Annotated in this window: 78 protein-coding genes (1 of these 78 cut by a window edge); 53 read left to right on the forward strand and 25 right to left on the reverse strand. The window is 45.6% G+C overall.

Annotation, left to right across the window (positions count from 1 at the left end; all coding sequences use genetic code 11):
* A protein-coding gene (locus GC096_RS24115; protein WP_171633832.1) for an AraC family transcriptional regulator crosses the window boundary here: on the reverse strand, nucleotides 1-245 show its 5' portion. The gene continues 646 nt to the left of window position 1, outside the view; only the first 245 of its 891 coding nucleotides appear in the window; its start codon is at nucleotides 243-245; its stop codon lies beyond the left edge, outside the window.
* Between the two features lie 118 nt (nucleotides 246-363).
* Between GC096_RS24115 and GC096_RS24120 the strand changes: the two genes are divergently transcribed.
* The 12 genes from GC096_RS24120 to GC096_RS24175 all read left to right on the forward strand — a co-directional run bounded on the left by GC096_RS24120 (nucleotide 364) and on the right by GC096_RS24175 (nucleotide 23,912).
* Nucleotides 364-2,229, forward strand: a complete 1,866-nt coding sequence (locus GC096_RS24120; RefSeq protein WP_171633834.1) for an ADP-ribosylglycohydrolase family protein — start codon at nucleotides 364-366, stop codon at nucleotides 2,227-2,229.
* 281 nt (nucleotides 2,230-2,510) lie between these two features.
* On the forward strand, nucleotides 2,511-6,983 hold the full coding sequence (locus tag GC096_RS24125) for an S-layer homology domain-containing protein (RefSeq protein ID WP_171633835.1): 4,473 nt from the start codon (nucleotides 2,511-2,513) through the stop codon (nucleotides 6,981-6,983).
* A 203-nt stretch (nucleotides 6,984-7,186) separates the two neighbouring features.
* A complete protein-coding gene (locus GC096_RS24130; RefSeq protein ID WP_171633837.1) occupies nucleotides 7,187-8,197 on the forward strand; it encodes a zinc-dependent alcohol dehydrogenase in 1,011 nt (336 codons plus the stop codon).
* Nucleotides 8,194-9,327, forward strand: coding sequence for a Gfo/Idh/MocA family protein (locus GC096_RS24135; RefSeq protein ID WP_171633838.1), 1,134 nt, complete (start codon nucleotides 8,194-8,196; stop codon nucleotides 9,325-9,327). The genes GC096_RS24130 and GC096_RS24135 overlap by 4 nt, the downstream gene beginning before the upstream one ends.
* A gap of 35 nt (nucleotides 9,328-9,362) precedes the next feature.
* The gene (locus GC096_RS24140; RefSeq protein WP_171633840.1) at nucleotides 9,363-10,241 is read left to right on the forward strand and encodes an AraC family transcriptional regulator; all 879 of its coding nucleotides are present in this window, start codon (nucleotides 9,363-9,365) and stop codon (nucleotides 10,239-10,241) included.
* A 147-nt stretch (nucleotides 10,242-10,388) separates the two neighbouring features.
* Nucleotides 10,389-15,407 carry a golvesin C-terminal-like domain-containing protein gene (locus GC096_RS24145; RefSeq protein WP_171633842.1) on the forward strand — a complete coding sequence of 1,673 codons (5,019 nt, stop codon included), beginning with the start codon at nucleotides 10,389-10,391 and terminating at the stop codon, nucleotides 15,405-15,407.
* A 76-nt stretch (nucleotides 15,408-15,483) separates the two neighbouring features.
* Nucleotides 15,484-17,304 (forward strand): S-layer homology domain-containing protein, encoded by a 1,821-nt coding sequence (locus GC096_RS24150; protein ID WP_171633844.1) that lies wholly within the window; start codon nucleotides 15,484-15,486, stop codon nucleotides 17,302-17,304.
* A 119-nt stretch (nucleotides 17,305-17,423) separates the two neighbouring features.
* Entirely contained in the window at nucleotides 17,424-18,518 is a 1,095-nt protein-coding gene (locus GC096_RS24155; RefSeq protein WP_171633845.1) for a response regulator transcription factor, read from the forward strand.
* A complete protein-coding gene (locus GC096_RS24160; RefSeq protein WP_171633847.1) occupies nucleotides 18,515-20,293 on the forward strand; it encodes a sensor histidine kinase in 1,779 nt (592 codons plus the stop codon). Before GC096_RS24155 ends, GC096_RS24160 begins: the two co-directional genes overlap by 4 nt.
* Before the next feature lie 99 nt (nucleotides 20,294-20,392).
* Complete coding sequence (locus GC096_RS24165; protein WP_171633849.1) at nucleotides 20,393-21,361, forward strand: ABC transporter permease; 969 nt, start codon at nucleotides 20,393-20,395, stop codon at nucleotides 21,359-21,361.
* A 27-nt stretch (nucleotides 21,362-21,388) separates the two neighbouring features.
* On the forward strand, nucleotides 21,389-22,264 hold the full coding sequence (locus tag GC096_RS24170) for a carbohydrate ABC transporter permease (protein ID WP_171633851.1): 876 nt from the start codon (nucleotides 21,389-21,391) through the stop codon (nucleotides 22,262-22,264).
* Nucleotides 22,265-22,289: 25 nt separating this feature from the next.
* On the forward strand, nucleotides 22,290-23,912 hold the full coding sequence (locus GC096_RS24175; RefSeq protein WP_171633852.1) for an extracellular solute-binding protein: 1,623 nt from the start codon (nucleotides 22,290-22,292) through the stop codon (nucleotides 23,910-23,912).
* Between the two features lie 228 nt (nucleotides 23,913-24,140).
* Here GC096_RS24175 and GC096_RS24180 read toward each other — a convergent pair whose 3' ends face one another.
* Together GC096_RS24180 and GC096_RS24185 are read right to left on the reverse strand one after the other, a co-directional pair.
* Nucleotides 24,141-25,214: an amidohydrolase family protein gene (locus tag GC096_RS24180; protein ID WP_171633854.1), complete on the reverse strand. Its 1,074-nt coding sequence runs from the start codon at nucleotides 25,212-25,214 to the stop codon at nucleotides 24,141-24,143.
* A 17-nt stretch (nucleotides 25,215-25,231) separates the two neighbouring features.
* Nucleotides 25,232-25,588 (reverse strand): Rieske (2Fe-2S) protein, encoded by a 357-nt coding sequence (locus tag GC096_RS24185; RefSeq protein ID WP_312886334.1) that lies wholly within the window; start codon nucleotides 25,586-25,588, stop codon nucleotides 25,232-25,234.
* A 118-nt stretch (nucleotides 25,589-25,706) separates the two neighbouring features.
* Between GC096_RS24185 and GC096_RS24190 the strand changes: the two genes are divergently transcribed.
* The 19 genes from GC096_RS24190 (at nucleotide 25,707) to GC096_RS24280 (ending at nucleotide 52,640) form a co-directional block, all read left to right on the forward strand.
* Nucleotides 25,707-26,489: an AraC family transcriptional regulator gene (locus tag GC096_RS24190; protein WP_171633855.1), complete on the forward strand. Its 783-nt coding sequence runs from the start codon at nucleotides 25,707-25,709 to the stop codon at nucleotides 26,487-26,489.
* Nucleotides 26,486-28,222, forward strand: coding sequence for a sensor histidine kinase (locus GC096_RS24195; RefSeq protein ID WP_171633857.1), 1,737 nt, complete (start codon nucleotides 26,486-26,488; stop codon nucleotides 28,220-28,222). Before GC096_RS24190 ends, GC096_RS24195 begins: the two co-directional genes overlap by 4 nt.
* Entirely contained in the window at nucleotides 28,219-29,820 is a 1,602-nt protein-coding gene (locus tag GC096_RS24200; protein ID WP_171633858.1) for a response regulator, read from the forward strand. Before GC096_RS24195 ends, GC096_RS24200 begins: the two co-directional genes overlap by 4 nt.
* Nucleotides 29,821-30,305: 485 nt before the next feature.
* Nucleotides 30,306-31,256 carry an ABC transporter permease gene (locus GC096_RS24205; RefSeq protein ID WP_171633860.1) on the forward strand — a complete coding sequence of 317 codons (951 nt, stop codon included), beginning with the start codon at nucleotides 30,306-30,308 and terminating at the stop codon, nucleotides 31,254-31,256.
* A gap of 20 nt (nucleotides 31,257-31,276) precedes the next feature.
* On the forward strand, nucleotides 31,277-32,143 hold the full coding sequence (locus tag GC096_RS39385; protein ID WP_312886335.1) for a carbohydrate ABC transporter permease: 867 nt from the start codon (nucleotides 31,277-31,279) through the stop codon (nucleotides 32,141-32,143).
* A gap of 62 nt (nucleotides 32,144-32,205) precedes the next feature.
* Nucleotides 32,206-33,711 (forward strand): extracellular solute-binding protein, encoded by a 1,506-nt coding sequence (locus GC096_RS24215; protein ID WP_171633862.1) that lies wholly within the window; start codon nucleotides 32,206-32,208, stop codon nucleotides 33,709-33,711.
* A 21-nt stretch (nucleotides 33,712-33,732) separates the two neighbouring features.
* Nucleotides 33,733-34,482, forward strand: coding sequence for a LamG domain-containing protein (locus GC096_RS24220; RefSeq protein WP_171633863.1), 750 nt, complete (start codon nucleotides 33,733-33,735; stop codon nucleotides 34,480-34,482).
* A 172-nt stretch (nucleotides 34,483-34,654) separates the two neighbouring features.
* On the forward strand, nucleotides 34,655-36,928 hold the full coding sequence (locus tag GC096_RS24225; RefSeq protein WP_171633865.1) for a helix-turn-helix transcriptional regulator: 2,274 nt from the start codon (nucleotides 34,655-34,657) through the stop codon (nucleotides 36,926-36,928).
* 143 nt (nucleotides 36,929-37,071) lie between these two features.
* Nucleotides 37,072-39,837 (forward strand): glycoside hydrolase family 3 protein, encoded by a 2,766-nt coding sequence (locus tag GC096_RS24230; RefSeq protein ID WP_171633867.1) that lies wholly within the window; start codon nucleotides 37,072-37,074, stop codon nucleotides 39,835-39,837.
* Between the two features lie 24 nt (nucleotides 39,838-39,861).
* Nucleotides 39,862-42,201 carry a glycoside hydrolase family 3 C-terminal domain-containing protein gene (locus GC096_RS24235; RefSeq protein ID WP_171633869.1) on the forward strand — a complete coding sequence of 780 codons (2,340 nt, stop codon included), beginning with the start codon at nucleotides 39,862-39,864 and terminating at the stop codon, nucleotides 42,199-42,201.
* On the forward strand, nucleotides 42,198-42,791 hold the full coding sequence (locus tag GC096_RS24240) for a hypothetical protein (protein ID WP_246302926.1): 594 nt from the start codon (nucleotides 42,198-42,200) through the stop codon (nucleotides 42,789-42,791). Before GC096_RS24235 ends, GC096_RS24240 begins: the two co-directional genes overlap by 4 nt.
* Before the next feature lie 108 nt (nucleotides 42,792-42,899).
* Nucleotides 42,900-44,255 carry a 4-aminobutyrate--2-oxoglutarate transaminase gene (gene gabT / locus GC096_RS24245; RefSeq protein ID WP_171633872.1) on the forward strand — a complete coding sequence of 452 codons (1,356 nt, stop codon included), beginning with the start codon at nucleotides 42,900-42,902 and terminating at the stop codon, nucleotides 44,253-44,255.
* Nucleotides 44,256-44,264: 9 nt separating this feature from the next.
* On the forward strand, nucleotides 44,265-45,689 hold the full coding sequence (locus tag GC096_RS24250) for an aldehyde dehydrogenase family protein (protein ID WP_171633874.1): 1,425 nt from the start codon (nucleotides 44,265-44,267) through the stop codon (nucleotides 45,687-45,689).
* A 584-nt stretch (nucleotides 45,690-46,273) separates the two neighbouring features.
* Nucleotides 46,274-48,700, forward strand: a complete 2,427-nt coding sequence (gene helD / locus GC096_RS24255; protein WP_171634307.1) for an RNA polymerase recycling motor HelD — start codon at nucleotides 46,274-46,276, stop codon at nucleotides 48,698-48,700.
* A 208-nt stretch (nucleotides 48,701-48,908) separates the two neighbouring features.
* Nucleotides 48,909-49,547 (forward strand): FHA domain-containing protein, encoded by a 639-nt coding sequence (locus tag GC096_RS24260; RefSeq protein WP_312886336.1) that lies wholly within the window; start codon nucleotides 48,909-48,911, stop codon nucleotides 49,545-49,547.
* 19 nt (nucleotides 49,548-49,566) lie between these two features.
* The gene (murA, locus tag GC096_RS24265; RefSeq protein ID WP_171633875.1) at nucleotides 49,567-50,859 is read left to right on the forward strand and encodes a UDP-N-acetylglucosamine 1-carboxyvinyltransferase; all 1,293 of its coding nucleotides are present in this window, start codon (nucleotides 49,567-49,569) and stop codon (nucleotides 50,857-50,859) included.
* Between the two features lie 53 nt (nucleotides 50,860-50,912).
* Complete coding sequence (locus GC096_RS24270) at nucleotides 50,913-51,686, forward strand: arylamine N-acetyltransferase family protein (RefSeq protein WP_246302927.1); 774 nt, start codon at nucleotides 50,913-50,915, stop codon at nucleotides 51,684-51,686.
* A 167-nt stretch (nucleotides 51,687-51,853) separates the two neighbouring features.
* Nucleotides 51,854-52,156 (forward strand): hypothetical protein, encoded by a 303-nt coding sequence (locus GC096_RS24275; RefSeq protein ID WP_171633877.1) that lies wholly within the window; start codon nucleotides 51,854-51,856, stop codon nucleotides 52,154-52,156.
* A gap of 13 nt (nucleotides 52,157-52,169) precedes the next feature.
* On the forward strand, nucleotides 52,170-52,640 hold the full coding sequence (locus GC096_RS24280) for a hypothetical protein (RefSeq protein ID WP_171633878.1): 471 nt from the start codon (nucleotides 52,170-52,172) through the stop codon (nucleotides 52,638-52,640).
* Here the strand turns inward: GC096_RS24280 and GC096_RS24285 are convergent.
* Nucleotides 52,637-54,271 (reverse strand): glycoside hydrolase family 26 protein, encoded by a 1,635-nt coding sequence (locus GC096_RS24285; protein WP_171633879.1) that lies wholly within the window; start codon nucleotides 54,269-54,271, stop codon nucleotides 52,637-52,639. The genes GC096_RS24280 and GC096_RS24285 overlap by 4 nt on opposite strands.
* Nucleotides 54,272-54,418: 147 nt before the next feature.
* Entirely contained in the window at nucleotides 54,419-55,930 is a 1,512-nt protein-coding gene (gene arfA / locus GC096_RS24290) for an arabinosylfuranosidase ArfA (RefSeq protein ID WP_171633880.1), read from the reverse strand.
* Between the two features lie 147 nt (nucleotides 55,931-56,077).
* On the opposite strand from arfA, the gene GC096_RS24295 reads away from it, so the two are divergent.
* The 6 genes from GC096_RS24295 (at nucleotide 56,078) to GC096_RS24320 (ending at nucleotide 62,562) form a co-directional block, all read left to right on the forward strand.
* Nucleotides 56,078-56,980, forward strand: a complete 903-nt coding sequence (locus tag GC096_RS24295) for an ArsR/SmtB family transcription factor (RefSeq protein WP_171633881.1) — start codon at nucleotides 56,078-56,080, stop codon at nucleotides 56,978-56,980.
* A 143-nt stretch (nucleotides 56,981-57,123) separates the two neighbouring features.
* Entirely contained in the window at nucleotides 57,124-57,879 is a 756-nt protein-coding gene (locus GC096_RS24300; protein ID WP_171633882.1) for a DUF975 family protein, read from the forward strand.
* A 13-nt stretch (nucleotides 57,880-57,892) separates the two neighbouring features.
* Nucleotides 57,893-58,912 (forward strand): hypothetical protein, encoded by a 1,020-nt coding sequence (locus GC096_RS24305; protein WP_171633883.1) that lies wholly within the window; start codon nucleotides 57,893-57,895, stop codon nucleotides 58,910-58,912.
* Nucleotides 58,909-59,751 (forward strand): DUF8832 domain-containing protein, encoded by an 843-nt coding sequence (locus GC096_RS24310; RefSeq protein WP_171633884.1) that lies wholly within the window; start codon nucleotides 58,909-58,911, stop codon nucleotides 59,749-59,751. The genes GC096_RS24305 and GC096_RS24310 overlap by 4 nt, the downstream gene beginning before the upstream one ends.
* A 167-nt stretch (nucleotides 59,752-59,918) precedes the next feature.
* Nucleotides 59,919-60,197, forward strand: a complete 279-nt coding sequence (locus GC096_RS24315) for a hypothetical protein (protein ID WP_171633885.1) — start codon at nucleotides 59,919-59,921, stop codon at nucleotides 60,195-60,197.
* A 601-nt stretch (nucleotides 60,198-60,798) separates the two neighbouring features.
* On the forward strand, nucleotides 60,799-62,562 hold the full coding sequence (locus GC096_RS24320) for a glycoside hydrolase family 2 protein (RefSeq protein WP_171633886.1): 1,764 nt from the start codon (nucleotides 60,799-60,801) through the stop codon (nucleotides 62,560-62,562).
* A 141-nt stretch (nucleotides 62,563-62,703) separates the two neighbouring features.
* On the opposite strand, the gene GC096_RS24325 is transcribed toward GC096_RS24320, so the two are convergent.
* From GC096_RS24325 to GC096_RS24360, 8 genes are all read right to left on the reverse strand, one after another.
* Nucleotides 62,704-64,389, reverse strand: coding sequence for a DUF11 domain-containing protein (locus tag GC096_RS24325; protein WP_171633887.1), 1,686 nt, complete (start codon nucleotides 64,387-64,389; stop codon nucleotides 62,704-62,706).
* The gene (locus GC096_RS24330; RefSeq protein WP_171633888.1) at nucleotides 64,386-71,105 is read right to left on the reverse strand and encodes a CLIPPER-2 domain-containing protein; all 6,720 of its coding nucleotides are present in this window, start codon (nucleotides 71,103-71,105) and stop codon (nucleotides 64,386-64,388) included. The genes GC096_RS24325 and GC096_RS24330 overlap by 4 nt, the downstream gene beginning before the upstream one ends.
* A gap of 126 nt (nucleotides 71,106-71,231) precedes the next feature.
* Entirely contained in the window at nucleotides 71,232-72,002 is a 771-nt protein-coding gene (locus GC096_RS24335; RefSeq protein WP_171633889.1) for a methyltransferase domain-containing protein, read from the reverse strand.
* 165 nt (nucleotides 72,003-72,167) lie between these two features.
* Nucleotides 72,168-73,043: a carbohydrate ABC transporter permease gene (locus GC096_RS24340; protein WP_171633890.1), complete on the reverse strand. Its 876-nt coding sequence runs from the start codon at nucleotides 73,041-73,043 to the stop codon at nucleotides 72,168-72,170.
* A 15-nt stretch (nucleotides 73,044-73,058) separates the two neighbouring features.
* On the reverse strand, nucleotides 73,059-73,988 hold the full coding sequence (locus tag GC096_RS24345) for an ABC transporter permease (protein ID WP_171633891.1): 930 nt from the start codon (nucleotides 73,986-73,988) through the stop codon (nucleotides 73,059-73,061).
* A 75-nt stretch (nucleotides 73,989-74,063) separates the two neighbouring features.
* Nucleotides 74,064-75,725 carry a type 2 periplasmic-binding domain-containing protein gene (locus GC096_RS24350; protein WP_171633892.1) on the reverse strand — a complete coding sequence of 554 codons (1,662 nt, stop codon included), beginning with the start codon at nucleotides 75,723-75,725 and terminating at the stop codon, nucleotides 74,064-74,066.
* A 350-nt stretch (nucleotides 75,726-76,075) separates the two neighbouring features.
* Nucleotides 76,076-78,445 carry a helix-turn-helix domain-containing protein gene (locus GC096_RS24355; RefSeq protein ID WP_171633893.1) on the reverse strand — a complete coding sequence of 790 codons (2,370 nt, stop codon included), beginning with the start codon at nucleotides 78,443-78,445 and terminating at the stop codon, nucleotides 76,076-76,078.
* A 129-nt stretch (nucleotides 78,446-78,574) separates the two neighbouring features.
* Nucleotides 78,575-79,840, reverse strand: a complete 1,266-nt coding sequence (locus GC096_RS24360) for an MFS transporter (protein ID WP_171633894.1) — start codon at nucleotides 79,838-79,840, stop codon at nucleotides 78,575-78,577.
* A 157-nt stretch (nucleotides 79,841-79,997) separates the two neighbouring features.
* On the opposite strand from GC096_RS24360, the gene GC096_RS24365 reads away from it, so the two are divergent.
* The 3 genes from GC096_RS24365 (at nucleotide 79,998) to GC096_RS24375 (ending at nucleotide 81,459) form a co-directional block, all read left to right on the forward strand.
* Entirely contained in the window at nucleotides 79,998-80,231 is a 234-nt protein-coding gene (locus tag GC096_RS24365) for a cold-inducible protein YdjO-related protein (protein WP_056616791.1), read from the forward strand.
* Nucleotides 80,232-80,376: 145 nt separating this feature from the next.
* Complete coding sequence (locus GC096_RS24370) at nucleotides 80,377-80,820, forward strand: DUF2663 family protein (protein WP_171633895.1); 444 nt, start codon at nucleotides 80,377-80,379, stop codon at nucleotides 80,818-80,820.
* 30 nt (nucleotides 80,821-80,850) lie between these two features.
* Nucleotides 80,851-81,459 carry a carbohydrate-binding family 9-like protein gene (locus tag GC096_RS24375; protein ID WP_171633896.1) on the forward strand — a complete coding sequence of 203 codons (609 nt, stop codon included), beginning with the start codon at nucleotides 80,851-80,853 and terminating at the stop codon, nucleotides 81,457-81,459.
* A 706-nt stretch (nucleotides 81,460-82,165) separates the two neighbouring features.
* Here GC096_RS24375 and GC096_RS24380 read toward each other — a convergent pair.
* On the reverse strand, nucleotides 82,166-83,365 hold the full coding sequence (locus tag GC096_RS24380; protein WP_171633897.1) for an ornithine--oxo-acid transaminase: 1,200 nt from the start codon (nucleotides 83,363-83,365) through the stop codon (nucleotides 82,166-82,168).
* 235 nt (nucleotides 83,366-83,600) lie between these two features.
* Here GC096_RS24380 and GC096_RS24385 point away from each other — a divergent pair, with 235 nt between their 5' ends.
* Nucleotides 83,601-85,019: an aspartate ammonia-lyase gene (locus GC096_RS24385; protein WP_171633898.1), complete on the forward strand. Its 1,419-nt coding sequence runs from the start codon at nucleotides 83,601-83,603 to the stop codon at nucleotides 85,017-85,019.
* 65 nt (nucleotides 85,020-85,084) lie between these two features.
* Here GC096_RS24385 and GC096_RS24390 read toward each other — a convergent pair whose 3' ends face one another.
* From GC096_RS24390 to GC096_RS24405, 4 genes are all read right to left on the reverse strand, one after another.
* Nucleotides 85,085-85,480, reverse strand: coding sequence for a glyoxalase superfamily protein (locus tag GC096_RS24390; RefSeq protein ID WP_171633899.1), 396 nt, complete (start codon nucleotides 85,478-85,480; stop codon nucleotides 85,085-85,087).
* Nucleotides 85,477-86,388, reverse strand: a complete 912-nt coding sequence (gene rocF / locus GC096_RS24395) for an arginase (protein WP_376769522.1) — start codon at nucleotides 86,386-86,388, stop codon at nucleotides 85,477-85,479. The genes GC096_RS24390 and rocF overlap by 4 nt, the downstream gene beginning before the upstream one ends.
* A gap of 220 nt (nucleotides 86,389-86,608) precedes the next feature.
* Complete coding sequence (locus tag GC096_RS24400) at nucleotides 86,609-88,354, reverse strand: SulP family inorganic anion transporter (RefSeq protein WP_171633901.1); 1,746 nt, start codon at nucleotides 88,352-88,354, stop codon at nucleotides 86,609-86,611.
* Nucleotides 88,355-88,522: 168 nt separating this feature from the next.
* The gene (locus tag GC096_RS24405) at nucleotides 88,523-88,849 is read right to left on the reverse strand and encodes an ArsR/SmtB family transcription factor (RefSeq protein WP_056616766.1); all 327 of its coding nucleotides are present in this window, start codon (nucleotides 88,847-88,849) and stop codon (nucleotides 88,523-88,525) included.
* A gap of 182 nt (nucleotides 88,850-89,031) precedes the next feature.
* Here GC096_RS24405 and GC096_RS24410 point away from each other — a divergent pair, with 182 nt between their 5' ends.
* Together GC096_RS24410 and GC096_RS24415 are read left to right on the forward strand one after the other, a co-directional pair.
* Nucleotides 89,032-89,604, forward strand: a complete 573-nt coding sequence (locus GC096_RS24410; protein WP_171633902.1) for a hypothetical protein — start codon at nucleotides 89,032-89,034, stop codon at nucleotides 89,602-89,604.
* Between the two features lie 317 nt (nucleotides 89,605-89,921).
* Complete coding sequence (locus GC096_RS24415) at nucleotides 89,922-91,217, forward strand: hemolysin family protein (protein ID WP_171633903.1); 1,296 nt, start codon at nucleotides 89,922-89,924, stop codon at nucleotides 91,215-91,217.
* A 54-nt stretch (nucleotides 91,218-91,271) separates the two neighbouring features.
* Here GC096_RS24415 and GC096_RS24420 read toward each other — a convergent pair whose 3' ends face one another.
* A complete protein-coding gene (locus tag GC096_RS24420; RefSeq protein ID WP_171633904.1) occupies nucleotides 91,272-92,504 on the reverse strand; it encodes an aminopeptidase in 1,233 nt (410 codons plus the stop codon).
* A gap of 339 nt (nucleotides 92,505-92,843) precedes the next feature.
* Here GC096_RS24420 and GC096_RS24425 point away from each other — a divergent pair, with 339 nt between their 5' ends.
* Together GC096_RS24425 and uxaC are read left to right on the forward strand one after the other, a co-directional pair.
* Entirely contained in the window at nucleotides 92,844-93,776 is a 933-nt protein-coding gene (locus GC096_RS24425) for a VanW family protein (RefSeq protein ID WP_171633905.1), read from the forward strand.
* 135 nt (nucleotides 93,777-93,911) lie between these two features.
* Nucleotides 93,912-95,312: a glucuronate isomerase gene (gene uxaC, locus GC096_RS24430; RefSeq protein ID WP_171633906.1), complete on the forward strand. Its 1,401-nt coding sequence runs from the start codon at nucleotides 93,912-93,914 to the stop codon at nucleotides 95,310-95,312.
* Nucleotides 95,313-95,725: 413 nt separating this feature from the next.
* Here the strand turns inward: uxaC and yicI are convergent, their stop codons facing one another.
* Complete coding sequence (gene yicI, locus GC096_RS24435) at nucleotides 95,726-98,047, reverse strand: alpha-xylosidase (protein ID WP_171633907.1); 2,322 nt, start codon at nucleotides 98,045-98,047, stop codon at nucleotides 95,726-95,728.
* Nucleotides 98,048-98,194: 147 nt separating this feature from the next.
* On the opposite strand from yicI, the gene GC096_RS24440 reads away from it, so the two are divergent.
* On the forward strand, nucleotides 98,195-99,115 hold the full coding sequence (locus GC096_RS24440; protein ID WP_171633908.1) for an AraC family transcriptional regulator: 921 nt from the start codon (nucleotides 98,195-98,197) through the stop codon (nucleotides 99,113-99,115).
* Here the strand turns inward: GC096_RS24440 and GC096_RS24445 are convergent.
* On the reverse strand, nucleotides 99,063-99,887 hold the full coding sequence (locus GC096_RS24445) for a helix-turn-helix transcriptional regulator (RefSeq protein WP_171633909.1): 825 nt from the start codon (nucleotides 99,885-99,887) through the stop codon (nucleotides 99,063-99,065). The genes GC096_RS24440 and GC096_RS24445 overlap by 53 nt on opposite strands.
* Before the next feature lie 154 nt (nucleotides 99,888-100,041).
* Between GC096_RS24445 and GC096_RS24450 the strand changes: the two genes are divergently transcribed.
* A complete protein-coding gene (locus GC096_RS24450; RefSeq protein WP_171634309.1) occupies nucleotides 100,042-101,328 on the forward strand; it encodes a Gfo/Idh/MocA family oxidoreductase in 1,287 nt (428 codons plus the stop codon).
* A 22-nt stretch (nucleotides 101,329-101,350) separates the two neighbouring features.
* Entirely contained in the window at nucleotides 101,351-102,367 is a 1,017-nt protein-coding gene (locus GC096_RS24455; protein ID WP_171633910.1) for a dienelactone hydrolase family protein, read from the forward strand.
* Nucleotides 102,368-102,416: 49 nt separating this feature from the next.
* Here GC096_RS24455 and GC096_RS24460 read toward each other — a convergent pair whose 3' ends face one another.
* Both GC096_RS24460 and GC096_RS24465 read right to left on the reverse strand, forming a co-directional pair.
* Nucleotides 102,417-102,794, reverse strand: coding sequence for a YmaF family protein (locus tag GC096_RS24460; RefSeq protein ID WP_171633911.1), 378 nt, complete (start codon nucleotides 102,792-102,794; stop codon nucleotides 102,417-102,419).
* 141 nt (nucleotides 102,795-102,935) lie between these two features.
* Nucleotides 102,936-103,370, reverse strand: coding sequence for a methylglyoxal synthase (locus tag GC096_RS24465; RefSeq protein ID WP_171633912.1), 435 nt, complete (start codon nucleotides 103,368-103,370; stop codon nucleotides 102,936-102,938).
* Between the two features lie 249 nt (nucleotides 103,371-103,619).
* Between GC096_RS24465 and GC096_RS24470 the strand changes: the two genes are divergently transcribed.
* The 5 genes from GC096_RS24470 to GC096_RS24490 all read left to right on the forward strand — a co-directional run bounded on the left by GC096_RS24470 (nucleotide 103,620) and on the right by GC096_RS24490 (nucleotide 110,605).
* Nucleotides 103,620-104,246 carry an SLOG family protein gene (locus GC096_RS24470; protein WP_171633913.1) on the forward strand — a complete coding sequence of 209 codons (627 nt, stop codon included), beginning with the start codon at nucleotides 103,620-103,622 and terminating at the stop codon, nucleotides 104,244-104,246.
* A 773-nt stretch (nucleotides 104,247-105,019) separates the two neighbouring features.
* Nucleotides 105,020-107,089 (forward strand): bifunctional aldolase/short-chain dehydrogenase, encoded by a 2,070-nt coding sequence (locus GC096_RS24475; RefSeq protein ID WP_171633914.1) that lies wholly within the window; start codon nucleotides 105,020-105,022, stop codon nucleotides 107,087-107,089.
* Between the two features lie 27 nt (nucleotides 107,090-107,116).
* On the forward strand, nucleotides 107,117-108,337 hold the full coding sequence (gene rhaI, locus GC096_RS24480; protein ID WP_171633915.1) for an L-rhamnose isomerase: 1,221 nt from the start codon (nucleotides 107,117-107,119) through the stop codon (nucleotides 108,335-108,337).
* Nucleotides 108,331-109,833, forward strand: a complete 1,503-nt coding sequence (rhaB, locus tag GC096_RS24485; protein ID WP_171634311.1) for a rhamnulokinase — start codon at nucleotides 108,331-108,333, stop codon at nucleotides 109,831-109,833. The genes rhaI and rhaB overlap by 7 nt, the downstream gene beginning before the upstream one ends.
* Before the next feature lie 10 nt (nucleotides 109,834-109,843).
* A complete protein-coding gene (locus tag GC096_RS24490) occupies nucleotides 109,844-110,605 on the forward strand; it encodes a DeoR/GlpR family DNA-binding transcription regulator (protein WP_171633916.1) in 762 nt (253 codons plus the stop codon).
* A 73-nt stretch (nucleotides 110,606-110,678) separates the two neighbouring features.
* Here the strand turns inward: GC096_RS24490 and GC096_RS24495 are convergent, their stop codons facing one another.
* Nucleotides 110,679-113,567: a sensor histidine kinase gene (locus GC096_RS24495; protein WP_171633917.1), complete on the reverse strand. Its 2,889-nt coding sequence runs from the start codon at nucleotides 113,565-113,567 to the stop codon at nucleotides 110,679-110,681.
* A 13-nt stretch (nucleotides 113,568-113,580) separates the two neighbouring features.
* On the reverse strand, nucleotides 113,581-115,212 hold the full coding sequence (locus GC096_RS24500) for a response regulator (RefSeq protein WP_171633918.1): 1,632 nt from the start codon (nucleotides 115,210-115,212) through the stop codon (nucleotides 113,581-113,583).
* Nucleotides 115,213-115,343: the final 131 nt, after the last annotated feature.

The following is a 115,343-nucleotide window of genomic DNA, read 5'->3' on the forward strand; positions in this document are numbered from 1 at the left end:
AATTGACCTTGTCGTTCTTGGGAATTCCAACCAGTGTGCGTTTCCCAAGGCTTCAAAAGAAGCGACTCCCCAGCATGTAAGGTCATACGTTCATCAGCAGTCTGCAAATGCACCGTTCCGTCAGCAATGACGATAAGCTCATAATAGGGATTATGATGCTGACCGAAGAAATGGGGGTTATTTGCATCGAAAAGATCCGCCCATTTGACATCCAATGTGGATAATCGCGAAAGAGAGTAGTGCATGGCATGACATCCCCCGATGTTTTTTCTTTTTAGAACAAAACTATGTACATGGCACTATATTGGAACCGCTTTTATACTAAATTCAATGTCCATTATATCAAACAACGGAGGTTTTCACATGTCTATCAGCATTTTAAATGAACAAGATTACTATCGTATCGTATTTGGGGGATGGCTGGGGAAAAATATCGGAGGAACGCTGGGTGCACCGGTCGAGGGCAAGAAGGAGCTGCTTGAATTGAGCTTTTATCCGGAACTGCCAGACGGCCCACTAGAGAATGACGATTTGGACCTGCAATTGGTGTGGCTGCACGCTTTGGAGCAGTATGGTCCGGGATTGACCGCAACTGAACTTGGACAGGAATGGTTAGAGCATGTCTTTTTCCCATTTGATGAATATGGCTATGCATTGACGAATTTAAGAAGAGGTTTACTTCCACCAGTTGCGGGTTGGTTCAACAATCCATTCAATGACTGTATGGGCTCACCTATTCGTTCCGAAATATGGGCAATGGCAGCTCCAGGTGCCCCGGAAATTGCAGCTCACTATGCGTATCAGGATGCGATCGTAGATCATGCTGGCGGTGAAGGGGTCTATGGTGAAATGTTTTTCGCTGCTTTGGAAAGCGCCATTTTCTTCGAGAAAGACAGGGATCGGTTGATTGCGATTGGAATGAAGTATATCCCTGAGGAGAGTCGCACTTCCAAGGCCTTGAAAGATCTGCTTCGGTGGCATCAGGAAGGAAAGAGCTGGATTGAAACGCGTTTGCTCATTCTAGAGCACCATGGCAGTGACAATTTTACCGATGCCCCTCAAAATATTGCCTTTACCATCCTTGGATGGTTGTATGGGGAAGACTTCGAAGACGCGATATTGAAAGCCGTCAATTGTGGTTACGATACAGATTGTACCGCAGCAACGCTGGGTGCCATATTGGGAATGCTGCTAGGACCGGAAGGCCTGCCTGCTAAGTGGGTAAAGCCGGTAGGTGACCGTATCGTCGTCAGTCCCCCAATTAAAGGATTCCCAGCGCCCCGAAATTTGGATGAGTTAACGCGCCGTACAATCCGTATGGGCAAACAGATCCTCGCTGCTTGGGATACCGAGATTATGGTGCATCCAGAGCTTCCTACTTCGTGGAACAAATCATTGGTTGAGGGAGAAGCAGAAGAAGCAATAAGGACGCTCTGGGAAAGTAAAATAACGTCCAATCGTTACTTGCTGCCGCAAGGAACGAAAAGAAACCCGGATGCAGAATTAATCATCGATTTCGGAGCGGATGGTCCAGCTATCGGACCAGGTCAAAGCAAGGTACTGCAGTTCACGCTGACGAATCGCTCATTAACCCAGATCGATGGGAATATAGCATTAGAGCTGCCTTCAGGTTGGCATGGACCAACAACGGTTGAGATTAGCCTGCAACCAGATGAATCCTTCCAATGGGATACGGAAATCCAGGCTGGATCGATTGCAGCTGCAAGTCATGAGCTAACGTTTAGTTGGACACGAATTCATGATCAAGCGATATGGTCGATTCAAAAAGTACCGTTTGCCATGGTCAACTCCTCCAGATGGATCGTCAGGGGTCCCGAAGATGGCGAAGGAGAAGTGGTCTATTTCCCGGGGAATAGGGTACAGTGGAAGAAAGTTGAAGTAGAAGGCGTGTATAAGGCGGAAACAAAGCTTACCAATCCGATTGAGCGCAAGCTGAGACTTATTGCAGCAGCGAATAGTCCCGTAACGCTGAAGCTGAACGGTCAGACGGTGATTTCATGCAAAGAAACGTTGGAGTTCATGCCAGCGTATCACCGTGCCCCTGATCAACAGTATGTGGAGTTGACTCTAACAGCTGGAAGTCATCTTGTGGAAGTAGAGGCCATTAGCGATGGCTCACCGCTTGAGGTGTATATCATGCCGGTGGCACTTCTCGATACAACATCACCGGGGCCTCACTATTATTATACGGATATATTATTGGGATAAACGATCTGAATTTGCCAAAGCAGCAGTGACCAAAAAGATTGCCAATCACCTAGCCAGTAAGGCCGGGATGAGTGGCAATCTTTTTTATTGAGTTAAATGAGCTTTAGATGCGTTCGATATTTTCATTAGCGTTGTAGCTGAGCGTCAATATCAATAAATATCTGCCCTCGAAATGGAGATTACCGCATTATAACCAATGGCCCCAGTTGTTATAATGAAAGAGTGGAAGCGCTAACATCCTTGCAAAAGTCAGCGAAGTTATACAGGGGGGGAATTAACAGATGATAACAATGAAACGATTTTTCAGTATGATCATGGCGGTTGTTTTTACGGCAGGGTTTCTTTTTAACCCGCTAACAACAAGTGTAGAGGCAGCAGTGCCTCCAGAAAATAATGCAGCAGCTCCGAAAGCAGTAATCTATCCCTATAATCAACCAGCGAAGTATGCGGCTTCCGTTAACTACACGCTGAAGGCGAACGGCGTGGAGATTCCGGTAGTCAAAGCTTTTGACGATTATGATTATGCGAACTTTTCCATGTCTAATGGACCTGTGACCTTCGAAGTTACGATATTAAATACGGACAAAGTTCATGATTACGCAATTAGCCCCAAGAAACTGGGAATTCAACCGGACAGCGTTGTGGGTCGAACCTTGACGTTCACCACGCAGAAAGACGAATATTTGATTGTTACGATGAACAGCAGGAAGACTCGCCTCGTCATTGCGGCTGATCCAGCAGAGAACGATGCGCCTGCAACTACAGGGACAGGTATTTTCAATGTAGGACAAGCCCCTTATCTAGTTAACTCAACCGGGGACAAAACGGGCGTGGCAGCTAGAACAGCAGCCATTCAGCAAGCCATTGACGATGCTAGCAGTTACGGTACCCAGGCAGGAAACGGCGTCCAAGGAATCGTGTACATTCCTGCGGGACAATACTATATAGGCAATCTCGTGCTGAAAAGCAATACTGCGCTTTATATGCAGCCGGGGGCAGTGTTCATAGGAACTGGAAAAACAGCCGATTATAAAGAGCACTGGTACAAGGATTCTATGGGCAGGCCGGCAACCTGGTGGATTTCCACCGCATTTGATTCGACGAACATCAAGCTGTATGGACGTGGAACAATAGATGGGAATGGCGCTGCGCTACATGACGATAAATCGACGAATGGCAAAGGTATGATTAACAATCTGGTTGTGCCCATCGCGACATCCAATTTCATCATGGATGGGATTATCATACGCGAATCCGCGTCTTGGGCGGTTACGCCAGTTCGATCACATGACCTTAGTTTTACGAATGTGAAGTTTTTTAACAGTTTGGGCATGGGTGAAAATGACGGGATTGATGTGTGCGAGTCGCAAAATGTCGTAGTGAGAAATGCGATCGGGATTGCCCTGGATGATCCCTTCTCGACGAAAGCTTGGAAAGAAACGACGGATATTGCATCGGGCAAAGTACCTTGGCCCGGCAGTCCACAGCCTGTAAGTAATGTGCTCTTTGAGGATGCCATCTCATGGACATTGTGCTACGGGTTCAAAATTGGCCAAGGGGTTATGCAGGATCAGAATAATGTAGTCTTTCGAGATGGCGTCGTGTACAAGGCTGCTGTCGGGTTTGCCATTCATCACAAATATGGCACTGGTGCTGTGAGCAATGTCACCTTTGAGAATATGGATGTCGAGGATATTAGCGGCTTCAACGAAGATAACAGTGCTTGGATGACGCTTTTTACGGTAAATGGGAGCAATTCGGGTGTAGGTCCGATCTCAGGAATTACGGTTAAAAATATTACAGTACGCGATGCTGGCGAGGGTGTTGCCAAAATAAAAGGACTGCCCGATGCGCCTATTAGCGGAATCACATTTGAAAATGTCTATATGCCGGGAAAAGCCCAGCCTGCGACAAGCTTATATGAGATGAATTTCGCGAATAAGGACAATTTCAGCGATATTACCATCAAACCGGTGCAGAATCCTGAACCTCGGCCGCAGACGAACTTGGCCCTGAATCAGCCGGCGGTTGCTTCCTCTAATGACAGTACGGTGGATACGGCGCCTTGGGCTTTTGACGGAGATATGTCGACCCGATTCGGTTCCAAAAGAGCCGTCGATCCAGGCTGGATTTATGTTGACTTGGGAACCATCAAATCTATTAATGAAGTGAGGCTTTACTGGGAGGCTGCCTACGCAAAAAGCTATCAAATTCAGGTGTCGAATGATCTGCAAACCTGGAATAACGTGTATAGCACGACCACTGGCAAAGGTTTGATGGAGAAAATTACGTTTAATCAGATCAATGCTCGATATGTAAGGATGTACGGTACAGTAAGGGCTACGCAGTATGGCTATTCCTTGTGGGAGTTTGAAGTCTATGGTCCAGAAGTTTTTCCTGAAACCATCTCTTTGAACAAAACAGCATTTACCTTGCTTCCAGGCGAAACGGAGACCTTGACAGCAACGGTGCTGCCAGCAAATACAACGAACAATATAGCATTATGGTCGTCGAGCAACAAAAATGTAGCAACGGTAGATAAAAATGGACTAGTTACTGCGATTGGCTTAGGAACAGCTTTCATAGAAGCCAAAACCTCGAATGGTGAATTCAAAAAAGTGGCAACGGTTACGGTAGCTGAACTGAACAAGCCTCAATTGTTATCTGTCATAAGCGGAGATGGTTACGTGAATTTGAGCTGGAGTAACGTAGACAGGGCCACGAATTACCGCATCTATGCTAGCGCAACAGCGGGTTCATATGGATCCCCGCTAGCAACGGTTAGCAATGAAGTTTACAATTACAAGGCTGAAGGGCTGAATAACGGCGATACCTATTACTTCGTCATTAAGGCAGTTCGTGGTGAAAGAGAGAGCGTCGTTTCCAATGAACTGTTAGCAGTGCCACAAATAGCAATGCCGGGAGTACCTCAAGTAACCTCTGCGTTGCCGGGCGATGCCCAAGTGCGTCTCACTTGGGATGCACTGGATTCAGCCACGGATTATCATATTTATGTCAGTGATCAGTCAGGCTTATACGGAGATGAACTTGCAACCGTTAGCGGCTCTGTTTATACGTATGATGTTGTGAATTTAACGAATGGAACGCCTTACTACTTTGTTTTAAAGGGCAGCAATCTAGGAGGATTAAGTGGAGCATCCCAAGAAGTTAGTGCAACACCACAAATATCGCCGCCTGGAGCACCAACCGTTAAAGCCCCAGTTGTTAGCAATAGACAAGTAAGTCTCAGCTGGGACCCGATGGATCATGTAACGAATTATCAGATTTTTGTCAGCATGAATTCAGGTGAATATGGAAACGAACTTGCAACAGTTAGCGGCGCTGTTTATACGTATGATGTCGTGAATTTGATCAATGGTACGAAGTACTATTTTACCGTTAAAGCTGTAAATCCGGGTGGAGTCAGCGAAGCATCGCAAGAAGTAAGTGCGGTTCCGTATACGGAAGAACAGTCCAATAGTGGTGATGGCGATCAATTTAGTACACCATCGGGACAAGCTCCTGTTACCTCACCAATAGGTGAGTTGGGCTCCACAGTCAAGGATGAACTAGGAGGCAAATCCACAACCACTTATACGGTGGATGCCCAAAAGCTGGAGCAGCGTTTATCCACAGGTGGAGGGGGTAGCCATATTATTCTGTCGACTTCGGGTACAACGGACGCGTTCATAGGTAAACTGACCGGACAAATGATTAAAAGCATGGAGCAAAAGAATGCTGTGCTAGAACTACAAACCGATGCAGCTAGGTATACTTTACCAGCAAAGCAGATTCAAGTTGAAAGTTTACAGAGTCAGTTTGGCGAAAATGTGGAGTTTCAAGATATTACAATCCAGATTGAAATTGTGAAACCAAATGAGGATATGATGCAGCTTGTAAAGAATACCATTTCCACTAACGAGCTGGTACTGAAATCTTCGCCAGTTGACTTCAAAGTGACTGCAAGCTATAAGGGCCAAACTATAGAGATTTCACAGTTCAGCAATTATGTAGTAAGAATGCTGCCGATCGAAGATCAAGCCGATGTGGGGCAAATCACGACAGCAGTCGTGATCGATCAAGACGGAACTTTACGGCACGTACCGACCAAGATAGTGAAAGTAGACGGAAAATATTGGGCCCAAATAAGTAGTTTGACGAATAGCGTCTACTTTTTGGTCTCACACCGCATCGAGTTTGGAGACGTTCAAAATCACTGGGCGAAAAAAGAAGTGAATAATTTGGCAGCCAGAATGGTTATTCAAGGGCAAGACGATAATCACTTTAACCCGGATCATGACATTACAAGAGCGGAGTTTACTGCTATTATCGTTCGGGCGCTAGGACTGAAGCCGCAAAATGGAAGTAGTTTATTCGCTGATGTTGCTCCTACTGCGTGGTACCATGATGCGATTCAAACTGCCTCTGCCTACCAGCTTATTGGGGGTTATGAGGATGGCACTTTCCGGCCGATGAGTACCATCGACAGGGAACAGGCGATGATGATCATGGCTAATGCGATGAAATTAACAAGCATGAAGGAGAACGTATCAGACGCAGCACTTCTTACCAAGTATCAGGATGCCGATCAGGTATCGGAATGGGCGCAAAGAAGCATAGCCATCTGTTTACAGGGAGGCATAGTTGCTGGCCGAACGGACAGCACGTTAGCACCGAAAGGGCAATTGACAAGAGCAGAAGTTGCTGTCATGTCGCAACGTCTTCTGCAGCAGGCAGGGTTGATCAATCCGTAAGAGGAAAGGCGTGTTTCATCGAAATTGATGCTCTTTCGCATTTTTGACCAATAAGACGGAAGAACAATAGCAACAACAAGAACACGGAACCCAATTTTGGGTTTCGTGTTTTTTGATAAAAAATCATTTTTTACGTCAAAGACGCTCCAAGTAAAAACATTTATATTGAAAATGAGATCAATATAAAGGAGTGTATCAATGCGATGATCAATAAAAAAGTGATTTTTCTAAGTCCATGGCAGGTAGAAACGGTAGAAGAGAACTTCGCCGGGCTAATTGGCGTAGAGGAGGTACTGGTTAAGAAGCTGTACACCTTAATCAGTCCAGGAACTGAACTGGCCATGTTGTCGGGGAACGAAGCTTGGTTCCAAATGCCTGGTATTCCAGGTTATGCAGCTGTAAGTGAGATTGTGGAAGTGGGGGCAGGCGTAACGGGGTTTACATCCGGCGATATTGTTTTTCATTATGGCACCCATTCCAAGTATGAGGTCGTTTCAATAAGGGGGACTTTCCTTAAAGTTCCGGAGAACTTGGATTTGAAATGGGTACCTTTTACTCGCATGGCAACCGTCGCAACGACGGCGATTCGTGTGTCGAATATTGAATTTGGGGATTATGTTAGCGTAACGGGGCTTGGACTAATTGGGAATATGGCCGCACAGTTGGCGCAGGCGCAAGGTGCTACTGTGATTGGTATCGATTTATCTGTGGAACGACTTCGAATCGCAGAACAATGTGGTGTGATCTACGGAGTGAATGGTGGACAAGTCAACGTGAAGGAACAGATAGCCAAAATTACCGATGGAAAAGGAGTTTCTACGCATATTGAAGCAACCGGTGTCCCGCAAGTGGCGATCCAGAGTCTCCCCTACATCGCCAAATTAGGCGAAATTATTTTCTTAGGCAGTCCTCGCGGTGAATATAACACGGATGTGACGGATGTACTAAATTATTGCCATTTGTATGGCAGGGGCTGCATTACGTTTAAGGGAGCGCACGAATGGCGTTATCCAATTGAGGCTAACGAGTTTGTCAAACATTCGTTGGTCAGAAACTCGAGCATCATATTCGAGATGATGAAGCAGAAACGGTTGCAGATTGACCCTCTAATCAGCCATGTGCTGAAGCCGGAAGAAGCCAAGCAAGCGTATGAGGGTCTGCGATTGCATAAGGATCAATACAGTGGTGTATTATTTGATTGGAGCGAGACATGAGTCTTCCAAGAAAAGTTCGTGTTGGCATGATCGGTTACAAGTTTATGGGCAAAGCGCATAGCCATGCGTATCGGGATCTCCCTTTCTATTTTGATACAGATATCGAACCTGTCCTGCAAACGATCGTTGGTCGTGATGAAGCCAATGTTAAACGTGCTGCAGATAAATTTGGATGGTTATCTTATGAAACTGATTGGCGTCGTCTGATAGAGAGGGGTGATATTGATGTCATTGATATCGGTACTCCAAATCATTTGCATGCGGAAATCGCCATAGCTGCGGCTCAAGCGGGAAAGCATATCATCTGTGAGAAGCCTCTCGCTATGCATAAAGAGCAAGCTTTGACGATGTGGAAAGCTGCTCAGAAAGCCAATGTGATCCATATGATCTCTCATAACTATCGATTCGCACCCGCTATACAATATGCCAAAAAGCTAATTGATGATGGGGTAATAGGGGACATCTATCATGTCAGAGCGCAATACTTGCAAGATTGGCTCATGGATGCGGATTTCCCTCTAGTTTGGCGTCTGAAGAAAGATATATGCGGCTCAGGTACCCTAGGTGACCTTATGGCGCATTCTATTGATTTGGCTCGATTTCTGGTAGGTGAAATTAAGGAAGTTACTGGGATGATGGAAACATTTATCAAGAAGAGACCTGTAGAAGGTGAGCAATCTATGGCAGACGTAGATGTAGATGATGCTGTTGCGGCTTTGGCCAAGTTTGAGAATGGCGCCTTTGGTGTATTCGAAGCATCACGATTTGGTAAGGGAAACCGCAACGGGAATCGTCTCGAAATCAATGGCTCCAAAGGTTCTTTACGTTGGGATATGGAAAATATGAATACGCTTCAGTTATACTTGGACAATGATGTATTCGGTATGCAAGGCTTTAGAACGATTCATTGTACGGAAAGCGTACACCCGTATGCCGGGGCTTATTGGCCTGCTGGCCATGGGATTGGCTATGAACATACGTTTATTAATCTGATACATGCGTTTACGAAAGGAATTTCAACACATGTGAATCCGTCCCCAAGTTTCGAGGATGGGTATCGAAATCAAGTGGTGCTGGATGCGATTTCCAAGTCGGCGTCTAAGGGAGCACGGATTAAAGTTACTTATTGAGGGCAACCATCAATCATTCCGCAGGAGGGAAGTACATGGAGTCTTGGATGAACAGCATGACACCTTTCGTTAGAGTGGTCAAAATTCATAAATCCTTCTCTCTGGCGGGTGAATGGATGGATTATGACCATGTGTTTACCTATATCGAGCAAGGAGAAGCGGAATTTTTTTTGGACGGAGTCAAGTATCAGGTGAAGGAAGGGGATATTCTCCTTATGCCTCCCTTCGTGGCGCATATTATTCGCTCTACGTCAGAGGTGCCATTGATCCAATATATCGTTCATTTTGACTTGTATTATGATGAAAAACGAAGTGCTTGGGAGGACCAAGCGATTACGGAAGAGCGAAAAGCGATGACAGAAAAAGAGATGCAATTCGCATCGACAAGCCCCATTTCCCGCCTGCAGTTGCCGGACCAGATCGAGTTAAAGAAAAGATTCCTGATCATGCAGAAGGCGTTTCTGGACAGGAGATCGGGTTATTCGTTGATCCTAAAGGGGATTTGTTTGGAATTGTTAGTCCTTTTTATGAAGGGACAAGTGGGCCATAACGATCGAGAAGGGAAGATGACGAAGGGGTGGATGTTTATTGAAAACACCATCACATTCATTAATGAACGATATTGGGACCCTGAATTGGATAATCATACGATAAGTAAACATGTCGGAATATCGACCAATCATTTGTCGTTTTTATTTAAAGATCAACTTGGCATTACGATTCATAAATATTTGACGCATATTCGAATCGAGCAATCGAAAATAAGAATGATCGAGGGGACTCATACCATAACCGCTATTGCTGAGCTTGTGGGCTTTTCAAGCATTTATTTATTCAGTCGATCTTTCAAAGCGACGGTTGGCGTGATGCCCAGTCAGTTTATGGCGATGAATTCCAATATTAGCAAGCATTGAAATAGTCCGTGTTTTTGTCAGAGATATCTTACTTCTGTCCTGTTGTGGACGTATCCTACCATTTCTTAGAATAAGATCATACCCATAAGAGCTGAGGTGAATGAAGTCTTTTGCTGGTGTGATCATATTAATGGAGGTGTGTCACGAATGTTGAAGAGGATGACAAGGGTACGGGGAAGTCGTGTTGTCAAAAGGGTAATGGCGCTGATCATGATTGCGATGATGCTTATCAGCATTGTCCCGATTGGAATGACAGCTGTGTATGCAGCTACAGGTGATGAGCTTGGCGCGCAGGAGATTGGCGTGATCATAGACGATCAAGATCCGAGTGTCACATACACCGGGCTTGCAGCTCCGCCAAGCGGAGCGAACTTTATTCAAGGAGCAAGTGGAACGTATCAAAGCAGATTTACTTATGCGAATTTAAACAAGGCTACACCTCAAAGCATGACGTTTACACCTCAGTTTCCACAGGATGGGATGTATGCCTTCTATGTAAGGAAGCCAGCTACGACGCGCTGGTATGCGGGCAACGTTCCTTATAAGATAACGCATGCGGCAGGCGAACATGTCGTTAATAACCCGAGTTCAGGCAACGGAACAGATGCATGGGTGCCATACGGTGTATACCCTTTCCGAAGCGGGCAGACTTATCCCATTATTGCGGGCGGAGCCGGGTACCAATATTTCCCTCCAGTAGCGCCTGCAGCTAATGGTACGATTCCGATAGCAATCGACGGCATCAAGTTTGTCAAAGTTGGAGAGCTGCCAGACCAAGCGGGATTGGATGCCATCCAAATTGAGCGCAATGCCGAAATGACAGTATCCATGAACCAATGGGCCGTTGATCTGGAAAAAGCAAAATACGAATTGACAGGGACGATTGCTGGAAGCACGACTGTCGGTGCCAACGTGTATGAACAAGTACTTCGCTTGAAGACGGGGAGTACAAGTAATCCGAATGTCCAAATTACCGCAATAGCTCCTGTGGACGGTACTTATTTGAAGGTTGTAGACGGAAATCTCATTCTCAAAGCAAAAAATACGACAACTTCGGACGTAAATGAAAACGCTATCATAAAACTGGGTTTGGGGAATGCATCGGCAACGATCAACCTCACGGTAACGATTGCTCCGAGTCCAGTCGTCGTCGGGGGCGATGATGGAAATTTCACCGATACACCAACCTGGTACCGCGATTACGCGCCGGGCATATTCAATCCGAACGAAGGGACGATAGAGCTTCGGGTGCGTCTGGATAAACCCTATGAGGAATTCGGTAACACCTGGGATTTCTTGTTCAAATTAATACCAGAACAGAGTGGTCCTGGTAATACATTAATTCAGGCTCATATTCCGCCGCCGAGTAAGAAGCCTACCGGTGCGAATGCGGTGTATGAACAACCGCTAACCTTCTTTGTGAGAAACGGGGAAGGAACTAATGGTGCATATGCGTATGCGCAGCCGAACCAGCTCAGCTATCAAGTTGGTCAGTCGTTTAATCTCGCATTTTCTTGGAAAATGGGAACTGGCGGTTATGCCGCTATTTATAAAGATGGTGTTGAAATTACACCTCCTACGCCTGTAACTGCAGCAGCGGTATTGGAGAAGTTCATGCCCTACGAATTCATGGTAGAACGAAGCAGTCCGTTCAATGTTAGTCAAGTTAAGGTTTCTACCAAAGCCCTAAGTGCAAGTGAACTGGAACACACGGCACAGACTTTCAGCCGAGGAACGGATACAGCACTACTTGCTGACATTACATTTGGCCAAGACATTCAATCCCAAAAGTTTATTACGCCTTGGCATAATTCATCCAAATATAGCGTAGTAAAGCCTGCATTTCGCAATGAGAAACAAGTTTATTATTCAGGCGAAGACGCTGTCTATCCAGTTATGACGGTGAATTATGGGGATAGCGCCAAGACCTTCGACGTGAGTATTAAAGCTACTGATCCTTACGGGAAGGTGGAATTTACCGAGTCCTACCCTAATGTGCAAGTTGCTGCTGGAGGTACGTATCACATCGAAAATCTGGAACTTCCCAAATTGAAGAATAAGGTAGGCTTCTGGTATTTGGAAACAACGGTGAGTTCAAGCGGCTCAGCACCTATCATCTATAAGAGTGGCATATCCAAAGTACCCGTAGATGAAGCGGGCGTAGCTGATGGTAAATATGCCAATTATTATGGACAGCATGCGAATTATGACTATGATATGTCTGCATGGACCAAAATTCATACGAGCGCCACGCGCGGTTGGGAGGGTGCGTTACAGTTCTTATGGTATGCTGTTGAGCCAACCAAAGGCAATTTCGATTGGATCAAAAGCGATGCATACGTCGAGAAAGCACAAGAAGCAGGAATGGATGTGCTTGCCGTGCTTGGTTATCCTTCCGATTGGGCATCTAGCAGACCAGCCGAACAGGATATTCCAGCAGGCATGAACGATCTTATGTATCGAGCAGAGCGTTGGGTACCTAAGGATATCATGTATACGAATGGGACGCCAGGAACTGGCGAGGACTGGTCCAACTATGTCTATCAGACGATGAAGCGCTATGCCGGTAAGGTAAAGTATTGGGAGGTCCTCAACGAGGTGAATTTTCACCCAACTTCGAATCCCAAGGCGGTCACAGCGGCTTTCTCAGGTACGAACGAAGAGTATATCCTGATGCAAAAAATAGCTTATGAACAAGCGCAACGGGTGAAATCCGAATATAAGCTGGCAACGGGTCAAGACCTTGAGCTCTTCGTAACTACAAGCGGTTTTGCAACCCCTGACCCGGCGGCAGATCGTCAAATGGCGGTTGATATGCTCAAAGGAGATAACGTTAACTATTACGATATTTACAATGTGCATGGATATAGTGGAACGGAAAAAATAGCGGATATACTTACTGCGTATGCACAAGCCAAAACGACTCACCCGAATCTGCAGTTGTGGCAGTCGGAGGTGTATCCACTTAATAGCACCTATACACCATGGCGCATATTTGACACCGTGTGGAATTACATGGATTTCTTGCGTGTAGGTACAAGCAAATATTTCAATATGGGCACGCCGGGCGAGGATACATTCGTTACAAGGCATTCCCAGTCGCCTACAGAAATGTATCAAACACTGGCGACGCTTCAGCATCATATTCGTAAGGCTGATGCTTATATAGGCTCATATAGCGGCTTTGAAGGTGCTAATTTCCTGAAAGCTAATCATTATCTGAAGCGTACGGATGGCAAATATCTAAGCGTACTCTCAGCGGATGACCTATTACTCTATGTGACTGTCGCCAACGCTGAGCAAATCGTTAGCGCGCAAGATGCCTACGGAAATGTCGTTCCGGTTACGGATTTTGATGGAACGAAACGATTGATGAAAAAGAATAGCTTGTTTATCGTCAGTCAAGCTCCATTACAAATCACGAAAGTTACGGGAGATGTTCCGCTTGCGATAGTGAAGAATGGGGACTTCGAACGCGTAAGCGGAGACCCTGCAGGCGGCCCGTCCGCTGTGTTATTACCAGATTGGACGATGGGCTGGAACAGAGGTGTTTATGGAACGAACGCTTATGTGAATAAGACCTCTCCGTTTGCAGGACAGAACGCGGCTGAATTCAATTCGGCGGGAGCGCCGAACAATCGAACGTTCATATACCAGTCCGTATCCATCAACCAACCTGGTACGTACGTACTCTCTGCGCAAATTAAAAAGTTGGAAGGCAGCGATGTACAACCGGAGTTAAACATTTGGGATGGAGCAAACGATCATCAGCTTGCACCTGTTACGTTAACGAATCAGTATGTTAATTACAGTCAAACTTTTGAAGTCACCGGGCCCATAAATCTTGTCCTTAATGTAGGTATCCTTTCAGGTATCGGCAAAGTTGTGTTTGATAATATTAGCTTTGAGCTGGTACGAGAGAACGTTACAATCTCCATGGATAATTCAGATCCGACTGGCGTAACCCTCTTGGGCCAATGGGAAAGCAGAACGAATGCAGATGCGAACAAGGGTAATTTTGCTTTGAATACTACGAAAAACGGAGCATCCAGCGTGAGCTACAAGCCAGTCATTCCAATGGAGGGCATGTATGATGTATATGTATGGCATCATTATACGACTGGAACGCAGAATGCGCCATTTACCATTAATTATGCAAACGGATCCGAAACGGTCGCGGTGAATCAATACCAAAACGGTAAGAGTTGGATTAAAATAGGCAGCTACCCTTTCCATAAAGGGGAATCAGGCAGCGTTGTGGTTACCAATTCTTATACACAAGGCAACTTTATTCTAGCTGATGGCGTTCGCTTTACACGTACAGGACCAATACCGATTCCAAATCAGGACTTGAACAATAAGCTGACAGGTCCGGCAACAGTAGATGGTGGGCAAAACTTCAAAGTCAAATACAGTCTTGATAGTGTGACCGACAGCGTATATGCGCTGGATGCGACCATAACTTATGACGCGACCAAGCTGGATTTCATTTCAGCGGCATCCTTGAAGGAAGGTTTTGATATTGTTTCGACGAAAACGTCTGTCCCGAATCAGGTCCGCATCATTGCATCAAGTCTAGGTGTAACTAAAGCCATTAAGGCAAACAGTGATGTATTGGAGCTGACCTTTACAGCAAAGCCAGCTGGAACGAACGGTACCGTTGATCTACAAGCAGCATCAATAGCCGTTATCAGTACTGGACTTGAAAGCACACTGGCATCCTTTAAGCTCACGGTCAACGTTCAGTATGCGAACAAAACGAACTTAGCTGCAGCAATTGTTGCCGCAGAAGCGCTTTACAATGCTTCGGTAGAGGGAACGCTGATCGGACAGTATCCGGCAGGTTCCAAAGCGACTCTCCAATCTGCGATTAACGCTGGGAAAGCGGTTGAGACTGACACTGCTGCGACCCAGGCACAGATCGACGCGGCAACGAGCTTACTTGTAGGAGCTGTAGACGCCTTTAAACTGACTGTGAATAAGCAGAAGCCTGAGGACTTGAATGGTGACAATCGCATTAGCGTCAGCGACCTGTACCCAATTTTAATCCATTATGGCAAAACTTCGGCAAGCTCAGATTGGTCGGCGGTTCGTCAATACGATGTTAATCAGGATCTGAAGATCGATTATCTCGATATGGCCGCAGTTGCTATGAAAATCGAATAACTATCCAACTTCGGGAGATTGGTTCTATCACGCCAAATCTCCCGAATCTTTTATTTTGTGCAAAGGAGCAATGAATATGTTATCCCTACCTAAACCTAAACGTAAGCAAAGCGTGTTTTTCGTATTTATTGTAATGGTACTATGTTTTCTTATAAACCCTTTCCCAGCTTATGCCAATTCGTTGCTAGCATCATCCGCTTACACACTCTCAGCAAGTACAAGTACACCGCAGGTAGGGGGTAGCTTCACGGTAACAGCGACAGCTAACGTTTCGGAGCTATTCGCATTCGAGACGATATTTACCTACGATCCGCAGAAGGTTAAACTGATCCGTGCGGATGCAGCTGCAAACGGTAATCTGATAAAACCTGCTGGTGATGAGGGGGAAATCATACTTGCATGGTCAAAAGAGGGCAATGAACAGCCGACCAACGGTACGATGAGAATGGCTGAGCTGACTTTTAACGTGCTGAAATCAGGGGAAACGGAGATCATCTGGCAATCACTGAGGATTGCAAATCGCAGTTTACAGGAAGTGGCCGTATCGCCAGGTAGTTCACTTCGGGCAACTGTTCGAACGGAATCTGGTCTTAGTGACGTAGGAGGTGTGGGCGGTGTAAACGTGCCTAATACGAATGGGAGTGGGAAAGCGCAAGCGCCTTTGACGCCAGAGGTGGCCATTATTGCGGGCAACGCCCGAGCCATGACATTATCTGAAAATGCGGTTAGCCTCACATCGGAATCAGGAAATCGTATACACGTCGTCTTGCATATGGCGCAAGCTTTGAAAGAGATCCATGAATCCTCTAAGGAAAAATCAACTTTCATTGTCATGATTCCAGCTCAGGAGTCGGCATCTATTACGGTGGATGTACCATCCGAGATTCTGCAAGCGATCCAATCTAAAAGTGGGGGAACTGGCTCTCTTGTTATTTCAAGTTCCGTCGGCATGTATAAGCTGCCAATTGATCAATTGAAACTTGATGCGAATGCGAAGGTCACAGTAACGATAGCGACCGTATCGGAAGAACAAACGCACGCGATAGATAAGCTTGTTACGGCAGAAGGCTTTACGCTAACTGGTGTACCCGTCGACTTCACCGTTTCGATCCTAGATGCCTCCGGTCAAGTAACGGAGATGCATGACTATGAGAGCGCGTTTGCTGCTCGAACGATACCAGCAGGGCCTATGGATCCAGATAGAACAGCAGCAGTTCTATTCCGTACAGATGGTACGATGGCCCCGGTTCCAACCTTGTTCGTCAAGCAACCAGATGGCTCTTATATGGCACTTATCCACCGAATGGGCAATAGTATGTATGGGCTTATTACGGGGAGCCGAACATTTGCGGACTTGAACGGTCACTGGTCCCAAAAGGATGTTGAAACGATGGCGGGCCGTTTGCTCGTGAACGGGGATACGGAGGGAAGATTCCGTCCGGATGATGCGATAACTAGAGTTGAATTTGCCAAGTTAGTAACGGATGCGCTTGCTTTGCCGGAGAAAGGTGACAGCATGGCCTTCCGTGATATTGACCCATCCGCGTGGTATTCCCGTTCTCTCTTAACTGCGGTGTCCTTCGGCATAATTGAAGGCTATGACGGAGGGATATTTCGTCCTGATGCATTCGTCACGCGGGAGGAAATTGCCGTCATGCTGGATCGTGCACTGCACGTAACGGGATTTAAATACGATCCACCTGCCCATTTCGTTCAACTGTTAGGTATGGAGCATCTAAACGACTGGTCGAAGGACTCTGTTCACATGATGGTAGGACTCGGCATCCTAACTGGGGATGATCGAAATATGATTCACCCCTCACAATCAGCGACACGTGCGGAAGCCGTTGTTATGCTGAAACGCTTGTTGATTAAGCTTTCATTCATGAATGAGTAAGCGGTATTTTCACCAGGAGTCTCTTAACATGATCTTATCCTACATTGTGATTGAGTAAATCGATCAGAGTAAGATACAATTAAGAGAACGCTCTCAAATTGCCAAGGAGGTCCCAACCCATGTATACAATGATGCTGGTCGACGACGATTATATTTCAAGGGAAGGCCTGCGAGATCTCATCGACTGGGATCGTCTAGGTATCGAGATTACTGGTGAAGCAGAAGATGGAGCGGAAGCGATGCTCGTTGCCCGTGACCTCAAACCGGATATCGTAATTACCGATGTCGTGATGCCTGTGATGGACGGCATTCAATTTATAGACAAGTTGAAACATGAGCAGCCTGCGGTCATGGTAATCATGATTAGCGCTCATCAAGACATTCAGTATGTGAAGGCTTCGATTAAATTGGATGCGATCGATTACATATTAAAGCCCTTCAATCGGGAGGAATTCATACAGGTTGTAGGCAAAGTTGTCGCTAAGTTGGATAAAGAAAGAGCGGAGAAGCGATTAAAGGATGACGTTAGCCAATATTATTCAGGCAGTATTTCATCGACGGGGTTGCCGGTGATTGTGGAGTCTGTGGAGAAGATCATAGGATTATGCAGCACAGGGCAAACAGATGTACTAACAGTGGAGGTCCAGCAGCTCTTTATTACGATTAGGCAATTGAAGATGGAAAGCATGCTGTTTCTTACAACCATCTGCAGTGAGCTTCTTATTAAAGCGATTCGAAGCGCATCCACGCATATCGAGCCTGCCATTGCGCAAGAGGTGAAAGAATCGTTGCACCAATTCAGAACGATGCAGAGCCCTCAGCAAATCGAGATATTTGTCATGGAGAAACTAGTCTATTTGGAGATGGCTTCGAATGAGTTGCGAAACAACAAGTCCCGCAGAATTATCCGAGATGTTGAGGGTATTATTCATAAAATTTACTATCAGAATCTGACCATTGGGCAGCTGGCTGCGGAAGTATTCATGTCTCCTGGACATCTCCAGACGTTATTCAAAAAAGAAACGGGTCACACGATTAACGATTATATCACGCATGTACGAATAAAGAAGGCGCAGGAGCTGCTCAAGGACGCCTCCATCAAAATATATGAAGTAGCCAATCAGGTTGGCTATCAGGACACGCACTATTTCACCAAAATATTCAAAAAAACAGTGGGCGTCAACCCTATGGAATATCGGGAGAAAATGCTATGAGAACAGTGATGAACAAGCTCAGTGGCATTTACTATAACATCAACTTGCGGACCAAACTGGTTATTTCCTATTTAATTTTGATCATTATTCCAGTCATGGTATTGGTCTATTTCTCCTATATTACGATTCATAAGTCTGTGGTTGAACAGACGGGTAAGGCTTACTTGGAAACCTTGAAGCAGGCGGAGAAAAACATTTCATTCGGTATTGAAACTGCCTATAACATTGCCGATCTGACGCAAAGCAATTATGATATTCAGCTCATTCTAAGAACGGTATCAGAACGCGCTTTGACTTCGGGGGAAGTGATTGATTTTTTTAATCTGCTGAACAAAAACGTAAGCAATTACGTGGGCAAGAGCAATGTGCTCAAGGTTAGCTATTTCATGAAAGGGAACCCAACCTTCGTCTCGGCTAGCCCGAATTTCTTTGGCATAGATCAGCTTCAACTTGAGGCAGGTCTACAGCCACTTTTGGAAGGGAAAATCAGAGAAAAGTGGTTCTATGCAAGTGAAGTGGAACATCTCAGCATCGTTCAGAAGGATGAAGTTATCTTTATTAAAGAAATCAAGGATATTAACCGGTTTCAGCATGTGCTCGGCTATGTGATGGTGGAGCTGGATGCCAAATTTATATGGTCTATTCTGAATGATATTCGGCTCCCAGATGGAGCGGAAACACTCGTTAGGTCCCCTAACAAGCGAATAGGCTTCGAGCAATTAAAGGCAGGTGGCAGTGGTGTAAGTGACATGTACTTGAAGTCTTTGCCGGAAGAGGAAGAGGGAATTATCAGTTTCGGACCTGCGGAGAGGGCCAATTATGCTGTTTTCAGCACAACGAAAGGTCTGGAATGGCAAATTGCACTGCTAATGACGGAGAAGCATCTTGGCATGAACAGTAGGTGGATTCAGAACTTCATGCTCGCCTTGGCGGGGGTGGTCTCAATTATTGCTATCATTACTGCCTTCATTATTTCAGGGAGCATTACCAAAAGATTGAAAAAGTTGGTGAAGCTCATCAAGCATGCCGAAAAAGGGAACTTTGAGACAGAGGATAATATTCGAGGAAATGATGAATATGCTCGGCTGCAGCGCTCTTTTAACAAAATGAGCACGCGAATTAAAGCCCTTATTGAAGAAGTGTATCAAGCACAAATCAGCAAGCAAGAGTCGGAAATGAAACTGTTGTATGCGCAAATAAACCCACACTTTTTGTATAACACGTTAGACATTATTCAATGGAGCGCTTTACGAATCGACGCGAAAGAAATCGCGGAATTAACCGAATCACTTGCCAAGTTTCTGAGGTTGAGTTTGAACGAAGGCAAGGAGCATATCTCCGTGGCCGAAGAGGTTATGGAGGTCAGCAAGTATATGCAGATCATCAATTATCGCTATCGGGGAGCCATCCAGTTTAAGACGGACGTCGAAGAGGGTCTGGAAGAGAAGATTATGATCAAAATGATTTTGCAGCCACTCGTTGAAAATGCAGTTATTCATGGGATCAGGCCTAAAAAAGGGAAAGCTGGAACCGTTGTCGTCCGTGCTTATCGGGAAGACGCCTATATGGTTTTGGAGGTCATCGATGATGGCGTAGGGATAACGGCAGAAAGGCTTCAGGAAATGTTTGAGACGGAGAGCAGAGGGTACGGGGTGAAGAACGTACATCAGCGTATACAAGTCTATTATGGTGAGGAATGTGGCTTGCAGTTTTACAGCGAACCAGGCAATGGCTGCCGTGCCGTTGCGAAGCTAAAGATTTCGGGAAGCGTATAATCCGTATTTTTGTCAGAGATATCTTACTTCTGTCCTGTTGTGGCTGATGGGTATATTTACGTAAAATAAAGCTATACAACAAGGAGCTGAGGTGATGAAATGGCAAAGATTACACCCTCCCACGCGATCAACTCTCTAGAAGCAGGTGTGATCCCCAAGAAAAAAAATCGCCTGAAGGCAAGAATCGTACATAATCTTGATTTATATCTGATTATTTCGATCCCCTTACTGGTGCTTTTGATTTACAGTTATGTCCCGATGCTGGGGATCGTCATCGCATTTAAGAACTATCGGGTATTCGACGGCATACTGGATAGCAAGTGGGTAGGGCTGGCACATTTTCGAACATTGTTGACCGATCCTAAATTTTTTAGTGTGTTAAGCAATACGATGCTGATCAATCTGTTCAAATTTATTTTTCAGTTTCCTTTGCCTATTATCTTGGCGCTGCTGTTGAATGAAGTCAGATCGGGCGTTGTTAAACGCATGACGCAAACGCTTACCTATCTGCCACATTTTCTATCGTGGGTCGTTATTGCAGGGATTTTTGTGGATATCCTGTCCCCAAGCACAGGCATTATCAACGGCATCCTGAAGGCATTCGACATCTCACCAATTACGTTTCTTGGCGACGATAGTTACTTCCGCAGTGTGCTCGTCGCATCGACGGCTTGGAAAGAAACCGGTTGGAGCGCCATTATTTACTTGGCCGCATTAACGTCAATTGATCCCGATCTGTACGCCGCGTCCAGCGTTGACGGTGCAGGTAAACTCAGACAAACGTGGCATATTACGCTCCCAGGCATATCCAGTACGATTGTATTCATCATTATTCTAAGGGTGTCTACCTTATTGGGCAGCGATACGGAACAGGTACTACTGTTGTACAATCCCCTTGTATACGGTGTTGGGGATGTCATCGGCACCTATGTGTACCGCGAAGGGATTCAGAACGGTAGTTATAGCTATACAACCGCGGTCGGTTTGTTTGTATCTGTAATTGGATTTACCTTAATGATTCTGGCCAATAAAATTAGCCGTAAGTATTCGAACCGAGGGATATGGTAAATCGGCAGCAGAGAGGAGCAAATAGCTTTGTTCGACAAGAGGATGAAGACCGGGGAAAAGGTATTTACGGTTGTTAATTACACATTGTTGATTACAGTAGGTCTCATTTGCGTCCTACCGTTTATCACACTGTTAGCGAAATCGGTTAGTGAAGAAGCTTACGTCGTCAGCGGTCAGGTCAGCTTATGGCCGATGGGTTTTCAGTTAAAAGCTTACGAAGTGTTGTTATCAGGTATTGATTTTCGCACTGCGTTTACGAACAGCCTGTTTGTAGCCGTTCTAGGTACAGCCATTCAAGTGTTTTTTACAGCTTGTGTGGGGTATGCCATTGCGAAGAGGGATTTAGTAGGTCGTAAAGCCATCAATATTCTTTATGTGTTCACGATGCTGTTCAACGGGGGAATGATCCCTACTTATATGGTCATTAAAAATACCGGATTAATTAACCATCTGTGGGTGCTTGTCATTCCAGGGATGGTGAGCGCTTTCAATCTGATTCTGGTGCGAAATTACTTCGAGTCTCTGCCCTATAGCCTAGAGGAATCTGCGAGAATTGATGGAGCTGGCAATCTCACGATCCTATTCCGCATCATGCTTCCGATCTCCAAGCCGTTGCTTGCGACAATCGCTATTTTCAGCGCGGTAGGGATTTGGAACAACTACATGGACCCTTTAATGTATTTGACGAAAAAAGAAGTGCAGGTGTTACCTTTATTTTTGCAAAACATAGTGGCCGCAGCCAATAAGAACGGTTTGGAAAATCCCGAGCAACTGGCTAATATCGCTTCCGAGACGTTCAGAGCCGCTGCCATCTTCGTTTCTTCAATACCGATTCTGCTCGTCTATCCATTTCTACAAAAGTATTTTGTCACAGGCTTAACGCTAGGTGCTGTTAAACAATAGCTACATATTTGAAGGGGGAAAAAATATGCGGAAGAGATTAAACAAATGGTCAACGACAACTTTATTAGTTACACTTGCAGCCACGGTGTCCCTTGCTGGCTGTAGTAATGAAACAAACAAAGCGACGCCAGAAGCCAAGGCAACGAAAGAGGCTGCTGCGACCCAAGGACCGAAGCTGAATAAGGCCGCCAAAATCAGAATCGCTGTTCCCGATAATGCAGGAGTCAAAGGCTACGAGCAAGGAGCAAGTGCAAACGATAACCAATTCCTGAACATGATCAAAGAGAAAACAGGCTACAGTAATATAGAGTGGAATGTTATTCCGGCTGCAAATCAATTGGATACGTACAATTTGATGTTTGCGTCCGGTGATGTATATGATCTGATTTATACGAATGATTTGAATATTTTCAAACGTTTCAGCGCTCAGGGAGCTCTCCTGCCAGTAGACGATGCGATCAAGCAATTCGGCAGCGAAGTAGATAAATTAGTGACTGAGAATGCATGGACGGCTGTAACGCTGGAAGGGAAGAAATATGCCATCCCGGTTCCTCCGTTTCAGAAATTCGAAAACGTAGATCTAGGCGCAGGATTTCTAGCTAGACAAGATTGGATGGATAAGCTGGGGCTAAAGGCACCTAAAAATCTTGATGAACTATATACGTTCTTGAAGACGATGAAGGACAAAGATCCAAGCGGCAAGGGAACTATACCGTACGTAGCAGCAGCCGGCAATAACGGTAATCCGCTTGATGGACTGGATGTCATTACCGCAGCTTTCGGATTATCCGGCATCAATAACCTCGCTGTCCCTTTCATTGTTAAGGATGGTAAGCTGGTTGATGCACAGGATGTAAATCTAAAAGACTTGCTGACATACCTGAATAAGCTCTATAAAGAAGGCTTGATTGACAACGAGTACCTATTCAACAAAACACAGCAAGTGACCGAAAAGATATCGGCGGGGAAAGCAGCTGCAGCATATGCGGGTTATTGGGATCCTGCTACTTACCAGGCAGGCTTAAGTAAAATTGATGCGAATGCGAAGTTGAGCTTCTTGCCTACGGTAGAAGGTAAAGATGGACAGAAAGGCTATACAATGCCTGCTCCTGTATCCAACTTCTATATCATTCCTAAAAGTTCGAAAAATGTGAACGAAGCTGTGGATTTACTGAACACCTATTTGAAAGATAAAGATCTGCAGAAGTTTGTGAATTTCGGTAAGGAAGGCGTGCACTATGACATGGTCAATGGCGCGCTGACTCCGAAGAAACCTGCGTATGATCAGATCATTTATAAACTGTATTATAGAATGTGGAATACACCGGACATTTGGCTGCCTAACGCTTTACTTGGCGGATATGAGCCAGCTATGAAGAGTTTTGCCCAAGCGGGTGCACAGCTGACTGCTTTCAATATTAACCAGTACAGGCCGCAGACGGAAGTCGAACTTGCCAAAGGTAGAGCATTGATCGACCTGAGAAATGAGTACGTTGCCAAAATCATCAACGGCGCGTTACCACTTACGGCATTGGATGAGTATTATAAAAAGGCGGATGCTGCCGGCAGACAAGATGTTATCAAAGCATCGCAGGATTGGTTTACCAAAGATGGTAAGGCTATTTATGATAAATTGAACAAGAAATAGGATGTCGTATTTCGGGGAAAAGAGCAGTTCACCTTCGTGGGGAACTGCTCTTTTTAATCGTGCTTCAGGCGAATAGATGGATTTTATACAGTTAAATCGAGTTTTCGGATAAATATCTCATAAATAGCTGTATATTTTCCAGTTAAACCTAAACGCTGCGAACTAAAACTCCCTCCCCTTCATTTTCAGTGAAAGGGAGGGAGGGAGGAGTAGGGGAGTTTCGTGCATTTACTTTAGCTTGAACAACTGCCGAGCATTTTCGCTGAAAATTTTCTTCTTCTTCTCAAGCGGGAGCCGTTGCAGGATCTTCGTCGGATCATCGAAATCCCAATGGGGATAGTCGCTGGAGAAGAGAAGCATATTCTCGGCGTCGAACATATTGAACATCGCTTCGAGATGTTTGAAGTCATCCGGTTCTTCGATTGGCTGTGTCGTCATGAAGCAGTGGTCGCGCACATACTCGCTCGGCATTCGCTTCAGCCATGGCGTGGATGAGCGTAAGGCTTTGAAGTTTTTGTCCAGCCGCCACAACAGTGGAGGCAGCCAAGTGACGCCACCCTCGCAAAACACCACTTTAAACCCCGGATACTTCTCAAACACGCCTTCGCACACAAAGCTAACCAAATGAGCCATAAAGGTTTGGGGCAAGCAAGTATGCCACTGCAAATAATTTGACACATAGCCGACCGCAGTCGGTGGGTTAAAGCTACCTGCGCCTTCGGCACCCGGGTGAATCACAAGCGGAAGCCCATTGCGCTCACATGCTTCGTAGATCGGATGGAAGAAACGCTGGCCGTACGGCATCCGGGAACCTCCGATCACACTGACAGCGACGATGTCTGGATGAGGACCGACCCGGTCGATCTCGCGCGCAGCCTCCACCGGATCTTGTGTGCCGATGCACAGGTATCCTTTGAACTTCGGGCTAACGGGCAGCCATTCGGCGATTAGATAATCGTTGTAGGCCCGGCATACAGCTGCCACGTGATCGGTGTCTGCATAACCAGACACGCCAATAATTGAATCGGAGCACAGCAGCGCGTAATCAAGGTTAAACGGTTCGACCAGGTGCTCAAGCATGTAATGCGGATCGGATCCCAACGGTAGTCCGCTAGGTGGATCCGCATCTTTGCGCTTACTGCCAATTGGCGATGAGTAGGGGAGTCCAGCATTGGGTAAACCGAACCTCTCGGCATGGCTTCTCCAAGGCTCATCAAGATAAGGGATCAAGTCGTTTCTACTACGGAACTGATTGTGCACATCACAGTCAATGACAGGCAATTTCTCTTTGTTTGAAATCATATCGTTACTCCTCCTTATTAACCAATCACGATGCCAATTTGTCCATCTTCTACGACGACAGGGTAGGTGCGTGTCCGCACTTTATCACTAAACAATGATTTGCCCGTCTTGAGATCGAACTCCCAGCCATGCCAAGGGCAACGTAATATTTCTTGGTCGCGCCCATAGATAAATTCATAGACTTGAGATTCAAGTGTAGTCCCGCAGACTACTCCTTTGCATAACTCCGCCCCTTGATGCGGGCAATAATTATGTACAGCGTAATAGTCACCTTTCACGTTATAGACCCCGATGGAGCGTTGTTCAATTTGTACGATTTTAAATGCACCGGAAGGAATTTCTTCGATGGAAGCGACCGGATATATGGCCATCATGTTCAGCCCCCTTAAGCTTTGTTAGTTCAATCTTAAGTGAATAGCTGAAAAATAACTATTGCGGAAACAACTGTTTTTTGTATAATTCTAAGGTATAGACAGGAAGGGGGAACAAGGGATGATGCAGCTCGTATCCGTATTTATTGATGATATGAACGTGGACTGGCAGAAGGCGGAGGAGCCGACCTTGACAGACATGTTGATTCTTGTGACGCATGGGAAAGTGAATTATGTGGTCAATAACGAACCGGTTCATCTGGAAAAAGGTGACTTTCTGTACATCCGGCAGGGTGTGATGCGCTCAGGCACAAATGCTTCTGACGGGCCGCATGTGAAGTATTCGTCGCATTTTCATTTGCACAGAGGTCTGAAAGCGTTCTCTAATCTTGAACCCTACCGGAAGGTGAAAGCACAGCAGTTCGACTACGTCAAGCAGCGTTTTAGCACGCTTGCGCAGCATTGGTTCGGCCAGCGAGAGCATGCCGACATCATCTGCACAGGAATCGCCACGGAGCTGTTCGGCTATTTCGTCCAGGAAACCTCAGAAGAGCGATTTGGCTTCGCCAAGCTGAGACTGATGCGTGAGGTGCAGGACTATATCTCTGCCCACTACCGTGATCGGATCCGCATCGAGGAGCTGTCCCGACTCGTGGACCGCGCTCCCAACTATGTTACACAAACGTTCAAGGAAGTGACGGGCATGACACCGATCACGTATCTGCATCACATTCGTGTGCATTCGGCACGCGATTTGATCCTTAATACTAGAATGACCATTGGGGAGATTTCGGAGTATTTGGGATATAGCGATCAGGCCCATTTCAACCGTGTGTTCAAAAAAATAATGGGCCACCCGCCCTCAGCGGTGCAGCGGGAAGTCCAAAGAGGTGGCCCACGATGAAGCTGCTCAATCGGCTGCATTCCATCCAATTCAAGCTAACACTTACCTTTCTGCTTATCTTGCTGCCGCTCGTTAGCGTCAGTGTTTTCGCAAACAACTATTCCCAGTCGATTCTGGACGATCAGATCAACGACCGCACGCGAGGAGCGCTACTGACGACTCTGGAGTACGTGGATCAACTGACGAAAAACATGGATCAACAAACATTGCTTATCGCTTTGAATTCGTCCATTGTCGATATTTGGAACAATATCGATAACCCTCTTAACCCTGACCATTTGTACGGACTGCATACGGTACAGCAGCAGCTGTCCGCCCTTACCAATGTGAATGGTTCAATCAAAGAAGCGTTTATCATACATGGGGAAAGCGGGAACGGCGTATCCACGATGACCGGAGGCTTAAGATGGCCAGATGTGAAGCAGGAGTTTTGGTTCAAGCAAACGGTGAACTCGAATGGCGGACTCGTGGTGCATGTACCGACGGCCAAAGTCGGTGGTCCATCCGCCTACCTGAATAACGATATGATTTATTATTCCCGGCTACTCGATATGCAAAGCAACAGCAAAGAGCCCAACGTGCTCGTGCTTGCTGTGGATAAGGCTTCCTTCCGCAAAATCATTCAACATCTTCAGACATCCGATAATATGAACATCAGATTGTCCTATAATAACGGTTTCGTGTTGGAGACAAATCCTGGCGCCGTGCACGGGAATGGCAATGATGCCGATGTGATGTCGATCAAAGAGGATAGCAACTTTTGGTCAATCGAACTGGAGCAGCCGCGTTCGGAATTGTTCAAGCTGACGCATAGGCTGCAACAGTTTACGTATTTGATCATCGTTATCAGTATCATCATGGCCATATGGATTGCGTGGCTCGTCTATGTGGAAATTTCGAAACCTCTGCAGAAGTTGTTGGCGGCGTTCAAGCAGTTCAGTGGCGGCAGCCTGAATACGCAAATTGTACATCGCCGCAAGGATAAATTCGGTGCCGTCATGAACGGCTTTAACCGGATGGCGGAAGCGCAGCGACTACTGATCGAGGAGGATTACGAGAAGGAGCTCCGGCTGGCCAAATCGGAGTTCAGCCTCCTGCAATCGCAGATCAACCCGCATTTTTTATACAATACGTTAGATTCGATCTACTCGGTTGCCTTTAAAAATAAAATTCATGAGATTAGCGAAATGGTTATTAATCTTGCTCGATTTTTCCGGGTCAGTCTCGGTAAGGGACGTGAGACGTTTACGCTGGAAGAGACGGTTCAGCACCTCATGTATTATATCCGGGTACAACAGATCCGTACGGATCATTTTACAGTTCAGATAACGCTGGAGGAATCAACCAAATCGATTCAAATCCTGAAGCTGCTCCTACAGCCTGTTGTGGAGAACGCGATCATCCACGGGTTGGAGCGAAACCCCAGTGGTGGCGAACTGCGGATTAACTCGAATCTGGCGGGTGGATTCCTGCAGATACAGGTAGAGGACACAGGTAGTGGGATTCCATCGGAGAAGATGAATCACCTGAGCAGCGAGCTAAGCGCGATTACAAGTCATTCGTACCGGATTTCGAAGAACAGCCCGCCTGATATATATTTTGGACTAAAAAATGTAAAATCACGGCTCAAACTGTATTACGGCGAACAAGCAGATCTGCACGTGCACAGCGTGGAAAATGAGGGAACGCGGGTTACGATTACGATTCCAATAGGGAAGGACGAAGCGCGATGAAGTTGTTAATTGTAGAAGATGAGCTGTATGTCCGGGAGAGACTAGCGGAGGGGATCGAGTGGACCGAAGTGCAGATCGAACTGGCGGCTGCCGTATCAACGGGCAAAGAAGCGATGTCCGTGCTTCAGAACGATCATATTGATATTGTACTGACGGATATTCGGATGCCGGAGATGGATGGGCTGGAACTGGCGAGAATGGTCAAACGGCAATACCCGCATATTAAGCTGCTGATTCTGACCGGGCACGACGATTTTGACTACGCTCGGGAGAGCATTGAGCAAGGCGTATTCAAATATTTAATTAAGCCAGCTGAGAATGAGCAGATTGTGGAGGCTGTACTCGAAGCGAAACAACTGCGGGAAAAAGAGCTAAACGACAAGCATAATACAACGCTGCTGGAAATGAGGTGGAACGAACATTTGCCTCATCTGAAGGAATTATTTTATAAAAATTGGTTGAACGGCCGGTATTCCGCCTGGGAAATCGATCGGAGAGGACATGATCTTGCGATACGGCTAGAGAACCGAAAAGCGTTGCCCATTATTCTAGATATGGATCCAATACCTGAGGGAAACGAGCGGTTTGAGGTGAAGGACCGACAGTTGGTGCAGTTTTCACTGTTTACGATTGCCCGGGATATGTTGGAGAATGAGAATTGCGTTGTTGTGCAGGATGATGATAGCCTGACAGCAGCTATTTTCTTCGCTTCTACGGACGTAGGCGACGAAGTGATGAAGGGGTTGGCAAACGGTCAGATTCTTGCGCTGTTGGAGACGGTCAAGGACACACTGAAGCTGACTGCAAGTGCGGGGATAGGTACTCCGGTGGCTGAAATTTCCTTGCTGCCCCGTGCTTACAAGATGTGCCGTCTTGCGCTGCAGGAGAGGCTTATTCTCGGCAACGGCGTTGCGATTCCCTATCGTGATGATACGCCCGAAGAGGATTCATGGGACGCTTTGCAAGAGATTGAACGTGAATTTGAGGCGGTGATCGAGGCGGGCAGCCAGGAGGAGCGAAGAGAGGAGCTCGTCCGTCGTATTATGGAGACGGGGTTCGCCAGCGGTATACCCGTGGTGGAAGCACGAGAGGTCTTGTTTCGAATGGCTTGCTTACTAGCACGGATTGTACATGCACAAGGCTGGACGCTGCGTGGCACGCTGAAGAGCGATTACGAGGACTTCGAGTCGTACACGTCCTTGCTTACCCGGGAACAGATCGAAGGCTGGTTGAATCGGATGGCCGGCCGGATTAGTTTGGCCATCGCACAGAGAAGGCAGTCGAGTTCGCAGCGGACCGCACATGAGGTCATGCGTTTTATTCAGGAGCATTTGCATAAGGAAGAGCTCAGTTTACATTTTGCAGCGGAAAGCATGTACATCAATTATTCGTACTTGAGTCGAATTTTCAAAGAAACGATTGGGGAATCGTTCTCCAGTTATGTGCTGCGGCTGCGGATGGAGCGGGCCAAGGAGTTATTAAGCACAGGAGTCAAGGTATCTGACGCCACGGAACAAGTTGGGTACCGTCATATGAACTACTTCTCCAAAAGCTTTCAGAAGTTCTGGGGCGTTAAACCGAGCGAGGTTAACAAATAATGGCCAATCTTTCGATTGGCTTTTTTTCGTCCGAATTTATATGGTTTGGGTTAGGAGTGACCAGGTTATCTGTAGGTGGGGCCAAGTAGATAGTTCCTTGTTGGAAATAGCGGGAGAACATACAGCTAATTTCGTGAGAAAACTCGATTTTATACGAATAACTGTAAAACATACATGTAATATCAAGTGATTGCTTCAGAAACAGTAGAAACTTAAAAAATAGCTACATAATTTCCAGTTAACCATTAAATTCCAGCTTTAATCTGAAAAATAACTGGAGGTTTTCCAGTAATTGAAAAATTCAGCCATGATTAGCAGCCTGTGAGCTAAAAGAAGTAAGTATGTGATGTTCGTTCAGTTCGTTCAGGTAGTAAAAATAGTTGCAATGAAAGTAAAAGGATTGGTATACGCTTTCAAATCTACAACAGATATAATGAGGGCACAGAAGTTCAAATCCAGCATCTCGGAGAGGAGAGATCCAAGATATGAAAGCCTCAGTCCCTGCCACAGCATCCCATGTGCTGACAAGCAAGCGAGCCAATCGCCATCCGCTGCTGAAGTATTGGGATCTTTATTTGATGGTTCTGCCAGCGCTGGTGTTCCTGCTAGTGTTCAAATATGGACCGATGTACGGAGTCGTGATTGCCTTTAAGGACTACAACATTATGCAAGGGGTATTTGCAAGTAAATGGGTCGGTCTTCAGTATTTTCGTGAGTTATTTATGTTCGATGAGTTTCCAAGGGTGGTCATTAACACGCTAGTTATCAGCTTGATGAAGTTGGTTGTCGGGTTTCCTGCACCAATCCTGCTAGCGCTACTGCTTAATGAGCTTCGGTTGGTGAAATTCAAGCGCTGGGTACAGACGTTTACGTACCTGCCGCATTTCATTTCCTGGGTCGTTATCGGCGGAATCGCTGTCGATTTGTTGTCACCGAGCAGCGGTATTGTGAATAAAGCGATTCAAGCATTTGGCGGTGAGCCGATCTTCTTCTTAACGAGCGAGAGTTTGTTCCGCTGGATTCTCGTGTACACCGATGTATGGAAGGAAGCCGGCTGGGGGGCTATCATTTACCTTGCGGCATTGCTCAGCATCAATGAGGAATTGTTTCAGGCAGCCACAGTGGACGGGGCGGGAAGGCTTCGACAAATCTGGCACATCTCGCTGCCGAGCATCCGCTCAACGATTATTATTCTGCTTCTGCTGCGAATTGGTCACTTACTTGACGCTGGTTTCGAGCAGGTGCTCGTGATGTACAACCCGACCGTATACGATGTCGGTGATATTATCGATACGTATGTATTCCGAGTGGGATTAGGGACCATGCAGTTCGGACTGACTACGGCGGCTGGGCTTTTTAAATCAGTCATTGGTTGTGTGCTGCTAGTTATTGCCAATACGCTTGCCCGGCGAATGGGTGAGGAAGGAATTTACTAACCTAGAGAGGTGGTGCCTGTGTGATTCGTACTAGAGGAGAAACCATATTCGGTTATTTTAACGTGTTCATACTTTCCGTTATATCACTGTCGATGATTCTGCCGTTCATACACGTGGCAGCCAAAGCGTTCAGCAGTGAAGCACATGTGCTAGCCAAGGATATCCTGTTATGGCCCAAAGGTATAACCACGATTTCCTTTGAATACGTGCTTTCAAATAAGCAATTTTACTATTCGTTCGGCAACTCGGTGTTTATTGCCATCGTAGGGACGATAATCAGCATGTCGCTAACTGTGCTTGCAGCTTATCCGCTTTCCCGTAAAGGCTTACCGTATACTCGCTTTATGATGTTACTGTTCGTTATCACCATGTTCTTCAACGGTGGGTTAATTCCGACGTATCTCGTGGTGAAGCAAGCTGGGCTGCTCAACTCACTATGGTCGCTCATTTTGCCAACTGCGCTGGCACCGTTTAATATGATTTTGATTCGCAACTTCTTCATGGGCGTACCCGACTCGCTGGAAGAATCTGCTCGAATGGACGGTGCATCAAACTTACGAATTCTGACTTCGATCTACCTGCCGTTATCCGTACCTGCACTGGCTACCGTCGGCATGTTCTACGCAGTTGGCTACTGGAATGCTTTCTTCCAAGCCATGATGTACATCACCGACCGGCAGTTGATGCCGCTTCAAATGTTTCTGCTTCAACTCGTGACCGATGAGAAGTCAGCTGATCTGGTTGTGAATGATGTATTCCGCGAAGTCACCCCGGAAACGATCCGGGCAGCGGCCATACTGTGTGCGGTAGTTCCGATTCTGTTTGTGTATCCGTTCATTCAACGATATTTCGTCAAAGGGGTTATGTTGGGCGCAGTCAAAGGGTAATGGCCAACCTGCAAGCACGCCCGTTTTTTTATATAAACACTTTATTGGGGAGGTTTTATTCGATGAAAATTCAAAAAACAGCACTTATGGGCATGTCTGCGGTCCTATTAGCTGGGCTTGTGGTTGGTTGCAGCAGTAATAACTCTGCTCCTGCAAGCACTAGTTCTGGGGCGGCAAGTACAAGTGGAGCGGTTAAAAACAAGGACGTGAAGGTGATGCGCACCTATCATCCCTCAATGGAGCAATTCAAGGGCAGCGAAACAATCAACGATAATAAGTTGGTAAACGTTCTGAAGGAGAAGTCCGGGTTTAACGTGAAATTCGAGTCGCTGCCTAAGGATAATCCCAACCAGAAGATATCGATCATTTTGGCTTCAGGTGATGTACCCGATATTATGTTGATCCCTGGCAAATCCGACTACTTTAAACTGGCCCAGCAGGGAGCATTCGAGCCACTTGACGAATTAGCTAAAACCAATATCCCGAATCTATCTACATTTCTCCCCAAAGAAATTCTCGACGCATCCAAGCTGGATGGCAAAATGTACGGTATTCCAGTGCGTGTTGCCCAAAAGGTGGGCAACGGCCTTCTGGAGCGCTCCGACATACTGAAGGAGCTTAGTCTGAAAGAACCGACGACGATGGACGAGATGTATACGACGCTTAAAACAATCAAAGAGAAAAAGAATATGGCGCCTCTCACAGGTGCCGCTGGAAATCCGGGTGCGTTTATGGCGTCCTTCGTGCCGTACGCATCTGCGTTTGGGGTAGGTAACTCAACGGTAACTAAAAATGGTAAGTTAGAATTCTCGTGGCTGCAACCGGAATATAAAGAATACCTCACAACCATGAAGAAATGGTATTCCGAAGGTTTAATCGACCAAGAATTTGCTATCAATAAAGACATTAAGGACAAGATGATCAATGGTACTGCCGCTTTTGGCACGGTGTATTGGGGTGATGCGCTGGCGATCGATACATCCATCAAGGATAAAAAGACCGGAGGAACCTTGCAGTACATCCCACCTGTTAGTGGCAAGAACGGAGCAGCTGGCTTCCAAGAAGAAGGTATTCCAGGCAGCTACATCGTCATTCCGAAGCAAGCTAAGAACAAGGAAGGTGCAGCTGCCTTCATCAATTACATCATGAATGCAGATACGGACAAATTTTTGACTTACGGAATTGAAGGTCAGGATTACAAGGTAGATAACGGGCAAATCGTGCAGACACCGGAACAGAGCAACAACATTCCCTGGCGGACACTATACTTCTTTGGTGACAGCGACCCGAGCTTCAATGCACGTTTGAAGGTAAAAGGATTCCTTCCGTATTACGAGCCCCTGCTGAAATTTAAGCAGAATCGTGAAGAAACCTCATACGCACCTTCGATTGAGGCGTACGACACGAAATTTACAGAACTGCGCAACTATACAGAAGAAAATGCGTTGAAATTTATAATGGGTAAACGCGATCTTGGCGAGTTTGATAAGTTCGTACAGGAATTCAACGCCAAGGGCGGCAAAGCTGCCATCGATGCGATGAACGAATGGTTTACCAAAAAGAAATAGGAAATTTTGGAGGCTTCATACATGAAGAAGGACATTGCAATCATCCTCAACCATCCGGATTTAGTGAGTTTTTGGGACTTTCAAGAAGGGCCTGGGCAAGCACGCCATTCAATGGGAGGACAGCCATATGCCCTGAAGGAAGGTGGAGGGCCGGTAGAACGAGACGATGAAGGCGTATTCGGTCCATACAGCGCACTGCTGGAGGAAGGGAAATGGTTTCGAATTCCCCGTGAACACCTCCAAGATCTGAACATGCATGGAGAGAACGCACAGGTGACGGTAGCTACTTGGGTTAAACGCAGAAAGAAATCCAATAATGAATGCGAATTTGTTGCTGGCATTTGGAATGAAACGAATAAGAAACGCCAGTATGGACTATTTCTGAATTTATCGATTTGGGAGAGTGGCCAACAGGTGTGCGGCCATGTATCATCCCTAGGTGGCCCGACACCTGGCTATCGCTGGTGTATGGATTCATCCATCGGTCAAACGGAGATTCCTCTTGAGGAGTGGCACTTTGTTGCTTTTACTTACGACGGCCAGTATGTGCGGTCCTATGTAAATGGGATACTGGATGAACGCCCGATCCGTAATCCTTATCATTACCCAGGCGGACTTTTCGATGGCGGACAGGATGGTGCTGATTTTACCGTTGGAGCAGTGGATCGTTCTCATGAGATCGGTAATTTCTTTGTCGGCAGCATCGGTGGATTAGCTATTTATAACAAAGCGTTAACCAATGAGGAGATGTACCAACTCGCTTGTTTGTAAGGGAGTAAGATGAGGGGCCCCAAAGCCATGGATGTGGCGGGGTCCCTTTTTGTGCTGTCTAGTGCAACCATTTCTGCCGGATCTCGGCATTATCAGAACTCGAAGATTTGGTTTATACTAATAAGATCTGGTTAGGATCGTGCCGTTAATCGTATTCGAAAGGAGATTGTTAATGTCAAAGCAAAGGAAAGATGGGCCTGATCATTTCGTCATAGCTGCTATCGAAACAATCGAGGATGCGGATCTACTGTTCATTTCGGAGTTAACGGTGTGGTTTGTTCTTTCTGGTTATCTGGAATTAATTCGTAATGGTTCGGATGTTTTGATTAGGACCGGCGATATTTTTGTTTTGAATAAAGGGGATATGGTTCGTGTGATCGGCAGCGCAGAGAATGCGACGCTTACCGTGAAGTTTCTGATCAATGAGTATCAGGAGGAGTTTCCACCATTTAAACTGAACATTCCCCTATCGATGGTATACAAGAAGGACGGATACGAGCTTGTGCGAAATTGTATGGCGTATTTGTACATCGAAATGAGTTATCCTGGAGAAGGCTCTGATTACATGATTGAAGGGTACTCCAAACGTTTGATCGGACTGCTGTACAGGTACCTCGGGCTAGTGGACGAGAGAGAGCAAGCGCACGCGGCTACAGATAAGGTGAAAGAAATCATATCGTATATTAATCTCAATTATGCGGAGAAACTGAGCTTGGATGAGATTGCGGAGAAGTTCTATAGCAGTAAATACTATCTGGCCCATTCTTTCAAAAATCAATTAGGGATTTCAATCGGTAATTATATCAAAGAAGTCCGATTGTTTCATAGCTACCGCGTGCTAGGAAGCACGAATGACAAGATTGTCACGATTGCCTTAGCCAACGGTTTTCCCAATGTACGCTCCTTTAATGAAGCATTCAAAGAGAAATATAAGGTTACACCTGCTGAGTTTCGAGAAGAGAATCAAATTGTAAAGGTTCGCAATCGTGAAGAGAGCGTGCTGTCTCAAGATGTGATGTCGTTACTAGCTCCTTATGTGCCACTTGGCGAATTGCCTGCTGCCTCATCGATTTCACCTGATCGTATGGAGGTTCGCCTTAATATGGATCAAACCATCGGACAGTATACCAAAGTGAATCATGTATTAAAGGTGAAGGGCGAGTTACCAGAAAGCCGCTTGTTGGAAGTGCGAGATCGACTCATGGTGAAGTGGGTCGCGGTTTCTCGTGTCTTAAGGAAAACCGATATACAAGTAATAGATGGCAGGCTTGTTTGTTCCTTTACAGCATTGGACCGATTATTGCAGCAGATTGTCTCCGTGGGTATGATACCCTATCTTCAATTTCACACCATTGATTTTGATGACTGGGAGGAGCTTGGTTTTCCTGACAAAGCCTTATTTCAAAGTGTGATGGCAGAATTACACTTGCATTTACAGCAAAATTATAGGACAAGCCAAGACTGGATGTATGAATTCCGCTGTTTCTATGAATTGCAGAATGGCGGAGCGTTATGTCAGCCGTTAGTGCAGGGGATAACAATCTTCAAAGGGTATAAGAATATGGTCATTCATTTCCCCGTACCCCCAGAGGATGCGAGATCACTTGATAATGAAAGCTATAATATGGTTTATTGCATCGATGATTGGACGCGAATGCGCAAGATTCCACTCGAAGCCGCGTTGCATCATTTATACGATGAAGCTTACATTCAGGTCATTAACAACAGTACGAACATGAAGATGCAGAATCGGATTCTGGACTGGATGCTAGTGCATGAACATGATGAATATCTACGTGCATACTCGGATTTAGCGCAAGCGAACGCGAGTATTTGGCAATACACAAGCTTATTGAATCACAACGAAAGTGCAGATCACTATTACTCACCGTTGTCGCTCGACTTGGCGAAGTTATTCGAATACTTCTCAGATGAGCTGGCGAGTAAGCTGTCGTTATGTCATTTAGATGGTCGTTACAAGGATATTTGGTATACGAAAGAATTTATGAGTCGACTCTATGAAGATCTTGTGTTCCGGAACGATGCCTGTATCGTGACCAAGCAACAAGAAAATTACCGAATTCTAACCGCGTATCCAGAGGAAGAGCTGCGACATATTATTATGCAGACGAATGATCCATTGAAATTAGCTTGGCGTAAGGCCAAAAGTCCATACATTGTAGTGAAGCTGGAACTTGCGAATTTGGAAGGTACGTATCGATTGATCAAGCAACAATTAACACCTGAGCAGATCGATCAGCGAATTGGGATTACCGAATTAAGGGAATGCAAAAAGTTGTCCTTTGATGACATTGCCTACTGGAATGCGATCAATCGACCTTCGAGAAGCGTCGAACAGCTAATAATCAAGGGAATTCACACCTTGGAATTTGAGATTCCAATCTTTGGAATTGTCATGATTGACCTCGAGAAAATGAACGACTAGTGCTAAATGTTGCGCATTCGATTTTATGAAACATCGAATGAACGCAATATTTAGCTTTTTTTTCGACAATATCCTCATAGATAACATGTAAGCGCTATATTAAAATTGAAAAAAACAGCAAGACGAAACCGGAGGGTGTTACCGTGTGGGGTTATTTTAAAAACAAGCAAGCCATGAAAAAAGAGACTGTGCAAAAAGTAAGGGCTGATAAAGCTAAGCTGAAAGAACGAAAGCAAGAACTGGCTATGCTGCCAGAAGCGGAACGTAAAGCCGCGGTAGAACAAGATAAACAAGTACAGAAAGAACAAAAGCAACAATCGAAGCTCAGGATGAAATCGTTAAGCCGTAAAGATCGAAGAGTGATGAAAAAGGAAGCGAAACGATACAAGAAAATCAAAAGCAGACCAAGACGACTCGCAGGCTGGTCGGTTGTGGCCGCGATCGTTATCCTCTTATTCGTACAATTCGGTCCAATGGCATCAAGTATTATTGATGCGCTGACGGCCAAACATATAACCGCAATAACCGATTCGCCAGAGGCACTTGCCGCACGTGAACACGGTGAGAAAGTAGCGGAAGAAATTGCAAATGAAGGCATCGTTCTATTGAAGAACGAAGCCAACCAACTGCCACTACAGGACAAAAAGATCAATGTCTTCGGTTTATCGGCATTTGAACTGCGTTACGGAGGCGGCGGATCTGGCGCGGGTGATAATTCACGTGCGGTTAATTTATTCGATGGCCTGACGAATGCCGGTATTTCGTATAACACGGACCTGCATCAGATGTATCAAACTGTGCGGGAAGAAAAAGGCGCAGGTTCCAGTGGAAGCACAGGAATCGTTCAAGTTGTAAAGGGCTTGATGGGCTTGAATTCCAGCGATGAACCAACCATCGATTACTTGACAGACGAGGCGATCAAACAAGCGAAAGCTTATTCGGACAATGCGCTCATTGTCATTTCCAGTGAAAGCACAGAAGCAAGCGATGCTAAGGTTGAGCAATTGAAATTGACGGATAATAAACGTGCGTTGGTTGAAAAGGTTGCCCAAAACTTTGCTCACGTAACACTTGTGATCAATGCAGGGAATGCATTGGAGCTTGGATTCGTTAATGAATACAAATCCATTCAATCGGTATTGTGGATAGGAACTCCGGGTCCTTACGGAGCCAATGCATTAGGCAATGTTCTTGCAGGCAAGACGAATCCATCAGGCCGAATTCCAGATACGTATGTCTATGATAATTCATCAGCTCCCGCAAGTGAGAACTTCGGAGACTATGGCTATAATAACTTGAAATATTCATTCATGAATTATCAAGAAGGTATTTATGTGGGATACCGTTTCTATGAAACCTTCTATCAAGGTAATGAAAAGGGTTACCGAGACACCGTGTTATATCCTTATGGATATGGATTAAGTTATACGGACTTTGAATGGACAGTCCAGAATCAGACATTCACCAAAGATAAGATTGAATTGCAAGTCAACGTGAAGAACGTTGGTAATCGGGCAGGAAAAGACGTCGTTCAACTGTATTACTCAGCTCCCTATGTGGCAGGAGGCATTGAGAAATCAGCCATCGAAATGGCTACCTACGCGAAGACGTCGCTGCTAGAAGCGGGTCAATCGGAAGTGATAACCTTATCGTTTGCGACCGAAGAGATGGCTTCTTATGATATGAACGGTGAGCAAGCGTATGTGTTAGATCCAGGCACTTATCAGATTAAAGTCGCTCACAACGTCCATGATATTGCAGCAAGTTATGACTTTCAGATTGCGGAGAAAAAGGTCTATAAAGCTGACAAGGATACAGGAACGGCTTACAAGAATCAGTTTGATCTAGCCAAAGGTGAACTCACCTATTTATCTCGTAATAATTGGGAGAAAACGTATCCTTCTGACGAAAAAGTTAGTCATGAAGCACCGCAATATGTACTTGATTCATTCTCAGGGGAAACCGTAGCTTCTAAGCAGGCTATGCCGAAAGTTGGCGTCGACAACGGCATTAAGTTGAAAGATTTGAAAGGCGTAGCCTTCAACGATCCGAAGTGGGATGCCTTCTTGGATCAGCTCACATTGGATGAAATGATCGATTATGTGGCAAACGGAGCCTATCGAACGATGGCTATTGACCGATTAGGCGTTCCCAAAACCTTGTTGATGGACGGCCCCGCCGGATTTAGTTACTTTTTTAAACCTGTGCAAGCATCGTCCTATCCGTCCGAAATCATCATTGCAGCATCATGGAACAAGGATTTGGCGTATCGAATGGGCGAAGCCATAGGGAAAGAAGCACGTGCATATGGGATTCAGGGCTGGTATGCACCAGGTATGAATATCCACCGTACGGCGCAAGGAGGTCGTAACTTCGAGTTCTTCTCCGAAGATCCAATGTTGTCGGGAACAATGGCAGCGGCGATGATCAAAGGAGCGCAAGACCAAGGGATTATTGCCTTCATGAAGCACTTTGCGTTAAATGATCAAGAAACGAATGCACGTACCGGTAACCTAATCTGGGCCAACGAGCAAGCGATTCGTGAAATCTATTTGAAGCCATTCGAAATTTCGGTTAAAGAAGGTAAACCGCTAGGAACAATGTCCAGCTTCTCGATTATTGGAACGAAGTGGGCGGGAGCGAATTCCAACTTGCTTAATGATGTTCTGCGTAAAGAATGGGGCTTCGACGGGTTTGTTTCAAGTGATGCTGTCTTCGGCTTTATGAAAGCGCCGGATGCCGTTGTAGCGGGTAATGACTTGATGCTAGATATTATGACACCAACCAAAAATGAAAAGTTACTGGAAAAAGCGTACAAAAAAGATCCAGCAGGTATTGCGAACGGCGTTCGTACAAGTGTTCATCATGTGTTGTACACGATCCTACAAACCTACTTGTTTAAATCTTAAACGCTTGAATATGAGGTGGAAACATTGAAATATAAAGCATTAATTGAACGTATGACGATAGAAGAAAAAGCATCTTTAATGTCTGGCGCGAATTTCTGGAATACGAAAGCGATTGAGCGGCTGAATATTCCAGGTATTATGCTGACGGATGGCCCGCATGGTCTGAGGAAGCAAGGGGGAAAGGCAGACCATTTGGGTTTGAATAAAAGTCTGCCTGCCACTTGCTTCCCAACGGCCGCAACGCTAGCGAATAGTTGGGACCGACAATTGATTTATGATGTCGGTCAGACGATTGGGAATGAAGCAGCTAGCGAGAAAGTAAGCGTGTTGCTAGGGCCAGGATTGAATATTAAGCGGAATCCATTATGTGGCCGCAACTTTGAATATTTTTCAGAGGATCCGTATTTGACAGGTGAATTGGCGAGTGAAATGGTCAAAGGGATACAATCCAATGGCATTTCAGCTTGTCCGAAACATTTTGCAGTCAACAGCCAAGAACATATGCGCATGACGATCGATGAGATTGTAGATGAGCGTTCGTTAAGAGAACTGTATCTGGAAGGATTCAGACGTGTCGTCGAGAAAAGTCAGCCCAAGACCATCATGACCTCTTATAACAAAGTAAATGGCACCTTCGCGAATGAAAACACGTATTTGTTACAGGATATTTTGTACGGAGAATGGGGATTTGACGGCGTTGTTGTGACGGACTGGGGCGGTAATAACGACCGTGTTGCAGGGTTGGTAGCAGGCAATCAATTGGAGATGCCTTCGACAAACGGGATTACTGATCAAGAGATTGTGCAAGCCGTTCGAAGCAAGGAATTAGCGGAAGAGGCGTTGGATGAAGCCGTCGATCGTCTGTTGGAGCTGGTCTTTACTACTCAGTTGAAGGATAACCACACAACGGGAGTTGACTATGATCTGCACCATGCCAAAGCGATTGAAGCGGCCAAACGTTCGATTGTGTTATTAAAAAATGACGAGCAACTACTGCCGCTCGGTCCTGACAAGAAAGTCGCGATCGTTGGGGATTTCGCCAAACATCCTCGTTACCAAGGAGCTGGAAGTTCCCTTATTAATCCGGCGAAGCTATCAAATGCCTGGGATGTATTGCGTGAATCAGGCTTGCCGATTGTGGGACACGCGAAAGGTTTTAAGCGGATGGGCGGCGGCAACGAACAGTTGCGAAAGGAAGCCGTCCAGTTAGCGGAGCAGGCGGACATCGTTTTATTGTTCTTGGGTTTGGACGAAGGCAGCGAGGCGGAAGGCATTGACCGCGCGCACCTAGGATTGAGAGAGAACCAGTTAGACTTGCTTCAATCATTAACGAAGGTGAATCCGAATATTGTGGTGATTCTGGCTGGCGGCGGCGCGATCGAGATGCCGTTCGTACAGGATGTGAAAGCTATCGTTCACACCTATTTATCCGGTCAAGGAAGCGCTGAAGCGTTATCGAGTGTTTTGCTTGGCACGTATAATCCAAGCGGTAAGCTCAGCGAAACATTCCCGATCGCTTACGGCGATGTGTCTTCCGCCCCTTATTACCCGGGTAAAGAGGCAACGTCGGAGCATACCGAAGGTATTTTTATCGGTTATCGATACTACGATACCGTCGAGAAACCTGTGCTGTTCCCATTCGGACATGGGTTATCATATACAACGTTTGCCTATTCGGATATAGCGGCTGATTCAGAGGGAGCGTCGTTTACCCTTACGAATACTGGCACTGTGGCGGGGGAAGAGGTTGCGCAGTTATACATCCAGAAGCTAGATTCCACCATTTTTAGAGCGAAACGTGAGTTAAAAGGGTTTGACAAAGTGTTCTTAATGCCTGGCGAAAGCAAGCGCGTCTCGATCAAGCTGGAAGAACGGGATTTCTCCTATTATAATCCGACGATTCACGAGTGGGCGGTTGAACCTGGCGTCTACGACATTCAAATTGGCAGCTCGATTCAGACGATTCATTTGCATGGACAGGTGACACTCTCAGGGGACGCCGTCCCTTGCGAGCATACGAAGGAGCAATTCCCTCACTATTATAGCGGACATGTGCATGATGTAACGCCGGAAGAATATAACCGTCTGTTGGGTTACGAACCGCCACAGCGTTTGTGGGATCCGAAACGGGATTTGGGATTAAACGATACCATTGCACAAGCGAAATATAAGAATTGGTTGGGAAAAACGATCTATGGCGTTGTAATCTTCTTTAACAAATTTTTTGACGCCGTCAACGAGCCTTTGCTAGCGAATAATGTCTACTTCGTTATGAATATGCCATTTCGTCAAATCGATCGCTTTACCGGCGGTAAAATAAGTCGAAAACAAATTTTGACGTTGTTGAGATGGATAAATCGATGAGAAATGTGTGGCATAGCTATAAAGAACGACATCCTGCTATTGCTCAATTCCTTCTATTCTTGATCCTCAGCGTTGGAATGACGGCATTGCAACTGATTCTAATGCCACTCATTAAACTCATATTCGCACAGACATCTTTGCTCACAATTAGCTTCCAAATCTTCCAGTTGGGGCATAACTTTGATGGAAGTGCTTATTATGTATTCGACTATGCGGCTGGTTCGCTTGCTTCAGGCGGTGGAGGAGGGATTGGTTATTTCCTTGCCGTCCAAATAACACTTGGGATTGCACAGATCATTAATTTTTTCGCCCAGAGGAATATTACATTTAAATCCAATAGTAATATTTGGAAGGCTGCTTTTTGGTACGTATTAGCGTACGTTGTGATAACGATCGGTGCAGCCGCTGCCCAAGGATTTTACAAAGCGCCGATCTATGACTTATTCATCAACACATGGAACATGGGTTCATTAGGTGAAACAACAGCAGACATTATTACCATGGGGATCAATAGTACAATTTCATTCTTTGTGTTCTACCCGATATTTAAAATCATTTTCAAACAAGAGCCTGACCTACAGGGTTCGTAAGCCCTGTAAAGGGCTTTTTTTGCGTTATATGCTGAATTGTTAACTCGTTGCCGTCATAAAATGAAGGAGAATGTAGTGGTAATTATCTTAGTAAAGGGGAAGATGAACATGCAAATCGCACGCAAATTTGCTTCAGTACCCTCCAAGTTACAGGGCGGACGCACCCAAGAACTCATGGATAAAAGACAAGCATTCGTACCCAGAGGCGTCGGCAACAATACGCCCATTTTTGTTGAAAAGGCAGAAGGGGCTTTGATTTATGATGTGGATGGTAATGTGTTCATTGATTTTGCCGGCGCGATCGGTACGCAGAATGTTGGCCATTGCCCGCCTGAAGTTGTCAAAGCTGTGCAAGCGCAGCTTGAAAAATATATTCATCCTTGCTTTCATGTCGCTATGTATGAACCTTATCTAGAGTTAGCTGAGAAATTGGCACAAATGACGCCAGGCAACTTTCCGAAGAAAACGATCTTTCTAAATAGCGGTGCAGAAGCGGTTGAAAATGCTGTGAAAATAGCAAGGAAATTTACAGGGAAGTCTGGCATCGTCTCCTTCTCGCGAGGATTTCATGGTCGGACACTCTTGGGTATGTCGCTTACAAGCAAGGTCAGACCGTATAAGTTCCAGATGGGTCCGTTTGCTCCAGCCACCTACAAAGCACAATTCCCGTATCCGTTGAATCGTCCGCAAGGCATGTCGGAGACAGATTACGCGCTTTATTGTGTTGGGCAATTTCAGGATTTCCTTTATACGGAAGTCGCACCGGAGGAGTTAGCTGCGGTCATTATGGAGCCGATCCAAGGTGAAGGCGGCTTCATCGTTCCTCCGAAAGAATTTGTGCAAGGTGTATATGAGATTTGCAAACGAAACGGTATTTTGTTCATTGCTGATGAAATTCAAACAGGTTTCGGACGTACGGGAGAAATGTTCGCTTCCACCCATTTTGGGATTGAACCTGATTTGATGACGATGTCGAAATCCATTGCAGCAGGCTTGCCCATATCGGCCGTAACGGGACGCTCGGAGATTATGGATGCACCTGCACCTGGCGAAATTGGTGGGACCTATGGTGGAAGTCCACTTGGATGTGTGGCAGCATTGGCCGTTATCGAGAAGATGGAACGCGAGAATCTCGTTGAACGATCACGGGTTATCGGTGAGACAATTCGCGGATTCTTTACGGACTTGCAGAAGACGGTTCCGCATATTGCGGAGGTGCGCGGACTAGGTGCGATGTGTGCAATCGAATTCGTTCATCCCGATACGAACGTACCCGATAAAGCGAATGCTGCTGCGATTCAGAAAGGCTGCTACGAAGCAGGCGTGATCCTTTTAAGTGCTGGGGTGCACAGCAACGTCATTCGTTTCCTGACCCCGCTCGTCATCACAGATGAAGAGCTTGCCGAAGGCCTTGATATTATCCAACATGTTATAATTGAGCAATATGCCGAAGAGAGAAAGTAGGGAGTACAGATGAAAAGGCATTTGTTTATTAACGGACAATGGAAAGAAGCTGCTCGTTACGAAGCACTTTGCTCACCTTATTCAGGGGAATGGATTGCAGATGTGGGGCATGCGAATGAAGCGGAAACCGATGAAGCGATCCAAGCTGCGCAGGCAGCTGCACCAGTGATGGCCCAGATGCCTGCGCACGAGCGTACGACGATTTTAAATAAAGTGGCTGAATTGTTAGAAAAACGGAAAGAGGAGCTCGCCCGTCTAGTGGCTCTGGAAGCGGCAAAGCCGCTCAAGACCGCACGAGGCGAACTCGCTCGGACGATTCAAACCTATAAATTCGCTGCGATGGAAGCAAGTCGCATTCATGGAGAAACGGTACCCCTGGATGCAGCTCCTGGCGGAGAGGGACGCCTTGCTTTTACGCTGCGCAAACCGCTTGGTGTGATCGCGGCTATAACGCCATTCAACTTCCCCTTTAATTTGGTCGCACATAAAGTCGGCCCTGCGATCGCGGCGGGGAATACGATTGTTCTTAAACCCGCAGGGCAAACGCCACTTTCTTCCTTGATGCTGGCTGAAATTTTCCAAGAGGCGGGCCTTCCGAATGGGGCACTGAATGTCATTCCCGGACCTGGTTCGGTCGTGGGAGAGAAGCTTGTGAGGGACTCGCGGGTGAAGGCTGTTACCTTCACAGGGAGTCCTGCAGTTGGGATTGCGATGAAAAACAAAGCCGGTTTAAAGCGAGTTACCTTAGAGTTAGGTTCGAATTCTGCTTTACTTATAGACAAAGCTTACGAGATTACAGATGAGTTAATCAGTCGCTGTGTACTCGGTGCATTTTCATATAGTGGTCAAGTATGCATTTCCATTCAGCGGATTTTTGTCCACGAGCTGCATCATGATGATTTTATGAGTAGATTCAAAGCGCAAGTGGAGAAATTGATTATCGGTGATCCACTAGACGAGACAACAGATGTTTCCGCGCTAATTAGTGAGAAAGAAGTCCGTAGGATGCAGGATTGGGTAGACAGTGCTGTCGCCAAAGGAGCCGTTGTGATTACGGGCGGCAAAGAGCTGAATTCTCGGATATATCCACCGACCATTCTGACAAATGTTGCTGCGGATGAACCTGTTTCCTGTGAAGAGGTGTTCGGACCGATCGTGACAGTTTCCTCTTTCACCTCGCTGGATCAAGCCATTCAGGATGTCAATCATTCTCGCTATGGACTACAAGCAGGCATTTATACGAATGACATCCGTGCCGCGATGCGTGCTGCAGAGCAATTGGAGGTAGGAGGCGTCATGATTAATGATTTCCCTACATTCCGTGTGGATAACATGCCTTATGGCGGTGTGAAGGAAAGTGGCTTCGGACGGGAAGGTATTCGATATGCGGTCGAAGAGTTGACGGAACTGAAGTTCATTTCGATTAAGTTATAGGCTACGCGAACTAATTAACTGGAAAATGTACAGCTATTTCAGCTGTTTTTCCTGCTTTTTCTTGAATAACTGGATTAGGTACAGCTAATATAGTGTATTTTGAACATGCGGCAATAAAAGGCTCGAATTAGCTGTATGATATGCAGTTATTCCCAATAGATCAACTTTTTCAGCGATATTAGCTGCATGAAATCCATCTAATCTTGAAGCGCGGCAAGGAAAAGGGAGGGAACGGTTAGTACGAGCTGGATTGTCAAACTTATAGGTGTCAGTTAAAGGAAAAGGGGAAAAAGTCTTCTCGAGGTGTGAAGAATGTTCAGGAAAAGGAAGTTGAAACATCGGCGTCTCCAAGTTTAGGTGCAAAAAAAGAAGAACCGGCAGAAATGCCGGTTCTTCTTGCTAAATATTTATTTACACATAAGGAAGCTTTGTGTTAATATACAAAGACCATTGTCTCTATGTTTACATTTCAGACATAAATATTACATCTTATCTTTAATTAAATTTTAGCACGAAGATCGGCTGGTTGTCAAACATTATTTTGTTTTTTTCACACAAGACCCAAAAGGAGCGTGTTCGTGAAGATGATCAAGGTGAACGAATGGCAGCAAGAACAAGAGCGATTAGATATGGTTAAGGACAAATTACGATCGGCCATTGTCGAAATCGAACCAGAGGTAGTCGGGTTGCGCGATCAGGTAACGGACTTCCGCAAACGGTTTTGGGAAGAAGTGTCGATCAATACAAGCACACATGAAGATTTCGAAGAGGCCTTTTATAGTATTAGACAGCAAGAAGCGTTGTTATCGGAGCGGGAGCGCAGTCACCAGCAGCGGATGCAGCGGTTGAAGGGCATGAGGCGGTTGCTGCCCTCTCCTTATTTCGGGCGGATTGATTTTCAAGAAGATGGTACACGCATCAGCGAGCAAATTTATATTGGCGTTTCGTCTTTTGTTGACGAAGACGGCTTAAGTTTCCTAGTCTATGACTGGCGTACACCGATTGCAAGTATGTATTATGACTATGCCCCAGGGGCTTCGGCCTATGAAACACCGGGGGGACGCGTTGAGGGAGAAATGACGCTGAAACGGCAATATTTCATCGGCGACGGCCAGTTAAAGCGTGTATTCGACACGAGTATAACCATCGGGGATGAATTGCTTCAGCAAGTACTTGCCCAAGGTGCAAATTCACAAATGAAGAGCATTGTGGCGACTATTCAGAAGGAGCAGAATGCCATCATTCGCAACGATAAGACGCGCATGCTCATTGTGCAGGGAGCGGCCGGCAGTGGAAAGACATCCGCAGCTTTGCAGCGAGCTGCCTACTTATTATATAAGCACCGCGATAAGCTTAAAGCGGACCAAATTGTTCTTTTTTCCCCCAATCCAATGTTCAACAGTTATGTATCAACGGTTCTTCCCGAGCTCGGTGAGGAGAATATGCAGCAGACGACGATTCAAGAATATCTGGTCTATTGGCTTGGATCAACGTTACAGCTGGAGAGTCCATTCGAGCAGATCGAATATATCCTGACGTCATCATCTACGCCTGAGTGTGAAGCGCGAGTAAGTGGGATTCATTATAAAGCATCTGAGATTTTCCTACATGCCCTGCAGCAATACGCGGTATGGCTGGGGAAAGAAGGCATGTTGTTCCGCAGCATCCAATTCCAGGATCGTGAGTTAATTACCGCGGAGCAGATCCAATCGCAATTTTATTGCTATGACCATACGATCCGTCTGGCTAATCGAGTCGCTCTTTTACAGGAATGGATCCTGCAAAGGCTGGCAACGCTGGAGCGTAAAGAACAAAAAGCACATTGGGTGCAAGATGAACTCGATTACCTCGACAACGAGCAATATGCCGAAGCTTACAGGGAGTTGCTCAAGAAATATAAGCAAGAAGAGGAAGTAGTCCTCCACATGAATGAGCAGCTTCTGGATGATTATGGACAGTTTCTTGGCAAGGAGCAAGACGACGAGCATGATGTTGGTTTTGCCATGCAGGAAATAGAAGCGCTGCTTCGGAAGATGATCGTGAGTGGCCATTATAAGCAATTGAGAAATGACGTAAAGCGATTTAAGTTTATAGATATCATCGGATTGTACGATCAATTATTCAGTGATGAGGTCGCTTATCGGAGTATGACGAACGAGACTGCGGTGCCTGAACAATGGACAGAAATTTGCAAGCAAACGAAGGAAAAGCTGAGTAGACTCGAATTATTTTATGAGGATGCGGCGCCGTTCTTGTGCTTGAAAGAATTCGTAGAGGGGACTCGGAGGAACACGAATGTGCGGCATCTCTTTGTCGATGAAGGACAGGATTATTCACCATTCCAATTCTACTTCCTCAAGCAGCTATTTCCCCGTGCAAGCATGACCGTGCTCGGAGATTTCAGCCAAGCGATCTTCCCGCAAGCAACCAATCTATCTGAGGTGGATTCGCCACTGATTAAGCTATATGGTCAAAATGAAACCAATCTGATCCGTCTTGTTCGAAGCTATCGCTCGACTCGCGAGATTGTTGAGTTTACGAAGGCGTTGTTGCCTAGTGAAGAAATCGTACCTTTTGAGCGGAGTGACCAGAAGCCCCACCTCATTCAGGCTAGCGGCAGTGCTGAGAGAGCTGAACGAATGATAGAGCATCTCGCTGAACTCAGGGCAGAGGGCTTCGAGTCAATTGCCGTTATCACGAAGACAGCGGCCGAAAGCCAGGAGGCTTATGAAGTATTGATGTCTCATGGCGCTGGGACGCTGCGACTCATTACGAAGGAAACATCAACTTTTGAGAAAGGGACGATGGTCATTCCAGCCTATCTAGCCAAAGGTGTCGAGTTCGACGCCGTACTGATTTATGATGCATCTTCACAAGTGTACGGCAGAGAGAGCGAACGTAAGTTATTTTATACCGCATGCACACGCGCGATGCACCGACTCCTGCTCTATACAACAGGGGAATGGACGCCATTTATTCAGTCACTGGATCCGAATTTGTATCGTTTGTAGATAGGGGTAATCTTCAAAATGTTACTGAAAAATGAGCGATCCGTCAGTGTGAAGGGGTTTTATTCAGGTACAGTTTGAGGTACGATGAGTAATGGGGGTAATTCCCAAGAAGTGAGGTAAGCTGCATTTGCAAACGGAGGGGACACAACTGGATAACTTTGCATGCTTATACGTTGTACGCGGTGAGCCCTATCGAGCGGGCACTTGCGTGAATTTAAACCAGGAAGAAACAAATGTCGGCCGTGTATCCAATGAGTTAACGCCGGATTTGGCTTTTACGAACGCGTTTATTTCCCGAAAGCACATCATCATCCGCAAGGAGCAAGACAAGGCGGTGCTTTATGATTTGGGAAGTCGCCACGGCACTGAACTTAACGGCGTACTGCTAACGCCGCACACGCCATATCCTTTGAACAATTTTGATATTATTAGGCTTGCTAAAGGGATGACCGTCATCCATTTCTCATATATGTTTGCCGATCAAACCCTTGAAATCGAACCGCTCAGCATCACCATGCAGCTAGAAATCCCCAAGCTCCCGTTGGAAATAAGTTGGGAGAAACGGGAGTGTGTGGTGGATGGCAAGCGAATCCTTATGTCCGAGAAAGAATATCTATTGATCCGTGTGCTGCATGAGCATACAAACCGACTCGTTCCCATGGAGGAAATTAAGTCCAAGGTCTGGCCTGAACGATCACCGGGAGCAGAAGGCTACTCGGATGTGACGCTCGACGAACTAAATGCACTTGTCTATCGAGTTCGCAAAAAATACGGAAAAGACACCTTTCTCATTAGTGCCGTGCGCGGCGGCGGTTATATGCTCGAATCCGAATTGAAATCGTCATAACGAAAGTTGGGATCCCTTCATGAAGTATATACAAGCGGAGTACTCAGGCCCACTGAACGGAACGGTACACATACCAGGAGCAAAGAATAGTTCTCTTGCCATACTTGCAGCTGCATGTCTGGCGGATAATATCGTAGCGTTAGAGGGTATTCCCCACATCGATGATGTCCGTCTTATTACGGAAATTGGCCGAGAAATCGGCCTTAAACTCACACAGAATGCGGGACAAGTCATCATTGATCCACGCTGGATTCACAGCTCAGTTATTGATCCGGGCAAAGCATCGAGCTACCGAGCGTCTTATTATTTTGTAGGAGCTTTACTGTCCAAATTCGGTAAAGTCACAATCGGATTACCTGGCGGTGACGATTTCGTTTCAAGACCGATGGATCAGCATATCAAGGTGTTCCAAGCGCTTGGAGCTCAGGTGCGGCTCTACAACGATTATTACGAGGTCGAAGCAGCAGAGCTGAAGGGAGCAGACATTTATTTCGATACCCTTACCTCGGGTGCGACGATGAATGCGATGATGATGGCTGTATTGGCCAAAGGACGGACTCAGTTGCACAACGCGGCTGTAGATCCGGAGGTGTGCGATACCGCAAGATTCCTGAATCAACTCGGCGCACGAATTTATGGGGCAGGGACGGATCGCATTCGGATTGAAGGTGTCCCTTACTTGAATGGTGGTATCCACACAGTAATTCCAGACAGACTCATCGCCGGAGCTTTCTTGATGGCGGCTGGGCTCAATGGAGGACAAGTAACCGTTAAGGATGTCATTCCAGAGCATCTTGGCTCCTGTCTAGCTAAGCTGGAGGAAGTTGGACTGCATGTGGAATGCGGAGAAAACAGTATTACTGCTTATGGTACTGGCGCTCTAAAAGCAACGCGAATTCGCGCAGGCATGTATCCAAGCTTCGCCACCGATTTACAGCAACCTATGACTGCGCTTCTCTTACAGGCTGAGGGCAAGAGTATCGTTACCGACCGTGTGTATCCAAAAAGGTTCGCTCATGTTCCACAGTTAAGACGACTTGGAGCGGAAATAGAGATTCGTCAAGAATCTGCGTTTATTCGCGGCGGCCTCCCCTTGCGAGGCGGTTGGGTGCATGCCACAGATGTGCGTGCAGGCATTTGCTTGCTGATGGCGGGTTTCACCGCGGAGGGCAGCACATGTATAACAGGTGTTGAGCACATCGAGCGCGGCTATGAGGATGTGATCGGCAGTTTTCGATCAATAGGAGCTAGGCTCTCGATGCGTGAGTTGGATGCCCAAGAGCTCTCCAGCCGCATCCACATGCAAGGGTAATGTTTTGCCTTAACATCGTAACGAGTATCTCACTTAAGGAAGGTGTCTTCCCCTTGACGCATACAAACAGTCAAATTGAGAAGTATTTGGAACGCATCGGTTTTCATGGTTCGCTCGATGGCAGCGCAAAGTCATTAGCTGATCTGCAGGAATGCCATCTGCACACGGTTCCCTATGAGAATTTAGACATTCTCGCAGGGAGAGCGTTATCGCTTGATCCGCAGGATCTATATCAGAAGATTGTTATACGCCAGCGTGGCGGGTATTGTTTTGAAACCAACGCCTTATTCGGTTGGCTGCTTCGTGAACTTGGCTATACGGTGACGGATTTGGTCGCCAGATTTTGGCGTGATGAGACGAATGTACCGCCCAAAAGGCGTCATCATGTCTTGAAGGTAGAAGCCGAAGGCGCTCACTACCTCTGCGATGTTGGTGTTGGCGGGATTGTCCCCCGTAGACCCATTTCTTTCATCGAAGGTCTTGTCCAGCAGCAAGGTGATGAGAACTACCGCCTCGAGAGGGATCCTTATGATGGTTGGGTGCTTTGTGAGCAGAAACATAAGGCTTGGCAACGCATCTACTCTTTCACAGAGGAGCCTCAGCTGCCGAAAGACTATTTATTTGCGAGTTTCTGGTGTGAGAAGGCCCCAGATTCAGTTTTCAACAAATCCCCGATTGTTGCGATACGCACACCCGAGGGACGGCATACACTTGCTGACAAGGAGTTCCGAATATTCAGTGCTACAGACGTCAAAACCTATACCCCACAGACAGATGAAGCGTATAAAGAAGCGTTGTTGACGTATTTCGGCATTCGGCTTAGCTAATAGAAGCGTGTGAGAAGGCAGCTAACCTCGTGGGTTGGTTGCCTTTTTCGACGTTCAGGGAAAGAACAACGAGGGACACTGTAAGGAGTCAAGGAATAGACACACCCCCTAAAATCGACGAAATTCGACGAATTGTATACAAGTTATTGGATAAGGAGTGAATCACGATGGCGAACAATTACAAACGCTTCATTCATAATCAATTCGAAAAAGCGAAGTCTACCGCATCCGAGTTCATTTCTTCAAGAAGTGTGGAACAAGATGAAGACATGATCGATCTCGACCCGCGTTATGTTGATCAGCTAAAAGATATCGCTATTCTGCAGCATACAACTGTAGAAGCTATCGTTAATGGACTTATTGCACAATACCTGGCAAGCGCCTCTTACGAATTAACTCCCATCTCTGTGGATCAAAAGGAAGCAAATCCGCTGCTGTATTTGGATGGCATTTGCAAACAAGAGGATTAAGGAGGTCTGATCTATGGATAATCAATTACATATTCAGGATGCCATTTTTCTGGATGAAACAGCGCTAGCCGCTTTAATGAACCCTAAAGACCCACGATATATCAAAGCACGTTCCATGTTTCTAGATTTGCATGATCTTGAACGTAATTACATGACGACGAATTCCATTGTATTCGATCTCCACGAATGGCTTCGTAATGAATACAGCTATGAGCAGGCGGAATATTTTCTGAAGGCGATTGAAAAAGCCGTAAGTAAAGGCAAATTGGCGGTTATCTCAAGCGGACCTGAATTCGAGGGGGAATCGCGCAGATTGTTAATGGACAGACCGGAGCTCCGCTTCTCGCTTAGCGAAGCCCTTACGGCTGTGACCATGTCGTACTACCAGGTGAAACGCATTTTTACATTCAATCGTAATTTCATGATGCTTGCTAACTTGGATAAGGATATTCGGATTATTCCATCCTATCATTTCGGCAACTAGGGTGTACCACGATTTGCCTGAGCGATAGGCGCAACACCGGAATTGACAGCAGTTACTTCCATTTGGTCATTGTAAGCTACCACATACCAAGGTTCTGATGCCGATTCTGATTGAACTTGAATGTCAATTTCCCAGGGAGCTTCATAACTGACGCCGAGGAATTGATTGCCTTGGTACATCGCGATGGCAAAGGGTGGTTTACCTTGTTCATTCGTAAGCTTGGGATAGACGAGAACGGTCTGTTGACCACTAGGAAGAGAACGGTCTAAGACTGGTGTATAGCGGTATGGAATGGGATCTACTCCTGGTTCTACCTTACTTAGAAACCAATCGGATGCGATCAGCCGTTGATAGTATCCGTCCATAAATGGATTTTCCCCGATGTCGTAGACATAAGTCCCGTTCGTTCGAATCGCTTGAGCTTTGCTGAAATTAAAGTAAGTGATGGCTTTCACTTGAGGAAATAATCGCGGAAGCAATCCATACATGTAACCTAACTGGCTTTCTGCCCAGCTCCAATAGGCTTGGTTAGTCGGCAAATAGGTATGAGCAACAGCACCCTCAGAAATCATAATAGGTTTATGGCTATATCGTTTATAAAGAGGAGCGAAGGTATCGATCACGGTACCCTTTAGCTGCTCTTTTTCTGCTGAAATCGGCGTGCTATATAGCGAGAAGCCAACCCAATCCACGAAGGCGTCACCTGGATAGTAGCTATCGATCGTATCGGGCGGCCAGAAGTTAGGCGACCACACCATGGCGACATTAGGTGCTTCTTCAGCCATAATGTCGTGAATCAGACGGAATTTCTCTATATATTTCTGGGGCTCTCCATGCCATGGCACCCAAGCTCCGTTCATCTCTGAAGCATAACGCAGAAAAATGGGGATGCCGGAGGCTTTGGCCTCACGTGCGAAACGGCGAACATATTCATCATCCTGCACGTCGTCTAACCCAAACCTAGGTTCCCAACCGATCTGAAGGGCACCGTCAAGTTCCTTCACCCTTTCGGCAGTACGCGCCGGGAAATAAGTGTTGGTGTCGGTCTGCACTTTGCGCCATCCTACATAAGACAAATACAGCGCGTGCTTGCGGCCGTAGATGTCTTCAATCTTCGTAACGTCGTAGCCGACTCTGCGATCTGCCCCGAGCATGCCGATATAGACACCTGATGCAGGCTCGTGCTTGGCTAGCGCGGAAGTTGCAGGGATAGCTGTTTCAGTTGGTTTAAGGGGTTGAACGGACTGAAGGGGTTGAGCAGACATCGGAACGCGGAGATATAGTTCCATATTCGTTGAAGGTGTCTGTATGTTAGGCCAATTAGGTGTCATCAGAGGAAGTGTTGGAAGTCCAGCAGCATATTGATCGATCCTGTTGCGATAGGCTGCTGCGGTTTCTGTAAGTCCTGCTTGCTCGGATTTCTTCTCTTGGTTAACCCAATAGGTTAAGATATCTGGCTGCTTAGGTCGTGAAGAAGGGACAGCGGCAGGCGGATTATCCAGCTTGGCAACTGCATCAAGTGAATTTTGCACGGGCACATTGCTTTCAGTTTCCAAAACGAATTGATAAAACGCGACACAGCCCGCTAAGCCGAGAAGAGCTGTAAGTACCCAGATAACTTTATTTCGCATGATACAAGTTCCTCTCAAAGGGGGATTCCTCTTCATTGTATGCCCTAACCTGAGAGGGGTCAATGGCGCATATAAGATGAAAACGAGGATTTCCCCGCCACCTCCATGGCAAACAGGAAACCCTCGTTTATTGTATCTAGGCATAGCTTATCCTTGTTTGGTTTGAAGACGAATAACATTCCATGATGCTTTGGCAAGGTTGCTTTTGACGTGTCCATTGTCCAGAACGGATAGACCGCCACGATGCGGGGTAACATGATGTGGGTTAGCCTTCGTGTTCACCGCTTTCAGGTCTTCGTGTTCCAGTGCGATGTGCTCGATCAAGCTAACATCGCCGAAGCTGCGGATGTCGAGATCCAGTTCCATGGCTTCTGAAAGATGGCGATTGACAGCAAAAACCGTAATAAAACCTTGCTCCTCGTCGTACACGCAAATCGATTCCAGATAAGGGACATCAGTATAATCTTTGGAATCATATTTGGGTGAAGAATTAACGGTATGAAGGACAGTTCCTCGGCCATAGATGGAAGCATGAAGGAATGGATAGTAAGTCGTTTGCAGCCACAGCGGACCACCAGTTTCTGTCGTAATCGGTGCAATAACGTTAATCAATTGCGCCATGCAAGCCATTTTGACACGATCAGCATGCTTGAGTAACGTAATAAGGAAACAGCCAACGGCCAGTGCATCTTCATGGGTATACACATCTTCAAATTCGGGTGGAGCAATCTGCCAACGCTCTTCCGCGCGACTTGAGCCAATCGTATGCCAGACATTCCATTCATCTAAGGAGAGCATGAGTTTTTTCTTACTGCGCTTCTTGGCTTTCACATAATCACAAATGGCTGCGACACTGCTAATGAACTGATCTAAATTCAATGATGTGGCAAGGAAATTGGCTGTATCGTTGCTATTATTATTGTAATAAGCATGCAGCGACAGATAGTCAACATTGTCATAACTCAAATCCAGAACGGTAGCCTCCCAATCGGCAAACGTACTCATACCGCTTGATGAGCTGCCACACGCCACTAACTCGATGGTAGGATCTACCCAGCGCATCACTTTGGCGGTTTCATTCGCGAGGCGACCATACTCAACAGCAGTCTTCGTGCCGATCTGCCAAGGTCCATCCATTTCGTTGCCCAGGCACCAGGTTTTGAAGCGATGAGGTTCCTTATAGCCATGTGAAATACGTAGATCACTAAAGTAAGAGCCTGAAGGATGATTACAATACTCGATCAGATTTCTGGCATCGTCGATGCCGCGTGTGCCGAGATTAACCGCCATCATAACCTCTGAACCAACTAACTTCGCCAAATCAGCGAATTCATTCGTACCGACTTCATTCGTCTCCGTTGTCCACCAAGCAAGCTCTAGCAATCGCTTACGGTCTTTCTTAGGCCCGACGCCATCCTCCCAATTGTAACCAGAAACAAAGTTGCCGCCTGGATAGCGAATAATCGGAACTTGCAGCGTACGGATAGCTTCAATCGTATCTTGTCGGAAGCCATTCGCATCCGCAGTTGGGTGATCTGGTTCGTAAATACCACCATAAACAGCACGTCCCAAGTGTTCGATAAAGGATCCATATAGACGAGGGTCAATTTGAGCTAGAACAAAATTTTTGTCGATGAGCATTTGTGAACGTAAAGACATGATCGATCGCTCCTTATATTAAGAATTAGCTTATTCGTGAATTCATAGCTTATTGATTTCATCTTTATTATGTACGATAATAGAGTTAATCTTCAACATCAATTTTGTAGGATTAATAAAATTGCGTATTCTAAAGGGTGTGAACCGATGTATCTAAAGACGGATGCTGCGTCGCTTCAGGTGTATGAAGCATTGGCGAGTGAAGTTCGCCTGAAAATCATAGATAAACTATTTATCAAGGAAATGCATATTAAGGAACTTGCTGCCGAGCTTTATCTTAGTAATGCAATTGTCAGCAGCCATGTGAACAAACTCGAACAAGCCGGACTCGTTGGGAGCAAGATGAGGCGAGTTAACGGCGGTACCTACAAATATTGCTATGTGAACACGTCCTATTTGCAAATCAAGCTCTCGCCAGAAAGAACCTCCTTGCACAAATGTAAGGAAGTGTCTGTCCCGATTGGTCATTACACCGATTATGAAGCATGGCCGACATGTGGACTGGCGACTACCGAGAAGATGATTGGCCACTATGATAATCCGACCTATTTTATGGATCCGGAGAGGGTAGAAGCAGGTATTCTCTGGTTTGCGAAGGGATTTGTCGAGTACAAAGTGCCCAATTATTTGTTAAAAGATGACAGTTTAAAGGAGATCGAAATTTCGTTGGAAATTGGATCGGAAGCTCCTCAAGTGAATGAAAACTGGCCCTCCGATATTTGTTTTACGCTCAATGATACGGTGCTTGGCAGATGGACTAGTCCAGGTGATTATGGGAAAACGAGAGGGAAGCTAACGCCAGAGTGGTGGCACTCGGACGTGAATCAGTACGGGCTGCTGAAGATTCTTCGCATTACGGAAAGTGGCACGTATATGGATGGTCAGCGCCTTTCAGACATTAGCATCACGGACCTGCGAATTGATCCGAAGTACTGGGTATTTCGAATTAGTGCGGAGGATACGAAACGTGGGCGCGGTGGTCTAACACTTTTTGGCAAAGGATTCGGAAATTACGAGCAAGATATTTGGATGAGATGTTTTTATGGGTGAAGTTTGTGACACGGTTCCTGCTCAGGGGATCGTGTTTTTTTGTATGCAAAGGACTGAATGTTATTGGAAAAAAAAGGTATTGTTCTATGACTATGTGAGATAAAATAAGATGGTATATATGGTTTTACCTGAGGAGGGATTGCGTGCATTGGTCGCGTAAAGAGTTGAAGAATCGAGCGAAACAAGTACTGCGAACAACGTATTGGAAGGCATTTCTGGTCAGCTTGCTGCTAGCTATTATTAGTGGCGGGATTCCTAGCTGCTCGTGGAACTCAGATAATGGCTCCTCCCTGAACTTATCCAACCTGCATACCGACTTTGGGGATATCTCTGATGGTATTGGTGTACTTATTCTGATCTTCATCATTATTGTTGCGATTGTAATTGGATTGTTCGCAGCCGCATTCAACATTTTTGTACTTGCCCCATTCAAGGTGAATATGCATCAATATTTTAAACAAGCTTCCCAGGGTGAGGCTGATTTAAATTACCTGCTCTATGTATTTGGAAAAGGCAGATATATGGGCGCTGTTGCAGGTATGTTTTGGAGTGCTTTGCTTAATTTCTTATGGTATTTATTGCTCATCATTCCAGGCATTGTGAAGTCCTATGCGTATAGCATGGTTCCTTATATTCTCGGTGACAATCCAACAATTGGTCGTAAAAGAGCCGTTCAACTTAGCAATCAGATGACGCGAGGCCATAAATGGCGGATGTTTGTTCTAGATCTATCATTTATTGGATGGTTCCTTCTCGGTACCTTAGCACTTGGCGTAGGCGTGTTGTTCGTATTACCGTATTATAATTCTACGAAAGCAGAGTTATATGTGGTGCTGCGTCAACAGGCATTATATGATGGACGGAGTACCCCTGAGGAATTAAATTTACCCCTTTCATAAGGAGCTGATTGTTGTGTCTGTCCAAATAGAGGCGAGTAGGGCACGAGTAACCACGACTACGTCCAAGCATTCGATCACGATGATCATGGGCATGTGGCTTATCATTGGTTTGTTTATTGATGGTTTTGCCCATAACCATGGTGCTGTAGAAACTTTTTTTACACCGTGGCACGCGATTCTGTACTCTGGCTATTTGGCTTGTGCGGTGTGGATCTTTATGATGATTCGTTCGAACAAAATCAGGACGCAATCAACCTCATGGTTCAGTGCGATTCCCGTCGGTTACAAACTTGGTGTTGCTGGCGTCATTCTCTTCTTTGTAGGTGGGCTTGGTGATATGTACTGGCATACGGTGTTTGGGATTGAAAAAAATATCGAAGCCCTGCTTAGCCCCACGCATCTTCTGCTGCTTTCGGGTGCCTTAATGATTCTGACAAGTCCCTATCGTGCGATCAGCGCTGCTGAAAAGGGGACTGCACCGACGTTTCGCCAATTGTTACCGGCGTTAACTTCGATAGGGCTAACCTTTACGGTGTTCGCCTTCTTCCTTATGTACGCATGGTCGTTCCGACAGAATCTATGGATGGCAAGAGGCGAGGATGCGATTGGAAGAGCTGTGGTGGACTTCCTCATTACGACGATGATTCTTGTGATTCCATTGATGTTTGTTCTGCGCAGATGGAAACTGCCGTTCGGTACGGTTACTTTCTTTTTTCTATTTGAGTCGATATTCCTAGCGGTGCTGGACGGATTTAGAGACACTAGCTCGATTATCATATTGCTCATAAGCGGTGTGATCGGTGATCTGTTGTTTCGAGAGTTCAAAGATCGAGACGCAGCAAATTGGCGGTATAAAGCTGTCTTCTTTGTACTGCCTGTCTTGATCTGGGGGCTATATTTCGCACATTTGAAATTATTTGAAACATTGAACTGGTCCCCAGAGCTCTGGAGTGGCTCGATCTTCCTGTGTGCACTGTCCTCGTTGGGATTAAGTATTCTTGCCGCACCAGTTTCATCCGACTCAAGCAAATGAAATTAAAGACAAGGCCATTAACTTGCTTAGTTGTACTCCTATCCGCTTGCGGTTCGTCAGCCACCACGACGATTGATATGTCCGATATGTCGAGCATGTCGGGCATGACGATGTCATCGTCATCCGTTACACATCAACATACGAGCGATGCGATTGCTCATTTTTCGGTGGATTCACCGAATTATTTACCGAAAGAATTATCCGACATTACGATTCTGGTTCAAAATAAATGGAATCGCCCCATCGAGAAATTCGATGTCATGCACGAAAAACTTATGCACCTTATTGTGGTAAGTAAGGATTTGTCCTACTTCGAACACTTGCATCCCACCTATGCAGGCGCGGGGCGATTTGATGTCCAAACGTCGTTCCCAGCAGGAGGTTACTATCAGCTAATTGCGGATTTCACGCCAACGGGCTTAGGGGAAAGTGTGCAGTCCCATTGGTTGACCATTAACGGAAAGGCGCCGAAGGCTGTTAAGTTGCAGCCGGATAAAAGCTTAACGAAACAGGTTGGTGACAAGGAAGTCACCCTAGCCTTCGATCATCTCATGGCAGGCATGGAGCTGGACATGGTGTTCACGTTCAAGCAGGGAGCTGCCAAAACACCTGTAACGAATCTCCAGCCATATCTTGGGAGTGCTGGACATGTTGTTGCCATTAGTGAGGATGGGAATGATTTTGTTCATGTGCATCCGGCTGACCCAGCAGCGACTTCGGGGCCAACCGCGGCATTTAAAATTGTATTTCCTTCCAAAGGGATCTACAAAATTTGGGGCCAGTTTCAGCAAAATAACGAAGTTTTCATCGTTCCTTACGTGATCAATGTAAATTTGTAATATAAAAGAAATATAGTAGACATCTGCCATACATGTAAGCCGGTTATAATAAAAGACGACCCCCTTTTAAAATATAAATCTTTAGACCCGCAGCTCGTTGCTGTGGGTCTCTTTTTGTCCATCTATGGTGTACAATAGAATGCATACATTGAATAGGAGTGAGACGAATGACTGCAAGCGTGAATGAGCAGGAGCTTTTACAATTCATCATCAGCAAGACGAAGGCAGATCCGAAGCAAATTGAGTTAGTTTTGAAACATGAGAAAGCCTATATAGCCAAAGCGGAACAGGGCTCGAAAGGTGCTGTAGATATCGACAGCGATGATCTGATTGATCATATTCTAGGCCGTCCAGACGTGAAGCTAAGTGAACTTACGGTGGACACGATTCTGGAAGCCGAGATGGAGTACTTGATGAAAAATGGCATGGCCGGCTACATCGACTAATTTATGATTTGAGGACCCTCACGTAGAGAATATCTATGTGGGGGTCTATTTTTTTTGGTAACAAAGCTAAGGCGAAATAGCTGGAAAATATCCAGTTAAATCCTGCGGATTTCACGATTTTAAAGGAATAACTGGATTATATGTAGCTAATTTTACTCATTTCTACTGGAAACTGGGAAACGGAGGAAATTAGATGTAGGTTTTCCAGCTAATCATAAATTTCGAAGGAAAAGCGCTGAAATAGATGTAGTTTTTCCAGTTAAACGTGCTTGTGGGTGGGGAGGTGGATAGTGATGAAATTTTGGGGGAGTGAGAAGGGGGGAGTATTAATAAGTAAGTAGTGAGCAGTAAGCAGTGAGCAGTAAGCAGTAAGCAGTAAGCAGTAAGCAGAGAGTAGTAAGAAGTGAGTAATGAGTAATGAGTAAGGTGAAGTGGGAGTAAGAAGTGAGGTTAGTGCCATTAGGTAAAACATTAGATTAACTTAAAAGTTAATTGAATAACATGTATTGACTTTGTTTTCGGGCGATTGCATAATAAGTTTAGGGATTATTACGTTATTTAGTTAACTTAAAAATTATCTAATTGGAGGTTTTCCTTTACAATGAGCAACCAACCGAGAGTTGAATATCCTAGACCGCAATTTGTACGAGATAGCTGGATCAACTTGAATGGAGAATGGCAGTTCGAGTTTGATGATGAATCCGTAGGAACAAAACAAAAATGGCATAAAGGCGAAAAATCGTTCTCGCAGACGATTCAAGTACCGTTCGCTTTTCAAAGTCAATTGAGCGGGATTGGAAGTAATGAATTCCACGATATCGTTTGGTACCGCCGCGAGCTCGAAATTCCGCAGTCGTTTGCCGGTAAACGGATTCTGCTTCATTTTGGTGCGGTGGATTACCTAGCATCGGTTTGGGTGAACGGCATTCTAGTAGCGACTCATGAAGGTGGTCATACGCCATTCCATGCGGATATTACGGAAGCGCTTCAAGCGGGCACGAATAAGCTTGTTGTGAAGGCTGTGGATTTTAGCAAAGACGTAACACTCCCTAGAGGAAAGCAGTATTGGAAAGCGGATTCCGCGAGTATTTTTTACACAAGAACTACTGGGATTTGGCAAACAGTTTGGATGGAAGCTGTTTCTGAGCATGCCTACTTAGATAAGGTGAAGATGACGCCAGACATCGATGCGAAGCAGATCGAAATCAGCTATGCAATCGAAGGTATTGATGCACTTTCGACATCCAAGTATCAGTTGAAGGTGGCGATATCTTTTAAAGGCGAGCTAGTTTCGGAAGATGTGTATGGGATTAGAAGCGGGACAGGTGCACGGAAGATACGTTTGAATGATTTTAATGATCATGGGCTTGGCGGATGGTGGACACCAGAGAAACCGAACTTATACGATGTTACTTTTACGCTGCTGGTCGATAATGAGGTTGAGGATGTTGTAGGAAGTTACTTTGGTATGCGCAAGGTTTCGATCGAGGATGGCAAATTGTGCTTGAATAATCGTCCTTATTTCCTGAAAATGGTGCTGGATCAAGGCTACTTCCCAGATGGAAACTTAACACCGCCGAGCGACGATGCGATTAAACAAGATGTTGAGCTTACCAAAGCGATGGGGTTCAATGGGGCTCGGAAGCATCAGAAGCTGGAGGATCCAAGATTCCTCTACTGGTGCGATGTGCTTGGGCTTGTAGTTTGGAGTGAAGCCGCAAATGCCTATGAGTATTCGGATAAATACGTAGGTCAATTCACGAAAGAATGGATCGCTTCGATGGAGCGGGATTACAATCACCCGTCCATTATTGCTTGGGTACCGCTCAATGAAAGCTGGGGTGTGCCGAACATTCAAATCGATAAACTGCAGCAGCAGCATGCTTTAACGATGTATCATTTGAGCAAATCGTTGGATCCGATGCGTCCTGTTATCTCGAATGATGGATGGGAGCTCGTGACGACCGATTTATTCGCCATTCATGATTATGAGTGGAGGGAAGAAGTCCTGAGCGAGCGTTACAGCTCCAAGGAAAAGGCCATTCATGCGATGCCGGCGAATCGGCGTTTGTTTGTAGAAGGGTTCCCTTATCAAAATCAGCCGATCCTGGTAACCGAATTTGGCGGGATTGCTTACAAGAAGAGTGAATGGGAAGGCTGGGGCTACTCCGGTGCAGATAACGACGAAGATTATGAGCAAAAGCTGCGTGCCGTCATTCGTCCTCTGCTGAACTCAGGCGTTGTGCAAGGCTACTGTTATACGCAATTGACGGATGTTGAACAGGAAATCAATGGGTTGCTAACCTATGATCGCAAGCCGAAAATCCCTGTGGAAATCATCAAAGCGATTAATGATCGAAATTAACAAACAAAGCCGAGGCTATTACAGCCTCGGCTTTGTTTGTTATGAAGTTCTAGGGGGGGCACGCAGTGCCGAGCCCGTGTAAGTCGAAAAAATCGACTTACAGCCCTGGAAGCGCCAACCGCCGCCGCCGCATCCTCTCAATTATTCCTCCGAATGATCAATTCGAATGACAATAACATTAGATAACACAGTCCCCGTATGAACGGGTTCATTGACTTGATATTGATACGTTGCCGCTACCCGCAGGGTGAGGCGTCTGACGTTGGAATGATGAATAATGGAAGCGTCATAGGTGATTTCAATCGTTGAACGAGGCTGTAGATTGCCTAGGAATACCGGTTGTTTCACATTCACTTGTTGGAGTGGAACGTCATTAATCTGCAGTGAACCGGGAATCAGTGTATTTAGCTGAGAAATCCAGTCATTCAGATACACTTGATTCGCAACCAAATTTCCAGTGTTGGCTATGAGTATTTGATAATGGATAATCGTACCAGGTTCGGCTTGATGAGGAGAAGCAGACAGCAAGATATCCATGATGGGCAGTAAGAGTTCAACGCTTACTAGATTGGATAACAATTGATTGGAGACTATGCGAGCGTCTGGCAGTCGGTAAATAAATGATACATGCGTTTGACCAATCAGCAGTCTCTGATCCAAGGAGATAGCAAACGAATTGACAGTGACTTGGAATTTCACAAGAAATGACGTATTAGGCTGCAACGTACCTATCGGGACGGAGCTGGGAAGTATCTTTTGGCTGTAAGGCACGCCATTAATAGTGAGGCTTCCAACGACATAGAAACTGCCTTCAGGAATGAAATCGGAAATCTGAACTTCTGTAGCCACATTGCCATGATTGGTGATTGTAAGGGTATATGCCAACGTATCCCCAAGAGTAGCCTGCGGTTCAAGCACGGATTCAATGACGGATAGGGCAGGATCGTACACGTGGAGTGATATCGAATTCGAAACGATCTTTCCTTTGTGCTCGCCATTAGCATACGTAAGGATGGCTGAATTGATGATGCAATGAGAGGCAGGGGCATGCATAATCGTCACTTGAAATTGAAGGCAAACTTCGGAATGCGCTGGGATCTCACCCAGTTTAATGCCATCGTTCGGATTAGCGGAAGGGTAACTAACCTCATTTATTTTGACACTTCCAGTTACAAAAGCAACGCCAGTTGGTAATTCATCTTTGAAAAAAGGATGATGTATGGGACAATCTTCGTCATTCGTTATCGTAAAATAAAAAGTTACGGAGTCACCCACATACGTGGATGTTGTGTTTGCTCGTTTGGTGAACCTTATTTTCGTTTCTTTGAACGGAATGATGACGGTGTTGGACTTCGAGCTACCTGAAACATCTCTACCTCCAGGTGTATGGAAGTAATATACGGTTGTTGCTTGATTCTTCAGTTGTCGGGTAGCAGGTTCCTCTAGAACAATGACTTGAAAGGTAACTTCAATGGTTTGGCATACTTGCACCTTCCCGAGCGGAATGCCTTGATCAGGTCGGGCCATAGGCAACGGGGTATTATCAACGATGACGCTGTTTGGAATAAAGGCAGTACCTTCAGGTATGTTGTCAAAAAGGGTAACTTGTGCATCCAAGTTACCCTTATTGGCGATCGTCAAGGTATAGGTGATGATCTGGCCTAGAACGGCCAGATGGGTGTTTGCCTTTTTGAGTACAGTAATGACCGGACCAACCACTGGCGTATCTACGATGTTGGAGTAAGAATGGCTGGTGGAGGTGCCTGAACTGAATCTTACGACAGATTGATTGATAAGGTGGTTCGAAGAGTGGGAGTCGGTCGTCATACGACCGTCACCTCGAACATAACTGTCACAGAAGAACCGGCAGGAATCGTGCCAATTGGAACCCCTGTGCTCGGATTCAGCGTTGGTTTAGATACGCCATCCACGGTTACACTGCCTGCAATAAAGACGGTTCCTGTTGGAATAGGGTCTGTTAATATGACGTTATTTACAGCTTCAATACCGCTATTGGTGACAATGATCGTGTACTGAATCGTGTCGCCAACAATCGCGTCGATGGCATTCGTGCTTTTCACAACCGTTACATTAGGTGCCGAGACAGGAATAATCAGTATATTGGAAAGGACGGTTCCTGATAACGGACGACCATCTGGCGGTGAGTACGTATAGTTCGCTGTTGCTTGGTTGGACAGAAGCTGAGGAGATGGCAGTGCATCAACCGTTACCTCCAGCGTAATTCTTACATCGACCGAAGCGCCTGGTGCAATGGTACCCGCGTTGATTCCAGTTGCTGGGTTTGCGCCTGGCTGAGTAACCCCGTTGATGATGACGCTGTTGGGAACAAAGGCGGTACCCGTAGGGATAGAGTCAAACACAATGGCATCAGCAGGAAGATTTCCAGCATTATGAAGCGTAAGGGAGTAAATGATCGTATCGCCTACTGTTGCGTTCGTTGTGTTCGCGCTTTTCAGAACCGAGATAATCGGTTGGTAAACCGGAATAATAACGGTGTTGGAGAAGGCAGATGCTGCGAAAGAGCCAGTTGTGAAGCTGACAGACGACTGATTAACTAATTGCTGGGAAGGTGGTAAGGCTGTTACGGTGACATTGAAGTTGACCGTTACCATGTTGCCAGGCAGAATGGAGCCCAGTGCAATGCCGTTCGTTGGGTTTGCATTGGGTGCTGCGACACCATTGATCGTGACGCTGCCAGGAATGAACGCAGTGAAAGCAGGAAGCTGATCAAAGAAGTGAACGTTATTGACGGTAGATATACCGCTATTCGCGATGGTAGCGGAATAAGTAATCGCATCGCCAACAACAGCATCGGTTGCTGTTGTTGATTTGACAACCGTGACGTTAGGAGCGGAAACAGGGATGTTCACGGTATTGGAATTGATTGTCCCCGTAAGTACACGACCATCAGGTGGAATAAAGGTGAAGTTGGCCGTTGCTACATTCGTTAGCAATTGCGGATTTGGTAAAGATACGATCACAACACCGAAGGTAACGATGTCGGTAGCTCCAGGCTGTGAGGTGAACGGTATGCCGACAGCAGGGTCTGCGCCTGGTTGTGTCATGCCATTCAAGACGACACTGTTCGTTTGGAACAGTGTACCATTCGGAATCGTGTCGACCAAGGAGACAGATGCAGGGTAATTCCCCGTATTCGTTACGTTGATAGTGTAAATAATCAAATCGCCAATCGTTGCGTTGGTCGTGCTAGAGCTCTTCACAGCAGCAAGAATCGGCTGATAAACAGGTGTAGTGATGGTATTGGAGAACGTAACCGCCGAGAAAGCACCTGATGTGAAGCTGACTGTTCCATAGTTATTCAATTGTGCAGGATTTGGCAAAGCAACGACCTGCACATTGAATGTAATGGTAACGGTAGCTCCCGCTGCAATCGTACCGAGCCCTATTCCTGCCACTGGATTCGGTGGAACGGGAGGTGTTGGCGCCCCAGTTATGACGACACTTCCAGGGACGAACACTTCCCCAGAAGGCAGTGGATCTGAGAACACGACGTTATTGATAGGAGCAATACCACTGTTAGTGATGACGAACGAATAAGGAATGATATCGTTCACGACAGCGTCTGTAACTGTCGTGCTTTTGACAATGATGACGTCAGGTGAAGAAACGGAAATAGTGACCGTATTCGAATTCGTACTGCGATTGAATGTGCGACCATCAGGCAGCATAAACGAATAGGCAGCTGTTGCGGTATTGGTTAAAAGTTGTGGGTTTGGCAGTGAATCGATAATGATGGAGAAACTGACGGGAACTGTCGTCCCAGGATTAACCGTACCGATGGAAAAACCTGTTGCTGGGTCTGCGCCCGGCCATGGCAGATTGCCAACAAATACGCTGTTCACAAGGAATGTCGTATTGGAAGGAATCGTATCCGTAATGAACACATCAGCTGCATAATTTCCTGTATTGGAGACGTTGAGGGTGTAAACGATGGTATCTCCGACCGTGGCATTCGTGCTGTTGGCACTTTTGAGTACACTAAGAATAGGTTGATAAATAGGTGTTGTAATGGTATTCGAAGTGGTTGTGCTAGAGAACGCGCCAGAAGTAAAACTGACTGCCGAGAAGTTACTGAATTGCGCAGGACTTGGCAATGAAGTAACGACCACATTGAAGGAAACGGTAACGGTTGCACCAGCATTAATCGTACCAAGAGTTACACCAGAAGCCGGATTCGGAGGCACGACAGGCGTAGGTGCACCGATGATAACAACACTTCCGGGAACAAAAGTGCCTCCTGTTGGGATTTGGTCAGAAAAGGATGCATTATTGATTGCGGTAATCCCGTTATTCGTAATGAGTGATGTGTAGGTGATCGTATCACCGATTGTTAACGCTGTGGATGTTGTGCTTTTGGCTACGGAAACATTTGGTGACGAAACGGGGAACGAAACCGTGTTGGAGGTAGACGTTCGTGTAACAATACGACCATCCGGTGGAATAAATGTGTAACTTGCCGTTCCCGTATTACTGATTATTTGTGGACTAGGCAGGGTGTTAATGATAACCGAGAAGGAAACTGTTTTGGAGCCGCCGGCTGCAATCGTTCCAGCATTAATACCAGCAACAGGATCAGCACCTGGCTGTGGTGTCCCATCTACGAGTGCACTATTCTGAACGAACGAGGTTCCAGCTGGAATCGTATCTGTTACGATGACGTCAGCTTGAAGATTCCCTGTATTCGTCACTAAAATACTGTATACAACGGTATCTCCAACTGTTGCATTCGCCGTATTGGCAGATTTGACCAATGTAATATTAGCTTGGATAACAGGCGTAACAACATTATTCGAAGAGGAAGATCCTGAGAATGTCCCAGATGTGAAGCTGACACTGGATTGGTTAATGATTTGTGGCGTTGGCATTGTGATTTTCACCTCAAATGTCACGGTAACCGGTGCATTGGGAGCCAGGGTACCGATTGGAATACCGGTGGACGGATTCGTGTTAGGCGAAGGTACGCCATTTACGATGACGCTTCCGGGAATGAATGAAGTGCTTACATCGGCAATGCTGGTCAAAATAACATTGTTGACGTTCGCAACACCTTGATTGGTGACAATAACGGTGTATCTAACCGTGTCACCTTGAATAGCTGTGCTCACATTAACAGTTTCCATCACCAAAACGTTAGGGGCAGATACGGGAATCGTGACCGTATTGGAGCTCCCTGATCCGGAGAGAGAACGGCCATCGGTGAGTGTAAATGTGTAGTTAGCTGTGCCCTGGTCCACTAATTGTTGCGGGTTAGGCAGCGACTCTACTGTCACCAAAAAGGAGACATTCCTAGTACCTCCTGCCGAAATGGTACCGATAGGGATGCCGCTTACAGGGTCAACGCCAGGCAATGGCGCGTTATCGACGCTAACACTGTTTACAAGAAAGGAACTGCCAGCAGGAATATTATCATAAATTGTAACAGTAGCCGCTTTACTTCCGGTGTTACGCACTTCAATCGTGTACGCAACGATGTCGCCAATAACCGCTATGGATTGACTAGCAGTCTTGGTGAGGGAAATGATCGGCTGTTCGATGTAGGTGATGACAGTGTTCGAAAAGGTTGCCCCAGAAAATGCGCCAGACGTGAAGCTGATACTCGCATGGTTTTCAGCCTGTGGCGGGTTGGGAACGGAAGTGACAGTTCCACGAAAAACGACATGAGAAGTGACGCCAGGATTCAGAGAACCTAACGTATAGCCAGCTGTGGGGTCTGCCGCAGGTTTGGAAACGCCATCTACTGTCACACTTCCAGGTAGGAAAGTAACACCAGTGGGAAGAGCATCATTGATCACCACATTGGTAACCTGAACAACACTATTGTTAAGGATATCGAGAGAATAAATAAGAACATCACCAATAGCTGCATAGGTTAGGTTCACGGTCTTATTGACTAATACATTGGGTGCGGAGGCAGGGATGTCGGTCGTGTTGGATGTGGAACTTCCAGACAATACACGCCCATCGGGTGGTTGATACGTGTAGTTGACGGAAGCGAGATTCGTGAGTCTTGGCGGCGATGGCAAGTTTTGCAAAACAACTTGGAAGGTAATTATTGTCGTTCCGGATGGAGCAAGTGAACCTACGACGATGCCCGTAGCAGGGTTTGAACCAGGGCTTGAGACGCCATTTATCGTAACACTGCCTGTTACAAACGAAGTTGATGCGGATATGGCATCCACGATCGTTGGTTGAACAGCGATATTACCTTGATTGCTAACCGTCAGTGTGTAGGTCAGAGTATCACCTACTGTGACGTTCGTTCTGTTCACGCTTTTGGCTATTGAGACTTGGGGTTGAAAAACAGGTGTTGTAATCGTATTGGTTAACGAAGTTCCGTTAAAGGTACCTGACGAGTAAGAGACTCCAGCCTGATTAGATAATTGTCCTGAGGGTGGTAATGAAACGACATTCACCTGAAAGGAGACGGTAGCAGAACTCCCAGCAGCAATCGATCCAACCCCAATCCCCCCGTCTGGAACAGCGCTTGGCTTCGAAATTCCACCGACAAGTACACTTCCTGGAACGAATACGGCGCCAGTTGGCAACGTATCTGTCAGCACAACATTGGTAACGCTCGCTACCCCTGAATTTGTGATCACAGTGTTGTATGTAAAGGTATCTCCAACGACAGCATCAATAACGGGCGTGCTTTTGACTGCACCCACGCTCGGTAATCGAACGGGAATTGTGAGTGTATTGGATTCTGCAGAGCCAGAAATCGTGCGGCCGTCTGGCGGTTGGAAGGTGTATGTACTATTCGCTTTATTAATAATTTGTGAGGGTGAAGGGAGTACGAGAATAAGAATATCGAAGGTAACCGTTGATGTTCCACCGGCGGCTACAGTCCCGATGTTGACACCTGTCACGGGATTCGCACCAGGGACAGTCACACCATTGACCTTGAAACTATTCGCAACATAGGAAGTCCCCTGAGGGATATTATCGGTGATGGTGACATTGGCTCCGATATTTCCTGTATTGGCGACTTGCAGTGTGTACGTGACGGTACTTCCCACAGAGCCATTGGCGGTGTTGGCGGATTTCACGATACCAATTTTTGGCGCATAAACCGGTGTAGTCACGGTATTCGACGGAATAACACCGCTGATAACGGAACCTCCAGCTACGCTTTGGAACGTAAAAGCGGCATTTGCCATATTCGCGATCTGTTGCGGTGTCGGAATACTAGTAACGGTAGCTTTGTATGTTACGGTAATCGAGGTACCGAAAGCAAGCGAGCCAAGTGGGGCACCGGCCGTAATATCATAAGTGGGTTTGGCAACTCCAGCTACCGTGACGCTTCCAGCCACGAAGGTGGATCCTGCGGGCAATGCATCGGACAAAACAATACTAGCTGCGCTGGCTGTTCCCGTGTTGCTTGTCGTAACACTATAGGTGATGGTATCCCCTAGGACGGATCCCGAAACATTGGCGCTTTTGGTGACATTAATTTTAGGTGCATTAATGTCGACCTGAATCCCATTTCCGTTCACTACATACGCGTCCCCTGAGGTCGTTAATTGCAGCACGGCTGAAGATTGATTGTTTATAAGGCGTGCAGATACATCAATGTTGGTAATATCCCAACCTTGTCGTCCGCCGCTAATATTGGTACCAGGTGCCCCATTGATTTGATTGGAACTTCCGAAAGTACCTGTAGTATTCAGGTTCCCTAAGTCATTATTGATTTGCGAGGCAAAGAAGTTAGCGGCAAAGTTGTTGGGTCCTGATAGTGCAACTAAGGAAGCGGTTGTCGGGCCGAATAGCGCTTGGTCCCCAGTTCGATTGGCATCTCCTTCCTGGGCGCTAAATAAGGCTCTGCCGCCTAGAGCACCCGTTACTGGTGTGGCGAATCCGGTAATTGTGGTATTGACTGGCGGAGATGTCGCTTGGACAAGGACAGCACCAACCCGCAGCGACATATTCCGAAATGGCAAACTGGTGTTCTGATAAATGACAGCGAGTGTCCAACCAGCATGATTGGCTGTAGAATCACCAGGAATTACGATGGTTCCAACGACATTTCCTGTTGTATAGGTACCAGCCATCCCTGATTGTATGAGCGTCGTGACGTTAGCGGATCTGACATATCCGAGTGCTCCGCCGCCTAAGTCGAATTCATTCTTGGTTGCATCGTCTGGCGTAATGGTGCTGGTTCCTGCTGGAGTGGTAAAGGTGACGGCATTGTTAATAAAAGCTGTTAAGTTAACCGTGCCATTCACATAGGTACCGCCCCAGATCAACTCCGCATACAAAATGGTACTGCCAGCAGGTAGATTTAAAATGGCGGAGGAGTTATTGAGCGTATAAAGACTGGTTGTTCCTGATGGATAAGTCCCATATTTAAGCGCTGTATTGGTCGTGATAAAAGCACCGATGCTGTCTTGTGTTCCCGGCACACCTTCCGTATTCGAGCGGCTTAGGCCAAGTGTATTTCCGGTGAACGTAATCGCGCCAGTTGCATTGAGTGTGGCCCTGACGACGAGAGCTATGATCGTCACCCCCTAGTATTCGTACCGTTCTTACTAAGAAGCGAGCAAACGGTGTGGTGATGGAAAGTAAAATAGGCCGATGGTCTTAAGATATGAGCCAGAACCTAAAACATGATCATCAGCGGATGAAAATTCTTACTTATGTGTGCTTGATTTCTTTTTAGCAGGTTGAGATGGTTTTTTGGAGGATTTCATAGTCTCATTCATAGCTGTGCTTGTATGAGAAAGCTTGCGCGTCAGGGGAGGGATGTCGATTTCTTCAGGGCGGTCTTCCGATTCAGGTGCTTGTTGACGTCGAAGTGAGGGAGTCCATTGGGGTTCGTCATATTTTTTTTGGCAAATGCGATTCCAATCATCGATTCGCATGTCATTCTTCACGACAACGAAATGATACATAATTTCACTAATCAGATTAGGTTGCACGTATTGCAACATATCTAATTCATCCTGTTCATATAACGTTGTTGAATACGGCGGTTCATAAAAGAATTCCATACGAATGAGGCGGTAATCAAATGGAACTATATGCTCAAGGTACTCAGGCACCGGGGGGCATATCGGACTGCCTGCTGGTTGAAGAAAGGTATTTGTTAAATAGCGAGGCGTATATTCATCAAATTTTTGCTTCAAATACGGATTAGACGCATGACGGAAATGATGAGCATAAGGTGAGAGAATACATACAATCGCTTTATGCGTACAAATCCGATAAAGCTCAGACAGGATAGCGAACAAATCAGTCACATAGGGAAGACTCCGACTAGCCATGACAAATTCCACGGAATTGTCGGGCAATGGAATGCCCTTATCGATATCGCATACTAAATCAACGCCTGGCAGCTGGGCGCGATCAATGCCGTAGAAGTTCAAATGCTTGTGGTGACCGCAACCAAGATCGATATGCAAATTGATTCCCCCTTACCAAGTATAAAAGTTCATCTGCCCTATAATGTATGTCCTGATTGCAAGGCAGACTCTGCGTCTGCCTAGCCAAGTGAAATATTGCTACCTGTGCCTAAGCGCAAAAAAAAAGCCGTCCCTCCAATTCGGAGCGGACGACGTTTGTGGTATTTACCCTTTGACAGCGCCAATCATGACGCCTTTCACAAAATACTTTTGAACGAACGGATAGAGGATCAGAATCGGTACAGAGGCAACCATGATGGTGGCATACTTAATCGTTTCCCCGATCTGAAACTGATCTGCCTGATTCGCACCAGTGGACATCATCTCGGTGTTATTCGCGATCAAAATTTCCCTGAGCGTGAGCTGCAGTGGATACAGATCACGATCTTTGAGGAAGATGGAAGCATAGAACCAGCCGTTCCACTTCTCAACCGCATAGTACAAGATCATAACGGCGATCACGGGCATGGAGAGTGGGATAATGATGCGGAATAGAATGACGAAATGGTTGGCACCATCCATTTTCGCCGACTCCTCCAGGCTTTCTGGAACCGCCATAAAGGCTGTGCGCATGATGATTAAGTTAAACGTGTTAACCGCGAAAGGTAAAATGGTCGCCCATAAGGAGTCAATTAAGCCAACGCCTTTCACAACGAGATACATGGGAATAAGTCCGCCGCTGAAAAACATAGTAAGCACGACGATGAACATAAAAATTTTGTTCCACATCACATTTTTCCGAGAAAGCACGTAGGCTCCTAAAGCAGTGACAATCAAATTGGTTGTAACCCCGAATACAAGAATAAACAACGTATTGCGGTAGCCTTTGAGAATAGCAGGATTATTAAATACGCTTTTGTAAGCTTCCAAGCTAAAACCAAGAGGTCGATACAGAAAACCCTTATGCGTGATGAGCTGTGCGCCGTCGCTGAAGGAAGAGAAGGTGACATAGATCATTGGATATAAGGTTACTATGACTAATAACAACAATAAGAGATGGTTAACGCTGATGAATATTCGATCTGAAAAGCTGATTCTCATCCTAGCTCCTCCTTCCTACCATAAGCTGTTTTCACTGATTCGTTTACTTATTTTGTTGGCTGTTATGAGTAAAACTAAATTGATTACGGAGTTGAACAAGCCAACGGAGGCAGAAAAGCTCCATCCAAACTCTTGTAAACCTTTCCTATAGACAAAGGATGAGATGACGTCAGCTGTATCGTAGGTACTCGGGTTGTAGAGCAAAATAATTTTCTCAAAGCCTACATTTAATAAATTCCCCATACGCAGAATGAACATGATTGAAATAGTAGGGAGAATACCTGGCAAGGTAATATGCCAAATCGACTTCAATCGTGTGGCCCCATCCATTTTGGCAGCTTCGTACTGCTCCTGATCAATCGACATTAGCGCAGCGAGATAAATAATCGATTCCCAACCAATTTTTTGCCAAATTTCCGATAAAATATATATGGTTCGAAACAGCTCAGGCTTCTGCAGCATCGCTGTATCATTCACGCCAAAATAAGTCATAAAGTTATTTATTAGTCCGCCATTGTTCGTGAAATCTTTAATCATCCCGGCAATGACGACAAGAGAGATAAAGTAAGGCATATAAGTAACCGTTTGCACAAAGCGTTGGAATTTCTTATTTGTCAGCTCGTTAATTAGAATGGCCAAGATAATAGGAGCAGGGAATTCAAAACATAACGAATAGAGAGAAATGATGATCGTATTTTTCAGGATACGCCAGAAGTAATAGCTGGTAAAGAAATCTTGAAAGTTCTGAAACCCAATCCACGGACTACCGAAAACGCCTTTGATCGGGGTGTATTCTTTGAAAGCAATTAGGGCTCCATACATCGGCGCATAATGGAAAGTAAAGTAGTAAGCCAGTACGGGAACCATCATGAGGTATAAATATTTATTCAAAATAAAATCGCGTTTAAAGCGAACGGAAAAGCTAGCCTCCGCTGGTTTACGCATAATATCTCTCCTTTCGCCGCAGATATTAAAGGCATGGAGGGAGGAGCTAGTGCTCCTCGCCCCATGTGGGAGTTCTTATCTTTTGTTGAAACGATCAAGAGAAGCTTTCTTGATTTCAATCGCACGGCTCAATTTCACATTTTTGAATTTCTCAACATATTTGTCGAAGCTGTCTACAGGCTCTGTGCCTAAAATAATTTTCAATGTCATTTCATCCACGAGTGTATCGAGATCTGTCATGATTTTTGCAAGCTCTGTACTTTCTTCTGGTGTAGCTGTGATCGGTGGCAATTTGTGCTTATCTACATCGGTTTTGGACCAAGTTGATACTGCATCACGTTGCGTTTGCAAAGCTAAATATTGTTCAATATAACGTTTATCTTGGACAAATGGACCGTTGTAGTTACCGCGGATATAGAGGGACAACGCTTGTGCAGGAGCCAGTTTATCCGGGTTGTTCATCAAGAGATCCGTGTACTTCGGATAATTGTTTTCCATTTTGTAGGAAGTGCCTTCTGTTCCGAAGTTGAAGTACATGTGACCTGCATCCGAATAACCATAGTCAAGCAATTTAGCAGCAGTTTCAATATTTTTAGAAGAAGCTGTGATCGCAACAGATCCACCTGGCGCATTTGCAGGGTCTTTTTGACCGTAGAATGGAACGTCGCCTTTGTTGATTACAGGATATGGGGCACCGATGAGCACACCCTTAGGATCCTTAGCCGTAATGAGTGGCTGCCATTTACCGATACCACCGCCGGCATTCTGTACCGTTACACCAGTTGCACCAGAAGCCATGTTGGCATCCAAAGCTTTACCATCTGCTGTAGCAAAGTTCTTATCAATTAAACCCTCCGCATACCATTTGTGCAGCGTAGCGAGATAATCTTTGAAGCCTTTCTCAGCCGGACCAAATTTAATCGCGCCATTGTCAAGGTAGAAATCACGCACGACACCGAAAGCACCAGCGAAGGCGCCGCCACCTGATTCATTGAAAGGTCTAGGAACACTGACGACGGAGAAGGCTGCTGTAGCTCCTTTTTTCTCTTTGAACGCTTTCAGTGTTGTATACCACTCATCAATGGTTTGCGGGACAGGCAGGCCTAGATCATCCAACCAATCTTTTCGTATAATCGGTCCTTGGAAGACTCGTAAATAATCGTCGCCGCGGATGAAAGGGAACATATAGTAACTGCCGTTATCTGTTTTGACTTGTTTATCTACATCAGGATGCTCTTTGAGATATTTCTTCAAATTAGGGGCAAATTTATCAATCGTATCGTTTAATTTCAAAATATATCCATCTTTAATGGCTTTTTCAGGGCCGCCTGGGAAATCCCCTTGCCAGTTATATTCGATCATGTCTGGCAGATCGCCAGTTGCTAACAGAACATTCAGTGATTGTTTCGCTTGGTTCGTTGGTGGCGCTATGAATTTTAGCGGAACACCCGTGACCTTTTGCCAATTTTGAAAGAAAGGAATGTCGGCATGCGTAGCTTTTACCCCAGTTACGTTGCCTGGCAGCTCACCCCAGTACGTTAAGGTTTTGTCTGTTTTAAGCGGATACGTTACAGCGGCTCCTGCTGCTGCACTCGGTGCTGTCGTCGTCGTTGTTCCCGTAGAAGCAGCGGGACTCGGGGAAGGTGATGAAGAGTTGGAGGAACAGGCAACAACTAAGCTTCCCATTAATGATGTGGTAACTAACATAGTGAACATTTTTTTTCTGTTTGTTTGCATGGAATGACCTCCTAAAATTTTTTCGCCATAAGATCTGGCTTCGAAAAAGGGTGTTGCTTTTTCGCCAAAATGTAAGCTGGCTTGTGAGACTAACGAAACATTTTGCCTCAAATATTAGCTTTGGAAGTCTAGCGGCAAGGTTGCTTGTGCTATGACCTAACTATATGATAGCGCTTACAAATTGAATATCTTGAATACCTCCAATGGCTTCTTGAAAAATCGTGATATGTTCTTCAATTTATCCAATTCCTTCATGAAAAAAGACAATTTAAGGCTTTATAGCCCATTTATTAGGATGAAAATAGCGATTTGAATGCAAAAGGGGCAGCCTGCAGCCACCCCTCTATGCCTTATTCATCAAGCATTTCTTTATATTTACCTGGTGTAATACCTTCTACTTTTTTGAAAACACGGATAAAAGCGTTAATATCATTGAAGCCTACGCCGTAAGCTGCATCTCCAACGGATTGTTCGTTCCCTTTGAGCAGCTGTTTGGACTTCTCGATCCTCACTTTATTGATCCGATCCAACAATCCTTCACCTGCGTAGTCCTTGAAAATCTTAGATAAATAAGTCGCTTTCCGGTCAAAATGATTGCCGATCATCGTCACATTCAAATTGACATCGGTATAATTATGCTCAATGTACATGTTGACTTGCTCGACAAGCTGCTGCAGCGCTTTCTGTTTGGCCAACGAGTTCGCATGCACACGTTTGGCTGCTGTAAACGCGCAGATTTGAGTGAACATGTCCCCTAACTGCAATTCCATATCTTCTACGTTTTTACTGTTCAGCAGGCGATCCAGCTGCTTGGGATTACGAATGAAAAAGCTCTCCTGGATGCCTCCGGTTTCATTAATGCTCTTCATGATTGTAGTGACTAATCCCATCATGAGACACTTGGTGAGGGAAACAGAAATGCCAGCGCCTTCAAAATTTTTCTGCATAATCTCACTGAGTAGTTGTTTAGCTTCTGTAAGCTCCCCGAATTTCAAAGCATTGAGCAACTGCTGCTCAATCTGCATCGGGTAATAATAGCCATTCGTATTATACCAATATTTATGTTCATGGAGATCGTTATAAGCAAGGATTTCGTGACCGCCCATGACGAGTTTGTAGGTCATCGCGTCGAGAGCTTCCAAGAAAGCTTGTGGCACAGACGCTATGTGTGGATAAATGCTACTGATCGCAATGGTCAGATGAATATCATAGGTGGAAGCAAGGAACGATTGCGCCTCGTCAGCGATTCGAATCAATTCTTCTTTGGAGCTCTCGCTATCGTCCACCGTCAAATTCACTAGACAGGCAAGTGTATCATCAATTTCAGTTGCATAGCCGCGGTGGCGTTGGGCTACTAACTCTTCAACCACATTGCTTACAATGAATTGAAGCAGTTTCCACTTCTCTTCATCCGGGGTGTGCGTAATTCGTTCGAAAAAGGCCTCACTCTTATCGATAACGAATAGCATGACGGCAAATTCTTTACGGTCCAGCTTCATATCGAATGTCGTAAGCGCCTCGGCAATTGGGATTTTCCCATCCAGCTTGCCCCGCAATAGCTTTTCGACGAAATGAGATCGAACGATATGTCGATGCTGCTCCACTTTGCTTTTGAAATCAGCCATTTCGATTAACGTACTGTCCAAGGCTTCTTGAATGAACAGAAACTCATTGTATTTTTTGCCGGAATCGGGAATCTGTTTCTTAGAAAAGGCATGAACCAACCGTCGAACTGGATTGTAATTTCTACGTAAGAAAAAGAAGGTTAAAATTCCTCCGCCCAATAGGCTGATCAACATGCTTAAATAGGTCAAATTACGAACATGTGAAGCCTTTTGCCAATACGTTTGACTAGGCACGATGGAGATATATTTTAGCTTGGAGCGCGGCGATTGAATAGTAAAGACTTCATATTCCTCACCATCATTGCTTTTAAAATAAAAATTTTTCCCATTATCCAAGTCCCCATAAGGAAAATCGACAGGCATCGTACTGGAGGAGTTAGCAGCGAGAACTTGATTTTGTTCATTGAGTATGAGTACATGACCATTATTGAAGATTTCCATGTTCTGAATGGCGCCGAGAATACGCGTTTGATCAACCATGATCACGTTAGTGGCAGTAGGCTGATCGTGTTCCATTGGATATGTACTCACATAGGCGACTGTTTTCCGCAAGATATTATCGTCACCAATACGATACATAGGGATAAATCCTTTGAAATTGTTGCGTGTCATAATCGATTGCCAGGAAGTAAAGGGGAAATTATCACTCATATGCAAGGTTTGGTAGGCAAATATGCTTGAGCGAACGGTGGTTGGTAAAATGACAGATTGATCTTTATTGAAATAAATATAAAAATTATCAATTAAGGGATAAGAGGTTTTGTAAATAGACAAACTCTTTGCAATCTGATACATATCATAGGGTTTATCTTTCGGATAGATTTCATATTTATTCGAATAGAGCAACTCTTGCACATTCACATTCCATGTGATCTCAAAATTGAGCTGTTCCATTGCTTTGAATTGGTTGTCCATGACTTCGCGGACTTGCTTGAGCAAAGAATCATTTGCTTGTTGAATTTCTTCCTTTAACGTACGGTTGGACTCTACATAAAGTAGAAGACCAATCACGACAGGAAGCAGGAGGATGACAATATAGGAAATTAACCAGGTTAAGACGATACTTTGTCCATTAAAGATGAGCTTTTTCCGCATAGGTAAGGCCCCCTTGGCATTCTACTTGTCATATGAGCACTGAGAAGTAGGTAATGAATGCGCTCTCATTCTATTGTATTTCCTTTCCTCCGTCTACGTCAACGAGGGAAAGGAGCTTTTTTCGGTGGTTTATTCTAGCGTTTTAAAACGCTGCTTGCCAAAGAAAAAATAAAATAAAAATGAAATCACCGAATACACGACGGCTGTGATGCAAAAGGCGTATGCATATCCGTAATAACTGCCATAACGGAAGACGAGGCCTGTACTAATCGGTGAGGCGATAAACCAACCGAGGTTGAATACCGCCTCGCCGGAACTTGAGGCAAGCCCGCGAAGCGAGCGGTGGACATAACTCATTTTGATCGAATTGTAAAAAGGATTGGCTGCGTTCATGAGTGCCTGGCGGAAGAGATAGCCACCGGACGATAAATAAAGGTTAGCTGAAAAAGCGGTGATGAGCAGAAAAGGAATCGAACTCAACTGCAGATAGACGACTGATTTCACTTCACCATAACGCTTGGCAATCATGGGCCCAATTAAGAAGGCAACGCCCGTAGCTGCTTGTCCTAAGGCAACGATGATACCAATTGCGGATTTCGATGCCTCAAAGCGATCCTCAAAATACACATTGAGATAGGGAACAATCATTCCGCCGCCCAGTGAAGAGAGTAAACCAAGCAAACAGAAGATGGCGATGACTTGAATAGACGTTTTGTGTTCACGCCAAGTGGCTTTCCAGCTCAACGATTCCCGGTGCGGTGTATTTTCTTCTTTCTCGAGATCACTTTTTTCAAAAAGAGACATGGGAATGACACCGAGTGCTGCGATGGCAACTCCAATGAGCAAGGTATAACGTAAGCTATGTATTTCATCAAAACCAATTAAGAATTGGAAGAAATCACAAAGCACACCACCGATTGCAATGCCAATGACATTGGCCAGCATAACCAAAGCCATATTGAGGGAAAAGAGATGAACCCGCTGCTGAGGCGTTGAGTTATTAGCCATGAAAGGCAGAATCGTCGCGGAGACGACGGCTAACGCCATGCCACCTAAGAAAGCAGAAATCAGCATGCCTTCATGAAGTTGAATGAGTGAGCGTGCGGTCAGTGCGGCAATTGTAAAAATAAGACCGAAAGAAATGACGCGCTTCGGACCGAAGCGATCGTTCATGATGCCCGCCGGGATGAGGATGATGGCTGCGGCCAATGCTGTCATCCCTACAATGCTGCCTACCATCGTTTGCTCGTAGCCCAAGCTTCTTACATAGAGGTTGTACACAAGCCCAAACATGCTAATGCCCAAGTTCCAAACAAAATTAAACCAGAAAAATAGCTTAATATTTCGGCTATAGCCTTCGAGTTGAAGCTTCCATTCACGTAGTAAATTGATCATGCGATATTCCTGCCTTTGTATTTTGTGTCTAAATTGCAATCGCTTTGTCTATTCTACCACTGGTAAATACATTTGAACACGGGAAACACTTGATATTAGTTCCGATCTGTATAATAATAAGTAGTCTAATCTACGAAGCAGGGAGCACATAATTGAAATGTCTACAACAACGAGTATTGTAACGGAAGAACAGAAACCGGAAGTTGAACAGATTGAGATTTGGAAATGTAAAGCAACAGAATGTAAAGCTTGGGTTCGCAAAGAATTCGTAACGGAAGCTTTACCAACTTGCCCGCTTTGTAAAACACAGATGGTACGCAGCTACAAGCATGTACCGGTAGCAGCTAAAAAAGGAAATAAAAAGTTTCTTGTAGGAAAGAAACGGTTTTAATTGGAATTATTGCAAATTTTCCGCTAAATAACAGGTCAAGATCAAGAGCATCTTCAGCGAGGCGTGAAGAGTGATGCTCTTGGTCTTTTTTTTATGGAAAGAATAGCCCTAGACAAGCATAGCATGGTAACGAGGGGGAGATGCTGTGCTTGGGCCTAAGATAAATGTGAGTGAAGATACAGAAGTCATGTTGAAAGAGTTGCAGGACCGTAAGATGAAATGGGACAATATGAAAAAGAGGCAACCCATTCTATCGATCGCGACAGGAGCTATTTTACTCATCGTCATTTATATGTTATATCGACAAGTCATCGTACGTTCGAGCGGTAACGCCATCATGATATTGGATTTACTTATTTCGAATAAACTGTTATGCGGCTTGTTGCTCGCATGTATTACGCTGTTTCTGTATGCTTCTAATCGGTCGCGTGAGACGGAGAAAGCGAAGGGTAAATATGAAGATTTACGTATAGAAGCGATTGAACGTTTGGAAGCTTCCTGGTTGAAAGATGTGAAGTCAGAAGCAAGGGATCAAATTTCGAGCTTCCTTTCCAAGGAACATGATATTAATATAGTCTATAAGAATTGATTTGATAGAGTAGGGGAGCGCGGAATACAGATGAGATATATTTGTCGCTACACAGATGAAGTTAGTCGTGTGAAATGGGAAGATGTACAAGTTAGTTACTTGCGTGACGTGGTGTCGGCGGATGCACCGAGACTGGAAACTCGCTTTCGCGCATGCTGGACTGCAGATAGTCTGCACATTCGATACGAATGTGAGGATGATCATGTGGTGTCGACGATGACACGGCGTGACGAGCCTCTCTATGAGGAAGACGTCGTAGAGGTGTTCCTCGACCCATTTGGCGGTGGCACGACCTACTACGAGTTTGAAATAAGCCCGCGTGGCGTCTTATTCGATGCGTTGATACATAATAGGCTGGATGGAAACAAGGATGTCGTTACCTCGTGGATAGCGGAGGGATTCCAAGCAGAAGTCACGAAGGGTATTGATGACGGTTGGCTTGTCTATGATGTGCGGATTCCATTTGCGGATTTAGATGAGGCAGGTGTGCCACATGCCGGAGCGGTCTGGCATTGGAATGTTTTCCGTATCGATGATGACCGCGATGGCGTTCGGCATTACTCTGCCTGGTCGCCTACAGGGCTCGTCAATTTCCATGTTCCTCAGCAATTTGGAGAGCTCGTGTTTGTGAAGGAATAGACTCATGGTCCTAGAAAGGTACCCTTCGGGACGAATGGCTTCCCTATGATCACCGCGTTAGTCCGGAAATGCCGAATTAATCTCACGTTTCGCATCCTTACAATGGTAATAGTCCGAAATAGCCTAACTAAATCGCCCTAAATACCGCTTCGGCGGGAAAAAAGGGGGGATAAGTCGGTGAAATCGGACTATTGGTCTTTTGTAGCAAGGAATTCCCGATTTAGTTCGGAGATATCGGACTAAATAGACTGATGTGAATACCAAATTTATCACTCACTATCCACCTACTTACCATCCACCTCCAACAAGCTACTCTCTACCTAACATAGCAATCCCATTTCACACTCCAACAAGCTACTCTCTACTTAGAAATTCCCTGCCACCTACTCCAACAAACTACTCCTTCCTAGTATTCCTCTGCCAACCACGCTAACCAGCCACTCTATTCCTATCAATTCCGTGCAATCCCTAAAAATCGACTTAGAGACGTCGCAAAACCAATCTGCGCCTGTGTAAGTCGAAAAAATCGACTTAGAGGCCTCCCAAAACTAATCTGCGCCTGTGTAAGTCGAAAAAATCGACTTAGAGGTCTCGCAAAACCAATCTGCGCCTGTGTAAGTCGAAAAAATCGACTTAAAGGCCTCGCGAAACCAATTTACGCTTGTGTAAGTCGAAAAAATCGACTTACACGGCCCACAACGACAACTCACTCTACGCGCAACACTTCGTGTAGCTGCTGCCAAGCCCAATCCAGCTCATCCTTCGTGATGACCAGGGGAGGCGCCAAACGGATGATATGTTCGTGTGTTTCCTTGCACAGCAGGCCTTTATCCTTCAATGCTTCGCAGAATGGGCGGGCCGGGACGGTCAAATCGATCCCGATGAATAAGCCGCGGCCGCGAATCTCCTGAATGAGCGGATTCTCGATTTCCTGAAGCCGCTTCAGGAAATAAGCCCCAAGCGTATCGGAACGCTCTGCGAGCTGTTCCTGCTCCAACACCTCAAGTGCAGCAATTCCGACGGCGCAGCCGAGCGGGTTGCCGCCGAACGTCGAGCCGTGCGAGCCCGGCTCGAACACCTCAAGGACTTCACGATCTCCGGCCACAGCCGAGATCGGAAAAACACCGCCGCCAAGTGCTTTGCCCAGCACATACAGGTTCGGCGTGACGCCTTCCCAGTCGCTGGCAAAGCGGCGGCCCGTGCGGCCGAATCCCGTCTGGATTTCGTCCGCGACGAACAGAACCTGATTCGCCTTGCAGAGCTCATAGCTTTCCCGCAGAAACCCTTCCTGCGGGATCACAATGCCGGCTTCGCCCTGAATGGGCTCCACAATAAACCCGGCGGTGTTCGGCCCAATCGCCTCCCGCAGCGCATCGACATCGCCGTATGGAATCATCCGGAAGCCTGGCGTGAACGGCCCGAAACCTCGTTTGTATTCCGGAGACGAGGAGAAAGAGGTGATGGTCACGGTACGACCGTGGAAGTTACCCTCACAGACAATAATCTCCGCCTGATTCTCCGGAATCCCTTTCACATCGTAGCCCCACCTTCGGACGGCTTTGACAGCTGTTTCAACCGCTTCTGCCCCCGTATTCATAGGTAATATCAGGGGTTTACCCGTATATAGCGCCAATTTCTCATAGAACTGCCCAAGGATCTCACTATGAAAGGCCCTAGAAGTCAAAGTAACCTTGCCTGCTTGTTCAACTAATGCGTTTATTATATGTGGATGACGATGTCCCTGATTCAGAGCGGAATACGCACTCAGCATGTCCATGTATCGTTGGCCTTCGGGATTTTCAACCCAAACGCCTTCGGCTTTGGAAATCACCAGCGGCAGCGGATTGTAATTACGTGCACCATATTTCTCTGTTTGCTCAATAATCTTCGAGCTTTGTGTAGGCATAAGTTTTCCTCCCCATAACATTTATCAAGGTTGTACTTCATTGTATTCTAGTATTAGCGTACGATGACTTCCTGAGTATATAATTGAAAAATAGGCGAGGATTTGCAAACTTAGCTATTCGGTGCATATCCCTCACTTTTAAGCTAAAAATAACCATGTTAGTGGACTTATTGTCGTTCTGGGTTCAATCGAAGCTTTGGGAATGAAATATGAAGTGAAAAAGGATGGTAATCGAATGACTTATCGCATCGAGAAAGACTTTTTAGGAGAAAAGCAAGTCCCCTCTCATGCCTACTATGGCATTCAAACGATGAGAGCAATTGAAAATTTCCCGATCACAGGTGTTACCATTCATGTTGAGCTTATTACTGCGTTGGCGGAAGTGAAACGTGCAGCGGCGCAAGCGAATATGGATACCCATATGCTGCCTAAGAAAATTGGTGAAGCCCTAGTACAAGCTGCTGAAGAAGTGAGTAGCGGTAAACTCTTAGAGGAATTTATCGTCGATTCCATTCAAGGCGGAGCTGGTACCTCCATCAATATGAATATGAACGAAGTGCTGGCCAATCGGTCCCTAGAGCTTTTAGGTGAGGAAAAAGGAAGTTACTTCCATTGTAACCCGAATAATCATGTGAACATGTCACAATCGACGAATGATGTGATTCCAACAGCGATCAAAATAGCTGCCTACCGCTTGTCGGAGCAATTAATAGAAGCATTAACTTCCTTACAAAGCGCTTTCGCACGGAAAGAAATTGAGTTTGATGATGTGATCAAAATGGGGAGAACCCATCTCCAAGATGCCGTGCCGATCCGAATGGGGCAGGAGTTTGGCGCCTATGCACGTGTATTGATGCGTGATATCCAACGAATCAAGCAAGCGATGCGCGGACTTCTGATCGTCAATATGGGAGCTACAGCCGTAGGAACAGGGCTTAATGCCAAACCGGAGTACGTCGAGCGAGTTATGTTTCATTTGAAATCAGCAGTTGGTATCCCAGTTGAAATTTCGGAGCATTTAGTCGACGGCACACAGAATATGGATGCGTACACAGAACTATCTGCATCGCTTAAAGTATGTGCGGTGAACCTCTCGAAAATATGCAATGATATCCGTATGATGGCTTCCGGGCCTCGCGCAGGATTAGGGGAACTGAAGCTGCCGCCAAGACAGCCAGGTTCGTCCATCATGCCTGGGAAAGTAAATCCGGTCATGCCGGAGGTCGTGAATCAAGTGGCTTTCCAGGTTATAGGTAACGATCATACGATTTGTTTGGCCTGTGAAGCAGGGCAGTTTGAGCTTAACGTGATGGGGCCAGTTCTTGCTTTTAATCTCTTGCAGTCCCTGAAAATATTACGAAATGCGGCAAGTGTATTCGAACGCTTCGCAATTGAAGGCTTGGAAGCAGATCGCGAACGGTGTAAGAATTACGTAGAGCAAAGCTTCGGTATTGTAACCGCATTAAACCCGCATTTAGGTTACGAGGTTGCCGCGCAACTGGTTAAAGAGGCGGTACGTACAGGTCTTACCTTGAAAGAGCTGATTTTAGAAAGAGGACTGCTCACAACGGAAGAGATTGAGGAGATTCTGAATCCGATTCAGATGACAACGCCAGGTATTGCAGGCGATAGATTACTTCGTCCAGCAGACTAAGCAGTAGTCGTGCCATGACAATACCCCCGTCTCTATCAACAAGAGCGGGGGTTATTTGTGCCTCATTATGCTGTTTTCTCATAAAACATGATTCGGTTTCCGAACGGATCAGTGACAGTCACTTCGCGGGTATGCCATGGTGTTTTTTCAATGCCTGGTCGGGAGAATTTGAATTTTTGTTCGAGTAAGCGAGTATGGAAAGCAGTAAGGTCTTCCATTTCTACGCGAATCGCCGCCCCTGGACTGCAGTCGCCATAATGCTCCGTTAAATGAATAACGAGTGATCCTAGGGTAACTTCCATGTAGAGAGGCATATTGGGCTCGTAACGGTGCTCAAATCCTAGGGTGAAGCCTAAATAATCGAGATAGAATTCCTTGGCTTTTAGTTCATCAAAGATTCGAAAAAGTGCGGTTACTCCTTTGATCGTTGGTATGAGATTCACCTCCTGGGTCTCGCTCATAAGATTTGCTCACCGAACAAGGAGCTGATTAGGCTGACAGCCAACTGGGAGGTTTTGTTGCTGTCATCGAGCAGCGGGTTCACTTCAACAAACTCGGCAGAAGTCACGATGCCAGCTTCATGCAGCATTTCCACAGCGAGATGAGCTTCCCGGAAATGAAGTCCTCCTTTGACAGCAGTCCCCGTTCCTGGTGCCTCGATGGGGTCTACAGAGTCTACATCATAACTAAGATGAACGCCATCTGTTTTTATTTTAATATAATCAATGGCTTCTTGCATCACATGAGCCATGCCTTTGCGGTCAATATCGTACATGGTAAAGCATTTGATACCTAGCGAACGAATCAGCTTCTTCTCTCCTTCATCCAACGAGCGAGCGCCGATGAGTACGATATTTTCCGGCTTTACTTTGGGGTTAGTTCCATGTATATCCGTTAAAAGAGGATGCCCGATACCCAAACTGACCGCAAGCGACATGCCGTGTATATTACCAGATGGGCTTGTGTCCGGTGAATTTAGGTCTGAATGAGCATCAATCCAAATGACCCCTAGGTTCGAATAATGAGCGGATAATCCTGCAATTGTGCCAATTGCTATGCTATGATCGCCGCCGATAATGAGTGGGAAATGACCTTGGCCGACAACCTGAGATACTTGCTCGGCAAGCTGGGTATTAATGGCTATAACCTCAGCGAAGTAATTGAGATTGGTTGAATCTACTTGCGTATCTAAGTGAGTTGCTGTGTCATTCACAAGACGAAGATCAGCAACATGATCTACTGTATCGGCTAATTGCTGTAGTTCTTGAAGTAATCCTGCTTCAAAAATCGCCTTAGGTCCATGGCTCGCACCTCGGCGGCCTGCCCCAAGATCAAAGTTGACACTGATAGCCGCGATGTTCGGTTTGATACTCATCGGATCAACTCCTTTTGATTGGATGACTAGACATAAATCCTCGAGCCTGTGCTCCTTTGACTAACATTCCCAATCTACATGTAACCATTCTTCTTTACTATATGAAGCTATATTTTCTTTGTTCGCTCGTTAATTCCTTTTTTATGTGAGGTAAAAACAAAACAAGCCGGGGCCCATTAAACAGCGCCTAGCTTGTTAATGGTGAAACCACGATTCAATCGAATGGTGTTCGAACGTTAATCACTCTAGGGTCTGACAGGTGTTTGCATTCGCGGAATGCATAGTGTTTGCACCCTAGACATTGAGAGAGGTTAAGTTTCGTTAATGCAAAGTTAACGGCATCGCCTGTGTTATCGAAAAAGTTTTTCTGTCCAATGGTTGCGTCCAAACCTGTTTTTTTCAACATGTGCCGAGGTTGCTTTGGTAATTCGGAAATGATGACGTTGCAGGAATGATGGCTAAAGTGTTTAATAATCCGTGATAAATGGGCTGCTCCTGTTGTGTCCATATAGGGAACATTCCTCATTTTCAACAATAATAATTTGGGGTTGGTATGGATTTCATCCATAATGGATTTCTCAAACGCATTTGCAACCCCAAAGAATAACGCGCCTTCCACGGTATAGATACTAATTTGAGGGCAATTATGCTGCTCAGTAACGATATGTGCGGCTACATGTTCATGCTTATCAGATGGATTGGGCAAAACCTTAGCAGTACTAAGTAAGCCACTCATATGTTTGACAAATATAATAACAGACAGCAGTAACCCAACTTCTACTGCGGTTGTCAGATCCGTAAACACAGTAAGAAGAAAGGTAATAAGCAAAACGACTGAATCTGCCGTTTTGGTTTTTAAGACGTGAGCGAACTCTTTGCGTTCACTCATATTCCAAGCAACGACCATTAAGATCGGGGCCATACTTGCAAGTGGAATGCTTGAAGCAAAGGGAGCGAATAAGAGCAAGACCAGCAGCACGACAATGCCGTGGAAGATGCCGGAGAAAGGAGATTCTGCACCGCTCTTTATATTGGTTGCTGTTCGGGCAATAGCCCCGGTTGCAGGTATGCCGCCAAACAACGGCGTTATCATATTGGCGATACCTTGACCAATCAATTCCCTGTTGCTGTTATGCCTTGTTCTTGACATCCCGTCAGCAACGACAGCAGAGAGCAAGGATTCAATCCCGCCTAACATCGCGATGATAAGCGCGGGCTTTATTAGCAATTGGATACGTTCCATGGTTAGTTCAGGGAAGTGTACACTTGGCAAGCTATTCGGAATTGCGCCATAGGTTGACCCGATGGTTGCAACCTTGTCAGGATAGAAGAGGGATGCGACAACCGCTGAAAGCAACAATCCCACTAAGGAGCCAGGAATTTTAGAGGACACGCGTGGTGTGAGTAGGATAAGGATCAGACAAATTACAGCAGTCAGAATGCTGTACAGATTGATTGTAGAAATGTGAATGCCTAGTTCCTTCATATTGGAAAGAAATTCTTGGTGTTTTTGCAGATCATGCAGGCCAAGAAAATTGGCGATTTGTCCAGTGAAGATGGTAACGGCAATTCCTGTGGTAAAGCCGATCGTGACAGGACGTGGAATAAATTTGATGACCCCGCCTAATTTAAAAATTCCCATGAATAGCAAAATAACGCCAGCCATAAAACCTGCGATAAGCAAGTTTTCGTACCCATATTGCATGACGATCGCGAAGAGGATGGGGATAAATGCGCCTGTCGGACCGCCAATTTGGAACTTGGAACCACCGAATAACGAAATGAGGATGCCCGCTACAAAAGTCGTGTATAACCCGTACTCAGGCTTTACGCCTGAAGCAATTGCAAACGCCATTCCTAATGGAATGGCGACAATTCCGACAATCAGACCTGAAACCAAGTCCTTTTGAAATTTTTTTCTATTGTAACCTTGGAATCTGCCTCTAAAAGAAAGTTTCATATCGAATCCCACCAACTTAAATATTTGATTATTTGAATATATATAAAATCATATATCTAAAACATAGGGGTGTCAATTTGATATTTCTGCTAGGAAATAACAATAAAAAAAGGAGATAAATCGAGAACAATGGACCCGATTCACTCCTTTTTGTGAAAATAGAAGCAGTTACTGATTCTTTATGTTTTCTAACATGGAAATCGCATTCACAAGGTGATTATCAAATATTTGCTTGGCAACAATAAGCAAGTCTTTAATTAAAGGATCTGTCAGGGAGTAGATCACAGAGGTTCCGTCTTTGATCCCTCGGACAACGTTTTTATTTCTTAACACGGCTAACTGTTGTGAAACGGCAGAACCTTCACTGCCCAATATCGTTTGTATTTCATTTACGTTTTTATCGCCATCTACTAAAACTTCAAGGATTCTTATACGCAATGGGTGTGCTAATGCCTTGAAAAAATCGGCTTTAAAATGCTGTATTTCTTGATACATACCGTTCTCCTCTACTATCAATATTCGAACATTTGAATATATAGAATATCATAACATAAACCGGAATGTATGGAAGCAAGTTTTAAAATCCTTTGCGTTATTGAATACTTTTCAGTTATAGTATATGTGTAATATTCAATAAATCAAATATATAGTTATTTGAAAGTAAGGAACTGGTATGCGTGTTAATTGACGATGAATTCTATATTGCTTCAAGAAAGTATCTGATCGATTATGGCATGAGACAGTTGAACGGTTTAGGGGCAGATCATATTTGTAAGGTGTGTATTCAAAATGGTGGTTCTTGTTGCCGCGCTTGTTCTTACTTAGTAGACGGTGTGGGCTGTCTGAATAGAAATACTAGTTGCACATCTTGGTTATGCGGCTACCTTAAATTATTATTTTACAAAGCGGGACTAATACAAGAGTGGAATACCTTTTGGAAGGAAGTTCCTGGCATCGATTTTCGCAAGGATTATACCCCTCCAATGGTGAAAATGACGAAACATCTTGAAGTGAAACACATGAGAGAGCTTGGCGAAGCACTAGCGAATGACATAAAAATAAAGATAAGTACAGAAAAGGATAATATTGATTTCATCGTATTGGCGGGTGAATTAGATGAGCTAATTGATGAGATTGGTTTTGCTTGTACTTCGGATATCGCTAATCAATTAATAAAGAGGCTTAATTACTTAATTAAAGACTTTCATGCGTTTAAACAAATTCTCGAAAGCATCGATAATGGGAGGTGATCCTTGTGTCTGTGAAATCGCCATCTGGTGTCATACGTATATCAGACGATGTTATATCTATCATAGCTGTGTTCGCTGCTCTGCATACACCCGGTATTGATTCAATTTGATACAAGGCTTCGCGTTCTGGAAGTAAACGTAAGGGTAGAGAACCTGGCGGTATAGAAAGTCGAAATGAATAGGCTCGGATCGTAGTTGAATAACTACAATCCGAGCCTTATTACATTTCCTTGATTGATGGGGGTTGCTAAAATTGCTAAGTTTAGCCAAGAAAGTTAAACTTAAAGAGATAAACTAAACATTGAAGGTAGGTTACCATGTTAATCAATTTGGTTTTAATCGTAGTACTGATTGTACTTACCGCTTTTTTTGTTGCGACAGAATTTGCCGTTATTCGGATTCGTCCAAGTCGTGTAGATCAAATGGTATTGGAAGGTAAGAAAAATGCACTAGCTGTTCAAACTGTTACTTCGAATTTGGATGGCTACTTATCCGCATGTCAACTCGGCATCACGATTACCGCGCTAGGTCTCGGTTGGTTAGGTGAGCCAACGGTCGAGAAAATCCTCGGTCCTTTGTTCCATGGGCTTGGTGTAGGTGAAACACTGTCGCACATCCTCTCTTTTGGTATCGCCTTTTTATCCATTACCTATATTCATGTTGTTCTTGGTGAACTAGCTCCCAAAACGTTAGCGATTCAGAAAGCTGAAGCAATTTCAATTCTAACAGCTCCGTTTATTATTTTCTTTTATAAAATTATGTACCCATTCATTTGGATTTTAAATGGCTCTGCGACACAACTCGTTAAGCTATTTGGCGTTAAGCCAGCAAGCGAACACGAAGAAGCTCATTCCGAAGAGGAAATACGCATTATTTTATCAGACAGCCTTGAGAGTGGAAAAATAAATAAGACCGAATACGGATATGTGAATCGCATCTTCTCATTCGATGAATTGTTGGCGCGTGAAATCATGGTCCCACGTACGGATATGATCTGTCTCTATGCGGATAAATCACTTGAAGAGAACATGAATATTATCATCAAAGAACAATACACGCGTTTTCCCGTAGCCAAAGAGAGCAAAGATCATATCATCGGATTCGTCAATACGAAGCAATTTTTCTTGAGTTACATCTCGAACCCTGATTTTAATTTTAAAGGTTTACTTCAACCGATCATGACGATTCCCGAAGGAATGCCCGTGAAGTCTCTGCTCAAAAAGATGCAGCGTGAAAACGTACATATCGCTTTGCTGATGGATGAGTACGGCGGAACGTCCGGATTGATTACGATTGAAGATATTCTGGAGGAAATCGTAGGGGAAATTCGTGATGAATTTGATAAAGATGAACTGCAAGAAATTGATAAGTTAGCCGAAGGACACTATGTCGTCGAAGGTAACGCCTTGATCATCGAGTTAAATGCTAGATTGGGACTTGACATTCAGGACGAGAATGTGGATTCTATCGGTGGTTGGTTATATAGTAAGCAGTCGGAGTTGAAAATAGGTGAACTCTGGCAGTATCAGGATTGGACTTTTATTGTGCGTGCTAGAGACACGAATCGAATTCGTCAAATTGAGCTTATTAAAAATCAAATCATACATAAGTAGAAAAAGAGGGATCCCTCGCCACTTACATGGCTTTCAGGGATACCCTCTTTCTATTTAAAACGCCCAATTCCCCTTACGGAAGATCGGTTCTAACGTGCCATCCGCGTGTTCACCGTCAATATCCATCTCGGCAGAGCCGATCATAAAGTCGACGTGAATGAGGCTGTCGTTCAGTCCTGCTTGCAGCTGTTCTTCTTTGGTCATCTGCGTGCCGCCTTCAATACAAGTCGGGAAGGCGCGGCCGAGGGCCAGATGATTTGAAGCATTTTCATCATAGAGCGTACTGAAGAAGATTAAGTTCGTGTTCGAAATGGGAGAGATATGCGGCACGAGTGCGATTTCGCCTAAATAATGTGCGCCTTCGTCCATCTCAATCATCGCTTGCAACGATTCAAAGCCATGTTCTGCTGTGTAATGTGTGACGCGGCCTTGCTCGAAGGTGATCGAGAAATTGTCGATCAAGCTGCCTTGGTAGCTAAGCGGCTTCGTGCTTCGAACTGTTCCATACGTACCTAGGCGATTCGGGGAAATGAACACTTCTTCCGTTGGGATGTTCGGGTTGAAATCGAAGCCGCCTGTTTCGTTCGATGCGGAACCGCCTCGCCAAATGTGCTGAGGTGGAAGTTCCACTGTAAGCTCCGTTCCAGGAGCGCGGTAATGAATTTTATGGAACTGCTTCTCATTCAATTGTTCCCGTTTGCTACGGAGAGTCGCGTTGTGATCCTGCCACGTTTGTACAGGATTTTCTTGATCTACGCGGGTAGCTTCGAAGATCGCATCCCATAAAGCAGTGACCGCAGCCTGATCTTCGAGATCAGGGAATACCTTTTGTGCCCAGGCCAGGGAAGGGGCAGCGATGATGGACCAAGTCATTTTGTAAGAAGACATGAATTCACGCCATTTGACCAGCAGGGGACCTGCCGCCTTCGCATTCGCTGAGATTCGAGCAGGATCCACATCCTTCAGCAGCTCGGGGTTGTCCGCGTCAATCCATAAGTAGGCACCATTGCTTTCAGCTAACTCGGTTAGTGCTTGCGCACGCCAAGTTGGGTACTCATTGAATGATTCATCGGGCGCGTGTGTATAGCGAATTTGGGTGCAGATTTCATCCTGCCATTCAATATGTACATGCTTAGCGCCAGCTTCGTACGCTTTACGAGTGATGAGTCTTACGAATTCGGGGTGCCCAATTGGCGCATTAATCCAAAGCGATTGACCAGCTTGAATGTTGAGTGCTACTCGAACAGTCAGCTCCGCATATTTCTCAAGATTGTGTGCAAACGTCATTAGAAAAATCCTCCTTTTTCCACATTAGAAAGTATAAGTTTTCGGTTCCCGAAAACGTCTTTCTAATTGGCGATAAAATTTCCTGGGGTCCCCACAAAGTAATCGGAATTAGCTTCGAAGGTTAGCGTCACTTTGTGGGGTAGAATAGCGGTCGCTCATCTTTGAATGGCCTCGATAGAGGTTTTCTCACTTCGTCTTGTTTGAAGTTTATCGCTCTGCTCGCCGACTGTCAAATAAATTTTACCGTTCGTAGAATTCCATTTTCAAAATGTATCTGAGCTGTCATTGCATGGAATTTTGACATTTGTTTACACTATGGGCAGGAGGTGAATTGCGTTCATGCGCTATGAATGGCTATTGGGCTTGTTGCTGCTTGCCCAGCCCAAAGAATTGCCTTTTCAACTATCGGATAACTCGAATGGAGAAAAGATGGCTCAGATTAGGCGAGAGTCTATTGCGACCGACCTCTTGGATATTCCACTGGTAGATACACAGAAATTAAACCGGCTTGCTGAACAAATTGACAAATCGATTTACCGAAAGCCGATTAACGCTACAATTAGTGACAGTGGGGGCATCGTGAAAGAGAGTGCAGGCATTCGGTTGAATCGACGTGCTTTTATCAACCAATTCTATGGGCAATTTTATTTAGAAGGTCCCATGAATGTGGCGTTACCGCTGCAATCCCTGTATCCCAAAGTGGATAGTGAACTGCTTGCCAGCATTCGAGTCCGTCCAATAGGCTATTATGTTACCTATTTTAATTCCCGCAATAATCACCGTGTAACGAATCTCAAACTAGCTACACAGGCGATCAACAATTATGTTGTGCAGCCGAATGAGACGTTTTCTTTCAATCGCGTTGTAGGCGTGCGAACACCGAGCAGGGGGTATATGTCGGCAAAGGTGATTGTAAGAGGGGAATTCTCCGAAGGAATCGGCGGCGGTATTTGTCAAATATCCTCAACGTTATTTAATGCGGTTGACCGTGCAGGACTCACGATTATTGAAAGGTACACCCACAGTCGATCAGTGCCTTATGTACCGCATGGAAGAGATGCTACCGTGAATTGGGGCGGGCCTGATTTTAGTTTTAGAAACGATTATAATCAGCCGATTTTAATTCGCGCACATGTATTGCCTGGATCTGTCCACATCAGCATTTCTTCTTCGGATGGGATTAATGTGAAATCCCGTCATGTTCCTGGTGCTACAGAAGCGATACCTGAAGAAATTGAAACAAATTCAAATGTAAGAAATACGCTCCCTTAGCCGCTATGAACCCTTCTAGAGGTCAAGATATGCATATTTTATGAAATAAAAGCACGAAATCGCAAGATTTCTAAGCTGATCTTTTGCTAATATAGATGGCAGATCATTCAGCTTGAGAAGGGTGGAAATCGCTTTATGAAAACGTTTTTAGACGAAAATTTCTTACTTAACAATGAAACTGCCGTACATCTTTTTCATGAATATGCCAAAGAACTGCCGATTATTGACTATCACTGCCACTTAAGTCCGAAGGAAATTTATGAAAATAAACAATTTAACAACATCACCGAAGCTTGGTTATACGGTGACCACTACAAATGGCGGATGATGCGTGCTAACGGTATCGACGAGTCCAAGATTACTGGTGAAGCTAGTGATTATGATCGCTTTGTCGCATGGGCTTCCACGCTTCCTATGGCGATCGGCAATCCGTTGTACCACTGGTCTCACATGGAGCTTCAAACCTATTTCGGTGTGTACGATATCATTAATGAGCAGAATGCACCAGTAATTTGGGAAAAAGTGAATGCGAAGCTGGCTGAGGGTGGATCCCGCGCTAGAGACCTAATCACAAACTCCAAAGTCACGGTCATTTGTACGACAGACGATCCTGTGGATTCCTTGGAATACCACATTCTAATTAAAGAGATTGAAGGATTCGATACGCAAGTATTGCCTTCCTACCGTCCCGATAAGGCGCTGGAAATCAACCGCGCTACATTCCTTCCTTGGATTGCGCAACTTGAAAAAGCGGTAGGCACGCCGATCCGCACGTATGATGATTTATTGGCTGGTTTAGAAAGCCGCGCTGTGTTCTTTGACTCTGTCGGTTGTAAAGTGTCTGACCATGCGTTGGATTATGTGCCTTTTGCAACAGCAACCAAAGAAGAAGTCGACGCGATCTTCGCGGCAGGACTTGCTGGTCAAGCAGTTAGTTTGGAAGACGAGAAGAAGTACAAAGCCTTCACACTGATCTTCCTTGGCGGCATCTACAAGAAATTGGATTGGGCGATGCAGTATCATATCAACGCTTCCCGTAACAACAATGGACAGGCGTTCGCTAAGCTAGGTCCTGATACAGGATTCGACTCCATTGGTGATAGCCCTGTTGCCGGTGCATTAACGGGACTATTGTCCGCACTAGCGGTAGCAGATTCCTTACCGCGTACCATTCTCTATTCCTTGAACGCACGGGATAACGAGATTCTTGCTTCCTTGATGGGCAGCTTCCAAGGCGATGGCATCGCTGGCAAAATCCAATTGGGTGCCGCTTGGTGGTTCAATGATACGCGCGACGGCATGATCTCCCAAATGAAATCCCTCGGCAACTTCGGTTTGCTAGGACGTTTCGTTGGGATGCTTACGGATTCCCGCAGCTTCTTGTCCTACACGCGCCACGACTACTTCCGTCGCATTCTCTGCAATATGATCGGTGAGTGGGTTGAAGCGGGCGAATTCCCGAACGACGAGCAGCTGTTGAAACAGTTGGTTCAAGGTATTTCCTACAACAATGCTAAGCAATACTTCAGTTTCTAAAATGACAACCCTTTGTGTGAGCGTGAGCTTGCACGAAGGGTTTTTGTTTTGTGGAGGTTTCGCGGCGGGCTGTTGGTGGAGGTGGAGTGGTGGTGGGGGCAGGGGCAGGCTTAGTTCGGTGAGAGGGTAGAGTAGAGTGAATAAATGGATTTTATACAGTTATTTTCGCATCAATTTTGTGAAAACGTCGATTAGATGGATTTTATACAGCTAATTTAGCGGGTTTAGCCAATATGACCTGATTTCCTCAAATTTAACTACATGTTTTCCATCTAAATCCAAAAATCGAGGGAATTTCTCCGAAATAGCTGTACATTTTCCAGTTAATTTCAAATTCCGGGTAACGGATTGAAAAGCGAAACTTCCCCTACACATTCATCATTGAAGTGAAGGGGAAGTCTATTCGCGTTCTATCAGATCGTCAGGACGATAGCTGAGTCTGCGTTGATAGCATTGACTTTCAGGCCGTATTCATGCGCTAAAAGGGTGCCATTTTCAACGTTAGTTACGGATGTTGTGCCTCTAAGTACAAGGCTCCAAGGGGCTGAATTGCCTGTAGGTATGATCTGAATGACGTTGCCATCGCGCTTGGCAATGAGTGTAAACTCGTCTTTCGTTGTCGGATGATACACACGGGACACGGCTTCATGTCCGTCTTCCAACTCAAATAGGTGGAATTCACTATTCGCCAAGTAATCGTAGTCTGGCTTCGCATCAACCGTCCCGATCGCTAAGAGTGTGTTCGGTCGCACGAGGAGCGGGATGCTCATATAATCATGGTGCTCCTTGTACCATTGATTGCCTTCGGCTTTAGCCCCAGTTAACAAATGCGTCCAATTTCCGGCAGGCAGGTAGTAGGACACTACGCCCGATTCATCAAATATTGGCGCGACTAGAAGAGAATCCCCTATCATATATTGACGATCTAAGTGATCACATGTTGGATCATCGTCGAATTCCAGCACCATCGCGCGCATTAGCGGTAATCCGAGCCTGGAGGCGTCAACAGCCGTTTGGAACATGTAAGGCATTAATCTGCTCTTTAGTTTCGTGAAAAAGCGCAATACATCAACCGCTTCGTCATCATACATCCACGGGACACGATACGAACGGCTGCCATGAAGACGACTGTGGCTGGACAGCAGTCCGAATGCGGCCCAACGTTTATATAGGTCAGCGCTGGATGTACTTTCGAATCCACCGATATCGTGACTCCAGAATCCGAATCCGGAAAGTCCAAGGGACAAGCCGCCTCGTAGGCTTTCAGCCATGGATTCGTAAGTCGCGGTGCAATCGCCGCCCCAATGAACGGGGAATTGCTGTCCGCCAGCTGTTGCGGAACGCGCGAACAAGGCAGCTTCACCTTTCCCAAGCTTCTCTTCTAGCACATCGAATACCACTTTGTTGTACAGCTGGGTATAGTAATTGTGCATTTTGACAGGATCAGAACCGTCATGATAGACGACATCCGTTGGAATACGCTCGCCGAAATCAGTCTTGAAGGAATCCACGCCCATATCAACAAGCTTTCTTAGCTTCGCTGCATACCACTCACACGCGTCGGGATTCGTAAAGTCAACGATGCCCATGCCGGGCTGCCACATGTCCCATTGCCATACATCCCCGTTCGGTCTTTGCAGTAAGTAACCATTTTGCATGCCCTCTTCAAACATCGGGGATCGCTGCGCGATATACGGATTGATCCACAGGCAGATTTTCAAACCTTTGCTTTTGAGGCGTTGGAGCATTTGTTCCGGCTCTGGGAAAATACGCGTATCCCATTCGAAATCGCACCAATGGAACTCACGCATCCAGAAGCAATCGAAATGGAAGACATGCAACGGTAATTCACGCTCCGCCATGCCATCAATGAAGCTAGTTACGGTGGATTCGTCATAATTCGTTGTAAACGAAGTGGTTAGCCAGAGTCCGAATGTCCAAGCTGGCGGCAACGCAGGTTTTCCAGTTAGCGTCGTATAATTGCCAAGTACTTCCTTCAAATTGGCCCCGCCAATGAGGAAATAGTCGAGATATTCGCCTTCTACACTGAACTGAACCTTGGATACTTTCTCGGAAGCAACTTCAAAAGAAACATTCTCGGGGTGATTGACGAATACGCCATATCCTTTATTGGTGATGTAAAAAGGAATGTTCTTATATGATTGTTCGGAGTTCGTTCCTCCATCACGGTTCCAGATATCAACGCTTTGCCCGTTTTTGACAAAGGAAGTAAAACGCTCACCAAGCCCATAGACACTCTCTCCAACGCCTAGGTCTAACTGATCTCTTACATAAGTAGCTCCGTCATCAGAGATTATATATCCGATGCCCTTCAAACCGCTGGAAGTAAGCTTGCGTCCCTGGTAATCAAATACTAGATGCCATGGTTGATCTCTTCGAATGCTGGCCCGCAGTTTGCCGCTGATTAAGCTGGCTTCAATCTTGTTTACCTCTATTTGTAGGGAGTGGCTCTCATCTGTATTCAGCGCAAAGTAGGGACCAACTTGTTTCTTTCCTTTATGATGATAAATTTGAACACGAATAACATCCTTCAAGGGAGAGGATAATTTGACTTCAATTAAAGACGTATCTAATTCACCAGCGCGGTCCATGATCGGTTTAGGCGGTCCGAAAAAGGTCAGAGAACGATCAGTTGCGTACGCATCATGTACTTCAACAGGACTAATGATTTGGTATTCCTTACGGGTCATCCATTGGCCATCACTGAATTTCAATGCAGTCAGCTCCTTATGTGTAAGTTGTATAACTATACTGATACATGTAAGAGTCTTTGATAAAAAGTGTAACCGCTTTATGTTATGATTGTCTTGCAAAATGCTGATGCAGATATATAACAATTTTGATATATGGAGTGTGACGCTATGAATTTGGATGCTTTGCATGAAGGTCGAATTCACGGCGATTTCATGTTCCCGCTAAGTGTGTACCAAGTTGAGAAAGTCAATGACGTTTTCTTCAACTACCACTGGCATGAGGAAATTGAATTTATTTATATGACGGAAGGAAGCGCAAGCTTCTATATTGGTTCGTCTTTGACTGAGCTACAGCAAGGTGAATCGCTGCTCATTCCGAGCGGTCAATTACATGCTTGTTACCCAGCGAACGAACTTCCAGCCTATTTTCATGCCATCGTCTTTGATTCCCGCCTACTCAGCAGCAGCGCTTATGATGTCATCCAAAGTAAATACATACAGCCGTGGATTGAACAGCGATTGATTCTACCGGGTATTTTCCGTTCCAAGGACTCGTGGGAACAGCAGGTACGCCTGATGCTCGTGGACATCATTAAGCAATTCGATGGAAAGCCGCTTGGTTATGAGCTCAAAATAAAAGCGGATCTGCTCGCGATATTCGCTGAGCTGCTGCCACATGGTGAGCTATCCTCTGATCTGCCTCGAAACGCAACGCAAGCAAGCAAAATTGAAAGAATTAAGCCTGCGCTTCTATTTATGCATGAGCATTATAATCAGCGGATTCTGATTTCAGAACTCGCAGATTTGATCGGGATGAGTGAGGGACATTTCTGCCGTTTCTTCAAGGCAATCGTCAAAAAGACACCCATCGAATACCTCAACTTCTATAGAGTCGAGAAAGCGATGAAGTGTCTGGAAGATCCAAGGATCAAAATCATAGATGTTGCGAGTGAGGCTGGCTTCGAGAGTCCGAGTTACTTTATTAAGACGTTCAAAGGGCTTAAACAGATGACGCCGACTGATTATCGCAAATTGATCACAGACTCAGATGCATCATCTTCCGGCATTCCAATGGGGTCTGGGACGTAACTTGCTTGAATACACGCCCGAAGTGAGCGACACTGTCAAAGCCTGCTTGCTCGGCAATGTGGATCACTTTGAGTTTCGTTTCCCTTAATAAACGTTGCGCCTCACGGATGCGCAGGTTGTTCAAATACTCGACGAACGAGAAGCCAATTGTATCCTTGAATGAGCGGCAGAAGTAACTCGGACTAATATGGAACTTTTCGGAGATTAGCGTGAGTGTCAGTCGTTCACTGAAGTGTTCATTGATATAGGTGACGATTTCGAAAATCTTCGGATTATAAGCCTGTGGATGCTCATCTAGCGTCCCGGGCTGGTCCATAAGTCGCGAGCAGAATATGAGCAATTGTGTAAGTAAGGCTTTGCTATTCAGCTCCCAGCCGAGCTGCTCTTGCTGCTTTTCTCGCAATAAACTGAAGAGCAGATTCTCAACGAGTGTGCGATTTGCGCCGGAAAGGGAGACGATATAATGCTTTGGATGAAAAGGGGATAGCGCAATCGCATAAGTTTCATCATCTTTCATTGCGAGCCAGCGTTCTTCGAAATTAATTAAGATGCGCTCGTGCGGACGATCATTGGCATCAAGCGTTTTGTGGAGCGTATGTTTATCTATAAATACTAGATCACCCTCTTGCATGGCATAGACGCGGTCTTGAATGAAATAATTGCGTTTACCGCTGAGTAAATAATAAATTTCGTAATGGTCATGGAAATGATTCACTAGCATTGTGTAGGGCTGATCTCTGCGAATTCTTTCAATCTCGTAATGAAACAACATAGACACCTCTCTAAGTTAGGTTGTGCCTCTCTATTTTACAGCAATATATGCAAGGAAATAAAGGCATCGGGTAATATTTGAATAGAAACACAACAAATATTGTATTAATCTTGCTATAAGAGATGAAATACTTTGTAATCGAGAGGGGCATTAACTGATGAAAACACGTTATGCGATTGTAGGTACTGGTGGACGAGCTGAATTCTTCTATGGCTCCATGGTAAAGGATTTCCGAGATACTTCCGAGCTTGTGGCCATTTGTGATATTAATCAAACGCGCATGAACTTTACGAATGACTTACTTGCTAACAAGTATGAGTATCATGCTGTTCCTACGTATAAAGCCGATCAATTCGAAGAAATGATCCGTAATGAGAAGCCGGATGCGATCATCGTAACAACAGTGGATCGTACCCATCACACGTATATTATTAAAGCGATGGAACTAGGCTGTGATGTCATTTCGGAGAAACCGATGACGGTTGATGAAGAGAAATGCCAAGAAATTTTGGATGCGATTAAACGTACGGGCCGCCAGCTTCGTGTTACGTTTAACTACCGTTATGCACCGCACAATACGAAAATTCGAGAGTTAATTATGGATGGAACGATTGGTGATGTCCACTCCGTTCATTTCGAATGGTTGCTCAATACAGAGCATGGCGCAGACTATTTCCGCAGATGGCACCGCGATAAACGCAATGGCGGCGGGTTGCTTGTGCATAAGTCAACGCATCACTTTGACTTGGTTAACTTCTGGTTGGGGACGCAGCCTGAGACGGTTTTTGCCATGGGGGATCTGATGTTCTATGGGAAAGCCAACGCAGAGAAACGCGGCGAAACGAAGTTCTATCAACGTGCAACTGGAAATGAATACGCGAAGGAAGACCCGTTTGCACTTCAATTGGATACGAATGCACATCTGAAAGGTCTATATTTGGATGCGGAGCATGAGGATGGTTATCAACGGGATCAGAGCGTGTTTGGTGATGGGATCTCCATTGAAGATACGATGGGCGTCATGGTTCGCTACAAAAACAAAGCGATTCTAACGTACTCCTTGAATGCGTACTTGCCGTGGGAAGGCTTTAATGTGAACATTAACGGCAGCAAAGGCCGTATTGAAATGAAAGTTGTTGAGAAATCATACGTGAATTCCGGTGGCGATAAAGCGGATGAAGGTGCGTTGAAGGCGAAAACGATTACGGTATTCCCGATGTTTGCAGCACCGTATCAAGTTGAAATCGAAGAAGGCGTTGGCGGCCACGGTGGTGGCGATCCGGTTCTGTTGAAGGATATTTTCGACAAGCCATCCGACGATCGATTCAACCGCGCGGCATCTCATGTAGATGGAGCGATGTCCATTCTCACTGGTATTGCCGGCAATATTTCATTGCGTACGGGGCAACCAGTTGCTGTAGATAAACTAGTGAAATTTTAACCAGTGACGGAGGTCGAGTCCGATGTGGAGTCCTAACGCGAGTATGGAACAGCTCTACCGCGCTTTCGAATTGAAACGCGAGCAGAGTCGTACGGAATGGGCTGAACATGCGAAAGCTCATATGAAAAAGCGCTTGGCTGATTCCTTAGCGGTGACCATAGAAGAACAGGACGAACTTCGTCCTGTTCTTCTTGATCGTGTCGAGCTTGGGGATCATATCCGAGAACGAATTGAAATCAGTACTTTCTGGGGCTTTCGTGTTCCCGTGTATGTGTTGTTGCCAAAAGGCGATTTTCGTAAACGTGCTGCCGTACTTGCCCTGCATGGTCACGGCTTTGGGAGCAGGCAGATCGTAGGCTTGAACGCTGATGGTACTGAGCATACGGGGGAATGGGATCTTCATGGCAACTATGCGCTAGAGTTGGTGAGGCGTGGCTTCGTCGTCGTTGTCCCTGAAATTCTAGGCTTCGGTGATCGGCGATTGGAAGAAGATCAGAAGGATGGACAAGTGGGGAACTCTTCCTGCCAGACGCTTGCTTCTCATCTTCTGCTATATGGCATCCCTCTAGCTGGTGTTCGTGTGCAGGAAGCGAGAAGAGTGTTAGATTACCTCGTGTCACGCGAAGAGGTAGATGCGAGTCGAATCGGTTGTTTTGGGTTCTCGGGTGGCGGTTTACTTGCCGCTTACACGGCAGTACTAGATGAGCGCATCCAGGCCTCGGTCCTGTGCGCGTTCACCAATACATTTAAGCGCAGCATTATGGGCGTGCACCATTGTATCGATAACTATCTACTTGGCGCGCTCGACTTCGCGGAACTTCCTGAATTAATCGGTTTGCTTGCTCCACGTCCATTGTTCATTGCATCAGGAAGACAGGATCCGATTTTCCCTGTTGATGGCGTCGAGACAGCCGTATCCTACCTGCAGCTAGAGTATGCGTTGGCGGGAGCGTCTGAGCGACTGGGCGTACATCTTTATGAAGGTGTTCACGAGGTTAATGGGAGTCAGGCGTACCCATGGCTGGTTAAAAATCTGTAAGTATTAATAGAAAGACTACTGAACAGGGTTCAGTAGTCTTTTTTTTCATTTATTTTACACTTTGACGGACGATGCTCTCAATAATTAATTTGTGTCCAACTACGACGCCAAGTCGAATGACACCTGTTGTTCTTCCAGAAATGATGTGGCGATGTCCATTTGCAATGTTTGTTGAGATTTGAAAACGATGAAAATGGTTTACACCTACTCCGATGTTGAGGCCAGTACGTCCAGAATAGGAATGACGATGCCCGTCAGCAGTTGTCGTAATGCCTTGGAAAGTGTGGCGGTGTCTACCATCCTCAGGAATAACAATATCACTCAAATTACCGAAGGAATGTCGATGATTTTGTGTGAGAGATGTCAAACCCTCCATGCGATGTCTGAACTGAGCGGGGCCGCCGGATCCTTGCTTGATCTTTGCCATATGTCTATCATCCTTTCAAGAGAGATGATAGTAAGATATGCAAATCTTAGAGGATTGGCTTGGTCGAGCGACTAGTTAATAGGAATAATATCTTTTTTGAAAGGTAGATGGCAGTAGATTCTACTATAATTTCAGGTAGTCTTATTTGTTATCCGTACCATTCAATCGTGGAGAATCATATTTGCGTATTTCCTCGCGCCAAGAGAGAAAGCCGTTTTCCATAGCTCTAATGAGCATTTCTGCTGTTCCAAGATTGGTTGCAAGAGGGATCTGTTGCACATCACAGAGGCGAAGGAGTGCTGCAATATCGGGTTCATGTCCTAATGCAGAGATGGGATCGCGGAAAAAGATAAGCAAATCAATATCATCCATCGCAATCATCGCACCGATCTGCTGATCTCCGCCAAAGGGGCCTGAGCGCAAGCGAATGACATCGAGCTTTGCAGCTTCACTAATTCTTCTTCCTGTCGTGCCTGTAGCATAGAGTTGGTGCTTTTGGAAAATATGCTTATAAGCAATGACAAAGTCTACGAGCAAGTTTTTGTAAACATCATGCGCAACGAGTGCAATATTCATTTTCTCTCCGCTCCTCTATTTGTGTTAGGTTAGTTGACGTAAATTTGTGTGTTGAGAACAGAATAACTTAATTAATTAGAAAGTTCAATCATTATTTTGAAATAATCAGTCAATAAATTGTTATTAATGCGCGAAAATTAACAAATATGTCATATAATCTAACATATAAATGATTGGGGTCTGCACTTCTTCCTAATTCGATCTAACTATGCTAACCTGTTAGGATGATCAACAAGGAGGTGAGTTCATATGAAACGAGTGCTGATTACTGGGTACAAAGCGAATGAACTCGGTATTTTCTCATTGAAGCATCCAGGCATTCCGATTATCAAAAAAGCAATCCAAAAGCGGCTTATCGCCTTGTTAGATGACGGGCTTGAGTGGGTTGTCGTCAGTGGTCAATGGGGCGTGGAGCTATGGGCGGCGGAGGCTGTGCTTGAACTAAGAGAGAGCACGCATCCAGAAATTAAGCTTGCAGTGATTACTCCTTTTCTAGAGCAGGAAGAGAAGTGGAGTGATGATAAGAAAGGCTGCTATGCAAGCGTTATGCAGCGCGCGAATTACGTGAACAGTGTAACGAAGACCAAATATGAGGGGCCTTGGCAATTCAAGGAGAGGGACAAGTTCCTCCTACGAAACTCTGACGGCATTTTGCTTGTTTATGATGAAGAGACAGAAGGCTCGCCGAAGTTTATGAAATTGCAGGCGGCTCAAATTGCCGCGCATCATACCTATCCGATCATTACGATCAACGCTTTCGATTTGCAAAATGTGGCCGAGGACGAGCACGGAGATTACGGCGGCGACATGCAGGATGACATGACTGGAGATTCAGTCAGTGGCGGTGATAAGTGGCAGTTCGATGATGATATATAGTCATAGCTATTCGTCGGGCATCCCCCGACACCATAGCTACTCATCAAACTTGCCTACATACATCTAGCTAATCAACAAGCACTAAACTAGCCTCCATACAACTAGTTACTCAACAAACCATCAAACTTGCCTCCATACATCTATCTACTCAACAAGCATCGAACTTGCCTCCATACACATAGCTACTCAACAAGCATCAAACTTGCCTCCATACACATAGCTACTCAACAAATATCAAACTTTCCCCTCAACTCACCTTTTTGTTACTCAACGGATACCGAAGGGCGCCCCCAGCGGTCCCCTCTCTAATAAATGGAAAACATGTAGTTAAATTCAGCGTTTTAGTTCAAAAAATTAAATTAAATGGAAAACATGTAGTTAATAGTTAGCTTTTTACTTGAATCAGCGATTTCAGCTGAAAATAGCTGTAGGTTATCCAGTTAATGTGAAACAAAAGGTGATTTCCCCAGATTTAGCTGTAGTTTTTCCAGTTATTGCTCAGCTGGAGCGCCGCATCAAATTCAGAAGAAAACCCACACATTCGCAGATTATCACAGTTAGGTTTGTCTATTTCCCTCAATTTCCTCCCGGAATCCTCCTTGTAAACTAGCCAATCCCTTCATTTTATACATTAAAGACGGATTTATCTGTGTTTGCTCCTCAATAAAACAAACATAAAAATAATTATTCAAAAACAAACAAAGATGTGTTAAGATGAAACCATCAAAAACAAACACATACACATGGGATGTAAAACTTAGGAGGGTACTTAAATGGTTGCGAATTTATGGGAAGCTTCAAAAGCGAATGCAGTATCGAAAGGTGTAGAAGAAATTGTTTATCGTTCTAATTTATTAGGCACAGATCGTGCTGTATGTAACTGGGGCGGCGGCAATACTTCTTACAAAACGATCGAGAAAGATTTCCGTGGTCGCGATGTTGAAGTGATGTGGGTTAAAGGCAGCGGTTCTGACCTTGGTACGATGAAAGCAAAGAATTTCACAGGTCTTCGCATGGAAGATATTCGTCCTTTGATCGAGCGTGATGAAATGTCTGATGAAGAAATGGTTGCTTACCTTGCAAACTGCATGATCGACAGCAAGCACCCGCGTGCTTCCATTGAGACACTTTTACATGCCTTCTTACCATTCAAAAACGTCGACCACACGCATCCAGATGCGATTATCTCGCTCTGCTGCGCACATAATGGACGTGAGCTTGCGAAAGAAATTTATGGCGATCGTTTCGTATGGGTACCTTATGTACGTCCTGGCTTTACACTTTCCAAAATGATCGCAGATGGCGTTCGCAACAATCCAAAAGCTGAGCTTGTTCTTATGGAGAAACATGGTCTAGTAACTTGGGGCGAAACGTCCGAAGAAAGCTACTTGAAAACAATCGCTATCATTAATGAAGCAGCAAGCTTCATCGAAGCTCGCGTGAACGAAGCGAACCTATATGGCGGCTCCAAATACGAATCCCTTAGCGTAGAAGCTCGCAGCGAACTATTGGCTCAAGTTCTTCCGGTCGTACGCGGTGCGGTAAGCAACGAGAAGAAAATGATTCTCACGATTGACAGTGCAGACGATGTACTTCAATTTGTAAATAGCCGCGATGCTGCTGTTCTTTCCCAAGTTGGAGCAGCTTGCCCGGATCACCTTGTTCATACGAAAATGAAGCCTCTATATATCGACTGGAATCCGACAACAGGTGATGCAGCTTCCTTGACTGAAGCACTTAAAGCCGGAATCGAAGCATACAAAGAAGAATACAAAGCCTATTTTGACCGTAACAAAAATGAAGGCGACGTTATCAACGAAGCGGCTCCACGTGTTATCCTTATTCCAGGAATCGGGATGATCAACACAGGTAAAAGCTGGGCAATGGCACAAATTAGCGGCGCGCTTTACCACCGTGCAATCTCCGTTATGAGAGGCGCTACAGCGCTTGGAACGTTCGTATCCTTAAGCGAAAACGAATCCTACAATGTGGAGTACTGGCCACTTGAACTTTATAAATTGACACTTGCTCCTGCAGAAGCTGAGTTCTCCCGTCAAATCGCCTTCATCACTGGCGGCGCGGGCGGAATCGGAAGCGTTACAGCTCGTCAATTCCTCAAAGATGGCGCACACGTTGTGCTTGCTGACTTGAACCTTGAAGGTGCACAGAAGCTGGCAGCAGAACTTAACGAGCAATATGGCGAAAACAGAGCGATTGCTGTTCGCATGGACGTAACGAAAGAAGAAGAAGTTATTGCAGCGTTCCGCGAGTCCATTCTTAGCTACGGCGGAATTGATATTATCGTGAACAACGCAGGTCTTGCGACTTCCAGTCCTTTTGACGAAACATCGCTTAAAGAGTGGAACCTGAATATGAACGTCCTTAGCACAGGGTATTTCCTTGTAGCTAGAGAAGCATTTAAAATCATGAAAACACAAAAAGTTGGCGGCAGCATGGTATTCGTCGGCTCCAAAAACTCCGTATTTGCTGGGAAAAATGCTTCCGCATACTCGACTGCAAAAGCAGCAGAAATTCACTTGGCTCGTTGTATCGCAGCAGAAGGCGGCGAATTCGGTATCCGCGTGAACTCCGTATTGCCAGATGCCATTCTTCAAGGATCCGCGATTTGGAACTCCGGCTGGCGCAACGAGCGTGCGGCTGCATACGGAATCGAACCGGATCAGTTGGAAGAGCACTACCGTAAGAGAACAACGTTGCTTGTGAACATTTTCCCGAAAGACGTTGCAGAAGCTATTGTGTACTTCGCTTCATCCAAAGCAGCTAAAACAACAGGTTGCATGATCACAGTTGACGGTGGCGTACCTGCTGCCTTCACACGCTAATTCATCTAATAGGAGGCCATAAAACCGATGAGCGACAAAGCATACGCATTATTCGAAGAACAACAAGCCCTGAGAGGCATTGATATTGCAGCTGTCAAAGCGAAGCTGAAAGCATTGAAAGTTGAGACGCCTTCATGGGGTTACGGAGACTCAGGAACACGTTTCAAAGTCTATAAACAAACAGGCGTACCGCGTAATCCCTTCGAGAAATTCGAAGATGCGGCGCAAGTGCACAAGCTGACGGGTGCTTGCCCGTCGGTTGCCATCCACATCCCATGGGACAAAGTGGACGACTACGCAAAGCTGAAGCAACATGCTTCTGATCTAGGCGTTTCCATCGGTGCGGTGAACCCGAACCTTTTCCAAGAAGATGATTACATCTTCGGAAGTGTAACGAATTCAAACCCAGCAATCCGCCGTAAAGCGACGGATCACTTACTTGAGTGCGTGGATATCGCTAAAGAGGTTGGTTCCGATGTTTTTAGCTTGTGGTTTGCTGACGGTTCCAACTACCCAGGTCAAGTGGATATCCGCGCTCGTAAAGCATGGATGTATGAGTCACTGAAAGAAATGTACAATGCGATGTCACCAAGCATGCGTATGTTGATCGAGTACAAGTTCTACGAGCCAGCTTTCTACCACACAGATCTAGCTGACTGGGGTATGGCATTCAATTTGGCGAACAAATTGGGTCCGCAAGCAGAAGTGCTTGTTGATACAGGACATCACCCGCAAGGAACGAACATTGAGCACATCGTGACGTACTTGTTGGATGAGAATAAACTAGGCGGCTTCCACTTCAACTCCCGTAAATATGGGGATGATGATCTGATCGTTGGATCCGTGAATCCATATGAATTGTTCCTGATTTTCTATCAAATCATTGATGCAGCGAACGACAAGAATCCACTAATTCGTAAAGCATCTGACAATATTGCCTACATGATCGACCAAAGCCATAACATTGAGCGTAAAATCCCAGCGATGCTTCGTTCAGTACTTAACGTACAAACGCAATACGCGAAAGCGCTTCTGATTAACCTTGAAGAAGTTCGTGCTGCACAAGCGAATCAAGATGTTCTTGGTGCTGAGGATGCGGTTCGTAAAGCTTTTGAATTCGATGTAACACCTCTGTTACAAGCAGTTCGTGAAGAAATCGGCGTGCCGGTTGATCCAATGAAAGCGTACTTAGAAAGCGGCTACGACGAGCAAATTAATGCGCGCGGCAAAGGCGGTGCAAGCTGGTGAGTACCACTTCGACAGTTCTAGCCTTTGATTTGGGAGCAAGCAGCGGCAGAGCGATCGTCGGACGTCTTGATTCTGAAGCGGGCCGGATCACGATCGAGGAAATTCACCGCTTCTCCAATGATCCAGTGCAGGTGGGCAACCACCTTCACTGGGACATTTTGCGGTTGCTTCATGAGTTGAAGCAAGGCATTTTACAAACCAAGTATCTAGGCTACACGAATATCGAGAGTTTAGCGATTGATTCTTGGGCAGTTGATTTCGGACTGTTGGCTGCGAATGGTGAGCTGTTGGGAAATCCGTACCATTATCGGGACCACCATACGGACGGCATCATGAGTGAAGTCATGGATATCGTCGGACGCGAAAAGCTGTATGCGCTAACAGGGCTGCAGTTTTTGCAATTCAACTCCATTTTCCAGCTCTATGCCCTTCAAAAAAACAATCCAGAGCTACTCGACCGCGCGGCGACGTTTCTCATGATTCCAGACCTACTTCGCTACTTCCTAACAGGTGAAAAGCATAGCGAATTCTCGAATGCCACTACGACGCAGTTGTTTAATGCAACGAGCTTCACATGGGACGCATCACTGATCGAGCAATTACGTCTTCCAGAAGACATCTTCTTGCCGCCAGTCGCTTCGGGGACTCGAGTTGGATCACTAAGTCCAGCTGTTTGTGAGGAACTGGATGTTCCTTCTATTCCTGTTATCGCCGTTGGCGAGCATGATACCGCATCTGCGGTTGTCGCAGTTCCTGCGCTTGATGATGATTTCGCTTTTCTAAGCTGCGGGACATGGTCGTTGCTGGGAACTGAAACGGAGAAGCCTGTGCTCACGGAACAAGCCTTAGCGTGGAACTTCACGAATGAAGGCGGCGTGTACGGCACGAATCGCTTGTTGAAGAACATCATGGGGCTATGGCTGATTCAGGAATGCAAACGCGCATGGGAAAAAGAAGGCAAAACGGCCAGCTTTGCTGAGCTTGTGAAACAAGCGGAAACCGTGAAGCCATTCCAATTCTTCATCGATCCAGATGACGATATGTTCCTTAACCCAGCACATATGCCGAAACAAATCCAGCAATATTGTCGTGACACCGAACAAGCTGTTCCACAAACGGATGGTGAAATCGTACGTTGTATTATGGAAAGCCTTGCGCTGAAATATCGCTTCATCTTGGAGCGTACAGAGCAGCTTTCAGGCAAGACATACCGCGGACTTCACATCGTAGGTGGGGGCATCCAGAACGAGCTGCTTTGTCAGTTCACAGCGAGCGCTACACAGCGTGAGGTGTGGGCGGGGCCGGTAGAGGGTAGTGCCTTAGGAAACCTTGTAGTACAATGGATATCACTAGGGTATATCGCGAATTTGCGCGAAGCCAGGAAGCTGATTCGGAATTCGTTCCCAGTCAAGACGTATCATCCACAGGATGAGGCGGGTTGGCAGGCGGCGTATACATCGTTTTGTGATGTGGCCTCCCGATCGACGGTGAAATGAGGGGTTTACGATGCTGGTAGCAGAAAGATGGCAGAGAATCGTTCAATTGGTTAATGAAAGAGGAAGCATCCGGGTGACCGAGTTAAGTGAGCTATGTCAGGTCACGGAAGAAACCATTCGACGTGACTTGGATCGCTTAGAAGCCGAAGGCAAGCTTATGCGCAGCCATGGCGGTGCGGTGAGTGTGAAGGAAGCGCAGACCGAAGTTCCTTTCATGGAGCGGGAGACGGCTCATGCGGATTTTAAGAATAGCATTGCGAAGGAAGCTGTTTCACATATTCAGGAGGGGGACCGCATCATTCTCGATGCGAGCACCACGGCTTGGTATATGGCGAAAATGATTCCCGATATGGCAATTACCATCATCACCAACTCGATGAAAGTTGCCTTGGAGGTAAGCGGCAAAGAGAAAATTCAAGTCATTTCCACCGGCGGCTTGCTTTCTCCGAAGTCTTTATCCTACGTAGGGCCCCTATCGGAGCGATCCTTGGATATGTACCATGCGCACAAGCTGTTCCTTTCATGCAAAGGGGTTCACGTGCAGCGCGGCATCAGCGAATCGAATGAGCTGCAAGCGTTGATTAAACGCAAAATGATCAGCATTGCTGACGAAACCTATCTGCTCGCTGATCATAGTAAATTCGGCATGCAGGCTTTAACACAAGTTGCGGATTGGTCGGAGATTCAACATGTCATTACGGATCGCATGACGAGCAAGGATGCGCTGGAGCGCATTCGTGATAAAGGCGTGCAAGTACGTCAATTGGATTAGCAGTGCATGCACAAACAGCCGTCCCACGTATCGTGGGGCGGCTGTTTGTTTGCTTGCTTGGTATAACGGTTAATTACCCTTCATCTTCAGAAAGCAAGGGCAAGTGGAGCCGCACGAGTGTTCCTCTGCCTAGCTGACTGTCGATATCCCAGGTAAAGCTGTCGTTGAAATACAAATGCAATCGCTGGAACACATTGATCAATCCAATGCCGGAATCGTTAGTCTCCCGTTGCTCCTCTTCGATCAAGCGTAAATGTTGTAATTGTTCCATGCTCATCCCCGCGCCATTATCGAGAATTTCGATATGCATGTGGCTTCCATCGAGATACCCCTTGATCATCAGCAAACCGTCTGACTCTATCGTATCCAGGCCATGTACAATGGCGTTTTCTACGATCGGTTGCAAAATCAATTTGACCGTTAAGGAAGATTGAAGCTCATCGGAGACATCCCAAATCACAATGAAACGATTTTTTGCTCTAATTTTTTGAATCCGCAAGTACTGTTCGAGGTGGTCCAGCTCTTCAGACATGCGAACTAAGCCACTTTTTTTGCTAATGCTTCCTCGGAAAAATTGCCCCAGTGCGGTTGTCATTTCAACGATTTCGCCTGCACCCTGTCGGAAGGCCATCCATTTAATCGACTCCAGCGTGTTGTATAAGAAGTGCGGGTTAATTTGCTGCTGCAAGGCATGGAGCTGGGCTTCTTTCTCCAGGAACATGAGCTCCTTCTCGCGAATTTTCGATTGATAGTTTTCGGTAATTAACTCGTTCAAGCGCTTGATCATATTGTTAAAATGGCGGGCTAGACTCGCAATTTCGTCTCGGCCTTTGTGATTCATCCTTGCTTCAAAATTACCCTCATTCACTTCATGCATCAAGTTCTGCAGCTTCCGCAGCGGTTTGCTGATTAGACTAGAGATCAGTGTTGCGATAAGCATAATCAGGATTCCAAACAGAACGAAGAAAGCTGCGCTGTACCAGACAAGAGTGAACACCTTTTTCTTCAATTCATCCGAAGGGACAATGCCGACCATTTTTACACCAAAGTAGGAGGCAGTATCGTAGAAAACCATATAACGTTTATTGCCCGCGTTTTTGAAATAGGAACCGCTCGTCTGCTGCATCATCTCCGTTACGAGGGGGTCTTCCTTCTCCAAGACATGTGACGTGAGGTCGTCGTTGTCATGGGACAGAATAGTTCCATTTGCATCGATCAGAAAGAAATAACCAGAATCTCCGATGCGAATCGTTCGGAAAATATTATTCAGCACGTCCTGTTCCACATTGACAATTAAGTACCCTAGCTGAGATCCGAGATTGGATACGCTAGAACTGCTAATTTTCCGGGCAAATGTGAGTACTGGGGTCATGTACAGATTGCGATAGGTGCCGATGAGCTGCAACTCACCTGAGCTATTATCGAGCTTCTCAAAAACACGAGGATCGGTCTTCGAAATCGGAACCGTGCCTGCATACATGCCAGAGTAAATCCGCTCACGGGACCGGTTGTAGAGTTCCATGGAAAGAAACTCCCTTTTCCGTTGTTTGATATTGCCGAATTGAAGCTCGAGCAACATATTATCAGTAGGTTGTAACGAAGTCGTTTCCGATTTACGCATTGTTTGTTGGACTTCTGGATGATAAATTAACTGCTGGGTTAATCTGTCATAGTTTTTCAAACTGTAATTGATATTCCGTTTAACTTGTTGTATCGTGCTTTCTGTAAGCTGCATCACCTTATTTTGATAATTGTCATAATGAACGTAGGTCAATAGCAGGACAAACAGTAAGTTGGGTACAAAGGTGGTCAGGACAAAATAGGCAATGAGCTTCGATCGCACACGATAATTAGGGAGAATGATTCGCGGTTCAAGAGGCTCTCGTTCGTCCAGCGCACCAATTCCCGCGGATAATCCTTGTGATAATTCAAACAACGGCTTGGATAAGGTTCCAGCAAACCAAAACGACAGGATCAGGACAAAGACTAGCGTGCCCAATCCGAAAAAGAATACGAGAGAGTGTGTACCGCCCTTGCCTGTTAAGATCGAAGAGATAGGGAATTCACTCATAAGTTCGAACGGGTAGGAGGACAGTTGAAAATGAGTGACCAACACTTTACTACCGTTTTTTTGAATGATTTTATAGGAAGTATCATCAGATTGCTGGGAAGCTGGGAAGATTTCTTTGTCCAAGCCAGTAGATTTATTGCTCCAAATAGGCAAATGTTGATTGGTCAGCAACTGTAGCGTCTCATCAGCATCCGTGCTGTTAAATACCTCTTTAGCGAATTCTGGGATGTTAAAGGTTACCACCAAGGTACCGATCGTCTCATTTTCCAGCCGGATTGGACGGTAATAAGCAATGCGATGATCAAGCATGTTAGCTAATGCCTTCTCGTCGAAGCCAGTGGTGAGAGGTGCGCCCGAGACATTGTAATAAAACGGAACACCCTCCTGCTGTTTATAGAGATAAGCTGCACTTACATTTAGCCATTGAATAAAATTAAAATCAGTCCCTGCGTATTTGCCGCCTTCATTATATTCATACTGATAGACCAGATTGTTTTTACCTAAAATCATAATTTTGTCGATATAATCGTGGTATAACAACGTATCAGTAATTTCGCTCGTCAGTGTCTGCACGCGTTGCCCAATTTGGCTGAAATCGTTCTGTGGGAACGGTTCATCGACTGCTTTTTGAATCGAAGCTTCGTTGACAAGCTTGTTCGTATTGGCATCCAAATCCGCGAAAAGGAATTTGAAGTAATTTGCCGTTTGCTTAAACTCATTGACTTGATACTCTGCTTTTTCTTGTACGATAAGTCGACTTACAAAGCTTTCGGACAACCAATAAAAGGCAGTAGCTAACGTTAACGTGAGCAGCACCGAACAGAAGAGCAGTTTTTTACGAATCGAATGATTATAGAGAAAGCTTTTGAGAAGCAGCTTCAAACGTTCCATGGTGGCACCGCTTTCAGTATGTGATAAAGGATTGGCGGTACTCGAGCGGTGTTAATTTGGTGTGGCTTTTAAAGGTCGTAGCGAAATATTTGCGGTCTAGATAGCCGACTAATTCACCGATTTCATACACCTTGAGATCGATGCGGCGCAGCAATTCCTTTGCTTTTTCCATCCGACAATTCTTTAAATAATCGATAAAATTAATGCCTGTTTCTCTCTTAAATTGAATACTGAAATAGCTGGGATTGAGATATACGAGATCAGCCATTTGGTTTAAGGTAATCTTTTCACTGCAATGCTCTTCGATATATTTTTTGACTTGCTGGACAGCCGAATGAGAAGTCGTTTGCACGTCGTCGTTTATTTTTTTGATTTGCATTGTAATGTCTGAAATTAAGCGATCTAATGCCATTTTTAAGGTAGACATAGTGGGGTATCGTTCAATAAATTCGCTAAAAGGTATTCGGAGACTTGCCATCGATTCAAAGGATGCGCCATGCAGATCGAGTCTTCGCTCCAGCATCGTGAAGAGCGGCGTCAAGTATTTGAGGACAATGGAGAACTCATCTCGTTCGGAGTCTAGTCCGCAACTGTTCCAAAACTGTTGAAAATGCAGCAAGCTGTTGTCTAGATTGCCCTCTAGCACAGCGTCGAGCAATTTGGTTTCATAGGGGTAGGGATACTCCTTACGTTCCACTGGATGCCCATCCGCTGGCTCCCATAGAAACAATCCGCCACGTTCCCAGAAAATGTTGCGTTCCATAACACTTCTTGCTTGCTTGAAAGAATCAGGGAAAGAGAGGAAGCTCTGATAAACTTCACCCAGACCTACGATGGATTGGCATGCTGTTTCCTGTTCAATGGATCCGATGATTTGCTCGAAAAGCAAAGAAAGGGATCGACGAGGCGGAACAGATGTCGCGTTTAGATTCAGGAAGACGGCTAGTTCGCCAGCTTTTTTCCTAAGGGTGTAGCTCTGACATTGACCTGCATCGAGATGACGCTCTAGGATGGTATGAACTTTCGTCATGATATTGTCAGGCAAAGTACCGTCATGATACGATTTGGTTTCGAGCTTAAGAGCTGCGCAGCAATAATAGGTCGCATTCATTTCGATTTCTAATAAGCTCATTTTTTCTTTGGCTTCATGGTATTCAGGCAAGGTGTCCTCAATCAGTGACTGGAAAAAGTAATCTCTGGCTGCAGGCAAGCTACCAGCTAATTGGTTTTCATAGGATTGCAGCTTTTGGGACGATAGCCGTTCGGCGTCCAATTGAAGCTTTAACTTCATCATACTTTCACTGAGGTGTTTCAGGTCCACGGGCTTCAACAAATATTCGGATACACCTGCTTGAAGGGCATCACGGGCGTAGGAAAATTCTTTATATCCAGACAAGATGACAATTTTGACATGAGGATAATGCATGGCAATCTCTCTACTGAGCTCAATGCCGTCCATAACGGGCATCTTAATATCAGTAAGGACGATATCCACATCCGTTCGCTGCATGAGATCGAGCGCTTGCTTGCCGTTGGCGGCAAGACCAGTTACCTGAAATTGAAAGCGTTCCCAATAAAAGGAGTTTAACCCTTCCCGAATCTCGAATTCGTCGTCAACAATCATCATTTTATAAGTATCGTTCATCGGACTCACTCCTTTGATTCTATAATAATCATGCATTCTTTTCATGTAAAGGAACTTCTAACGAGCTTCCGACCGAAATTGATAACAGTCAAAAAGATCAAACCTAATCCAAAAACCATCCCCTATTTTTT

The sequence above is a fragment of the Paenibacillus plantarum genome (genome assembly GCF_013141695.1).
In the GTDB taxonomy this organism is placed as follows: Bacteria; Bacillota; Bacilli; order Paenibacillales; family NBRC-103111; genus Paenibacillus_E; species Paenibacillus_E plantarum.

Excerpts from the sequence above, each read along its gene's own strand:
- GC096_RS24120 (WP_171633834.1), top strand. The coding sequence starts at position 364 with ATGTCTATCAGCATTTTAAATGAACAAGATTACTATCGTATCGTATTT.
- GC096_RS24125 (WP_171633835.1), top strand. The coding sequence starts at position 2,511 with ATGATAACAATGAAACGATTTTTCAGTATGATCATGGCGGTTGTTTTT.
- GC096_RS24130 (WP_171633837.1), top strand. The coding sequence starts at position 7,187 with ATGATCAATAAAAAAGTGATTTTTCTAAGTCCATGGCAGGTAGAAACG.
- GC096_RS24135 (WP_171633838.1), top strand. The coding sequence starts at position 8,194 with ATGAGTCTTCCAAGAAAAGTTCGTGTTGGCATGATCGGTTACAAGTTT.
- GC096_RS24140 (WP_171633840.1), top strand. The coding sequence starts at position 9,363 with ATGGAGTCTTGGATGAACAGCATGACACCTTTCGTTAGAGTGGTCAAA.
- GC096_RS24145 (WP_171633842.1), top strand. The coding sequence starts at position 10,389 with ATGTTGAAGAGGATGACAAGGGTACGGGGAAGTCGTGTTGTCAAAAGG.
- GC096_RS24150 (WP_171633844.1), top strand. The coding sequence starts at position 15,484 with ATGTTATCCCTACCTAAACCTAAACGTAAGCAAAGCGTGTTTTTCGTA.
- GC096_RS24155 (WP_171633845.1), top strand. The coding sequence starts at position 17,424 with ATGTATACAATGATGCTGGTCGACGACGATTATATTTCAAGGGAAGGC.
- GC096_RS24160 (WP_171633847.1), top strand. The coding sequence starts at position 18,515 with ATGAGAACAGTGATGAACAAGCTCAGTGGCATTTACTATAACATCAAC.
- GC096_RS24165 (WP_171633849.1), top strand. The coding sequence starts at position 20,393 with ATGGCAAAGATTACACCCTCCCACGCGATCAACTCTCTAGAAGCAGGT.
- GC096_RS24175 (WP_171633852.1), top strand. The coding sequence starts at position 22,290 with ATGCGGAAGAGATTAAACAAATGGTCAACGACAACTTTATTAGTTACA.
- GC096_RS24180 (WP_171633854.1), bottom strand. The coding sequence starts at position 25,214 with ATGATTTCAAACAAAGAGAAATTGCCTGTCATTGACTGTGATGTGCAC.
- GC096_RS24185 (WP_312886334.1), bottom strand. The coding sequence starts at position 25,588 with ATGATGGCCATATATCCGGTCGCTTCCATCGAAGAAATTCCTTCCGGT.
- GC096_RS24190 (WP_171633855.1), top strand. The coding sequence starts at position 25,707 with ATGATGCAGCTCGTATCCGTATTTATTGATGATATGAACGTGGACTGG.
- GC096_RS24195 (WP_171633857.1), top strand. The coding sequence starts at position 26,486 with ATGAAGCTGCTCAATCGGCTGCATTCCATCCAATTCAAGCTAACACTT.
- GC096_RS24200 (WP_171633858.1), top strand. The coding sequence starts at position 28,219 with ATGAAGTTGTTAATTGTAGAAGATGAGCTGTATGTCCGGGAGAGACTA.
- GC096_RS24205 (WP_171633860.1), top strand. The coding sequence starts at position 30,306 with ATGAAAGCCTCAGTCCCTGCCACAGCATCCCATGTGCTGACAAGCAAG.
- GC096_RS24215 (WP_171633862.1), top strand. The coding sequence starts at position 32,206 with ATGAAAATTCAAAAAACAGCACTTATGGGCATGTCTGCGGTCCTATTA.
- GC096_RS24220 (WP_171633863.1), top strand. The coding sequence starts at position 33,733 with ATGAAGAAGGACATTGCAATCATCCTCAACCATCCGGATTTAGTGAGT.
- GC096_RS24225 (WP_171633865.1), top strand. The coding sequence starts at position 34,655 with ATGTCAAAGCAAAGGAAAGATGGGCCTGATCATTTCGTCATAGCTGCT.
- GC096_RS24240 (WP_246302926.1), top strand. The coding sequence starts at position 42,198 with ATGAGAAATGTGTGGCATAGCTATAAAGAACGACATCCTGCTATTGCT.
- gabT (WP_171633872.1), top strand. The coding sequence starts at position 42,900 with ATGCAAATCGCACGCAAATTTGCTTCAGTACCCTCCAAGTTACAGGGC.
- GC096_RS24250 (WP_171633874.1), top strand. The coding sequence starts at position 44,265 with ATGAAAAGGCATTTGTTTATTAACGGACAATGGAAAGAAGCTGCTCGT.
- helD (WP_171634307.1), top strand. The coding sequence starts at position 46,274 with ATGATCAAGGTGAACGAATGGCAGCAAGAACAAGAGCGATTAGATATG.
- murA (WP_171633875.1), top strand. The coding sequence starts at position 49,567 with ATGAAGTATATACAAGCGGAGTACTCAGGCCCACTGAACGGAACGGTA.
- GC096_RS24275 (WP_171633877.1), top strand. The coding sequence starts at position 51,854 with ATGGCGAACAATTACAAACGCTTCATTCATAATCAATTCGAAAAAGCG.
- GC096_RS24280 (WP_171633878.1), top strand. The coding sequence starts at position 52,170 with ATGGATAATCAATTACATATTCAGGATGCCATTTTTCTGGATGAAACA.
- GC096_RS24285 (WP_171633879.1), bottom strand. The coding sequence starts at position 54,271 with ATGCGAAATAAAGTTATCTGGGTACTTACAGCTCTTCTCGGCTTAGCG.
- arfA (WP_171633880.1), bottom strand. The coding sequence starts at position 55,930 with ATGTCTTTACGTTCACAAATGCTCATCGACAAAAATTTTGTTCTAGCT.
- GC096_RS24295 (WP_171633881.1), top strand. The coding sequence starts at position 56,078 with ATGTATCTAAAGACGGATGCTGCGTCGCTTCAGGTGTATGAAGCATTG.
- GC096_RS24310 (WP_171633884.1), top strand. The coding sequence starts at position 58,909 with ATGAAATTAAAGACAAGGCCATTAACTTGCTTAGTTGTACTCCTATCC.
- GC096_RS24315 (WP_171633885.1), top strand. The coding sequence starts at position 59,919 with ATGACTGCAAGCGTGAATGAGCAGGAGCTTTTACAATTCATCATCAGC.
- GC096_RS24320 (WP_171633886.1), top strand. The coding sequence starts at position 60,799 with ATGAGCAACCAACCGAGAGTTGAATATCCTAGACCGCAATTTGTACGA.
- GC096_RS24325 (WP_171633887.1), bottom strand. The coding sequence starts at position 64,389 with ATGACGACCGACTCCCACTCTTCGAACCACCTTATCAATCAATCTGTC.
- GC096_RS24340 (WP_171633890.1), bottom strand. The coding sequence starts at position 73,043 with ATGAGAATCAGCTTTTCAGATCGAATATTCATCAGCGTTAACCATCTC.
- GC096_RS24345 (WP_171633891.1), bottom strand. The coding sequence starts at position 73,988 with ATGCGTAAACCAGCGGAGGCTAGCTTTTCCGTTCGCTTTAAACGCGAT.
- GC096_RS24350 (WP_171633892.1), bottom strand. The coding sequence starts at position 75,725 with ATGCAAACAAACAGAAAAAAAATGTTCACTATGTTAGTTACCACATCA.
- GC096_RS24355 (WP_171633893.1), bottom strand. The coding sequence starts at position 78,445 with ATGCGGAAAAAGCTCATCTTTAATGGACAAAGTATCGTCTTAACCTGG.
- GC096_RS24360 (WP_171633894.1), bottom strand. The coding sequence starts at position 79,840 with ATGATCAATTTACTACGTGAATGGAAGCTTCAACTCGAAGGCTATAGC.
- GC096_RS24365 (WP_056616791.1), top strand. The coding sequence starts at position 79,998 with ATGTCTACAACAACGAGTATTGTAACGGAAGAACAGAAACCGGAAGTT.
- GC096_RS24375 (WP_171633896.1), top strand. The coding sequence starts at position 80,851 with ATGAGATATATTTGTCGCTACACAGATGAAGTTAGTCGTGTGAAATGG.
- GC096_RS24380 (WP_171633897.1), bottom strand. The coding sequence starts at position 83,365 with ATGCCTACACAAAGCTCGAAGATTATTGAGCAAACAGAGAAATATGGT.
- GC096_RS24385 (WP_171633898.1), top strand. The coding sequence starts at position 83,601 with ATGACTTATCGCATCGAGAAAGACTTTTTAGGAGAAAAGCAAGTCCCC.
- GC096_RS24390 (WP_171633899.1), bottom strand. The coding sequence starts at position 85,480 with ATGAGCGAGACCCAGGAGGTGAATCTCATACCAACGATCAAAGGAGTA.
- GC096_RS24400 (WP_171633901.1), bottom strand. The coding sequence starts at position 88,354 with ATGAAACTTTCTTTTAGAGGCAGATTCCAAGGTTACAATAGAAAAAAA.
- GC096_RS24405 (WP_056616766.1), bottom strand. The coding sequence starts at position 88,849 with ATGTATCAAGAAATACAGCATTTTAAAGCCGATTTTTTCAAGGCATTA.
- GC096_RS24415 (WP_171633903.1), top strand. The coding sequence starts at position 89,922 with ATGTTAATCAATTTGGTTTTAATCGTAGTACTGATTGTACTTACCGCT.
- GC096_RS24420 (WP_171633904.1), bottom strand. The coding sequence starts at position 92,504 with ATGACGTTTGCACACAATCTTGAGAAATATGCGGAGCTGACTGTTCGA.
- GC096_RS24425 (WP_171633905.1), top strand. The coding sequence starts at position 92,844 with ATGCGCTATGAATGGCTATTGGGCTTGTTGCTGCTTGCCCAGCCCAAA.
- uxaC (WP_171633906.1), top strand. The coding sequence starts at position 93,912 with ATGAAAACGTTTTTAGACGAAAATTTCTTACTTAACAATGAAACTGCC.
- GC096_RS24440 (WP_171633908.1), top strand. The coding sequence starts at position 98,195 with ATGAATTTGGATGCTTTGCATGAAGGTCGAATTCACGGCGATTTCATG.
- GC096_RS24445 (WP_171633909.1), bottom strand. The coding sequence starts at position 99,887 with ATGTTGTTTCATTACGAGATTGAAAGAATTCGCAGAGATCAGCCCTAC.
- GC096_RS24455 (WP_171633910.1), top strand. The coding sequence starts at position 101,351 with ATGTGGAGTCCTAACGCGAGTATGGAACAGCTCTACCGCGCTTTCGAA.
- GC096_RS24460 (WP_171633911.1), bottom strand. The coding sequence starts at position 102,794 with ATGGCAAAGATCAAGCAAGGATCCGGCGGCCCCGCTCAGTTCAGACAT.
- GC096_RS24465 (WP_171633912.1), bottom strand. The coding sequence starts at position 103,370 with ATGAATATTGCACTCGTTGCGCATGATGTTTACAAAAACTTGCTCGTA.
- GC096_RS24470 (WP_171633913.1), top strand. The coding sequence starts at position 103,620 with ATGAAACGAGTGCTGATTACTGGGTACAAAGCGAATGAACTCGGTATT.
- GC096_RS24475 (WP_171633914.1), top strand. The coding sequence starts at position 105,020 with ATGGTTGCGAATTTATGGGAAGCTTCAAAAGCGAATGCAGTATCGAAA.
- rhaI (WP_171633915.1), top strand. The coding sequence starts at position 107,117 with ATGAGCGACAAAGCATACGCATTATTCGAAGAACAACAAGCCCTGAGA.
- GC096_RS24490 (WP_171633916.1), top strand. The coding sequence starts at position 109,844 with ATGCTGGTAGCAGAAAGATGGCAGAGAATCGTTCAATTGGTTAATGAA.
- GC096_RS24495 (WP_171633917.1), bottom strand. The coding sequence starts at position 113,567 with ATGGAACGTTTGAAGCTGCTTCTCAAAAGCTTTCTCTATAATCATTCG.
- GC096_RS24500 (WP_171633918.1), bottom strand. The coding sequence starts at position 115,212 with ATGAACGATACTTATAAAATGATGATTGTTGACGACGAATTCGAGATT.